The organism is Bradyrhizobium sp. SZCCT0153 (genome assembly GCF_018129995.1).
Classification (GTDB): Bacteria; Pseudomonadota; Alphaproteobacteria; order Rhizobiales; family Xanthobacteraceae; genus Bradyrhizobium; species Bradyrhizobium japonicum_G.
The window spans coordinates 109,305-222,628 of sequence record NZ_JAFCKS010000009.1; the positions used below are offsets into that span (position 1 = coordinate 109,305).

A 113,324-nucleotide genomic window follows, 5' to 3' on the forward strand; every position below is an offset into this window, starting at 1 on the left:
GCGTGATGCAGGAACGGATGGCCTCGCCATCCAGATGCACCGTGCAGGCGCCGCATTGGGCGGCACCGCAGCCGAACTTGGTGCCGGTCAGCCCGATCACGTCGCGCAGCGCCCAGAGCAGGGGCATCGCAGGGTCTGCATCGATCGTGACCTCCCGGTTGTTCACGATAAGCTTCATCAATCCGCTCCTTGCGGCCTGTCGCGCAGGCCGAGTTGGTCAACTAGGCGTGCCGACATTCGGCTACGTTTGGAGCCGTCGGACAGCCACGACGGCGTCGTCTCGACCGGTGCGCTACGGGCCCGCTGACAGCCTGATAAACCTAGATGCGGATTTCGATTAGTCATTATAATCTGCTTAAGCTTATGTATGTGGTGCATGAATGAAGCGAGACGATCTGTATGACCTCGCAGCCTTTGCTGCGGTCGCGGAACAGGGCAGCTTCACCCGTGCGGCGGCCGAGCTCGGCATGTCGCAGTCGGCGTTGAGCCATGCCATGAAGGCGCTGGAGGAGCGGCTCGGGGTGCGGCTGCTGTCGCGGACCACGCGTTCCGTGTCGACGACGGAAGCGGGGGAGACGCTGCTGCGTTCGCTGCGTCCCGCGCTGGACGAAATCTCCTCAGGTGTAGACGCGGTCGGCGCTCTGCGCGGCAAGCCGTCCGGCACCGTCCGCGTCACGGCGACCAAGCACGCGGTCTCGTCCGTCGTGATGCCTGTCCTGCCGCGTTTCCTTGCGTCCCATCCCGATATCCGGGTCGATATGATCGTCGATGACAATCTGATCGACATCGTCGCGGAGCGCATCGACGCCGGCATCCGTTTCGGCGACATCGTCGAGAAGGACATGATCGCCGTCCGCATCGGGCCGGACATCCGTATGGCTGTCGTCGGCGCGCCCTCCTATTTTGCCGACCATCCGGTGCCCAGGACGCCCCGCGAACTCGCCGGCCATCGCTGCATCAACTACCGGCATGTCAGGTCGGGTGGGCTTTACGCCTGGGACTTCGAGGAGAAGGGCCGGCCCCTGGAGGTTCGCGTCGAGGGACCCCTCGTGTTCAACAACGCCGATCTGATTCGAGAGGCAGCATTGGCGGGGCAGGGCATCGCCTATGTCTACGTGGATGAGGTAGCAGCGGACGTCCGCGCCGGGCGGTTGAAGCGGATTCTGGAGAAATGGTGCCCGACCTTCCCCGGCTACTACCTCTATCATCCCAGCCGGCGACAGATGCCTCCGGCGCTGGCTGCGCTGATTGGCGCGCTTCGTGACAAACCGTAAGAGCGCGACACGGACAATTCATAAGCTTGCTCGATAAGTCCATGCGAATTACGCCATCTAATCGCACGGCGGCCCATCTTCTATAACAGGCTGTGAGGGGTGACCACGCCCTGCCGGCGCCCGCGTCCGGGAAGCAACCGCGGCGCACAGGAGATCCTTCATGAAGCTGCAAGCCGCGGTCGTCGCATTGCTTGCGTTGATGGTAATACCATCGGCCCGCACGGAGGAGACTGCCATCATGACCGGATCGAAGTCTGTGCTCTCGTATGAGGATGTTCGGAAGGTTGCCCCGGCGCTGGAGGCCTACACGCAGAACCGTCTCCTCGGCGATGTCTGGAAACGGCCCGGCCTTGCGCCGCGCGACCGCAGCATCGTCATCCTGGCAGCGCTGATCGCGCGCAGTCAGACGATCGAGATGCCGTATCATTTCAATCTTGCGCTCGATAACGGCGTGAAGCCGCGCGAGATATCGGAGATGATCACGCATCTCGCCTTCTACGCCGGCTGGGCCAACGCGATGTCGGCCGTGGCCGTTGCCAAGGACGTCTTCGCGGCCCGAGGCATCGGCGCCGGAGAGCTTCCGGCCGTCACGGTGAAGCCATTGCCACTCGACGAGGCTGCCGAGGCACAGCGTGCAGCGTTCGTCGAGGGCCAGTTCGGCGCATCCTTCCCAGGCGTTGTGCAATACACCACCGACGTGCTGTTTCGTGACCTGTGGCCGCGTCCGGACCTTGCGCCCAGGGACCGTAGTCTCGTCACCATCAGCGCGCTGATCGCCAACGGGCAGATGGCGCAGCTCACGCCGCACCTCAACAGGGCGATGGACAATGGTCTGACCCAGACCGAGGCTTCGGAAGCCATCACGCAACTGGCGTTCTATGTCGGCTGGCCCCACGTCTTTTCGGCGATGCCCGTCGCCAAGGATGTGTTTGCGAAGCGGCCACGTTAGCCGCGTTCGCGCGGCCATTGGCGAGGAGGCTGACTTGAGTATCTCGCAACTTCTTCTGATCGGCGCGTCCGTGCTCACGGCAGCCGTCTCCGGAGTCGCTGCCGGCGCCGGAACGCAGCCGCTCTACGTGCAGGAGGCGGAGATCGAGGTCGATCCCGCGCAGCTTGAATCCTACAAGGCTGCGGTGGCCGAGCAAATCGAGACCGCCACGCGCGTTGAGCCCGGTGTCATCGCACTCTATGCCGTATCCGAAAACGACAATCCCGCACGCGTCAGGGTGTTCGAGATCTACCGGGATCAGGATGCCTACCGGTCTCACCTGGAAACCATCCACTTCAAGACATACAAGGCAACGGTGGAGAAGATGGTCCGGTCGCTCAAGCTGATCCGAACCACGCCCATCGCTTTTGGTGCTTTGCCAAAGTGATTCAGCCCCGGTGGCGGAGCGCCTCCACCAGCAGCGCAAAGGCCGCGGAGGGCTGACGCCGGCTTGGGTAGTAGAGATGGTAGCCGGGATAGGGCGGGCACCAGTCCTCGAGCACCCGCCTGAGGCGGCCCTTGCTGATATGTGGTTGCACCAGGCCCTCCGGCAGATAGGCCAGGCCCAGGCCTGCAAGCGCGGCCTAGAGCATCTGGGTCGTGGTGTTGAAGAACAATTGGCCGTCGACCCGAACCTTGAGCTCCCGCGAGCCCTTTTCGAACTCCCAGGCGTACAATCCGCCGTGGGTCGGCAGGCGCAGATTGATGCAATTGTGCTCGACCAGTTGCGACGGCTTTCTCGGCTCTGACCGGCTCCGGAAATAGGACGACGCCCCGACGACAGCCATGCGCGCGTCGGGGCCGATCCGCACCGCAATCATGTCCCTCGCGACTTGCTCGCCATCCCGCACGCCGGCATCGAAACGCTGCGCGACGATATCCGTCAGGCCGTAGTCGCTGACGATCTCGACCTTGATGTCGGGATACTCACGCAAGAGCTTCGCAAGTTTCGGCAGAAGGACAGCGTCGGTGGCATATTCGGTCGCGGTGATGCGGATCGTACCCGAGGGCCTTTCCCGAAGCTCGGTCAAGGCGGCGAGTTCGGTCTCGATCTCGGCGATGCGTGGACCCACATTGCGCAACAGACGCTCGCCGGCGGCCGTCGGCGACACGCTGCGCGTAGTGCGCGTCAGCAGGCGTAGCTTCAGCCGGGCCTCAAGCTCCTTGATGGTGTAGCTGAGCGCGGACTGTGAAATGCCGAGTTTCGCGGCCGCTCTCGTGAAGCTGCTTTCTCGGGCGACGATCAGGAAGGCCGAGAGGTCGTCGAGATTTCCGCGCTGCATTTATCGATCCTGCTTATAAGCCCATGCCAATTATAGTGGCTAATCCGCATAGCCGCACGCGTTAGATTTGGCGCAGTCCCGCTTGAGGTAAGGCGAGCACGGCATATGGATCGATCGGACGTTCCCTTCCGGCAATGCGAGAGCAATGCGGCGAATGCACGCTGCGTGCTGACGCGACGGGGCATGCTCTCGGGCGCTGCCGGACTGGTTACGCTGGCATCGTTCCCTGCAGGCTCTGCGCGGGCTCGGGGTGAGACTAGTCCGACAACAGGAAGATTTGGAACAATGGACATCAAACGCAACGGCTCACGCCCCGCTGGCAAAGGCCCCGAAGCATGGTTCAGCGGCACGGTTCGCGTCGATCCGCTCTTTCAGGTGGGTGATCCAGCACAGCTGAGCGGTGGTCAGGTGACTTTCGAACCCGGCGCACGAACCATGTGGCACACCCATCCGCTCGGCCAGACCCTGATCGTCACGACCGGCCTCGGCTGGGTGCAAAGCGAGGGGGGACCGATCGAGGAAATCCGCCCCGGCGATGTCGTCTGGTTCCCACCCGGCGAGAAGCACTGGCACGGTGCGACCGCGACGACCGCGATGACGCATATCGCCATCACGCAGTCACTCAACGGCAAGAATGTCGACTGGATGGAGAAGGTCAGCGACGAACAGTATCGCGAGTGATGTCGCAGCTGGCTGAGTGATATGACCGAAAGACCGAAAATGCAGATGCGCGAGCTCGGCGATAGCGGCCTCACGGTCTCGGCCATGGGACTCGGCTGCATGGGCCTGAATTATCATCGTGGCCCGGCGCCGGAACGGAACGAGATGATCGCGCTGGTCCGCGCGGCGGTTGAACGCGGCGTCACCTTCTTCGACACCGCCGAGGTGTACGGCCCGTTCACCAATGAGGAACTGGTCGGCGAGGCGCTGGAGCCGTTCCGGAAGGACGTCGTCATCGCCACCAAGTTTGGCCACGACCTCGATCCCGCCAGCTCTCAAACATCTGGCGGGCTCGACAGCCGTCCCGAACGCATCCGGCAGGCGGCCGAAGGTTCGTTGAAGCGATTGCGGGTCGATGCGATCGACCTGCTCTATCAGCACCGCGTCGATCCCAATGTCCCGATCGAGGACGTCGCCGGTGCGGTGAAGGATCTGATCGCCCAGGGCAAGGTCAGGCATTTCGGCCTCAGCGAGGCCGGTGCCTCGACCATCCGCCGCGCGCACGCGATCCAGACGGTCGCAGCGATCCAGAGTGAATACTCGCTGTGGTGGCGTCAGCCCGAGGCGGACGTGTTGCCGGTTTGCGAGGAACTGGGGATCGGATTCGTCCCTTTCAGCCCCCTGGGGAGGGGATTCCTCACCGGCCAGATCGACGAGAGCACGAGCTTCGGCGGCAATGACAATCGCGCCGGCTTGCCGCGCTTTACGCCCGAGGCACGCAAGGCGAACAGGCCGGTCGTGGACCTGCTCGCCGAGATCGGCGTTCGCAAGCGTGCAACGCCGGCGCAGGTCGCGTTGGCCTGGTTGCTGGCACAGAGGCCGTGGATCGTCCCGATCCCCGGCACGACGAAGCTCGGCCGCCTCGACGAGAACATCGCCGCGACCTCGGTCGCGCTGACTCCCGACGAACTCAGGCACATCGATGCCTCGGTCGCGCGGATCACCATCACGGGCGATCGCTACTTGCAAGCGGAAGCCGCGCGTACGCAGCGCTGACAGCGCGTACGGCGACCCGATACATCGATAGGAGAGATATCCATGAACATTTCATTCGCAGGAAAGGTCGCGCTGGTGACGGGCGCGGCATCCGGGCTGGGTCTGGCCACGGCAAAAGCCTTCGCGGAAACCGGGGCATCCCTCGCGCTGGCGGACTGGAACGAGGATGCGGTGCGGGCCGCGGCAAGCGAACTGGCCACCCGAGGTCACAAGGCCATCGCGATCCGCTGCGACGTCTCCGACGACGCACAGGTCGAGGCGATGGTCGCGAAGACGGTCGCCGCCTTCGGCAGGTGTGATGCCGCCTACAACAACGCAGGTGTCCAGAACGTCCTCGCAGACACCGCCGACACCACCCGCGAGGACTACGACCGCGTCATGGGGATCAACCTTCGCGGCGAATGGAGCTGCATGAAATTTGAACTGCAATACATGCGCAGACAGGGGAGCGGCGCGATCGTCAATTGCTCGTCTCTCGGAGGACTCGTGGGCGGCGCCGAGCGCGGCATCTATCACGCCGCCAAGCATGGCGTCCTTGGCTTCACCAAGAGCGCGGCGCTCGAATACGCGGCGCGCGGCATCCGTATCAATGCCATATGCCCGGGGCTGATCTGGACGCCGATGGCCGACCAGATGGTCGCTAGCGGCCAGGGCGAAGCTCTCAAGGCCATGGAGAAGAGCGTGCCGATGGGACGGGTCGGCCGGCCCGAGGAGATCGCGAGCGCGGTGCTGTGGCTGTGCAGCGACGCCGCCAGCTACGTGACGGGCCAATCCATCTCGGTGGACGGCGGGTTCATCATGAGGTGACGAGACTACCTACGACGCCGCCCGCGATGCGTCCGCCGAAAGACGCCCTAGCAGTGACCGCGCCGTATCCGACGGCGAGAGCGAATCCACCGAGACGACGGGATCGCTGCGCATCTCGTGCTTGCCGTTCGAGGTGTGGCGCATCACCGCCGACAAGCGGCGCGCGATCATGTGCGCCGTGCGGAAGTCGGTTTCCGCGAACACGACGATGACGGAGCCGTCCTTCTGGGCCGCGCCAAAATCCATCTGCCGCATCAGCCGGCTCAGGATGCGCGCGGCATCGAGCTGGGCGCGGGAGTTGCCGGGATCGAAGGCGAAGCGCGCGACCGAGAGGCCGCCGCCGCGGGCCAGTGTCTGCTCCACCGCCTTGGCAAAATCGCGGGCAAAGGCTTCCACCGTGAGCAGGCCGCTGCGCGGATCGAGCCAGCCGCCGGCATCGATCGAGCGCAGCGTGCGGCTCAGTTGCGATTCCATCGCATGCTGGCGAATCAGCGGCAGCGCGTTGGCGGCGATCTTCGCCGGCTCGCCCGGGATCAGCTCGAGATTGGGCAGGTCGTAGGTCTGCGTCAGCTGGTGTGCGGTGACGACCACGGGCAGGCTGCGGAAGCGGGTGTCCTCGGCGAGCACGGTGAGGAAGGCATCCGTCACGCGCGCGGTAAAACCTTCGGCGAGCACGACGCCGTCGAGGTCGCGGGTGTTGAGATGTTTGGCCGCGGCTTCGATCGAGAGCGCACCGATGACACCGGCGCGCTCGCCGAACGCGACGGAGAGCGCAGGGTAAGCCGCGCCGCGGCCGATCAGGAGCACGGTGGCATCGCGTGCGGGATCGGCCTCCGGCAGCGCGACCTTCACCTCAGGCAGCCGGCGCAGCACCGTGGCATGAAGCGTGCGGACGCGCAGCGCGGCGCGAAGCCGCGCGATCAGGCGGTCGGAATTGCCGCTGCGGGAGGAAAAGGGCAGGGCGTTGTGCGGGAGCGCACCCGCCGCGTCCAGCGCCACGAAGGGAAGGTAAGGCGATTGGTCCGCGATCTTCCTGGCGAGCGGCGCCAGATGCGGCTCGTGTCCGCCGGACATCGTGGCGAGCACGGCGGCCGGCTGCACCTGTTCGACCGCGCGCGCCGCGCTGGCCCAGTCGGCATCGACCACGGGAAACAGCCGGGCCTCGTCCAGCGCCGCAATGAAGGCCGGCCGCTCGACATTGGACACAAACAGGATCGGGCCGGCCTGGGACATCGAGAAACTCTGATCACGGCAACAGGTGCTGCGCAATCTAGTCCGGCCGCCTTAATGCAGCGTCAATGGATCGGTCGAAACTACGCTTAAACCGGCCCGGCCCGGTCGCGAAAAGCTTCGACCATCAAGGGGTTAAGCCCGAGCTCGCTGAGCGCCTCGCGGGCGCGCGTATTGTCCTGGGCCCGGCCCGCCAGCCGGTGACCCGAGAGCCGGTCGGGCAGCGCGGTGAGCAGGGCGCCCTGGCCGAGCCGGCGCGCCCATTCCTGCAGGTCGTTGGAGAGGAATCGGTAGCCGCCGACGGCCATGATTCCGGATGGCGGCGCGGTGATGCAGATCGCGCCGCTCGGACGGTCGATCCGTGCGGCATAGCCGGTGTCGACATAGTCGCGCGGCGGCTGCGCGATCAGGGTCTCGCCGACCGGCTGCGGCGGGGCATAGGCCGCGATCGGCACCATTGCTCCGCGCAGGCCGAGCGTGCCCTTCGGCGTCAGCAGGATCTCGCCGGCGATGGAGGAGCCGGACTGCTCGCGCGGGGCGCCGTGCGGCCCGGGCATCACCGCAACAGGCATGCCGTCCTCGCCGCGACGGGCGCCGAACAGGCCGGCTTCGCCGAACAGATAGACGTCCGTGAGAGGCGCATGCGGCGCGATCCAGGCATCGCTCGCCGCCACCTGCTCCGGGGCGCGCCACAGGCCGATGACGTTGCGTAAGGTAGGCATGCGCGCCGCCAGGTCGGCATCGCCGAGCCGCAGCGCGAGTTGCGCAGGGGCGATCAGCACCTCGCATTCATGCTCGACGATCTGCTGCTCAAGCACGTCGTTCTCGAAGGGGTGATGCAGCGCGAGCGCGCCGCCGCTCAGCAGCCACACCGCGAGCGAGGAGGCGAGGCCGGCGAACGACATCGGCGTAAACGCCGCCATCACGGTCGCGCCCTGCCGGATGTCGGCTTCCAGCGACATCGCGAGCCCACCTGCGATCAGGCTGAAATGCGGCCGCGGCACCGGGCGAAAGCCTTCCGCGGTGACGTCGAAGGAGATCATCGCCGCCTTGCGGCCATCCTGGATCACGGCGCGCGCGGTGCCGGGCGGGCGAGCCAGCACGTCATCGAGCGAGGCCATGCCTTCGGGCAAATCGGCGCCGAAGCCGCAGACATGGCGGATCGAGAAGGCTTCGGCAGCCGCATGCATGGCCAGATCGGCATAGCTGACGCCGTCGACCGTGCTCATGGTGACGATGGCGCGCGCCGCGGTGCGGTTCAGAGCGGCGGTCAGTTCGGCATGACGCCAGAGCAGCGGCAGCACGGCGACGACGAGGCCGGCGCGATGGGCGGCGAGCACGGTGAGCACGAACTCGACCGTATTCGGCAACTGGATCGCAATGACGGAATTGGCCGGCAGGCCCGATTCGACGAAGTAGGCCGATAGCGCCTCGATCGCCGTGTCGGCCTCGGCATAGCTCATCCGCCGCGGCTGGTGCCCGGTCACGCGGGCCTTGTTGAGGGGGTCGAGCAGGGCAGGCGCATGCGGCTGCCGCGTCAGCGTGCGCTGAAACAGCGTGTCGAGCGTCGGCGATACGGCTGGCTGGTTCACGGCGTCACTTTGCTTGATGAGCTTGCGGCTGCCCCTTCGACCACCAGGTCTCCGGCAGGTAGCCGGACAGCGCGGTGGTCCTTGGCCGTTCTATCCGATTCCAGCGCACGATCCATTGCTCGGATACGTTAAACAGGGGGATTGTATAGAAACCGGAGATCAGTGCGCGGTCGAGCGCCCGCACCGCCGAGACGAAAGCCGTATGTTCACGGGCTTCCAGCAGCGCGGCGATCATGGCATCGACCGCGGGATCCTTGGCGCCCATGTAATTGCGGGTGCCCGGATTGTCGGCGGCGGCGCTGCCCCAGTAGAAATATTGCTCGTTGCCGGGCGACAGCGACTGGTCCCAGCGATTCTGGATCATGTCGAACTCGTAGGCGAGCCTGCGCTGGTCGAACTGCACCGGATCGACCGATCGCACGCTCGGCTCGATGCCGGCGCGCTTGAGGTCGCGCTGGAACGCGAGTGCGATGCGCTCCTGGTCGCGAGTCGTGACCAAAATCTCGAAGGTGAAGGGCGCCTTGGTCGCGCGATTGCGCAGCACGGTGCCGTCGAGATCGTAGCCGGCCTCGGACAACAGTTTCAGGGCTGCGCGCAGCGTGGTCCGGTCGCGGCCCGAGCCGTCGGTCACCGGCAGGCGGTAGCCGCCGTCCATGATGTCGGCTGGAATCTGCGCGGCGAACGGTTTGAGCAGCTCGCGCTCGCGCGCATCCGCAGGCCGGCCATAGGACGACAGGTCCGAGCCCGCGAAATAGCCGGGGACGCGCGCGTAGAGGCTGAAGAAGTAGTTGCGGTTGATCAGCTCGAAATCGAACAGCAGCGTCAAGGCCTGGCGCACACGGATGTCGGCGAAGATCGGACGGCGGGTGTTGAACACCAGAAACTCGGAAGGCTGCGGCAACCCGGGCGTGATGGTGTCGCGGATCACCTCGCCGCTTCTGGCAGCCGGAAAATCATAGCCGTCGTGCCAGCGCAGCGGCTCCTGCTCGATGCGGAAATCGTAGAGGCCGCGCTTGAAGGCTTCGAACTGGCCGTTGGCCTCGCGAAAATAGTCGAGCCTGATCTCGTCGAAATTGTACAGCCCGCGATTGATCGGCAAATCGCGGCCCCAATAATCGGGATTGCGGGTGAGCGTCACGTTGGCGCCGGGTTTCACTGCCGTGACGCGATAGGGGCCGGAGCCGACCGGGCCTGTCAGCGTCGTCTCCTCGAAAGCCGCGACGTCGACCGCATGCTTCGGCAGGATCGGCATCAGGCCGAGGATCAGTGGCAGTTCGCGGTCATTGGCTCCGGTCAGGTCGAAACGGACGGTGAGAGGATCTGGCGCGTCGGCTCTGGCGACCTTGGCATAGTATTGCCGGTGGTTGGGGCGGCCGTGGTCGCGCAGCAGCTGCCAGGAGAACAGCACGTCCTCCGCGCGCAGCGGCTCGCCGTCGGAGAAGCGGGCGCGGGGATCGATGTGGAACGTGACAAAACTCCGCTCGTCGTCGGTTTCGACCGATCTTGCGAGCAAGCCATAGAGCGTGAACGGCTCGTCATTGCCGCGTGCGAGCAGGCTCTCGACCACGTAGTTCCGCATCTGCTGTACGGCCAGCCCCCTGACGATGAAGGGATTGAGACTGTCGAAGGTACCGAGAATACCCCAGGTCAGCCGGCCGCCCTTGGGCGCATCAGGATTGACGTAGGGCATGTGGGTGAAATCGGCAGGCATCGCCGGCTTGCCGTGCATCGCGATGGCATGGAGTTCCTCGGCTCGCGCGCCACCAGCCGGGAGCGCGGAGGCCAGGGTCAAGGTGAGGGCCAAGACGAAAGCCGAGACGAAGGCGCAAAAGCGGACGCCGAGGCCCTCAAGAAGCCAACCGAGCGGGCGCTGGAACATGAACATCGGCACACGCTGATTCGAGGACCGCCGGGCCTGAATCCTATCACAGGGAATTTGATGGGACGCTGGCGCCAGGGCGCTCAAAGACGCTTGTCGGCATTGATCTTTTCGTCGGCCACGTTAAGAAGGCGGGCAATCGCGCAAGAGCGCCGAGCCGTCACTTATCCGCCTCAATTGACGGGGAGAGAGCCGCGCCCAAGGCGGCCAGGTTCGGCGCTTCGGAGCGGTTCGGGCACTTCCCGTTCAGAAAGGGTTTTCCGCAATGAATTTCCGTTACTTGGCCGCGTCCGTACGGCTGCGCGGGCGACTTCTCGCCTTGTTGACGGCCACGGCGTTGGCCGTTCCGTTTGCCGCCGAGGCCCAGGCGCCGGCCCCAGGCGCACCCAAGGCGGCTCCGAAGGCCGCTCCGAAGGCCGCCCCCAAGGCTCCGGCACCGGCCGCTCAGGCGCCTGCCCAGCCGGCTCCCGCGCAGGGCGCTCCGGCGCAGCAGGGCGCGGCCCAGCCAGCGGATCAGCAGATCCAGCTGATCTACGCCCCCTGGACCAAGTTCTGCCTCAAGGGCCAGGACGCCAATGCCAAGCAGGTGTGCTTCACCGGCAAGGACGGCCGCATCGAGTCGGGCCAGCCGGTCATTGCCGCCGTGATCATCGAGCCGGAAGGCGAGCCGAAGAAGATCCTGCGCGTGACGCTGCCGCTCGGTATGCAGCTCGTGCACGGCACCCGCATCATCGTGGACAGCAATCCGCCGTTGCAGAGCCCGTACGTGATCTGCTTCCAGAACGGCTGCATGTCGGACTACGAGGCCACGCCCGAGCTCATCAACAACATGAAGAAGGGCCAGAATCTCGTTGTCCAGGCGATCAACGCCAACGGCGCGCCGCTGACTCTTCCGCTGCCGCTCGCCGGCGAGTTCCAGAAGGCCTATGACGGTCCCCCGACCGATCCGAAGGTGTTCGAGGAAACCCAGAAGAAGCTCCAGGAAGAGCTTCAGAAGAAGGCTGACGAGCAGCGCAAGAAGCTCGAGCAGCAGGGCGCGGCTCCCGGCACACCGCCGGCGGCTCAGAAGTAATCGGGACTCAACGTCCGGACATGAAAAAGGCGCTCGATCGAGCGCCTTTTTTGCTGCCCCGCCTGTCGAGGGCGACGCTTAGTTCAGCGACGGATTTCGCGGACGGTAGCCGCCAGTCTTGTCCTTGATGAAGATCTCGGCGACTTGGGAGTGCCGGATCGGCTCGCCGGACTCGTCGGGCAACAGGTTCTGTTCGGAGACGTAGGCGACGTATTCCGACTCAGCGTTCTCCGCGAGCAGGTGGTAGAACGGCTGGTCCTTGTGGGGCCGCACCTCCTCGGGGATCGACAGCCACCACTCCTCGGTGTTGTTGAATTCCGGATCAATGTCGAAGATTACGCCCCGGAACGAGAAGATCCGGTGGCGCACGACCTGTCCGATCTGGAATTTGGCGGTCCGCGCTTTAATCATTCCCCGTCGATAGACCAGGATTGTGGCCGATGCTAGTGCCCTGATCTGGAATTAACCCGCGGTTGCGGGGCGGATAGGCACCAAGTCTTCAGAAAACACTTCATCAATGGTCGATATCCTCAATCTGGCTCTACCCTATTTCGGCTTGATCTTCGTTGGATTCGCCTGCGGCAAGGTCAAATCCCTGCCAGAATCGGGTCTCGCCTGGATGAACTTCTTCTTGCTCTATGTGTCGCTGCCGGCGCTGCTGTTTGCGATCATGTCCAAGACGCCGTTTGCGGAATTGAACAATCCGCCGTTCCTGGTCGCGACCACGCTGTCGACGGTCGCGGCATTCACCCTGGCGCTCGTCCTGGGGAAAGCTATCGGCGGGCTGACGCTGCGCGAGGCGACGCTTGCCGGGCTTTCCGGCGGCTACGGCAATATCGGCTATATGGGGCCGGGACTGGCGCTCGCCGTGCTCGGGACGAAGGCCTCGGCGCCGACCGCGCTGATCTTCTGCTGCGACAGCATCTTCCTGTTCACGATCGTGCCGCTCTTGATCGAGCTGTCCGACCGTGATCACCCCTCGATCGTGCACGCCTTCGGCGTCGTGCTCAAGCAGATCGTGCTCAACCCGTTGATCATGTCGGCCTGCTTCGGCGCGGCGGTGGCCGCGCTCCACATCGAGCTGCCGGTGGCGCTCGACCGCACCATCACCTTCCTTCAGAACGCGGCCGCTCCGACCGCGCTGTTCGTGCTCGGCGTGACGGTGGCGCTTCGCCCGTTCGACCGCGTGCCCTGGGAAGTGCCCGGCGTGATCGCGGTCAAGCTGTTGATCCACCCGCTCGCGGCGTTCGGCCTGATGCTGGCGTTCGGTCCGTTCGCGCAGCCCTGGGCCGCAACCGCGGTGCTGATGGCCTCGCTGCCGCCGGCGCTCAACGTGTTCGTGATCGCCCGGCAGAACGACGCCTGGATCGAGTCCGCCTCCGTTGCGGTGCTGCTCGGGACCTTTGCGTCCGTGGTCACGCTGACGAGCGTGATGTGGGCGATACAGACCGGCCGGCTGGCGTTTCCGTAAAACGCTAACTTCGCCAGATTACCTGCGCCACGTCGGCGTCAGGCCCTCGCGCATCGCAAAGCGCCGGAGCGGGCCGATGGCGCCGAGCAGGTGCATGCCAATGGCGCGGACCGGCTGCAGCGGCAGGAAATCGTTGAGCAGGGAGCGATTGGCGATGTCGATCGCGAACGTCCGGCTCAGGATGTCCGGACGCCGCGCCCGGTCGTAGCGCTTGAGCACGTCGGGGTCGCCGGGATCCTGGCCCGACGCGATGGCTTCACCCGCGAGCTTGGCAATGTCGGCGGCATCGCGCAGGCCGAGATTGAGGCCCTGGGCGCCGATCGGGGGAAGCACATGGGCGGCTTCGCCGACCAGCGCGATCCGGTCGCGGCCGAAGGATTTCGGCCGCTCGATCGCCAGCGGGAACAGGTTGCGTCCGGGCTCGACCGTCATGCGTCCAAGGATCGACTGCGACTGCTTCTCGATCGCGGCGGAGAGTTCCGCGTCGCTCAAGCCGCGTAGCCGCTCGGCGTCCGCGGGCGCCGCGACCCAGACGATGCTGGAACGGTTGCCGGGCAGTGGCACGAACACGCAGGGCCCGTGCGGCGTGTGGAACTCGGTCGAGACGTTGCGATGCGGGCGCGCGTGGCCGACGTTGAAGGTCAGCGCGGTCTGCGACAACTCACGCCGGGTTACTTCGATGCCGGCGGCTTCGCGGCACAGCGAATGCCGGCCGTCGGCACCAACCACGAGGCGGGCCGCGATGAATTGCGCGGAGGCCGTCCGGATCGCAACGTCGTCGGCCGCGACGACGATGCTCTCGGCCTCGTCGTCGAAACGGACGAGGTTGGAGAACTCACCCGCGCGCTCTTCCAGCGCCAGCATCAGCGAACGATTGTCGATGTTGTAGCCGAAGGCGTCGAGCGCGATCTCGTGACAGGAGAAGCGGACCTCCGGGGCGCGGAACAGCCGCCCGGTGTTGTCGACGAGCCGCATGATTTCGAGCGCCGCCGCCTTGTCCTTGCAGCGCGGCCAGACGTCGAGGCTCTCTAGCAGATCGACGGAGGCACCTAACAGCGCGGTCGTGCGATTGTCGGCATAGGGCACGCGCCGCGCCACCAGCGCGGTTCGTGCACCCGCCTGCGCCAGCGCGATGGCCGCCGCAAGGCCCGCCGGTCCGCCGCCGATCACGGCCGCGTCATGGAGTGTCGATGCATCTGTCATGGAACGACATTGGACACGCCCCGCGACAAATTCAAGCCCACCTGTTTTTCCCTGATTTTATGGCGAATTGTGCGACCGAGCGCCGCAATGGCGGATGTGCAAACCGGTGTCATTCTGATAGCAGAAGCCATGGAGACCCAGCAGGATTCCCTGAAGCCCAGACCCGCGATCCGCGCCGCGGCCTTCTCGGTGCACATCTTCACCGCCTTCGGCGCGGCGATCGCGCTGCTGGCGATGCTGGAGGCGGTGCGCGAGCATTGGGCGGCGATGTTCGGATGGCTGGGTGTCGCCCTCGTCATCGACGCGATCGACGGGCCGATCGCGCGCCGGCTCAACGTCAAGGACGTGCAGCCGAACTGGTCGGGCGACGTGCTCGATCTCGTGGTCGATTTCGTCACCTATGTTTTCGTGCCGGCCTATGCGATCGTCGCCAGCGGCCTGCTGCTGCCGGTTGCCGCGCCCTTGCTCGGCGTCGCCATCATCGTCACCAGCGCACTATATTTCGCCGATCTGCGCATGAAGGCGGATGACAATCATTTTCGCGGTTTTCCGGCGCTGTGGAATGCGGCGGCGTTCTATCTGTTCCTGCTGCACTGGCCGCCGCTGGTCTCGACGCTGCTGGTCGCAAGCCTGGTGGTGCTGACCTTCGTGCCGTTCCACGTGCTGCATCCCGTCCGCGTCGTGCGGCTGCGCTGGCTGACGATGTCGCTGATCGCGGTCTGGGCGGTGCTCGGCCTCTATACGCTGAAGATGGATTTCCGCGTCGGCGCCGGCGTGACCATCGCGCTCTGCGCGATCGCGCTCTGGATCAGCTTCAGCGACGCAATGATAAGGCTGACAAGATCCTTCGCATGATGCACCTGTTGACCAGTCCCGAAGCCTGGGCCGCGCTGCTCACCCTGACGGCGCTCGAGATCGTGCTCGGGATCGACAACGTCATCTTCCTGTCGGTCATCGTCTCGCGCATCCCCGAGAAGCAGGCCAACCGCGCCCGCCAGATCGGGCTCGCGCTGGCTCTCATCTTCCGCATCATGCTGCTCAGCGTGCTGGTCTGGCTGATCGGCCTCACCGCGCCGGTGTTCTCTTTCTCGGTTTACGACTTCTCCTGGCGCGACCTCATCCTGATCGGCGGCGGCCTGTTCCTGATCGCGAAGGCCACGCACGAGATCCACGCCGAGGTCGAGGCCGATGACGGCGAGGGCGATGAGAAATCCGGCGGCAGCGCCTTCTTCTGGGTGATCGTCCAGATCATCATCATCGACATCGTGTTCTCGCTGGACTCGATCATCACCGCCATCGGCATGGCGCAGGACATCGAGATCATGATCGCGGCCGTCGTGATCGCCTGCCTGATCATGTACATTTCGTCCGGGCCGGTGTCGCGATTCGTCGCCGAGCATCCGACCACCAAGATGCTGGCGCTTGCGTTCCTGGTGCTGATCGGCGTCGCGCTGGTCGCGGACGGATTCCAATTCCACATTCCGCGCGGCTACATCTATTTCGCAATTGCGTTCTCGGCAGCGGTCGAATTCTTCAACGTGCTGGCCAAGCGCAACCGCAGAAAATCGGCCAAGCCGCCCGTTTAACCGTTCCAGTTTGCGTCGAGTTGACAAGGCGGGCGCGATGTCTTTCGCTGAGCTTTGAGAAGAGGAGGTCAGGTAATGACCAAAGCCGTCCGTGTCCACAAGGTCGGAGGCCCCGAGGCCCTGGTCTATGAGAGCGTCGAGGTGCCGGCGCCCGGGCCCGGCGAGGTGCGCATCCGCCAGCATGCGGTCGGCCTGAACTTCATCGACGTCTATTACCGCACCGGCCTCTACAAGGCGCCGGAACTGCCGTTCATCGCCGGCAACGAGGCCTCGGGCGAGGTCGCCGCGGTCGGGCCGGGCGTGACCAATTTCCATCCCGGCGACCGCGTCGCCTATTACCACAATCTCGGCGCCTATACCGGCGAGCGCAACATCCCCTGGGAGAAGCTGGTCAAGCTGCCCGACCACATCACCTACGAGCAGGGCGCCGTGCTGATGCTGAAGGGGCTGACGGTCTGGTATCTCCTGCACAAGACCTTCAAGGTCGAGCCGCATCACCGCGTGCTGATCCATGCCGCGGCCGGCGGCATCGGCCTGTTGGCCTGCCAATGGGCGAGGGCGCTCGGGGCACACGTCATCGGCACCGTCGGCTCGCGCGAGAAGGCCGAGCTTGCCGAAGCCAATGGCTGCGACCACGTCATCCTGTACAATGAGGAAGACTTCGTCGCGCGCGTCAAACAGATCAGCCGTAACGAGGGCTGCGACGTCGTCTATGACGGCGTCGGCAAGGCGACCTTCCCGGGCTCGTTGTCGTGCCTGAAGCCGCGCGGCATGTTCGTTTCTTTCGGTAACGCGTCAGGTCCGGTGCCGCCGTTCTCGATTGCCGAGCTCAATAATCACGGCTCGCTGTTTGCGACGCGGCCGAAGCTCAACGACTACGTCGGCACCCGCAAGGAACTGCTGGAAGGCGCCGACACGCTGTTCGCCGCCGTCATCAACGGCAAGCTGCACGTGCCGATCAACCACGCCTACGCGCTGAAGGATGCCGCGAAGGCGCATATCGATCTCGAAAGCCGCAAGACCACCGGCGCGTCGATCTTGAAGCCGTAGTTTCCTTCGTCATTGCGAGCGAAGCGAAGCAATCCAGGTCTGTATCCGCAGAAGGCAGTCTGGGTTGCTTCGTCGCATCGGCGCAAAATTGCTTCGCAATTTTGTCGCGAGCTCCTCGCAATGACGAGACCTACGCCACCCGCCGTGCCGCGCCAGCCTTGGTCAAGATCACATCGAGACAATCGATCATCTCGGCGATCTCTCCCTTCGTGACGTTCAGCGCCGGCATGAAGCGCAGCGCGTCGACCTGCGGCGCGTTGAGGAGCACGCCGGCCTCGAACGCCTGCGCGACGATCCCGGGCGCGATCGGCAGCTTGAGGTCGAGCGCGAGCAGAAGCCCACGGCCGCGCACGCCGCCAAGGCCATGCCGGGCCGAGACCTTCTGCAGCTCGCTTTCGAGCAGCAGCCCGGTTTCGGTCACCGACTTCAGGAAGTCGGGCTTGCTGACCTCGTCCAGCACCGCGAGTCCCGCCGCGCACATGATCGGGTTGCCGTTGAAGGTGCCGCCCTGGTCGCCGTGCTCGAAACAGGAGGCGCGTTCGGTCGCGAGCAGGGCGGCGAGCGGCACGCCGCCGCCGATGCCCTTGCCGAGCGTCATGATGTCGGGCGCGATTCCGGCATGCTCGTAGTGGAAGAGCTTTCCGGTCCGGCCCATGCCGGTCTGGATCTCGTCGAAGATCAGCAGCAAGCCGCGCGCTTCGGTGAGCGCGCGCAGCTCCTGCAGGAACTGATCGGTCGCAGGCCACACGCCTGATTCACCCTGGATCGGCTCCAGCATCACCGCGACGGTATTGTCGTTGATCAGCTTCTCGACCGAGGCGATATCGTTGAGCCTGGCCTTCTTGAAGCCTGCGACTTTCGGCTCGAACAGCGGCTCGAATGCCTTCTTGCCCGAGGCCGACATCGTCGCCAGCGTGCGGCCGTGGAAGCCGCCCTCGAAGCTGATGATCTCGAAGGCGCCGCCCCTTTGCAGGCTGCCATATTTGCGCGCGAGCTTGATCGCGCCCTCATTGGCCTCCGCGCCTGAATTGGCAAAGAACACCTGGTCGAACGCGCTGTTTGTAACCAGTGCCTCGGCGAGCTTCAGGCTCGGCTCGTTGTAGAAGGCCGGGCTCGGCGTCAGCAGCCGCTTGGACTGCGCGGTGAGCGCATCGGCGATGGCCGGCGGCGAGTGGCCGAGACAGTTGACGGCCCAGCCCTGCACGAAATCGAGATAGCGCTTGCGGCTGTCGTCCCAGAGGTAGGAGCCGGCGCCGCGGACGAACACGGCCTTGGGCCGTGCGGTGATGTCCATCAGCGCGTCATACGGATGGGTGGCGTCGGTCATGTCGAACTCCTCTGGAGGCGGGTGGAATCGGGGTGCAAAAAGCAAAAAGGCCGCACCTTGCGGGTGCGGCCTTCTCGAAAACTCAAGCTGAATTCAGTGGTTCAGCGGCGTCGTCGGACATGGCGCACCCTCTCATCGTCGCGGGAGCGACGACGGAGCATTTCGGTGCGCTGATGGGTCCGAGCGTTGATCATGGAGCGCGGCAATACATGCCAATGGCAGGGCTTGTCAAGCGGGCGTTTTGCGCAACACAAGCCGAGTGTGCATCGGTCGGGTCAGATGCCCGGCATCTTCGGCTGCGCGACGACGTCGCGGGAGAGGATCACTTGATGTCGTAGACGGCGAAGCTATCCGCGATGCCGGCATTGATGGCCTTCGCGGCCGCGATGTCGCGTTCGGCGCCTTCGTTGTCGCCCTTTTTCCGTCTCGCAAGTCCGCGGCCGTAGAGCGCATTATCGAGCGCGGGCTTTACGCTCAGCGCAGCGTCGTAATCCGCGATCGCCGCATCGACTTCGCCAAGCCGGAGTTGGATCAGTGCGCGGGTGTCGAGCATGTAAGGTTCGTTCGGCTTCATCCGCAGCGACTGATCGCAATCGGCGAGTGCTTCCGGCAATTGGCGAAGAATCGCGCGTGTCACGCAGCGGGCAAAAAATACGCCGGGATAGTTCGGATTGGCCTTGATCGAGCGGTCGTAATCCTCGAGCGCCCGCGCATAATCGTGCGCGTTGAAATAGATCTCGCCGCGCGCATAGGCGTCGCCGCCATTGTTCGGATTGAGCTCGAGCGATTTGCTGAAATCGGCGAGGGCGCGTTCGCGGTCGCCCTTGTCGCGGAGGACGCGCGCGCGGTTGCCATAGGCGACGGCGTAATTCGGATCGAGCCTGATCGCCATGTCGAAATCGGCGAGCGCGCGATCCGCCTCGCGATGCTGGGCATGGGCGGTGCCGCGGTTGAAATAGCACAGCGTGAATTTCGGATCGATCCTGATGGCCTGATCGAAGTCGGCGATCGCATGCTCGTAGTCGTTCTTGCCGAAGAGGGAATTGCCGCGGTTGCACCAGTAGTTTGCGTTGTCCGGCTTGAGCTCGATCGCGCGGGTGTAGTCGGCAATGGCGTGGTCGCGGTCGCCGACATCGGCGTAGACCAGGCCGCGGCTGAACCAGATTCGGGAATTGTCAGGGGCAAGGTCGATCGCGCCGCTGAGATCGGCCAAGGCCCGCTGTGTGTCGCCCTTGCGCCGGAAGGATCTGCCGCGGTTGGCGAGCGCGGCGGCGTTCGACGGATCGGCCTGCAGCAGGGACGAGCAACCTTCTATGCGCTGGTCGTCGCTGATCTCGCTGGAACCGAAGCACCATTGACGCGCCTCGGCGGGTGATGGAGATTGCGCCGTGGCGGGGAGGGCAAGCAGAATCAATGCGGTGCCGATCGCGCACAGTCCGACCCGGATACCAATCGTGTGATTGTATTTCATTTGACGGCCGCACAGAAACCAACAAGCCTCTAGCGCGTTTGTGATCGCAGGACGCCAATTGGTTCGAACCGAACGCCGGACGGTCGAGACCAACTGGCGGGACCAACCAGATAGTTTCAAGCCTTGTCTGATACGCCTTACCCGATCGACCTCGACAGCATTCGCGGCGCGTTTCCGCCGGGCATCGAGGCGCCGTCCCTGCTGGTCGACTTTGCCGATTGGCTGAACGGGCGCCCCTGGGGCAGCGTTGGCTGCTTCTCCCTGCAAGGCCAGTTCTCCGATCACGCGCCGATCGTCGACGGCAGTCGCTTGCGCGACAGGTTTTCGCTGTTCATGCGGCTGCCCGACGGCTCGGCCGTCGGGGGCTGGTATGGCGCCGGTCTCGACCGGGACAATCCGCCGATCGTGGGCTTGGGGTCGGAGGGCGACTACGAACTGCTGGCGCCGAGCCTCGACGGGCTGCTTGCAAAACTGACGTCGCAGCAATTCGACAAGGCCTGGAGTGATCTCTTGCCGCATGACGAGGTCGAGTGCCAGACGGTCGAGCTGGCACAGTGGCTCGCCGGACGGCCGGTCGGCGAGCAGGCGGCGTGTGACGACGGCGTCGCAGAGCTCCCCGACTTCCGCGGCTTCGTGGAAAAATGGAGCCGGGATCGCGAGGACTATTGGGCCAATCACCGTTTGATGGCCGAACTCGGCTGGCGGCTCGCGGCACATCTGCCCAAGGGAAAAAACGCCTGGGACAAGACGCACTTCGAGGTTGCGATTGTCGGCAAGCAGTACGAGGCCCGCGTCCTGACCCGCGGGCCGCAGCCGTTCGAGGAAGCAGCCTCGATCGAATCCCTGCTGCGCGATTTGCGCGAGGAGATGCGCCGCGCGCAGCCCGAGCTCGGGTTGTGGTACGCGATGAATTTCGGCCTATATGCCGACGGCCGCGTCATGCCGAACTTCGAATACGACGTGCGCCCGACCGTCGATGGCGAGCCGGCAAAACTGTCGGAGGCACAGGCCGATCTCGGCCGCGCCCCGCGGCCCGAGCGCTGGGTGCCGAAATGGCTGGCGGGATCCTGAAGCTCGGAATCCCGCAATCCTGCCGCCCTGCCGGAGCGCCGAAAACTGTCGCGCCATCATGACCTCGCGGGAACGGCGCCTTCGATCCCCCTTGACTTAGAGCGCGCTCGAAGGGGTATCTGTACGTGCGTCAGTACGAGAACGGGCACACATGAAGATCGGCGACCTCGCAAAACGAACCGGCCTGTCGACCCACACGCTGCGTTACTATGAGCGCATCGGGCTGTTGCCATACGCTGACCGGGATCGCTCCGGCCAGCGTGACTTCGACGCATCGATCCTCACATGGATCGCATTCCTTGGTCGGCTCAAGACCACCGGCATGCCGATCCGGGACATGTTGCGCTACGCGGCGCTTCGTGACGAAGGCGACGCCACCGGGCCAACCCGGCGGCAGATGCTGGAAGTCCACCGGGAACAGGTTCGCACGCAGATGGCCGAACTCCAGGAATGCCTGCTCGTCCTTGATACCAAGATCGCCGGCTATGCCGGCGGCGAACAGAGGACGAAGGAAAATGACGCACGCCCAAACACAAGCCGAAAGCCGCTTCGATCGCGGCCAGCGGGCCCTGTCACGCATTGACGGCAGTGCCGGCGAAAAGGTCGTCGCCTCACTCGCCGACATCGCTCCGGATTTCGCACGATACGTGATCGAGTTTCCCTTCGGCGACATTTACAGCCGCCCGGGCCTCGGCCTGCGCGATCGAGAGATCGCGACGATCGCCGCGCTGACGGCGCTCGGAAATGCCGCGCCTCAGCTCAAGGTGCATATCGAGGCGGGTTTGAACGTCGGGCTGTCTCGCGACGAGATCGTGGAGATCGTCATGCAGATGGCCGTCTATGCGGGCTTCCCGGCGGCGGTGAACGGCCTGTTCGCAGCCAAGGAGGTGTTCGCCGCGCATGACGGACAGCTGGCGTCGGGACAAGCAACATGACGAATTGCGAAACGCGTCGATCTCGCCCGCGCACCCGGGCCGGAGGGCTTGCTGCCGAAATGGCGGGCGGCGCCGTGAACCTCAGAATCCCGCGACGCTGCCGTGCAGGTCGTATTGGTCGGCGCGCTCGATCTTGGCCGTGACAATCTCGCCGACGCGCAGGGGGCGGCGGCTGGTGAGATAGACCGCGCCGTCGATCTCCGGCGCATCGGCCTTGGAGCGGCCCTTTGCAACGGTCGGTCCGACCTCGTCGATGATGATCTGTTGCCGCGTGCCGACCTTGCGCTTCAGCCTGCGCGCGGAAATCTTCTGCTGGCGGGCCATCAGTGCGTTGTAGCGCTCCTGCTTGATCTCTTCCGGCACGGGGTTCTCGATCGCGTTCGAGGTCGCGCCAGCGACCGGCTCGTACTTGAAGCAGCCGAGGCGATCGATCTCGGCTTCGTCCAGCCAGTCGAGCAGATAGGCAAAGTCCGCGTCGGTCTCGCCCGGGAAGCCGACGATGAAGGTCGAGCGCAAGGCAAGATCGGGACATTCCTCGCGCCAGCGCTTGATGCGCGCCAGCGTCTTGTCCTGCGCCGCCGGGCGCTTCATCGCCTTCAGCACCTCGGGGCTTGCGTGCTGGAACGGGATGTCGAGATAGGGCAGCACCTTGCCCTCGTTCATCAGCGCGATGACCTCGTCGACATGCGGGTAGGGGTAGACATATTGCAGGCGGACCCAGGCCCCCAGCTCGCCGAGCTCGCGCGCGAGATCGAGGAATCTGGCGCGGACCTGGCGGTCCTTCCACGAGCTCTCGGCATATTTCAGATCGACGCCATAGGCCGAGGTGTCCTGCGAGATCACCAGCAGCTCCTTGACGCCAGCGTCGACCAGACGCTCGGCCTCGCGCAGCACGTCGTTGGCCGGGCGCGAGACGAGATCGCCGCGCAGCTTCGGGATGATGCAGAAAGTGCAGCGGTTGTTGCATCCTTCGGAGATCTTCAAATAGGCATAGTGGCGCGGCGTCAGCTTGATGCCCTGTGGCGGCACCAGATCGAGATGCGGATTGTGGGCGGGCGGCAGCGCGCGATGCACCGCGTCCAGCACGCTCTCATATTGCTGCGGGCCGGTGATGGAGAGCACGCCGGGATAGGCCTGCTCGATCTGCTCGGGTTCCGCGCCCATGCAGCCGGTCACGATCACCCTGCCGTTCTCGGCCATGGCTTCGCCGATCGCCGAAAGCGATTCCTGCTTGGCGCTGTCGAGGAAGCCACAGGTGTTGACGATGACGATGTCGGCCCCGTCATGCTTGCGGGCGAGCTCGTAGCCCTCGGCGCGCAGGCGCGTGATGATGCGCTCGGAATCCACCAATGCCTTGGGACATCCGAGCGACACGAAGCTGACCTTGGGCGCAGCCGTCTGATCCATATCCAAATCTGCCTGATTGACCGGCTTGAGCTAGTCCCAATTGCCCATAATTACAACCCTTTGCATGGCCCCCCGGCATGCTAAGGATGAATCGCCTGACGTGAGTGAGCAATGAGCGCCGAACAGTCGCCCAAAATCGTGATTGTCGACGTGAGCCCGATCCGGGCCGCGATCCTCCAGGAGGGGCTGCGGGAGGCCGGGTTCACGCAGGTCGTCCATATCAGCGAGATGCAGAGCCTGCTGGCCCGTATTTATGCGGTCGACCCCGACATCATCCTGATCGATCTGGAAAACCCCAGCCGCGACGTGCTGGAGGCGATGTTCCAGGTCAGCCGCGCCGTGAAGCGTCCGATCGCGATGTTCGTGGACCAAAGTGATTCAGCCTCGATCCAGGCCTCGGTCGAGGCGGGGGTCTCTGCCTACATCGTCGACGGGCTGAAGAAGGAGCGCATCAAGCCGATCCTCGACCTCTGCGTGTCCCGCTTCAACGCCTTCGCCAAGCTCCAGGAGGAGCTCGAGCGCACCAAGTCGCAGCTCGAGGACCGCAAGGTCATCGAGAAGGCCAAGGGCATCCTGATGAAGGTGAAAGGCCTCAACGAGGACGAGGCTTATGTGCTGCTGCGCTCCACTGCGATGCGCGAGAAGAAGAAAATCGGCGAGATCGCCCAGTCGATCATCACCGCGTCGGAGATGCTGAAATGACCGCTCCCCTCCGCATCGGGTTCATTCCGCTGGTCGATGCCGCCGCCCTGATCGTCGCCGTCGACAAGGGCTTTGCTGCCGCCGAGGGGCTCGAGGTCGAACTGGTGCGCGAGGTGTCCTGGTCCAACGTCCGCGACAAGCTCAATATCGGCCTGTTCGACGCTGCGCATCTGCTGGCGCCGGTGGCGATCGCGTCCTCGCTTGGGCTCGGTCACGTCAAGGTGCCGATCGCCGCACCCTTCAATCTCGGCATCAACGGCAATGCGATCACCGTGTCGCCGGCGCTCCATGCCGCGCTGATGGAGGAGATCGACGGCGATCGCTTCGATCCGCTCGTGACCGCGAAAGCGCTGGCGAAGGTGGTCGCCAAGCGCCGCAAGGCAGGGGCCGATCCGCTGACCTTCGGCATGACCTTCCCGTTCTCGACCCACAATTACCAATTGCGGTTCTGGATGGCCGCGGCCGGCATCGATCCGGACGAGGACGTGCGCCTCGTCGTGCTGCCGCCGCCTTACATGGTCGACAGTCTCGCCAATGGCCATGTCGATGCGTTCTGCGTCGGTGCCCCGTGGAATTCGATCGCGGTCGATCTCGGCATCGGCCACATCCTGCATTTCGTCTCCGACATCCTCGACCGCGCGGCGGAAAAGGTGCTGGCAGTCCGCCAGGTCTGGGCCGACAAGAATCCGGACGTGGTCGCCAGCCTGGTGCGCGCGGCGGTGAAGGCGGCCGAGTTCATCGAGCAGCCGGAAAACCGGGCCGAAACGGCGCGGATCCTGGCGCAGCCCGAGCGGATCGGCGTCGATGCCGAAGTCATCCTGCGGAGCCTCACGGGACGCCTGAAGATTTCGCCGGACGGCACCGTTCGCGAGAGCGGCAGCTATCTTCTGGTGGGACGCGAGGAGGCAGGGCGCCCCGATCCGGTCCAGGCCGCCTGGCTCTATGCGCAGATGGTGCGTTGGGGTCAGACAGCGCTGGCGCCCGACGGCGTCAAGACCGCCATGGCCGTTTTCAGGCCCGATCTCTACGACGCCGCCCTCGGCCGCCGGCCGCCCAGCGAGGCACCAGCGCCGTTCGGGGCATTCGCCGGCCCCACCTTCGATCCCGGCAACATTCAGGGGCATCTGGAAGCCTTCGACGTTGGTCGCTGGAAGGCTTGATTCGGGCCTGCATCGTTTTTGGGCGTGCTGGATTATCGGCTAAATATTGAGCCGACTGCTCGAATTTCGGGTGAGTTCCAATGCGAGGATCTTCCGCGGTCACCCGTAATCAACTGAAATTACATACGTTTTTATTTCCAGAAAGCTGGCACGCAACTTGAATGTTGCAGTGCGGCCAGCCTGTCACAGATGCCTGCTGAGCCAAGTCCCGCAGCAACGAAGCTGACCGGACCGTTAGGTGCAGAGCCGGCTTTTGAGCCAGCCGAGTTCCTCGCGGGTCGTGCACTTTTCCGTCGATCCCACTCAGGTGGCCGCAGGAGCTTCGTTACCGACCATGAAAATCGATACGCTCGCAGTCGACTTTACCGACGAGCAGAAACGTTACCTCGAAGGCTTCACGACCGGTCTGCAGATCAGCCGCGTCGGTCGCGGTCTCGGTGGTGGCGCCGGCAAGGCGAATGCCGAGCCCACCGGTCCCGATGCCGTGCACCTCAAGGCGCAGGACAAGGTCATCGCCGCGGGCAAGAAACTCGCCGACCAGGAGAAGGTCAAGCGCGACGAGCATCCCTTCGATGCCTATCCGCGGCTGCGTCAGCAGGCGCTCGACAACGCGCCGCCGAGTCCGGCGGACAATTTCCGCTGGCGCTATTACGGCATCTTCTACGTCGCGCCGACGCAGGATTCCTACATGTGCCGGCTGCGCATCCCGAACGGCATCATGAAGCACTGGCAGCTGTCCGGCCTTGCCGATCTCGCCGACGAACTCTGCGGTCCGTACAGCCACGCCACGACGCGCGCCAACCTCCAACTGCGCGAGATCCAGCCGAAGAACGCGATCAAGCTGATCGAGGGCATCCAGGACCTCGGTCTGTGCTCGCGCGGCTCCGGCGCCGACAACATCCGCAACGTCACGGGAACGCCGACGGCCGGCATCGATCCGCAGGAGCTGATCGACACGCGCCCCTACGCGCGCGAGTGGCACTACCACATCCTCAACGATCGCTCGCTCTACGGCTTGCCGCGAAAGTTCAATGTCGCATTCGACGGCGCCGGCAGGATCGCGGTGCTCGAGGAGACCAATGACATCGCATTCACCGCATTCGAGGTGAAGGACGGCTTCGGCGTCGAGCCCGGGATCTGGTTTCGCCTCGGCCTCGGCGGCATCACCGGACACAAGGATTTTGCAAAATACTCCGGCATCATCGTCAAGCCGGAGCAGGCGACCGCCGTCGCGGACGCCATCGTGCGCGTGTTCATCGACCATGGCGATCGCACCAACCGCAACAAGGCGCGGCTGAAATACGTGCTCGATGCGATGGGCCATGACGGCTTTCTGAAACTGGTCGAGGAACGGCTCAAGAGTCCGTTCACGCGCGTGCCGGAAGAGGCGTTCGCGCCGCGGCCGGCCGCGGATCGCATGGCGCATATCGGGGTGCACAGGCAGAAGCAGGAGGGCCTCAACTGGATCGGCGTGTCGCTGACGCTCGGCAAAATCAGCTGCGATCAGATGCACGGCCTTGCCAAGGTCGCCCGCGACCTCGGCGACGGAGAGATCCGCCTGACCGTCTGGCAGAACCTGCTGATCTCTGGGGTGCGCGACGACAATGTCGAGCTTGCGATCGCGGCCATCAAGCAGATCGGGCTCGCGGTCGAAGCCTCGCATATCCGCGCCGGCCTGATCGCCTGCACCGGCAATGCCGGCTGCCGCTTCGCTGCCTCCAACACCAAGCGTCACGCCGCCGAGATCGGCGACTGGTGCGAGCCGCGCGTTGCCATGGACAAGCCGGTCAACATCCACGTCACCGGCTGTCATCATTCCTGCGCGCAGCACTATATCAGCGACATCGGGCTGATCGGCGCGCGTGTGCCGATCAATGAGGAGGACACGGTGGAGGGCTATCATCTCTTCACCGGTGGCGGGTTCGGCCCCGACGCCGACGTCGGGCAGGAGGTCTACCACGACCTCAAGGCCGAGGACGCGCCGAAGACGGTCGAAGGACTGCTCAAGGCCTATATCGCCCACCGCTCGTCTCCCGACGAAACTTTCCTCTCCTTTGCGCGCCGCCATGACGGCGAAACGCTGCGCAAGCTTGCCGATGCACAGGTGTCCGCATGAACCAGATCACCCCTCCGCCGAAACTCGACATCATTCCCGCCAGCGCGCCGTTCTCCGACGCGCAGCGCTCCTGGCTGAACGGCTTCTTCGCCGGATTGCTGTCCCCTGAGGTGGCCACGCCGTTGTCGGCGGAGCAGGGCGCCGCGGTCATGCAAGCAGGTGACGGCGATGATGGCGAAGCGCCGTGGCACGACCAGACCATGCCGATCGCCGACCGGATGAAGCTCGCCGAGGGGCGCCCCGTGCGGCGCAAGATGATGGCGGCGATGGCGCAGCAGGATTGCGGCCAGTGCGGCTACAATTGCAACGATTATTCGGAGGCGATCGCGGGCCGCAGCGAAGCGCGGCTCAACCTTTGCGTCCCCGGCGGCAAGGAAACCGCGCGGATGCTGAAGTCGCTGTACGAGGAGCTCGACAAGGCGCCGGCGGCCAAGATGGGTGACAAGGCGTCCGACAAGCAAGGCGCGGTGGCAGCTCCCGCCGTGACGGTGACGATCGCCGAGCCCGGCCGCTCGCGCGACAATCCCGTCGCAGCGACCTTCCTGTCGCGCCGCCTTCTCAACAAGGGAAAGTCGGAGAAGGAAACCTATCACGTCGAGTTCGATCTCTCCGAGAGCAAGCTCGACTACATCGTCGGCGACAGTTTTGGTGTGTTCGCGCGCAACGAGGTCGGTCTGGTCGACCAGATCATCGCGCTGCTCGGCGCCTCCCATACCACCAAGGTCAACGGCAAGACGCTGCGGGAGGTGCTGATCGACGACGTCTCGCTGTCGCCGGCGCCCGACACGCTGTTCGAATTGCTGTCCTTCATCACCGGCGGCGCGCAGCGTGAGAAGGCGAGGGCGCTGGCGCAGGGCGAGGATCCCGATGGCGATGCGGCGACCCTCGATGTCATGGCGGCGCTCCAGAAGTTTTCCGGCACGCGGCCGCATCCCGAGGCGTTCGTCGAGGCGCTGGAGCCGCTCCAGCCGCGGCTCTACTCGATCTCCTCGTCGCACAATGCAACGCCGGGAAAGCTGTCGCTGACGGTGGACTCCGTGCGCTACATCATCGGCAAGCGCAAGCGCATTGGCGTCGCCTCGACCTTCCTCGGCGAGCGCATCAATGAGGGCGAAAAGCTCAAGGTCTATGTGCAGAAGGCGCACGGCTTCGGCCTGCCGCAGGATCCGAAGACGCCTGTCATCATGATCGGTCCCGGCACCGGGATCGCGCCGTTCCGCGCCTTCCTGCTCGACCGCAAGGCGACCGGCGCACCCGGCAAGAACTGGCTGTTCTTCGGCCATCAGCGCAGCGATTGCGATTTCTTCTACCAGGAGGAGCTGAACGCGATGAAGACCTCGGGGCTCCTGACCCGGATGTCGCTGGCCTGGTCGCGCGACGGCGAGAAGAAGTTTTACGTGCAGGACCGCATGCGCGAGGTGGGCCGCGAGGTGTGGACGTGGCTTGCCGAGGGCGCGCATCTCTATATCTGCGGCGATGCCAAGCGCATGGCCAAGGATGTGGAGCGCGCGCTGGTCGACATCGTCGCCCAGTTCGGAGCACGTTCCACCGACGAAGCCGTCAGTTTTGTCGCCGAGCTCAAGAAGACCGGTCGCTTCCAGGCCGACGTCTACTAAGGCGCGGCAGGATGAGCGTGAATCGCCCCGGCTGCGCAAGGCGTGGGCGATTCACCGTCTACTGTGCATGGGGTTGTTTTCGACATTTTTAGCCGGACGACCCAAATCAGTTCCAATCGGCTCGAACTTTAACGAATAAGATTCTCGAAACCTCGGGGTAAAGAGAATTTGCGCCTGCGACGGGGCGCCTTCAGAGAACCGCCATCGCTATTTCCGCCGCCATCTTGCCTCCCGCCAGGGTTGATCCTTCATAATCCCGCAAATGGGGCCTTGGAGATCGACCATGCGCGAATTGTCGGCGGAAGCCAGGCTGCACTTCTACGCGCGTTCGCTCTCGCGTCGGACCGGGGCGAGCATGCAACACGTTGCGCTCTACAGCGCCTTCGCCGTCATCGCGGCCGTCGTGTTCGGCACGCTGTCGGTGCATCCGTTCTGATCACGCCCCGCGCTTGAACGGCGCCACCTCGATCCCCGCATCCTTCAACGCCTGACGCAGGCCGCGCGCGATGTCGACTGCGCCGGGCGTATCGCCGTGGATGCAGACCGTGTCCGTGCGCATCTTGATGATTTTGCCGGTGACCGAGACCACCGCGCCGTCCTGCACCATCCGCACCACGCGGTCGGCGATGGCCTTGGCGTCATGCAGCACCGCACCGGGCTTCTTGCGCGAGACGAGGTTGCCGTCGTCCTCATAGGCGCGGTCGGCGAACACCTCGTGCACCATCGGCAGGTTGGCGGCTTCGCCGGCCTTCACCAGCTTCGAATTGGCGAGCACGACGAAGATCAGGCTCTGATCGACCGCCTTGATGCCGGCGGCGATCGCCTTGGCGGTCATGTCGTCCTCGCAGGCGACGTTGGAGAGCGCGCCATGCGCCTTCACATGCGTCACCTTGTGGCCTGCCGCGGTTGCAATCGCCTGCAGTGCGCCGATCTGGTAGGCGACGAGGTTCTCGATCTCGGAGGCCTTCAGGCCCGCGATTGGATGGCGGCCAAAACCGTGCAGGTCGCGATAGCCGGGGTGGGCGCCGACCGAGACGCCGCGCGCCTTCGCCAGCTCGACGGTCCGGCGCATGATGTCGGGGTCGCCGGCATGGAAGCCGCAGGCGACGTTGACCGAGCTCGCCAGCTCGATCATCGCGGCGTCGTTGCCCATCTCCCACGCGCCAAAACCTTCGCCGAGATCGCAATTGAGATCGACTGTCTTCATGGTGCTCTCCGCCTGTGGTCTTGTTGTCGTTTAAGGCTCGGCCGCGACCTGCCAGGTCCCGGCGTCGACGGCGCTGACGGCATAGCCCGCGACGTTGGCATCGCTGAGCGCCTCGATATTGAGTGCGACGGTGTCGGCGGAGCGCAGGCGATCGGGCAGGCCGCGGATGGTTTGTGCGAATTTGCGCGCCTCGTCCTGCGCCTCGGCCATGCTGACCTGCTTGAAGCGGAACGCGGTTCCTGCCGAAGTCTGCGCGAGGCGGCCGACATCGGCCGTGATCACCGTCGCGATCTTCGGGTAGCCGCCGGAGGTGCCGCGGTCCATCATCAGCGCGATCGGCGAGCCGTTGCCGGGCACCTGGATGCTGCCGTTGACGGTGCCGTCGGAGACGATGTTGTGGCCGTGCAGATGCTTGATCGCGGGACCTTCGAGCCGGTAGCCCATGCGGTCGGAGGTCGCCGAGATCTTCCACTCGCTGTCCAGGAACAGCGCCCTGTTGGCGTCGTCGAACTCGTCGTCCTGTGGCCCCAGCAGGACACGGATCGGACCTGTCGCAGGCTTCGGCAATTCGATCCGCAGCTCAGGCGCTCCGCTCGCGGCATCGACCGTGAATTCGTCACCGGCCTGGAGCGGGCGCGGGTAGGGGCTGCCGAGACCGGCGCGGGCGTTGACCGCGAGGCTGCCGAACACCGGCTCGCCGCGGATTGCCCCTTCGATCGCGAGATAGGTGAACGCACCGCCGCGGGCAAAGCCCAGCGTCAGCGTCTCGCCGTCCTTCAGCGTCAGCGACGTGTCCATGGCGACCGGGCTCCCGGCGACATCCGCATTGCGAGGCGCGCCGGAAATCGCCACGCGCACGGCACCGTCCTTGGCCGTAAAGGCGGCACCGAACGGGCCGATCTCGACAGCGGCCGCGAACGGCTCGTTGCCGACCAGCGTGTTCGCCGCCGCGAGCGACAGACGGTCCATCGCCCCGCTGACCGTCAAGCCGTAGCGCTGCGCGCCGAAACGGCCGCCGTCCTGGACGGAGCTTGCAGGGCCGATGCTGGCAACCACGAGCCGGCTCATGCGATCACCTGCTCGGCGACGATCTCGCCGGCCTCGGCGGCGCGATCCTGCTCCTCGAACGTCTTGTGGTCGATGGCGAAAAACGTCACGCGATCACCGGGTTCGGTCAGGAAGGTCGGATTGCGGTGGAGCTGATAGGTCCGTACCGGCGTGCGACCCAGCAGGTGCCAGCCGCTCGGGGCAGCCAGGCATTGGATACCCGCCTGGACGCCGCCGATCGAGATTGTGCCGGCGGGCGTCAGCAGCCGCGGATTCTGCCGCCGCGACATATGCAGCGATTTGTCGAGACCACTGAGATAGGACCAGCCCGGCGTGAAGCCGATCATGGCGACCTTGTAGTCGCCGGCCACGTGACGGGCGATGATGTCGTCGGGCGTGGTGTTCAGCGCCTTGGCGACATCCTCGAGGTCGATGCCGTGCTCGCCGCCATAGGCGACGGGAATGCGCCAGCGGCGCGCCTTTGTGGCCGGCGGCAGCGGCTGGCTCGCGAGCGTGAGCAATTTTTCCCCGAGCGCGTCGAAGCCGATCTTGCCGGGATCGTAGTGCACCAGCAGCGAGCGATAGGTCGGCACGGACTCGGTGATGCCGTCGATGGGACTTGCCGCGATCGCCTTGTCGAGCGCCAGCACGCGCTGGTTGGCCTCGTCGTCGATGGTGCGGCTGAACTCGACCGTGACGGCGCTGTCGCCACTGGGCAGAAGGCGGGGCGGGGGAAGCGTCGCGGCCATGAGCTGTCGAAATCGGCTTCTCGGAAAAGCGCGGGCTCGACCTTGAGTTCCGCGTCACCCCCTGCTTCGCGTAAATGCGCCCGCAAGTCCAATAAATTAATGCAGGGGGGCGCGATAAAGCCTTGTTATCGCGTCGCATAACGGCGCTGCGGCCCTGCATTATTGGGACCCTCTTGGCCCTTGACGCAAAGCGCCGGGCTCGCAAGATGCGCGCGTTCTTTCCCTCCCATCCGGAGCTCGTCTGTTTCCATGTCGCTGTCCCCCGAAGCCCGCAAGACCCTCGCCGGCATCACCACTGCCACCATCACCACGGTCCTGCTGAAGAAGGGCCTGCGCAACATCTGGATGCGCGGCGCGCGTCCGCTGCGCCCGGGCCTGCCGCGCCTGGTGGGACCGGCCTTCACCCTGCGCTTCGTGCCGGCGCGCGAGGATCTGGCGACGCCGGAATCCTGGTCGTCGCCAATCTCGACCCGCACCGCGATCGAGGCGATGCCCGAGGGCTGCATCGCCGTGGTCGATGCCATGGGCATCACCGATGCCGGCATTTTTGGCGACATCCTCTGCGCGCGCATGATGAAGCGCGGCGTCACCGCACTCGTCACCGACGGCGTGGTCCGGGACGTCGAGGGTGTGCTCGGCACCAACCTGCCGGTCTGGTGCGACGGCTATGCCGCTCCGCCATCGGTTGCCGGCCTGACCTTCGTCGGCTGGGGCGAGCCGATCGGCTGCGGCGGTGTTGCGGTATTTCCGAACGACATCGTGGTCGCCGACCAGGACGGCTGCGTGCTGATCCCGCAGGCGATGCTCGATCACGTCCTCGCCGAGGGCGTCGAGCAGGAGCGCATGGAAGCCTGGATCGTCAACGAGGTGAACAACGGCGCGGTGCTGCCGGGCCTCTATCCCATGAACGCCGAGACCAAGGCGCGCTACGCTGCAAGCAAGAAGTAACGAGACAACAAGCGAGGTTACCCCATGGAAATCACTGTCGCAGGCACGCGGCCGACTCGCCGCGCGCCGAAGGAAAACTTCACCGGTACCGTGTGGCAGGACCCCGTGATCATGGCGCCCGCGCCGGCACGGCTGAACTGCTCGCGTGTGTCGTTCGAGCCGGGCGCGCGCACCAACTGGCATCACCATCCGCTCGGGCAGACGCTCTACGTGATTTCGGGCGTCGGGCGCGTTCAGACCAAAGGCGGGCCTGTCATCGAAATCCGTCCCGGCGATACCGTCTGGATTCCACCGAACGAATTGCACTGGCACGGCGGGTCGCCGACCAACGGCATGACCCATATCGCCATGCAGGAAGCGCTCGACGGCGTCTATTCGACCTGGCTGGAGCCCGTGACGGACGCGGAGTACGGCGCGGCGCTGGGCTAGCTCTCACTGCCGCTCGGCGGTCCACGTTCCCGTGCACAGGGCGCCTCGCCAGGTGCCGGAGCCCGAGGTGCCGCTGAGCCGGCCGAAGCCGACCGCGCGCTTGATGCCGGTGCTCAAGGTCACGTTGATGCTGCCGGCATCGGCCACGCGGCCTGACGCCGTCACCATTGCGCTGCTCGAGGCGATCTGACCGTTGCTGATGCCGATCGCGACGGTCGCGCCGTTGCCGCAGGTCTCGCTTGACGACGAGATCCGGACATTCCATGCGCCGTCGAAGGTGCTGGCGTTCGCCTGCGCGGCCGGCAAGGCGATGGCGAGGATGGTGGCGAAAAGACACTTGCGGAAGCCGTTCATGACACGCCCCTGTGGGTTGACCATGCGGGCACCCTGGCATGGGCGTGGCGCGGTCGATGTGAGGGCAGTCACGCGCGCAAGGCGCTGAGTGACGTGGCGCACGTCGCAAGGTGCGCAAACCAAAGGGGCCCGGATCGCGGGCCCCTCGTCTCCGTCAGAGTGTCGAACCCGAACTCTAGTTCACCCGCGTCCAGGTCTGGCCGCCGCAGAACATGCCGCCGAAGGCGCAGCCCTGCACGCGCAGGCGGTCGGTGCCCCTCAGCGCGATCGTCGAATCGTAGGTCGAGCCGGAGTTCGGATCGAGGATGCGGCCGGACCATTTCTGGTCCTTCTGATCCTTGCCGGGCTTCATGTTGATCAGGACCTGCTCGCCGTTCTGGTTCGATTTGCTGTCGACAGAATAGCCGCAGAGATTGGTGCCGCATTGCTCGATCCGGACCTTGCCTTCCTTCTCCTCGGTGAGCCAGACGCCGAGCGGTGACGTGAGATCGCGCGTGGGCGCGGTTGCGGGAGCCGGCGGCGCGACGGCTGCGGCCTGAACGGGGGCAGGGGCCGGAGCGGGGGGCGCGGGCGGAACGGCGGCTACTGCCGGAGCAGGCGGGGGAGGCGGCGCGGGCGGTATCGCGGCCACCGTTGGGGCAGCGCTTGGAGCGGGTTGAGGCGGCGGCACCATCGCATCTTCGGCCGGCGCATTTTTGGCTGTGTTGGCCGGAGGTGCCGGCGGGGCGGACGGCGCCGCGGCCACGGGAGCTTGGACAGGAGCCTGCTCGGCCGCTGGAGGCGCGGCGAGAGGCGCAGGTGCCGGCGCGGGATTGGCCGGCGGTTGCGGATCTGCCTTGGCTTGTTGCGGGGCCTGCGGGTCGGCCTTCGGAGTTGCCTTGGGGTCGTTCTTGAGGTCGGCCTTGGGATCGTTCTTGGCCTTTTTCGCCTTGCCCTGGCCGGTGTTGTCGTAGACGCCGGGAATCGACACCGTGCCGCGGTCCGGATCGATCCGGATGGTGCGCCCGCCATATTCGAAAGTGTACTGCGCCTGGGCAGCGGTGCTCGCCAAAAGGAATGCGGCCGTGGCCAACAGCTTCCTCATTTCCATCTCCTGAACAGGTGGTCCCCGCACCGACGCTTACGCCCCGGTTCGATCGTAAAAAGTGATCTAGATCACGGTCACCGTATGAGTCGTCCTGCGGCAGGTTCGGGTTCAATATGCCCGAGACCGGTCCGCAATTCGGCCGGAGGCAAACGACAGGAAGGCTCGACCTAGTCGAACCAGGCGGCGTAGATCTTTCTGTAGCTGCCGTCCTCCATCGAGATGTGCAGCCATTGGTCGACGAAGGCCTTCAGCGCCATGTCGCGCTGAAGCCAGTAGGCCTTCTCGGAGAAGTCGAACGGTTTTTCGGGATGCACCGCGCAGAGCACGCCCGCATGCTGCTTCTGCTGGTAGCGGGTCTCGGAGGCGTCCGTCATCATCAAATCGGCATTGCCCTTGGCGATCTCGTCGAAGATCGCGGTATTGTCGGGGAAGACGGTGATGTCGGCGTCCTTGATGTTGGCGCGGGCGAAGCGTTCGTTGGTGCCGCCGGGATTGACGACCACGCGGGTGCCCTTCTTGTCGATGTCGGAAAGCGTCTGGTACTTGCCGACATCGGCGCAGCGCGCGATCGGGGTCTTGCCCTCGCGCATGATCGGCATCGAGAAGAAGCCCTTCTTCTGCCGGTCGAGCGTGACCGAGACGCCGCCCATGGCGATGTCGAACTGGTCGGCCTCGAAATCCTTCATCAGCTTCGGCCAGGCGGTCGGCACGAACTCGACCTTGACGCCGAGCGCCTTGCCGAGCGCTTCCGCCATATCGACGTCGAAGCCGCTGAACTGCTGCGTGGCCTTGTCCAGATAGGTGAAGGGTTTGTAGTCGCCGGTCATGCCGACGCGCAAAGTGCCGCGCTTGAGGATCTCGTCGAGGCGCGAGGGCGCCGCCTGCTGGGCGTGGGCCGAAAGGTTTGCCAGCAACACCACGGCCAAGGCCGCCAGGATTCGAATGGTCGTTCGAACGATCATCTCTTTTCCACTCATGCCCGAGCTGTCATTGTGCAGCTCTTGAGGATGGATTTAGACCAGTTGCCAGTTGCTGGCGAGATGCAATTGAAGGGAATCCTGACGTGACGATCTCGATGTACGAGGCCTCGGTCGGCCTCTTCGTGCCGTACCTGCGCAACCTGTCCGCGCTGCTCGACAAGGGCGTTGCCTATGCCGAAGCCCGCAAGTTCAATCCGGCCGTCCTGCTCGGCATGCGGCTATCGCCGAACATGTACGATCTGGCGCAGCAGATCGGCGAGGCCTGCCGCCATGCCACCGTCGCGCCGGCCTTGCTGGCGCAGTGCGAGCCGGTCGTGCTGCCGCCGCTGGAGCACGACATGGCCGGGCTTCAAGCGCGGATCGCAACGTCAATCGAATTCATTGAAAGTCTGCCCCGGGCCGAGATCGATGCGGCCGCGGAACTGAAGGTCTTCTTCAAGCTGAAGAACGGGACCGAGCTGCCCTTCACCGGGCGGACACTGCTGCTCACGAACAGCGTCCCGCAGTTCTTCTTTCACGTCACGACCGCCTACGATCTTTTGCGGCACGCTGGCGTTGAACTCGCGAAGAAGGATTATCTCGGAAGGAAGTAGGCCTAAGCCTCGCCCTTGCGCTCGTAATCGGCGAGCGAACTGCGGCCGGCGATCTCGCTGCGCAGCTCTTCGAAACGCCGGTGCGCCTCGTCCTCGTGCGCGTCGACGAAATGCACTGCGGCCTCGCTGGTCATCGGACCGCTGATTACGGGCGCGGATTGCTCGCCGATGGTCTCGTGGACGTAGTACTGGTCGTCGTCGCCGCGATGGACCGTCCATTTCAGGCGGATCGCCACCATCGGCCCGGGACCGACCTTGCTGTAGCCGTCGGCATCGGTATGCTCCGGCACCAGCGGCTGCTCCTCGACCACCGGATGCTCGTCGGCAACGGGATGCTCGTCGGCAGCCGCAGGCTCGTCTGCGGCCACGTGCTCACCGGCGACGACCACGGTCTCGGTCTCGCGAACGACGAGGACGGGTTCGGGGTGCTCCAAAATGCTGGCGATGGTCGCCAACGCGTGGTCGGTCGGGTCGATCTCTGACAAGGGTCCATCCTCCAGCTCGACGCGGCCGGCAAGTCTGTCCCACTGCCGCCGCGGCCGGGAACATTAGGCGCGTTTGATTAAGGCTGAGTTTGGGCTCGATCTGCACCAAAATGGGACGCATTCTGGCGTTCCGGAGGCGGGCGGATTGGGCACTCCCGGAGGAGGGCTCAGCCCAGCACGTCCTGATTGATGATGTTCTGCCTGATGGGATCGCCGTCCAGCACACTGAGGATGTTGCGCGCGGTCTGCTCGCTCATGCGCTGGACCGCCTCGACCGTGACGCCGGCGACATGCGGGGCCATGATGACGTTGGGCAGTGCGAACAGCGCGTTGCTGACCGGCGGTGGCTCCACCTCGAACACATCGATGCCGGCCCCCGCGATCTTGCCGGAGACCAAGGCGTCGTACAGCGCGGCCTCCTTCACGATGCCGCCGCGCGCGGTGTTGATGAGATAGGATTTCGGCTTCATCCGGCCGATCCTGTCAGCATCGAACAGGCCGACGGTTTCCGGCGTCTTCGGGCAGTGGATGGTGACGAAATCGGCGTTGGGCAGTGCGGCGTCAAGGTCGGCGACGGGCTCGCAACCGGCGGCCTTGATCTCGGCCGCGGGCTTGTAGGGATCGTAGACCTGCACCTTCATGTCCATCGCCAGGCAGCGCTTGGCGGTGCGGGTGCCGATGCGGCCGAAGCCGATGATGAGGACGGTCTTGCCGTAGAGATCGAACGGCAGCATCCCGAGCCGATCGGCCCATTTGCCGTCCTTGACGCAGGCATGCATCTCCTGTGCGCGCTTGGCGAGCGTCAGCATCATGAACAGCGCCTGCTCGGCGACCGAGGGCGAGTTCGCACTGCCCGCGACCATCAGCGGGACCTTGCGGCGGGAAAGCGCGGGCACGTCGACGGCGTCGTAGCCGACGCCGATGCGCGTCACCACTTTCATGTCCCCGGATGCCTCGAGCTCGGTCTCGCCGAAGGCGGTGGCACCCAACGCCACGCCGTGGACCGGCGCATGGCTCTTCAGCAGGGCCTCGAAATCCCTGGCGGAGATCAGGTTCGGAAACTCGACGAGCTCGATGTCATCCCGCTGGGTGAGAAGGGCGCGCGCACCTTGCGACAGAGTTTGTGTAACGAAAATCTTCTTCTTATTGGTCGCCATCGTCCCCTGCCTGCGCGAGTTTCTTGTCCGGCGGTCACAACACGACGCCGCTCGCCTCGTTTAGCAGGTGCATATTGTTGAGGTCCATCGCCAAACGCATGGGTGCCCCGTCCTTGGCGCCGGCATTGGGATCGACACGGCCGCAGATGGGCGTGCCGTCGAGTCCGAAATAGACCAGGGTCTCCATCCCCATCGGCTCGGTGACGTCGAGCACTGTGTCGAAGGTCTCGACGCCTGGTCCGAGATGCGCATGGGCCTCGGTGAGATGCTCCGGCCGGATGCCGAGCAGCAGCTTGTCGGTGCGCGGCAGAGCGTTGTAGCGCGCGGCGCGGGCCGGCGGCAGCGCAAAGGCGATGCGGTCGGTCAGGCGGATCTGAAGCGTGCCGCCGGCGTCCTCGAGCCGGCAGGGAATGAAGTTCATCGCGGGCGAACCGATGAAGCCGGCAACGAAGCGCGTCTCCGGCTTGTGGTAGAGCTCGTTCGGCGTGCCGATCTGCTCGATGCGCCCCTTGTTCATCACGACGACCCGGTCGGCCAGCGTCATCGCCTCGACCTGGTCATGGGTGACGTAGACAGTGGTGGTGCGCACTTTCTGGTGCACCTTCTTGATCTCGATCCGCATCTGCACGCGCAGCTTGGCGTCGAGATTGGAGAGCGGTTCGTCGAACAGGAAGACCTTCGGGTTGCGGACGATGGCCCGCCCCATGGCGACGCGCTGGCGCTGGCCGCCGGAGAGCTGCTTCGGCTTGCGGTCGATCAGGTCGGTAATATCAAGGAGGCGGGCGGCTTCCGTCACCCGCGCCTTGATCTCGGCCTTGGGATAGTGCTTCAGGCGCAGCCCGAACGACATGTTCTCCGCGACCGTCATGTGCGGGTAGAGCGCGTAGTTCTGGAACACCATGGCGATGTCGCGATCCTTCGGCGGCACGTCGTTGACGACGTCCCCGCCGATCATGATGTCGCCGTCGGTGATGTCCTCGAGTCCTGCGATCATGCGCAGCGTCGTCGATTTGCCGCAGCCGGACGGGCCGACCAGCACGATGAACTCATGGTCGGAGATTTCGAGATCGATGCCGCGCACGGCTTCGACATCGTCGTAACGCTTGATCACCTTGCGCAGGGAAACGTCGGCCATTGCACTTCAACCCCTCGTTCTCAACCCTTCGTCGCGCCGGCGGTCAGGCCGGCAATGTAATAGTCCATCAGGAAGGCGTAGATGATCAGCGGCGGGGCTGCGCCAAGCAGCGCGCCGGTCATGATCTGACCCCAGTTGAAGACGTCACCCTTGATCAAGGTCGTGATGATGCCGACCGGCAGCACGAGCTGATCGGTCGATGTGGTGAACACCAGCGGATAGAGGAACTGCGCCCAGGAGACCGTGAAGGCAAAGATCGTCGCCGCTATGATCCCCGGCAGCGCCACCGGAATGAAGATCCGCGTCAACGTCTGAAACCAGGACGCACCGTCGATGATCGCGGCCTCGTCGAGCTCCTTCGGTATCGAGGCGAAGTAGCCGATCATGATCCAGGTGCAGAATGGCACGGTCAGGGTGGGATAGATGAAGAGCAGCACGTACCATCGATTGATGAGTTGGATGCCGGTCCAGTCGCCGAACAGTGCAAATACCTTGAACAACGGAATGAACAACAGGCTGTCCGGAATGAGGTAGGTCAGGAACACACCGGTAGCCAGCGTCGCCGAACCCCAGAACCGCATCCGCGCCAGGGCGAACGCCGCAGGCACGCTGATCAGCATGGTAATGGTGACCACGAAGATCGAAACCAGCGCAGAATTCCAGAAAAACCGCAGGAACTGGTTTGACGTCAGCAGGCCAACGTAGTTGTCCAGCGTCGGGTGGAAAACCCACCATGGGTTGGTTGCGGCCGAGATTTCCGCGCTGCTCTTCAGCGAGGTGATCAGCATATAAATCGGCGGAAGCAGCGAGAAGACCGCAAAGAGGGTCAGGAAGAAGTACGACCACCTCAGCGCCCAGGTGCGGTCGCGGCTCATACTGCCGTATTTGACGGGGCGTGTCGGCGCGGCCTTGTCCATCGTGACTGAGCTCATCAGGATTCATTCCCGCGCTTGTTGACGTCGCGCAGGATGAAGATCGCCGCGACCGCCAGGATTGGTACCATGAACAGAGAGACGCTGGCGCCCAGCGGAATGTCGCTGCCTTCGATGCCTATCCTGAAAGCCCAGGTCGCAAAGATGTGGGTGTGGTCCAGAGGCCCACCGGCGGTGAGGATTCTTACGATGTCGAAGTTGGCGAACGTGACGATCAGCGAAAACAGCGTCGTGATCGCTATGATGTTGCGCATCATCGGCAGGGTCACGTACCAGATCCGTTGCCACCAATTGGCGCCGTCAATGGCGGCCGCTTCATAGAGCTGCTCGGGCACTGATTTCAGGGACGCCAGATACATGATCATGAAGAACGGCGCGCCGTACCAGACGTTGACCAGAATGACCGAGAAGCGCGCCCATGCGGCGTCGCCCGTCCACGGGATCGGCCCGATTCCGAAGAACGATAGCGTGTAGTTGAAGGCACTATAAGAGGGATCGAACAGCCACAGCCATGCCAGCGTGCTCATCGCGGGCGGGATCACCCATGGCACCAGGAGCATACCGCGCCATTTGCGCTGACCCTTGGCCGGAATGTTGTGGACGAAGTGCGCGACGATGAACCCGATCAGCGCTTTGAAGAACACGGCAGTGATGGCGAAGATGCAGGACTGCTTGACGACCAGCCAGAAGGTGTCGCGCTTGAACAGGAATTCGAAGTTGCCCAGACCGACGAACCTTTGCATCGACTTGTTGAGCGTCGCCAGATGAAGGGAATAGAACGCCGGATAAAGCACCAGGAGGGTGATGAGTATAATCAGCGGCAGCGTCATCAGAAACGCGGCGGTGGATTTGCGTTTGAGTGCCCTCTGCAGACCGGAACGGTTTCGCGCCGGCTGCTTTGCGCCAACCCTATCCGGCTGCAATGCCACATCAGCCATGTGCATCTTCCTCGCGCGGTTTAGCTCGATAGACTCAGATATTGGCGAGCGCCGACATACCCGGCTCTCGTTGAGGCGAGTCGAAGGACCGCCGCGAGCGACCAGGGGCCGTCGCGGCGATACTTTTCATGTTAGCTTCGCATGAAGCCTTCGCACTCGCCTTCGGCCCAGGCGAGCGTCTTTTCCATCGCTTCCCCTTGCTGATAGCGCAAGCACATCTTGGTCAGCGTGGCCTGAGCATAGATCTGCTGTGCAATCTTGGGCGGCGCCGGCGAGGCCGCAATTGACAGCGTCTGATGGTTGTAGGGGTTCGGGTAGTGATAAAGCGTGCCTTTGGGAGGTCCTTCTTCCTGCCAGACCTTCAAGGTTGTCAGCTTCGCATATGCCGGCAGATCATAGCCGCCGCTTGCGACCACCATCTTTTCGATAGCTGCCGGCTTCGAGAGTTCAATCAAGAGGCTCCTCGCTGCTTCCTTGTTCTTGGAGAAGTTCCATATGCTCCAGAAATAGGGCAAGTAAGGCGCAAAACGCCCCTTCGGTCCGGCCGGGAATCCATGTGTCCAGCATTGCTCGGCGACCTGTGGCGCGTCGCGTTTCGCAACGGCCCAGGCGCTCGGCGGGTTCATGATCATCGCACCCCTGCCGGAGACCAGCCATTTGTTGTTGGATGCATCGTCCCAGGCCGCGACGTCGGGCGGCAGGAAAGCGATCAGCTTCTTGTAAAACTCGAGCGCTTGGCGAACCTCATCGGTCTTGACGGTGAGATTGCCCTTGGCGTCGACGAGATGGGCGCCGAACGAAAGGAAGATCGCGCCTGCCGTGTCGACGTTATCCGTCGTCTCGCCGAGGCCGATGCCGAACGGGAAGCCGGCCTTGTGACAGGCTTCAGCCGCTTTCAGGAATGTTTCCAGAGTCCAATTGTCGGCTTTTGGTTCAGAACCGGCCGGGTACATCGCCTGGACGTCGATGCCGGCGTGCTTCTTCATCAAATCGATACGCGAACAGGGTCCCTTGATTTGACTGCCGACACAGGCGGGAACGCCGAGCCATTTGCTGCCTGCGGTGCCGAGATACTTGGCTGTGCCGTTGACCTCGCCGTTCTCGGCGATGATCTTCCCCATGATGTCGCTAACGTCCTCCAACTGGTCGGCATTGGAGTGTGCCCACCACGTCGGCATCGCGAAAATATCGTGGCCGGACTTTGCCTGGGCTTCGGCGGCAATGGTCAGCAGGTTCTTGTTGCCCTGGCTTGGGATGTAGTCGATCGTAACTTCGACCTTCTCCTTCGCCGCCCATTCGTTGACCAGATCGGTCGAGGCCTTGTTGGCGCCGGGCACCCAGTGGTCCCAGAAACCGATCGAGAGCTTGCCGGCGGCGTAAGCGCCGCGGACATATGGCGCTGCGATCAGCGCCGTGGAGGACATAGCAGTGGCAGCCACAAATTGACGTCGCGTCAGTGTCTTGCGTGACATCTCGTTTCCTCGCTTGGGTGTTCTATTGCTTTGGTGTTTCCTCTGAACTCTTCCGAGTTTTGCTCTTGATTTTCTTGTTGTGCGTTTCTTGTTACGAATTGGTAGCGCGATCAGATCATGATTGATCGCGTCTGTCGAGAAAACCGAACGGCGCGCGTCTAGAACTAACGTTGTGTCCGGGAACGCCGACACTGCCCTCGGAGTCGTGTGCCGGCAATGATCCGCGGCCGGTCGTTTTGCGACGCACACGTTGCGCCGACCTGCCGGGGCGATACGTGCGCAATTACGCCGCAGTTTCGAATAAGCCTGCATAAGCGTCTCGCGCCAAACACTTTTCGGGCGTGGATAGCAATTGTCGGCGCCTAGACCTCGAAGCGGTGAAAACGATAGAGTTGCAACTGGCGGGTGGTTTTCACCCGAACAGGCCAATCAGATGGAGACCAGAATGATCAACCCGGCGCCACCCGCGCGGCTTTACCTGCGACGATGGTTCGCGCTGGGGTCCGTTTTCGTGTTGCTGCTCGGCGCCGCCGCGGTGGCGAATGCCCAAGGTCTGGTCAAGGGCGTCCAGGAAGGAGCGGCGGCCGGGAACAAGGCGGCCGGTCCGGTCGGCGGCGTACTCGGCGGCGCGATCGGGGGTGTGGTGGGCGTCTTCACGGGTGTGCTCGGCGTTGGCAACAATAACAACGGCAATCAGGCGCCGGCGGCCAAGGACGCAAACAAGGACACCAGCAAGGACGCCAAGCAACAGGGCGCCGGCAAGGACAAGGACGCCAAAAGCGCCAAGGCGGGCAAGGGCGCCAAGTCGAGCAAGGAAGCGAAGAACGCGCCCCAGGACAACAAGGATGTCACGGTCCTCACCCAGAGCGGCGCGCCGCAGCAGACCGCCGAGCAGATCGTCGCCAACAGCGATTCCTATATCGAGCGGATCAAGACCGAGCTGAACCTCACGCCTGATCAGGAGAAGCATTGGTACGGCTTCTCGAGCGCCATGCACTACCTTGGGCACAATGGCGCCGAGCGGCTCAACCTGCGGGTTGCGCGCGCCAAGCGGGATCCGCCCGACGACATCGTCGAGCAGATGCGCAACGAGGCGCAATTCCTCATCGACCGCGCCGCCGACCAGCGCAATGTCGCCGACGCCGCCGAGCCCCTCTATTCGAGCCTCGATGACAAGCAGAAGCAGGTCTTCGTACAGGAAATGGTGCGCCTCAGCCACGAACGCGGATTGGATTGATCAAGTTGAATCGGATCGGGCGCGTCTGAATTAACGGCGCCCGCCACGAATTCGTGTATCCTCTTCGCAACTCGATTATGATTAGCTTCGTAAGCTGATTGCGGGGTTGATATGGCGGACGGACTCTCCGTTTTCCTGGTCGAAGACGAGACGTTGATCCGGATGATGATCGCGGACATGGTGGTGGAACTCGGCCACCACGTCGTCGCGGAAGCCGACAACGTCCGGGACGCCAGCGCTTTTGCCATGACCGCGCAGTACGATATGGCAATCCTCGACATCAATCTGAAGGGCGTCTACGTCGATCCCGTCGCAGACCTCATCGAACGTCGCGGCAAGCCGTTTCTGTTCGCCACGGGTTACGGGCCGGAGCTGCTGCCGTCCTTGCTCCGGCGCCGGCCGATCCTGCGCAAGCCGATTTCGATCGATCAGCTCAAGGCTATGATCGAGTCGATGTTTCCGGAAGCCGCGGCGAATACGCCGCACTGAGCGGCGGCGGAGGCGCCGCGCTGAGATCGCCAACGAAAATGGCCGCCCGTCGGGGGCGGCCATTTGGCTGGCGACGAAATTCGCGCAGTCTCACATCAGGCCGGCGCCAAGATCGATGCCGCGCGCCATCAGGCCGAACGAGGCGACGAGGCCCATGCAGCAGAACAGCAAAATGGTCTTGAACGAAGAATCGGCCAAACGCGTTTCGACGGCGGCCGGCATTGCGGCGAGCGAGATCATGCTCATGTTCATTCCCCCCTTTGTTGCCCCTGAATTGCATCAGGTGAGGGAACTCTTAGAGCAAAAGGTTTGACGCGAGCTTTCGAGGGATCGTTAACGGAATCGCAATCGGTGCTGCGATCGCAGGCGCCGTAACGGAATCACCAGCCTCAGTTGCGACCGTTTTTCAGCACCGTGGCGATGGTATGGGCCGTCATGGCTGCGCGGTCCGAAGCCCGCTGGGCGGCCAGCCGGTCTTGCGCCTTTTCCTCGATCAAGAGCTCGATCAAGGCCAGCCGCTTGTCCTCGTCATCCGCCTCGATCAGGAGGCGGTGATAGCGGTGATAGTCGAAACCCAGATCCTGTTTACGCATGTCACGCCCCCGCAACCACGCCACACACACTGGCTGGATTGTTTCTCATCGGAAACATGTGCGCAAGCACGATCCCGCATGGAACCGAGCGTGCGGCGTATTCAGCTGTGAATTAGGGGACCCCGGCGGGAGGAGGGATCCGCCTCAGGGCTGGTTGTGCTCGGCAAACATCTTGAGGCCGAGGAAACTCGCGTCAGGTTTGGTCACCAGCCTGGTCGGGATGTTGCGCAGATAGTCCTGGAAGCGTCCCTTGGCTTCAAAGCGCGCCCGGAACGCGGAGGCCGCAAGGAATTCCGGAAAACGCGGCGCGATCCCGCCGGCGATATAGACGCCGCCACGGGCGCCGAAGGTCACGGCGAGATTACCGGCGACCGAACCGAGGATGGCGCAAAACATCTCGAGCGTCGCGCGGCTGACGGGACAGCTGCCGTCCAGGGCGGCCTTTGTGATGGCGGCGGCATCGCGATGCGGCACCTGGGCGCCGTCCACCTCGGCCAGCGCCTCGTACAGGCTTTGCAGTCCGGAACCGGATAGCGCCCCGCGCTCGATCGAGACATGGCCGAGGCGTCGGCGCATGGACGCAATCAGGCGTTCCTCACGCTCGTTCTCCGCCGGCAAAGTCGCGTGGCCGGCCTCGGTGACGACGGCCAGCCGCGCGCCATGACGTTCGACCAGACAGGAAACGCCAAAGCCGGTTCCCGGTCCGACCACCAGCAGTGGCTCTCCCGGCAAGCCGTCCTGCCCGCCGAGCGGGATCAGGTCGGCGGGCTGCAGGGCGGGCAGCGACCAGGCCACCACCTCGAAATCGTTGAGGACATGAACGCTCTCGAACCCGAGGGCCGGCTGCAATTCGTGGCCGTCGATGACCCAGGGGCTATTGGTCATGACGCAGCGATTATTGGTGACGGGACCGGCCACGGCCAGCACGGCCCTTTTGGGCGGCTCGTCTGGCCGACGCGCGAGCACGTCGACAATCGCTTCCCGGACAGTGGGGAAATCCGCCACCTTCACATAATCGATCGGTCCGGTCTGATCGCCCTGACTGAGCGCAAAGCGCGCATTGGTGCCGCCGATATCGGCGAGAAGAATCCGTTCTGTCTTGCCGATGGTCATGGCCATATGGCTACCGCGGCCGTGCCGGCTGCGGGAACCACTTCCTCCGCTCTCTCTGATCACTAACTGCGAACGGCTTTTAGAATCCGCGCTTGGGTGCGCCTAGTCAACACGGAGAAGGCCAAACCGTTGCATTCCGGGCACGATGTGGGCCATTCGCGCAGATCGCCGCACCTTGTCGGTGGTTGCGAAGCAGCGCGGGAAGATCGACAGTGTGGGGAGCGTTCGGCACCCGTGGGGCCGGACGGCTGGAATGGACCTTGCCAAATGAAGATATCAGACCGCGACGTGCTGCTGGTCATCGACGTTCAGAACGATTTTTGCACGGGCGGGGCGCTTGCCGTTCCCGGTGGCGAGAAGGTCGTCCCCGCCATCAATCGAATCGCCCAAAAATTCGCCAATGTGGTGCTGACCCAGGATTGGCATCCGGAGGATCACGTCTCCTTTGCCCCGAACCATGCGGGCAAGCAGCCGTTCCAGACCATCGAGCTGGATTACGGCGCCCAGGTGCTGTGGCCGATGCATTGCGTGCAGGGCACGGCCGGCGCTGAATTTCATCGCGATCTCGACGTCACCCGAGCAAATCTCGTGGTGCGGAAGGGGTTTCGGCGCGGCATCGATTCCTATTCGGCGCTGTTCGAGAACGACAGGAAGACACCGACCGGCCTGCTCGGGTATCTGCGCGAACGCGAGTTGAAGACGGTCTTCGTCACCGGCCTCGCGCTCGACTTCTGCGTCCGCTTCTCGGCGGAGGATGCCCGCAAGGCGGGGTTCGACGTCGCCGTCGTGGAGGACGCTTGCCGTGGCATCGATCTCGACGGCTCGGTGGCCGACGCCCATCGGAGTTTGCGCGAGCGTGGCATCGCGGTCGTCGGCCTCGAAGCAACCTTGGGAGGATCGTGAGATCGCTATGGCGCAGAAGCCCGGCAAACAGCTACGCGCACCGCGGCCGATCCCGGATGCCCCGCTGCTGTGGCCATTCGCAGCGGCTCAGCTTGCCATGGACGCTTGTTTCTGGTGGCTCGAGCGCGGGCCGCCGGAGCAGGACGATAGTAGCCTGCCGTGGACCACTCCCAACTCCGTCGCACTGGAGCTTGCGACCATGCGTCTGCGACGTTGCACGCGGACGCAATCCGGCCAGCCGGCGCTGGTCTGCGCACCCTATGCGCTGCATCGGGCCCTGATCGCCGACTTCGCACCCGGCCACAGCGTCGTGCAGGCCCTGCAAAATGGCGGCATCGACCGGATCTATCTCACCGACTGGCGCTCGGCCACGCCGGATATGCGCCATCTCTCCATCGACAGCTATCTCGGTGATCTCAATGTCGCCATCGACGAGATCGGCGTGCCGGTCGATCTCGTCGGCCTGTGCCAGGGCGGCTGGCTGTCGCTGCTCTATGCCGCGCGCTTTCCCGCCAAGGTGCGGCGGCTGGTCCTGGTCGGCGCCCCCGTTGACCTCTCGATCGACTCCGCGCTGTCGCGGCTTGCCCGCAACGCGCCCGAGGCTCTCTACGACCAGCTCGTCGCGCGCGGCGGCGGCAACGTCAGCGGCGAGGAGATGCTTCGCGTCTGGTCGAAGGCGCCAAGCCGCGACGACATCGCAGCGGCGCTGCAAATAGATCTCTCGGACGAGGAGGGCGCGGCACTGCTCGCGCGCTTCGAGCTCTGGAATACAGAGACGCTCGATCTGCCCGGCAGGTATTATCTCGAGATCGTCAACTGGATTTTCCGGGAGAACCGTATCGCGGGCGGCAACTTCGTGGCGCTGGGCCGCGAGATCGACCTGAAGACCGTCAATGCGCCGGTCTTCCTGCTGGCCGGGCTCGATGACGAGGTCGTGCCGGCCGCGCAGGCGCTCGCCACCGCCGGGCTGCTCGGCACGCCACCGGCCTTCATTACTGCGGCTTCCGAACCCGGCAACCATCTCGGCCTGTTCATGGGCGCGCGGACCCACGCTCATGCCTGGCCGCGGATCGCCGAGTGGCTGCGCGACGATCTCTCCGGCGTGCTGGCTCGCAGCGCCTGACGTCGCCGGGCACGGGGCGGGCGAACATGCAAATCCGTTATGCATGAGGGCGGATGGCCTGCACGGGGCCGGCTCCATGGGCTACAAATGGTCCGGAGCTGACGGCTGCGGACGGCCGCAGAGAGACTAAAGGTACTTCGCTCGATGAGTTTTCACTCGATCTACGCCCACGGATTCGCGCGCGTGGCGGCCTGTGTCACCACGTCCCACGTGGCCGATCCCACCGCCAACGCCAAAGCCGTGCTGGCGGCGGCCAATGCCTGCCACGAGCAGTCGGCGGCGGTCGCCGTGTTTCCGGAATTGTGCCTGTCCGGCTATGCGATCGAGGATCTGGTGAAGCAGGACCCGCTGCTCGATGCGGTCGAGCGCGGGCTCGCGGCGATCGTCGAGGCCTCCTCCGCGCTGCTGACTGTCCTGATCGTCGGCGCGCCGCTGCGCTTTGGTCATCGCATCTATAATTGTGCCGTCGTCATTCATCGCGGAAATGTGCTCGGCGTCGTGCCCAAGAGTTATCTGCCGACCTATCGCGAATTCTACGAGGGGCGGCATTTCGCCTCCGGCGCGGGCATCGTCGGCGAGACGATCGCTTTTGGCGGGCTGGACGCACCGTTCGGCGTCGACCTCCTGTTCGCGGCTGAGGACGTCCCGGGCCTGACTATCGGCGTCGAAATCTGCGAGGACATGTGGATCCCGGTGACGCCGGCGTCCGAACTCGCGCTCGCGGGCGCCAGCGTGCTGATCAATCTCTCGGGTAGCCCGATCACGATCGGCCGGGCGCGCTCGCGCGCGCTGCTGTGCCAGTCGACCTCGGCGCGCTGCCTGGCTGCCTACGTCTATTCGGCGGCCGGGGCAGGGGAATCGACCACGGATCTGGCCTGGGACGGCCAGACCTCGATCTACGAGAACGGCGTGCTGCTGGCCGAGGGCGAGCGGTTCCGCCAGGGCGGCCAGATCACCTATGCCGATGTCGATCTCGATCTGCTCAGGCAGGAACGCTCGCTGATGGGCACGTTCGACGACAATCGCCGGCAGCGCGAAGGCTTCTACCGGACGGTCACCTTCGCCCTGACGCCGCCGAGCGCCGATATCGGCTTTCTGCGCAAGATCGAGCGATTTCCGTTCGTGCCAAGCGACGAGAGCCTGCTCGAGCACGATTGCTACGAGGCCTACAACATCCAGGTCGCAGGCCTTGTCCAGCGCATGCGCGCCACCGGCACCAAGCGCGTCGTCATCGGCGTGTCGGGCGGGCTCGATTCCACCCACGCCCTGATCGTCGCCGCCAACGCGGTGGATCTGCTCGGCCTGCCACGCGAAAACATCCTCGCCTATACCATGCCGGGCTTTGCCACGGGCAGCGAGAGCAAGACCAATGCGCTGGCGCTGATGAAGGCGTTGCAGACCAGTTGGCAGGAACTCGACATCCGCACCACGGCGACGCAAATGCTAAAGGACATCGGCCATCCCTTCGGCAAGGGCGAGAAGGTCTACGACATCACCTTCGAGAACGTGCAGGCGGGCCTGCGGACGGATTATCTGTTCCGGCTCGCCAACCATCACGGCGGCATCGTCATCGGAACCGGCGATCTCTCGGAGCTCGCGCTCGGCTGGTGCACCTACGGCGTCGGCGACCAGATGGCGCACTATAACGTCAACGCCGGCGTGCCGAAGACGCTGATCCAGCATCTGATCCGTTGGGTGATCGCCTCCAGGCAGTTCAGCGACGACGTCAACCGCACGCTGGTCTCGATCCTCTCGGCCGAAATCTCGCCGGAGCTGGTTCCGGTCGAGCCCGGCCAGAAGCCGCAAAGCACGGAGGCCTCGGTCGGACCCTACGAGCTCCAGGATTTCAACCTGTTCTACACGCTGCGCTTTGGCATGCGGCCGTCCAAGATCGCATTCATGGCGCTCCAGGCGTGGAAGGACGTTGCCAAGGGCGAATGGCCGCCGGCGTTCCCGACCGACCGGCGCAAGGCTTACGATCTCCCGGAAATCCGCCGTTGGCTGGAGGTGTTCCTGCGCCGCTTCTTCGCGTTCAGCCAGTTCAAGCGCTCGGCGATGCCGAACGGACCGAAGGTTTCGGCCGGCGGTTCATTGTCGCCGCGCGGTGATTGGCGCGCGCCGTCGGATTCGAGCGCGGCGGCATGGCTCGAGGATCTCGAAAGGAACGTGCCGAACTGATCGGCAGGTCTGATCGGCAGGTCTGATCGGCAGGTCTGATCAGCAAGTCTGATCGGTAGCTCTGATCGGGCAGGCGGCTCGAACGAAATCGCGCCGCGCGACCTGTAAGGCCGGCGGCGCGAGATCGCGTTCAATCTGGAAAGTACCGAGGTCCGGAGTGCCTAGGAGTCCGGACCTCGCCACCTTGCCCCAGCCTTTGATCCCCCCGCCCCATGTGGTCCCCCAACCCCATGCAGCGCGATCAGAAGGTGATGCCCTTGGAAGGCCGCCGATCGATGTACGCGAAGTACGCGAAGTGCGGTTAGGATTCCATTCCGGATCACTACGGACACGAATTCGCTTGAGTGCTGCACGCTGGTGCATTGGTTCGCATCCACTGCGATCGTTGCTGCCTGAATTCAATGCAGACGGCCGGCGGGATGTCCACATCTCCTCGGCGCCGCGGAACCTGAATTTCACCGGCATGTCATTGAACTGGTCTAGCGCTGCCTTGTGATCGCTGACGATCAAGGGAGCAAGCCATGTCGAAGCCAGTGCTGGGCGCCGCGTTGTCCATCAAATCAATTCCCGCCCACCGCGATTGGCTTCTCGAGCGGCAGCGCAATCTCGAAGTTCAGGATTTCTTCCGGGCGGACCTGCTCGACGGCGACTGGCGAACCCCGGCGAGCGAAATCAAGCAAATGCTCTCGGGCCATACCGGCCGCCTCGGCATCCACGGCCCGTTCTGGGGCTTCAAGATCGACAGCCACGACCCGATGATCCGCCAGGCCGTGACCAAGCGCCTGCTGCAGGGCCTCGAGGCCGCGGAATTCCTCGGCGCGACGCAGATGGTGATGCATTCGCCGTTCACGACCTGGGACCACAACAATCTCGATCTCTATCCGGACAACCGCGGCAATATCGTCGAGCGCGTCAAGGCGACGCTTGCCGAGGTGATCGCGCGTGCTGAAGCCATCGGCTGCGAGATCGTCATCGAGAACATCGAGGACAAGGATCCGCGCGACCGCGTGCGCCTCGCCAAGGCGCTCGAAAGCAGCAAGGTGCGCGTCTCGCTCGACACCGGGCACGCCAATTACGCGCATGTTTCCACCGGAGCACCGCCGGTCGATTACTACGTCGAGACCGCCGGCGACATGCTGACGCATGTTCACCTCCAGGACACCGACGGCTTTGCCGACCGGCATTGGGCGCCGGGCGAAGGCAATATCCCGTGGGTCGCCGTGTTCCGTGCGCTGGGCCGGCTGACATCGAATCCGCGGCTGATCCTCGAGCTTCGCAATCACGACGACGTTCGCGCCGGCGCAGCCCATCTCGCCGCGCTCGGGCTCGCGGAATAACCGACATCATCAGAGGGCAGGGGTCATCACCATGAGCAAGCTCACCCGTCGTACCATCCTGAAGTCCGGCGGCGCCGCCGCGGGCACGCTTCTGCTGCCGCGTTTTGCGATCGGGCAGGCCGACAATCGTCCGTCGGTGACGATCGCCGTGCAGAAGGTGACGAACGCGAACGTGCTCGACGTGCTGCGCGAGCAGTCCAATGTCGGCGAGCGCGTGTTCTTCTCCTCGATCTGGGAGGGCCTGATCTCCAAGGACTGGCGCGGCAACCTGGAGTCTGTGCCGGGCCTCGCCACGGAATGGCGCCGTATCGACGACCAGACCGTCGAGGTGAAGCTGCGCCAGGGCGTGAAGTTCCACAATGGCGATGAGCTCACCGCCGAAGACGTCGTCTTCACCTTCAGCCGCGAGCGCATGTTCGGCCAGACCGAAGCCAAGAGCCGCTCCACGATCCAGGCCTTCGAGAAGATCCCGACGCCGCGTCCAGGCAAGGAACTGCCGCCGGACGTTCCCGCCGTCGCCCGCCGCATCTGGCCGGATCTCGTCCGCGTCGATGCCGTCGACAAGTACACGGTGCGTTTCTACAACGCCACGCCCGACGTCACGATCGAGGGCCGGCTGTCGCGCTACGGCTCTGACATCATGAACCGCCGCGCCTGGGACGAATCGGCGAGCTATCTCGACTGGGCGCGCAAGCCGATCACGACCGGCCCCTACAAGGTGGTCGAACTCAAGCCCGACGTGTCGCTGACGCTGGAAGCCCACGACGAATATTGGGGCGGCCGCCCGCCGCTCAAGCGCATCCGCTTCCTCGAAGTGCCTGAAGTCGCAAGCCGCATCAACGGCCTGCTCTCGGGCGAGTACCAGTTCGCCTGCGACATCCCGCCGGACCAGATCGCCGGCATCGAGAAGAATTCGGCGTTCGAAGTGCAGGGCGGCACCATCCTCAATCACCGCCTGACCGTGTTCGACAAGAACCACGCCCAGCTCGCCAATCCGCTGGTGCGGCGCGCCTTCACCCATGCGATCGACCGCCAGGCCATCGTCGACAGCCTGTGGGCCGGCCGCACCCGCGTGCCGAAGGGCCTGCAGTGGGAATTCTACGGCGACATGTTCATCGCAGACTGGAGCGTACCGGCGTACGATCCGAAACTCGCGCAGGATCTGTTGAAGCAGGCGGGCTACAAGGGCGATCCGATTCCCTATCGCCTGCTCAACAATTACTACACCAACCAGGTCGCGACCGCGCAGGTGCTGGTCGAGATGTGGAAGTCGGTCGGCCTCAACGTCCAGATCGAGACCAAGGAGAACTGGTCGCAGATCATGGAGCGCGCGCCGACCCGCGCCGTGCGCGACTGGTCGAACTCGGCCGCCTTCAACGATCCGGTGTCCTCGCTGGTCGCCCAGCACGGCCCGAACGGCCAGCAGCAGCAGATCGGCGAGTGGACCAATGTCGAGCTGAACAAACTCTCCGAATTCCTGGAAACCTCGACCGACCGGGCCGCCCGCAAGAAGGCGTTTCACCGCATGCTGGAAATCGCCGAGCGCGAAGACCCCGCCTATACGGTGCTGCACCAGAACGCGACCTTCACGGCCAAGCCGAAGTCGATCAAGTGGAAAGCCTCGCCAGCATTCGCGATGGATTTCCGCGCCGGCAATTTCGAGGCCTGACCGGTGGCGCCGCTGATCAGCATCAAGGACCTGAGTGTCGGCTTCCAGGGCGTGCCGGTCCTGCGCGGTGTCGATCTCACCTTGCAGAAGGGCGAGGCCGTTGGCCTCGTCGGCGAGTCCGGGTCCGGCAAGTCGGTGACTTGGCTTGCGGCGCTCGGCCTCCTGCCACGGCATGCGAATGTCTCGGGCTCGGTGCGGCTCGACGGACGCGAAATCCTCGGTGCTCCAGCCTCCGAGCTTGACCAGGTGCGCGGCGGGCGGGTCGCCATGATCTTTCAGGATCCGGCCAGCGCGCTCAACCCGGTGCTGACCATCCGCAGGCAGCTCTGCGAGGCGTTGGCGCTGCATCGCGATCTGTCGGGCCAGACGGTGAAAGCGGAAGCGCGGCGGCTGCTCGACCTCGTCGGGATCCCCGATGCGGCGCGGCGGCTCGAAGCCTATCCGCATGAATTCTCCGGCGGCCAGGTCCAGCGCATCATGATCGCGATGGCGCTCGCCGGAAATCCCGACCTGCTGGTCGCGGACGAGCCGACCACGGCGCTCGACGCCACCATCCAGGCGCAGATTCTGGAGCTGCTCTCCACCATCCGCCGCGAGATGGATATGGCGATGGTTCTGATCAGCCACGATCTCGGCGTCGTCGCCGAAAACTGCGACCGCGTTGCCGTGATGTATGCCGGCCGCATCGTCGAGGCGGCGCCGGCCAACCAGCTCTTCGCCGATCCGCTGCATCCCTATGCGCAGGGGCTGATCGGCTCGCTGCCGCCGCTCGATGGCCCGAGGCGTCGCCTGACCGCGATTCCGGGCACTGTACCCGATCCCGCGAGCATGCCCGATGGCTGCGCCTTCGCGCCGCGCTGCACGCTGGCGGCCGCGCCGTGCGGCCTTGCCGCCCCAACCCTGGTGGCGATCGCGAACGACCGCGCCGTCGCCTGCATCCGCGCCGAGGCTTCGCGGCGCGCGCTGCTCGGGGTTGCCGCAGAATGAGCGCGCCGCTCGTCGAGGTGTCCTCGATTTCGCGCAGCTACGGCATGCGCGCCGGGATGTTCGGCCGCAGCATGGCCGTGCATGCCGTCGACGGCGTCTCGCTCGCGATCCGCAAAGGCGAAACGCTCGGCCTCGTCGGCGAATCCGGTTCCGGCAAATCCACCACGGGCCGCATCGTGCTCGGCCTCGAGCCGCCTGACCGCGGCGAGGTGCGGTTCGGCGGCAAGCCGATGGCCATGCCCGGGACGCCTGCATGGCGTGCGCAGCGCGCGCAGATGCAGATGATCTTTCAGGACCCGCTGGGGGCGCTCGATCGGCGGTTGCCGGTTGCGACCCAGATCCGCGAGCCGCTGGACATTCATGGCCTCGGTGAGCCCGCCGGGCGCGAGGAGCGGGTGCGAGAATTGCTGCGCGCCGTCGAGCTCACGCCCGCGCATGGTGGGCGCTATCCGGGCGCGCTCTCCGGCGGACAGCGGCAGCGCATCGTGCTGGCGCGGGCGCTGGCGACAAAACCGGACTTCCTGGTCTGCGACGAGCCGGTCAGCGCGCTCGACGTCTCGATCCAGGCGCAGGTGGTGAATCTGCTCGCCGATCTCCAGGCGCAGCTGGGGCTCACGCTTCTCTTCATCAGTCACGATCTCCGCGTCGTCAGGCAGATCAGCAATGTCGTCGCCGTGATGTATCTCGGCCGCATCGTCGAGCTCGGCAGTGCCGACGATCTGTTCGCGCGGCCGGAGCACCCGTATACCCAGGCGCTGGTCTCGGCCTCACCCGCGCCGGGCCGCCGCAGCGCAGGTCGCATCGTGCTGGCGGGCGATCCGCCGAACCCGGCTGCGCGTCCCCAGGGCTGCGCCTTTCATCCGCGCTGCCCGCACGCGATCGCGCGCTGCGGGAGCGAGGTGCCGGCCCTGTCCGCCGTCGGCGGTGACAGGCAGGTTGCCTGCCACCTCGTGACCGGGCCGCAGGCCGAGACGCGGGATGCAGCCTGATGGGTCGCTATTTTGCCATTCGGATCGGACGCGCCGCCCTGACGATCGTCCTCGTCGTCACCTTCGCCTTCGTCGTGCTGCGTCTCTCCGGCGATCCCGCCCTGATGATTCTGGGACCGGAAGCGCCGCCGGAAGTACTCGCCGCCTTCCGCAAGGCGTGGGGGCTCGATGATCCCATCTGGTTTCAGTATCTCGATTATTTTGGCGCCATCGCCAAGGGCGAGCTCGGCCGTTCCATGCGCGACGGACGGCCCGCGATCGAACTCGTGCTGGAGCGGATACCGGCGACGCTGGCGCTGACGCTGCCGGCGTTCGCATTCAAGGTCGCACTCGGCATTCCCGCCGGCATCTACGCGGCGCTGCACCGGGGTTCGGGAATCGACCGCGCCGTGATGATGACGGCGGTCGCCGGCTTCACCGTGCCGAGTTTCGTCCTTGCGTTGCTGCTCGTGCTGATCTTCGCCGTGCAGCTCGGCTGGCTGCCGTCGGGCGGACAGGACAGTTGGCGCCATGCCATCCTGCCCATCGTGACGCTCAGCCTCGGCGGCGCCGCGGTGCTGGCGCGCTTCACCCGCAGCGCCATGCTGGAGGTGCTCGGCCAGCCCTATATCCGCACCGCTTCCGCCAAAGGCGTGCCGTGGCGAAAAGTCGTCACCTCGCATGCGCTGCCGAACGCGGCGATCCCGACGGTCACCATTCTGGGCTTCATGGTGGGCACGCTGATCGCGGGCGCGGTCGTGGTCGAGAGCGTGTTTTCGTGGCCGGGGGTAGGGCGGCTTCTTGTTGTTGCGGTTGCCAATCGCGATCTCGCCGTCGTGCAATGCATCCTGCTGCTGGTCGCGATGACCATGGTCACGTCGAACCTGATTGTCGACTTCCTTTACGGCTTCCTCGATCCGCGCCTGCGCGCCAAAGGGGCTCATGCATGAAGCGAGCGCACGCATGACTGACGCAACGCTGAAGGACATCGCTGCCCGCCGCCGCATCAGCCTGCCGGCGATCCCGGTGTCCGTCGCACTTGCGGTCGCCTGGATCGTCGCCATGCTGGTGGTCGCCGCCCTGGCCGAGAAGATCGCGCCCTACGGATACACCCAGCTTGACCTGCGCAACCGGCTCTCGGCGCCCGGCAATGTCGCGCACTGGCTCGGCACCGACGAGCTCGGCCGCGACGTGCTGTCGCGGCTGCTGGTCTCGATCCGCATCTCGCTCCTGATCGCCTTCGGCGCGACCGCGATCTCGGCCGTCGTCGGCACCACCCTCGGCTTCCTCGCGGCGCATTTCCGCGGGGCCGTCGAGCAGCTCGTGCTGATGCTGTCCGATTTCCAGGCCAGCATGCCCTTCCTGATCATGGCGCTCGCCGTGCTCGCCTTCTTCGGCAATTCGCTGCCGCTCCTGATCGGCCTGATGGGACTTTTCGGCTGGGAGCGCTACGCCCGCATCGCCCGCGGCCTTGCCATCTCCGCCAATGCGCAAGGCTACGCCGCCGCGGTCCGCCAGCTCGGCGCGACGCCGCCGCGGATTTACCTCAGGCACATCCTGCCCAACATCGCCTCGACCCTGATCGTGTCGACCACGCTGGTATTCCCCGAGGTGATCCTGATGGAATCAGGCCTGTCCTTCCTCGGCCTCGGTGTGCAGCCGCCGATGACCAGCCTCGGCAACATGGTCGGCTATGGCAGGGAGTACCTGACCAGGGCGCCCTGGATCATGCTGGCGCCGGCGACCACGATCGTCGTGACCACCCTGGCGGTCTCCGTGATCGGCGACTGGCTGCGCGACCGGCTCGATCCGACCCTGCAATAGGAGCTGCGACCCTACCGCCCCCTGCCGTCATTCCGGGGCGCGCCGAAAGGCGCGAACCCGGAATGACGGGGAGAGGTAAGATGAACGACGCAAAGCCCGCGCCGGGAGCAGGGGAGCCCTGTCCGGCCCAAGTTCCCGTTGCGCCGAGCCATCCCGTGCGGTATCCGGCCGGAAAGGCCTGAGGCGGCTTCGATATTTCCCCGCCCGGCTGACCCAACCAGGACGGAAACCGCCATGCCAGCCTATCGCTCCCGCACCACCACCCACGGCCGCAACATGGCGGGCGCCCGCGGCCTCTGGCGCGCGACGGGCATGAAGGACGGCGATTTCGGCAAGCCGATCATCGCGGTCGTCAATTCCTTCACCCAGTTCGTGCCCGGCCACGTCCATCTCAAGGACCTCGGCCAGCTCGTCGCGCGCGAGATCGAGCAGGCCGGCGGCGTCGCCAAGGAATTCAACACCATCGCGGTCGACGACGGCATCGCCATGGGCCATGACGGCATGCTCTACAGCCTGCCGTCGCGCGAACTGATCGCCGACAGCGTCGAGTACATGGTCAACGCCCATTGCGCCGACGGCATGGTCTGCATCTCCAATTGCGACAAGATCACGCCCGGCATGCTGATGGCGGCGCTGCGTCTCAACATTCCGGCCGTGTTCGTTTCGGGCGGCCCGATGGAGGCCGGCAAGGTCACGGTGCAGGGCAAGAGCAAGGCGGTCGACCTGATCGATGCCATGGTCGCGGCCGCCGACTCCAAGGTCAGCGACGAGGACGTCAAGGTGATCGAGCGCTCGGCGTGCCCGACCTGCGGCTCCTGCTCGGGCATGTTCACCGCCAACTCGATGAACTGCCTGACCGAAGCGCTTGGCCTGGCGCTGCCCGGCAACGGCACGGTGGTCGCGACCCATGCCGACCGCAAGCGCCTGTTCGTCGAGGCCGGCCATACCATCGTCGATATCGTGCGCCGCTATTACGAGCAGGACGACGCCTCGGTGCTGCCGCGCAACGTCGCGAACTTCAAGGCGTTCGAGAACGCGATGACGCTCGACATCGCGATGGGCGGCTCGACCAACACCGTGCTGCATCTGCTCGCGGCTGCCCATGAAGGGCAGGTCGCGTTCGCCATGCAGGACATCGACCGGCTCTCGCGCCGCGTGCCCGTGCTCTGCAAGGTCGCGCCGTCGGTTGCCGACGTGCATGTCGAGGACGTGCATCGCGCCGGCGGCATCATGGGCATTCTGGGCGAGCTCGATCGCGCTGGCCTGATCGACACCTCGGTTTCGACCGTGCACGCGCCGACCATGAACGACGCGCTGGAGCGCTGGGACATCAAGCGCTCCAAGAGCGAGTCCGTCCGCACCTTCTTCCGTGCCTCGCCCGGCGGCATCCCGACCCAGGTCGCGTTCAGCCAGGAGCGCCGCTACGACGAGCTCGATGCCGACCGCGAGAAGGGCGTGGTGCGCGATCTCGCGCACGCCTTCAGCAAGGACGGTGGTCTTGCCGTGCTGTACGGCAACCTCGCGCAGGACGGCTGCATCGTGAAGACCGCAGGCGTCGACGCCTCGATCCTGAAGTTCTCCGGCCCGGCGCGTGTGTTCGAAAGCCAGGACGCGGCCGTCGAAGGCATCCTGGGCGGCAAGGTCGTCGCCGGCGAGGTCGTGGTCATCATTTACGAAGGCCCGCGCGGCGGCCCCGGCATGCAGGAAATGCTGTATCCGACCAGCTATCTGAAATCGATGGGCCTCGGCAAAGCCTGCGCGCTCGTCACCGACGGCCGCTTCTCGGGCGGCTCGTCCGGCCTGTCGATCGGTCACCTTTCGCCGGAAGCGGCCGAAGGCGGCAACATCGGTCTGGTGCGCACGGGCGATCGCATCGCCATCGACATTCCGAACCGCAGCATCACGCTGGAGGTCTCCGACGAGGAGCTCGCCAGCCGCCGCGCCGCGGAAGACGCGAAGGGCGATACCGCCTGGCAGGCGATTGGCCGCAAGCGCAACGTCTCGACCGCATTGCAGGCTTACGCCGCGCTCACCACCAGCGCCGCGCGCGGCGCGGTGCGAGAGGTAAAGCGTCGCTCGAACTGAGCGTTGCATCGCTCGCGCCTCGCGCACATGGTCAACAAGTTCTGAACGGCCGGTGAAAACCGGCCGTTTGCATTAAGGATGCCTCGACGAACTTCGGCATGGCAGGGTTTTCCGGCGTATACTGCCTGCGACCTTCGCAAATCCATTTCGGGCAACTGGGGCGCCACCATAATGTCTCGTACTCTTGCTGTCGTTTTCTCAACAGTCGTCGCCGCGATTTCCATGACGGGCGCAGCTTCCGCCGGCTGCTACAATTGCTACGCGCCGCCGCCGTGCCAGACCTGCTACCAGCAGCAATACGTCCAGCCGCAATACCGCACCGTCGACGAGACCGTGATGGTTTCGCCCGGCGCGACCGTCGCGCATCGCACGCCGGCGCAGTACCGCACCGTGATGGTGCCGCAGACCGTGATGGTCGCCCCCCCGAGCGTGCAGTACCAGCACATCCCGCCGCAATACGCCACGCGCCAGCGCGTCGAGATGGTCTCGCCCGGCTATTCCTATTACGCCCCGGTACAGATGGGCTGCGCGTCCTGCGGCTACTGAGCCGACGCTATCACGCATAGTTTGGCGCGGCGCTCCCATGGGGCGCCGCGTTTTCTTTGCCCGCAGCACCGAGTGGTTTAAGGCACCGGTCTTGAAATTCTGGAATCGCCGTATCGGCCGGTATCGAATTTGCTCAGATAGGCTTGTTTTGTTGGAAACAGCACGCGCTGCTGTACCGGCTGATATCGTCGCACTTCGTCACGCATCGGCGAGTTCGGTAGTAAGGCGGGTAGTAAGGTCATCGACACGGAGGCCGACATTTTAAAAGCCGATCTTTGCCCGATCCGTCGCGCATTGTCGCCGCAGTTGCTGCGGGAAAGTACAAGGCCCCTCCTGGATGGGCCTTCTCGTTCCCCGCGCTGACAATTTTCATCGCAACTCAATCTGTAGGCGTGCCAAGCTTGACCGTACAACCGGCGCCCAGTACGCTGCCTTCTTAGCTTCACGGGGGTGGGGTCATGAGGTGGGCGGGGTGCTTAGGCTTGATCGGCCTAGCCGGTTGCACGGCTTTTCCAAATTCTACCGAGCAGGGAAGAGTTGAAATCCGCAAGATTGTGGATTCGATAGAGTGTGAATTGGCTGCAGTAGCGACTAGCGACGACCCGGATATCCAGTCGCGGGACATCATGAACTGGGTCGCGGCGACCGATCTCGATTTGACGCTGGTGCGCTCGATCGGCGCAGATGGGAACGTCAAGGTAGGCGCGCCGGCGGGGCTCGCCGTCTTGTCCGCCACGCCGAAGGTCGGGATTTTGGATACCGACACTAGGATCAATCACATCAAGTTCGCCAATTCCTTCCAGAAGGCAAAAGGCCGTTATCCGGATAATTGCAAAGGCGTGGACCCGTCTGAGACGCGCATGGGCCTTGCCTACTGGTTGATGGGTAGCATTAAGGCGATCGACAAGGACGATCTGGTGGGTGTGAGCTTTACGAAACAGTTTGAGATCATCGCTAGCGCGAGTTCGCGCTTTGGTTACACCCTCGAGCCCGTCACGAATCCAGTATCTGCGGACGCAGGCTTTGGAGGGGCACATGACCTCACAAACCGCTTTACGATTGCATTAACGCCGCCTCCACCCCCGCCGGTACCAGCCAAGCCAATCAAGGTACGGGTCACGAACTGGCCTAAGCTAGCCCCCGCTCCAACGCCCACTCCCACGCCGCTTCCACCCAAAAATCCTGATCAGAAAAAGAGCGACGAATTCAATCTCAGGCCGTTCAACGTGCCTGCTGAGCCGCAAGTCAGCGCGCCCGCCGATGCTCCAATACCTCAAGTGAGGCGCGAAAGGTCACAGCGATTGCCCCAGCCCGTTCAGCCGCAGTTGACGCCTAGACAGCGCGTTTTGCAGGATCAGGAGCTGAACCAGATGCTGCAGCGGAAGTCGCCTGTGATCCTCTCTCCCGAGTCTTTGAGGTAATGGGGCGGCTCAATGTTCTCAGTTGCGGACCTAAAGAGGGATCTGCCTAAGTGGCTGGACGATGTAATGAGCCGTGCTGCTCTACTTCGCCAATGAGACTGACTGTGGATGCCTTCGTGCTTGCGGAAGGATTCGTTCGAACTGATGGAGTTTGGTGAAATTCTAGCCGAAACGAAGTCTCGTGGAGGATTAGGTTGTGAGCGTGCGATGTATCTCGATGAGGGCTGTTCGGCGCAAGCATCGCTCTCTCTTAGCCCTAGGAATATTGAACTCGAAGGCCAGTGGGTTGTCCTTAATGCGCTGGTGGTTCAGCAACGGACTCAAGCGACGAAACGGTGATGTTAGCCGATGGCCGCACCTGCGCCGAACATTCGATGGTCCGCGATTCTACACAACGAAGATTACGCGAACCAAATCACTGATTTTGCTTTGTCCGGCAGTTCTCCGAGTTCGTTCGGAGCGCATCTCTCATCGCATCATTATCGACGTTTAGCTGTACGAGCCGCCTTTCACCGGTGTAGCCCCAATCGGGCCGGAGCATCTGTTCGACGAAGCCAAGGTTGTTCGGCTGGTCAGCAAGATTCGAGAGATCAACGAGAGCACGCTGTGGCTTAAGGATGGGTCGAACCGTGCAAGGGCCTTACTTGGTACCAATCCGAACGGTCGAGCGTTGACGGCGCTATAGGTCTCACCGTAAAGAGCACTCACCGACCACGTTGGGTAGTAAAGCGGTTCACCTCGCACCGCTGCTAACCCTCTGAAATTGCTGCAACGGAAGGGTGGCCGAGTGGTTTAAGGCACCGGTCTTGAAAACCGGCGTGCCCGCAAGGGTACCGTGGGTTCGAATCCCACCCCTTCCGCCAGTATGATCCGACCGGGGTCTGTTGGTTGGGCTTTCCCGGGCAGGTGATCGGTGAATCAGACGTCCAATCCAACCGCGCTCGACAAGCTGAAGCTCCGCATTCACGCGTTGCGCGCCAAGACGATCGCCAATGGCTGCACCGAGGACGAGGCGCTGTCGGCCGCCGCCAAGGTCGCCGAGCTGCTGGATCGCCACGATCTGTCGCTCTCCGACGTCGAGCTGCGCGCCTCGCCGTGCGAACGGAGGGTCTTTGAGACCCATCGCAAGAAGCGCATTCCCCTGGACGACTGCATCGGCGCGATCGCTCATTTCTGCGATTGCCGGGTCTGGCGCGAGAAGAACGCGGCGGGCGAGAGCAGCTATGTGTTCTTCGGTCTCGGCGCGGATGTCGAGGTCGCGCATTACCTGGCCGAATTGATCGACGGCGCCGTGCGCGCCGAGCTCGGCCGCTTCAAGACCTCGGTCGACTACAGCAGGTTCCGGCACCAGGAGCGCCATCTGGCCAATGCCTCCTTCGCGCTCGGGATGGTGGCATCAGTCGCGGACAGGCTGCTGGCGATCAAGGCCAGTCGCGATCAGGTCAACGAAAGCACCGGCCGCGGGCTGGTCGTCCTCAAGACCTCGGTGGTCGATGCGGAATTCGACAAGCTCGACCTCAGGACCCGAACCCAGCGCAGCACCAGCCGCATGGTGTCGATGACGGCCTATGAAGCCGGCGGCGCCGCCGGCGCGTCGCTGGCCATCAATCCCGGCCTTGGCGGGTCGCAGTCGGGGACCGCTCCCAAAGGAAGCTGAACGCCCAGGCTTTCGATTGACGGTAGGGGCCCTGGGGCACGGCAAGCGATCGTCGAATCCGCGAGCCTGGGGGCAAGTGACGATGCGCCGATCGATTTCGGAATAATGGCATTATGCCACTGTTTTGCCCGACGGGTCAAATGGGTTTTGATCCGAAACGGATCGGCTACTGTGCATGGGGTTGTTTTCGAGATTTTGTTGAAGAGGCCCGCGGGCAGGCGGCCGGGCCGAATTCCCTCCTGGAAGGCCGCCGGCAGATTGAGGTTTTCGGGACCGTAGGGTCCTCAACGAGGGGGGCATTCAGGTTGGCTCAGGCCGGCCCGGGCGGTTCGACTCATGGAACTCTTTTGGAACTCTTTTGCCGTGTCCGCGTTGTCGGTTCATGACTGAAGACGTTTCCTACCGACGCAAACCCCTGACCCCCGAACAGCGCCAGGCGCGCGATGCGGTGCGCCGCGTCGAGGCCGAAAAGGCCATGCGCGATCACGAAGAGGCGCAGAAGCAGTTTTATGCCAACAAGGAGCGGCTGAAGGCCGAACGCCTCGCGCGTGAACAGGCGGACGCGAAGGGCTGACCATACGCGGTCGGTCGCGCCGGCAATTGTCGGTGCCTAAAGCATGATCCGGAAAAGTGCGAAGCGGTTTTCCGAAAAGATCATGCTCAAACAAGAACCTAAAGCGCGGTGACGATTCATCCCAATCTCATCGCGCTTTAGTGCCGGCTGGGAATGCGCGTCGCGCTCAAGGCATGCTTGAGCGCGTGGACGGCGCCTGCCAACGCCCCACGCGGCGGTTGCGCCTCGATGGCTTCGGCCGCCATCCGACAATCGTCGGCGACCTTGAGCAGCCCGCTACGCGCGAGATCCATGGTGGAGAGGGCGGCCTGCTCCAGGCAGACCCGTTCAAGCCTTCGAAACTCCCGCAGCTCTCTGTTCATGCGTCAGCTCTCGATGTCCCCCGCGCCATGCGGCGCTGAGTCTGCTTAACGAATGGTTAACATCTCTCCCTAGCCGTCCTGGCTGGCGCGGAGCTTGAGCGTGCGGTGCACAGCCCGGTCCGCGGCGGCAGCTGCGGGCTTGACGGCATCTGGCTTCCGCCGGAAGCTTCGAATGTGCCTAAACTGACGTGAACCACGGAGACGTTCGCTTCCAGCCAGTCCGATCCCATCAGCGACAACGCAATGGAGCTGACCATGACCACGTTCGACAAGCGCGAGCAGGGCTTTGAGGCCAAATTCGCCCACGACGAGGAACTCATGTTCAAGGCCACGGCCCGATCCAACAAGCTGCTCGGGCTCTGGGCTGCAAGCCAGCTTGGCCTCGGCGGCGATGCTGCGGCCGGTTATGCAACGGCGCTGGTAACGGACCATCTGGAGCACCAGACGATGGACGAGGTCCTGGACAAGGTGTCAGGCGATCTTGCCGCCAGGGGTGTGGCGCGCGAGCAGGTCGCGGCCAAGCTTCAGGAATGCCTGCACCAGGCGTTGCAGCAACTCGAAGCGGACAAGTGAGACAAGCCTGCCTTTGACCTCACTCCGCATGCTTCCGCGTCCCGGAATCGCTGAGCCTGTCGACATAGGCTATGCCGATCGCCGAGACGACGAAGGTGAGGTGGATCAGCACCTGCCACATCACGCCGGTCTCGGTGTAGCCGGCCCGGTTCGAACCGAGATTGCCGGCCTCGATGAAGGTCCGGAGCAGCGCGATCGAGGAAATGCCGATGATGGCCATGGCGAGCTTGATCTTCAGGACGCTCGCATTGACGTGGCCGAGCCATTCCGGCTCGTCAGGATGGCCCTGGAGGTCGAGCCGCGAGACAAATGTCTCGTAGCCGCCGACGATGACCATCACCAGCAGGTTGGAGATCATCACGACGTCGATCAACGCGAGCACGCTCATCATGATCTGCTGCTCGGTGAGATCGAGGGCGTGCCAGGAGAGATGCCAGAGCTCCTTGAGGAACAGTGCGATGTAGACGCATTGCGCCACGATCAGCCCGAGATACAACGGCAGTTGCAGCCAGCGCGAGCCGAAGATGATCATCGGCAGCAGGGCCAGGCGCGGCAAGGGCGGGCGGGGCTCGGCGCGAAGGTCCGACTTGGGTCCAGGCTCAACCGACATTCAGGCAACATCCTCGCATCGAGAGATCTCGCTGTCGTGTAACCCGGCACGATGGCCGGCGGAAGACGCGATGCGTTCCGGGGACCGTGCCGTTTCGTGCTAACGTGCCGGGCAGCCGTCGTGCGGCGACCTGACGGGGAGGAGTCGCATCGTGTTTTGGAGCGGTTTTGGCAAATGGCCCGGCGCGATCGCGCTCGCTGCCGCGATCCTGGCTTGTGCAAGCGGCGCAGAGGTGTCGGCGACGCCGCTGACGCCGTTTCGCTACGAGGCGCAGGCGCAGCGTCATTGCCCGCACGACCAGGTGGTCTGGCTCGATTTCAGGAAGGGCGTCTACTACGGCAAAGGCCAGAAGCGGTACGGCCAAGGCTCCGACGGCAGCTTCGTCTGCCTGAACGAGGCCCGCGACAGCTCCTATCGCCGCTCGCTATTGGGCCTGCGCTGAGCGGCCCTGCTCGGGAAGTTCGTGGACGCCGGCTATTTCTGACCAGGCAGCTTTACCGGCACATGCGCGGATGTGCTGATGACCCGGGGACTTCCGTCAGGATAGGTGCGGTCGCCGCGGATCAGCGATTCAAGAACCAGGAAAAATTTCTCAGCAAGCATTTGCGTCACCTTCGTTGGTGATGGCCTCTTGAAATGCGTCGAGGCGCCGAACGCAAAAATTCAATCAACTAAATGGGAGCGCGGTAATCCAAATCGGATCCCATGCTGCATCGCGGTTTAGTTGTGTTTGAAATAAGGAAAGTGATGGTAGTGGTGCTCAGCCGAAGGCCAACGCCACGAGGCTCGAGCAGAGCAGGAACAGGCCGCCGGCGGTCAATGCCAGGAAGCTGTCGGATACGACGTCATGGTTGCGCATGGGACACCTGCCGCTCTCGTCTTCGATGCTCGATCGGATCGATTAAGATTGTCCGAACGTGCCGTCTTGAAAGAGGTGATGCTTGCCGCCCGCGCGAGTGCCTCAGGCCCTCGTGCGGTAACCTTCAAACGCATGGGCCAGGAATATGCCCGCGCTTACCAAACCCATCAGTGCCGAAACCGTCTCGATCATCGTCCAATTCCATTCCGCCCTGTACGCGAGAAAGCGCGTGCGGCCTTGCACAGTCAAAAGAATTCCAGTGCGCGGCTCGACAATGGGAGTGGAGTGAGGATTCGGCGCAACAGAACGTCCAGCGGTGGCACAGAGCAGGGTGCCTGTGCTCCGTAGATCAACGGGGAGAAAGCGAACGCCCCGTTTACCATGCCGGCGTGATCGCTGCGGGCTCCCCATTTCCGCCGTGTTCGGGTTGCGTTATCCTTACTGCTTCCGACGCGGTGGTGGGCCGCCTCGGATTGAAGAACCGGACAGCGCTCCCCGTAACCAAGCGGGTTGGGTACGCCTCCGGCAAAGTGGTATTTGGGGCGCATGGGGATCCGACGGTCAGATTCGGTTTTGCGGGCCGCGCGCGGTTTTGCCGCGGTCGCGACCTGCCTCGCGCTCGCCAATTGCGCGTCCTCCGGTAAATTCGCCAGCCGCGTCGATCCGAAATACGGCGTGTCCTCGAGCCCCCGGGTCGTGGCTTTGGGTGATCCTGTCCCGAAGGGCGGCGGCACCTACCGCGTCGGCAAGCCCTATGTGGTCGCCGGGCGAACCTACGTGCCCGAGGAGGACGTCAACTACCGTGCCGAGGGCATGGCATCTTGGTACGGCGACGATTTCCACGGCCGCCTGACCGCCAATGGCGAAGTGTTCGACATGGGCTCGCTGACCGCGGCGCATCCGACCCTGCCGATGCCGTCCTATGCCCGGGTAACCAACATGTCGAACGGCAAGTCCCTGATCGTCCGCGTCAACGACCGCGGGCCCTATCACGGCAACCGGCTCATCGACGTCTCGAACAAAGCCGCCGAACTACTTGAATTCAAAGGCAATGGCGTCGCCAAGGTCCGTGTCGAATATGTCGGTCGGGCGCCCCTCGAGGGCTCTGATGACCGCCAGCTGATGGCCACCTTGCGCACCGGCATCCCGGCGCCGTCACCCTCCATGGTCCGGGTCGCCTCCGCCAGGCCGTTCGTGCCGGAATTGCCGTCGTCGAACCGCGGCGCCATACGTGGCGAGGTTCCGATGCCGGAGGGACGTCCCTACAGTCTCGGCAATACATCCGCCGACATGGCTTCGCTCAATGCGACTTCGGAGATGTCGGCCTCGAGCCGCAGCCGGGGCCGGACGCTCCAGAACGCGCGCGCCGTGTCCTATGACGAAGATGGCCGCTACACGACCGGGAGCGCGGCGTCCGCCGCCTACGTCTCCGATGGCGGCGCTGCCGAGGCTCGCGGGATCCTGAGCGGCCGCGGCCTCTACTAAACAGACACCAGGCGGGCAAGACCGGCTGGCTGCGCGGCACGGCAGACTCGCCATTGTTGGCAGGGATCAGAACGGGATGCGCGCCCGTCCCGTGAAGGTCCATATCTGCGTGTTGCCGCCGATGCCGCCGAGCTCGGCACCGAAGCCGACCGTAGATCCGCCCGCAAGCCGGGCGCCAATGCCGCCGGTAACGCGCGCCGACCAGCCCTGAAGCAGTGGTGTGGATGCCAGCGGAATACCGCCGGCGGCAACGATCGCCGCCGCGTCGTCCTGGGTGAAATAGTAGTCGGCATAGACGCCGGCAAAGGGCATCAGCAGCACGCTATCGAGCCACGGTATGGGGTAGGAGACCCTGTTGCCGGCCGAGGCGCGGCCGCTGGAGAAGGTCCGCGCCGCCTGCTGGGTGCCGAGGGAATCGACATAGGCGTTTTCCCGCTCCCACAACGCGTAGACCTTCGCGGACGGCTCGACGTTGAAATTGGCCCAGCGGTAGCTGCCGGTGAAGCCGGTGGCGAACATCCAGCGATTGCCGTTGAAATTGCCTTGGGCCGTGCCGGCGGTGCCGTCATAGCCGATGCCCGAATAGGTCACCGCCGCGTCGTAGCGGAGCGTCGGGATGATCTTCCAGCCGAGATAGGCGCCGACGGTCCGACACGCAGCCCACCCAGGCGATCGTCTGGTGTATCGCCTATGCGGGAATGTTTCCGTCCTTCTCCTGAACGATATCGAGTGCGCGACGGCATGATTGACGGCGCGGCGCTACACATCGTCCCGGACGATCCGGCTCTGCGGCTTCGGCCCGCAGGGCCGCTCGACGAGCCTTTCATCCGGCGTCTCTTCGAGGAGGTGCGGACGGGGCAATTCACCGCGACCGGATTGCCGGGCCCGATCGTCAGCCAGATCATCGCGCAACAATTCCGCAGCCAGGCGGCCGGCTATGCCGCGCAATTTCCGGGCGCGGTATCGCTGATCGTGACACGCAACGGCACCGCGATCGGCCGGCTGCTGCTCCATTGCGCAAGCGAGCGCTGGCACATCGTGGACGTCGCGCTGCTGTCGGCTGATTGCGGTCACGGCGCCGGGACGAAGATCATCGACGCTCTCGCAGCCGGCGCGCGGCAGCAGGGTATCGCAGCGCTGACGCTCACGGTACTTGCGAACAATGTGGCCGCGCGCCGGTTTTACCTGCGGCACGGCTTCATAGAGACGCGGCGGGCAGGTAATGCGCACATCGCTATGAGAAGGGACCTGGCTTAGCGCGCGGCCGCCTCGCGCAGGAATTTTAGCAACGCAGCGTTGACCTCGTCGGGCCGCTCCTGCTGCACCCAATGGCCCGCACCCTCGATGATCAGCTTTCGCGTCAGATTGGGCAGCACGCGCTCGAGTTCGTTGACGCGCTTGGCCCCGATCAGGCCGGTGATGACGGCGTCTTTCGAGCCGGCGATGAACAGCGAGGGCTGGTGGATCTGCGCGTCCTGCCAGGGCGCCGTCAGCTCCCAGTTGCGATCGAGGTTGCGATACCAGTTCAACCCGCCGCGGAAGCCGGAGTTGCGGAAGGTCTCGGTGAAATAGGCCAGGTCGGTCTCGCTGAGCCAGTCCGGCAACGGTTCCTCGGTTGTCGCGTGGCCGAGGAATCCCTTGCCTTCCTGAACGAACATGGCCGCGGAGGGATCGGCAAGACCGCGGCCGCCGACCACGATGCGCATGGTGCGGGCGACGTCGCGCTCGAACTCGGCTTCGGCAACGCCGGGCGTCTGGAAATACTGCCAGTAGAAATTGGTCACACCGCCCTGACGCAGAAGGTCGAGCGGCTTGCCGCGACCGCGGAATGGCGGCGGCACGCTGAGGCCCGCCACCGCCGTGAAGATGTCGGGCCGGAACAGCGCCGCGTGCCAGGCCACCGGCGCCCCCCAATCGTGACCGACCACCATGGCCTTGCTCTCGCCAAGCGCCTGCACCAGGCCGACGATGTCACCGACCGTGTCGAAGATCGAATAGGCGCTCACATCAGACGGCGCCGCGCTCTGGCCGTAGCCGCGCATGTCAGGGGCGACGACGTGAAACCCGGCGGCCGCCAGTGCCGGGATCTGGTGGCGCCAGGAATAGGACAATTCCGGCCAGCCATGGCACAGCACCACCAGCGGTCCCTGGCCGGCCTCGCGGATGAACAGATCGATCCCGTTGGCCTTGATCACGCGGGTGGAGGACATCGCTTTTCCGCCTTGTTTCAGGGGTTTGGTCAGCAAATATGAGGTGCCACGATAGGGGCCGGACGAGAATCGTGCAATCTCGGGACAAGCGGCCAGCCTCGTGTTGTTCGCACCGGTTCCAACTGTTAGAACGCCGCTCTCAGGGCTTGGCCATGGCATTTCGTCTTTCTTCGCTTGCTCGCACCCAGTTCACCGCCGGAGCGCTGGCGCGCGGGCTGATCGCTGCGGTCTTGGTGGCGAGCGTCGGCTGGGGCGGAGCCCTCTATGCCGCCAACCAGAGCGTCCAGGGAGCCAAGAAGGCCGAAGATTCCGGCTTCGACGGCGATGCCCCGACCGCGATCCTGATCGAGGCCTCCAGCGGCAGCGTGCTGTTCGAGAAGAACGCCGACGAACTGCGTGCGCCCTCCAGCATGATGAAGCTGATGACGGCGGAGGTCGTCTTCAATGCCATCAAGCAGGGCAACATGAAGCTGACCGACGAATACCGGATCAGCGAGAACGCCTGGCGCAAGGGCGGCGCGCCGTCGGGCGGCTCGACCATGTTCGCCGCCATCAACAGCAAGGTTTCGGTCGACGACCTCCTGCACGGGGCGATCATCCAGAGCGGCAACGACGCCTGCATCGCGCTGGCCGAAGGCATTGCCGGCAATGAGCGCATCTTCGCCGCCGACTTCATGACCAAGCGCGCCCGCGAGCTCGGCATGACCAGGTCGACCTTCGGCAATTCCAATGGCTTGCCCGATCCCGGCAACAAGATGACGGTGCGCGAGCTCGGCATCCTCGCCCGGCACATCATTCTAGACTTCCCGGAATTCTATAAGCTCTTTGGCGAGAAGGAGTACACCTGGAACAAGATCCGCCAGCCCAACCGCAATCCGCTGCTCAATTCGATGGAAGGCGCCGACGGTCTGAAGACCGGCTACACCAAGGAAGGCGGCTACGGCATGGTCGGCTCGGCGGTGCAGAACGGCACGCGGCTGATCGTCGTCGTCAACGGGCTTGAAGACCCCGAGGACCGCGCCACCGAAGCCAAGAAGATGCTGGAATGGGGCTTTCGCAATTTCGAGACCCGCACGCTGATCGCGGCCGACCAGCCCGTCGGCTACGCCAAGGTGTTCGGTGGCGAGAGCCGCTCGGTGAAGCTGGTCGCCAAGACGCCGGTGAAGGTGATGGTGCACAAGAACGGCAGCGACAAGCTGATCGCGCGGGTCGTGTATCGCGGTCCGGTGCGAGCGCCCGTCGCGCCCGGCCAGCAGGTCGGCGTGGTCAGGGTCTGGCGCAGCGGCAACATCGCGGTGGAGACACCGGTCTATGCCGCGGAGGCGATCGGCACCGGCTCGACCGTGCGGCGTGCAATCGACGGCGCCAGCGAGCTCGTCATCGGCATGTTCCGCGCGGGCGCCGAGAAGCTCTGATCATGAGTGAAAGCGCGGTAAAGTGGCCGTCCGGACGCGGGCGCTTCGTCACCTTTGAAGGCGGCGAGGGGACGGGCAAGTCGACCCAGATCAAGAAGCTTGCCGACCGCCTGAAGGCGGCAAGGATGCGCATTCTCGTCACGCGCGAGCCGGGCGGCTCGCCGGGCGCCGAGATCATGCGCCATCTGGTGCTGTCGGGCATGGGCAAGCTGCTGGGACCCGAGGCCGAGACGCTGCTGTTCGCGGCCGCCCGCGACGACCATGTCCGCACCGTGATCCAGCCCGCGCTCAACCAGGGTTCCTGGGTGCTGTGCGACCGCTTCGCCGACTCGACGCGGGCCTATCAGGGCAGCCTCGGCCGCGTGCCGGCCGGGCTAATCAACGCGATGCAGCGTGTCACGATCGGCGATCTCAAGCCGGACCTCACCATCATCCTCGACCTGCCGGTCGAGATCGGCTTGCAGCGCGCGGCTGCACGCCGCGGCAGCGGCACGCCAGACAGGTTCGAGGCCGAGAAGCTCGGCTTCCATCAGGGCCTGCGCGAGGCCTATCGCCAGATCGCGGCGGACGATCCCGGGCGCTGCGTGCTGATCGATGCAAATTCCGATCCCGATACGGTCGCCGGACGTGTCTGGGCGGCGCTGCGCGATCGCCTGCTTCCAACGCCGGCATCGGTGGTGTCGGCATGAGCCCGCGTCAGACCGAGCGCGAAACCGCCATTCCTCATCCGCGCGAGACGAGCCGCCTGTTCGGCCATCGCGAGGCCGAAACTGCGCTGCTGGCGGCGTATCGCAGCGGGCGCATCCCGCATGCCTGGCTGATCGGCGGCCCGCAAGGCATAGGCAAGGCGACGCTGGCCTACCGCATGGCGCGCTTCGTGCTCGCTCACGGCCAGCCGCTGGCGCCTTCGGTGCAGCGCGCCGAGGACCTCGCGATCGATCCTGGTCACGCCGCGGCGCGGCAGGTTGCGGCGAGCTCGCATGGCGGCCTGCTGACGCTGGAGCGCACCGCCAACGACCGCGGCGTGATGCGCACCGTGATCACCGTGGACGAGACCCGCGAGACGATCGGCTTCTTCGGCTCGACGGCCGCCGCCGAAGGATGGCGCGTCTGCATCGTCGACACCGTCGACGAGCTCAATCCGAATGCCGCCAACGCGCTACTGAAGATTCTCGAGGAACCGCCGCAGCAATCGCTGTTCCTTTTGGTGAGCCATGCGCCTGCACGCGTGCTCGCAACGATCCAGTCGCGTTGCCGCAAGCTGCGCCTGCGCGCGCTCGCAACCGAGGACGTGATTGCTGCAGCCGCCGCAGCCGCCGAACTCGATCCGAACGATCCCGCACTGCGCGAGGCGGCGGAGGCCTCCGAGGGCAGCGTCGCGCGGACGCTGACGTTGCTCGGCGGCGATGCCCTGAAGCTCCAGCAGCGCACGGCAGCTCTGCTGGCGCGGCTGCCGCAGGTCGATCCGCGCGAATTGCACACGCTCGGCGATTCGCTTGGCACCAGCGACCGCGTCGCGCTCGCCGCCTTCATCGACGGCATCGACCGCTGGATCGCCGAACGCCTGCATGCGGACGAGGCCAATGCGAACCAGAACCTGCCGCGCCTTGCGCGCCTAGCTGAGGTATGGGAAAAGATCGTCCGCGCCGCGCGCGACACCGAAACCTACAATCTGGAGCGAAAGCCCTTGGTTTTCTCGGTGTTCGGCTGGCTGGCGGACGCAACGCGCTAGAGCATGATCCGGAAAAGTGTGCAGCGGTTTTCCGAGAGGATCATGCTCAGAACAATAACCTAACGCAGGTTCGTTTCCAGATTTCGAGAAGCCGGTAAAGGAATTCGTCGTGGCCACGCGAACTAAGAAAACCGCCAAAGGCAAAAGCAGCAAGAAGGCTGCCAAGAAAGCCGTGAAGAAAGCCGCGAAAAAGGCCGTGACGGCGCGCGCGTCCAAGAAGACCAAGAAGGTCGCCAAGAAGAGCGTGAAGAAGAGCGCTGCGAAGAGGGCAAAGAAAGCCGGCAAGAAGGCTGCGAAGAAGCAGGTCGTCGCCAAGAAAGCGGCGAAGCAAGCGGCCAGGAAGGCGAGGGTGACCGCGCCTGCCGTGATCGCCACGCCGGCTCCCGTCGCCACGCCGCCGAAGGCCGTGAAGCCCAAGGTATCGAAACCAAAAGCGCCGCGCGCGCCGAAGCCCGTCGCGGTGCCGCAAGCCACCGCGCCCGTGATCGCTCCCGCGCGCGACAACGTCTTCTACATCACGACCGCGATCGCCTATCCCAACGGCAACCCGCATATCGGCCACGCCTACGAGGCGATCGCCACCGACACGCTGGCCCGATTTGCAAGGCTCGACGGCAAGGACGTGTTCTTCCTGACCGGGACCGACGAGCACGGCTTGAAGATGATTCAGACCGCGCAGAACGAGGGCCTGACCCCGTCCGCGCTAGCGGCCCGCAACGCGGCCCGCTTCAAGGCGATGGATGAGCGGCTGAACGTGTCGTTCGACCGTTTCATCCGTACCACCGAAGAGCAGCACCACCGCTCGAGCCAGGAAATCTGGCGGCGCATGGAAGCGAACGGCGACATCTATGCCGATACCTATGCAGGCTGGTATTCGGTGCGAGACGAAGCCTATTACGCCGAGGACGAGACGCGCCTGAACGACGACGGCGTGCGCCTCGGACCGCAGGGCACTCCGGTCGAATGGGTCGAGGAGAAGAGCTATTTCTTCCGCCTCTCGGCCTATCAGGACAAGTTGCTCAAGCTTTACGAGACGCAGCCCGATTTCATCGGCCCGGACTCGCGCAAGAACGAGGTGGTGAGCTTCGTGAGAGGCGGCTTGCGCGATCTCTCGATCTCACGCACGACGTTCGACTGGGGCGTCAAGGTGCCCGGTGACGAAGAGCACGTGATGTATGTCTGGGTCGACGCACTGACCAACTACATCACCGGCGTCGGCTTTCCCGACGAGAGCGACAACAACTGGCGTTATTGGCCGGCCGACGTGCACATCATCGGGAAGGACATCATCCGCTTCCATGCGGTGTACTGGCCGGCGTTCCTGATGTCGGCCGGCATCCCCGTGCAGAAGCGGGTCTATGCCCACGGCTTCCTGTTCAACAGGGGTGAGAAGATGTCGAAGTCGGTCGGCAACGTCGTCGATCCCTTCAACCTTGCCGACCAGTACGGCGTCGACCAGATGCGCTATTTCTTCCTGCGCGAGGTGCCGTTCGGCCAGGACGGCAACTACAACCACGAAGCCATCGTCGCGCGCATCAATGCCGATCTCGCCAATGATCTCGGCAACCTCGCACAGCGCTCGCTGTCGATGGTCGCCAAGCAACTCGGCGGCGTGCTGCCCGAGCCCGGCGAGTTCAGCGACAACGACAAGGCCATCCTGGCGATGGCCGACGGCATGATCGCGGCAAGCCGCGAGGCGATGGCGACGCAGCAGATCCATCATTGGCTCAACGCCGTCTGGGCCGTGGTCGCGGAGGCCAACCGCTATTTCGCGGGCGAGGCGCCGTGGGCGCTGGCCAAGACCGATCCGGCCAGGCAGAGGACGGTGCTCTATGTCACCGCTGAGGTCGTGCGCCAGATCGCGATCCTGGCTCAGCCGGCGATGCCGACCGCCTCGGGATTGCTGCTCGACAGCCTCGGCGTCCCCGTCGGCGAGCGCAATTTCGCGACGCTCGGCGGCGCCAGGCGCATCGCGCCGGGTTCGACACTGCCGGCGCCGACGCCGGCCTTCCCGCGCTACATCGAGCCGGCAGCCTAGGGCGTTGGTTTGATGTTGGTCGACAGTCACTGCCATTTGGATTTTCCGGACTTTGCGGACGATCTCGACGGGATCGTATCGCGCGCGCGAGCGGCCGGAATCGGCCGGATGGTCACGATCTCGACGCGGGTGCGAAAGCTCGATCAGCTTCTCGCCATCGCCGAGCGTTACGATGACGTCTACTGCTCGGTCGGCACCCATCCGCACAACGCGGACGAGGAAGACGGAATCTCGCCGGACGAACTGATTGCGTTGACGCAGCATCCCAAGGTCGTCGCGCTCGGCGAAGCCGGGCTTGACTATTTCTACGACGACGGCTCGCCGGAGGCGCAGGCGCGGGGCTTTCGCGTTCACATCGCCGCCGCTCGCGCCACCGGCCTGCCGCTGGTGATCCACACCCGCGAGGCGGACGAGGATTGCGGCCGCATCCTGGAGGAGGAGGCCGCAAAGGGATCGTTTCGCGCCGTGCTGCATTGTTACACCGGCGGGCGCGAGCTGGCGCTAAAGGCGGTGTCGCTCGGGCTGTATATCGGTTTCACGGGCATCCTGACCTTCAAGAAATCCGAAGCTCTGCGCGCACTGGCGGCTGAATTGCCGTCCGACCGTATTCTGGTTGAAACGGACTCGCCCTATCTTGCACCAGGCAAGTTTCGGGGCAAACGCAACGAGCCGGCCTATGTGGTCGAGGTGGCAAAAGTTCTGGCTGAGGCCCGCGGCGTGTCGCTCGAGGACATCTCACGGCAGACCACCGACAATTTCTTCCGCCTGTTCTCCAGGGTGAAAACTTAGGACTGGGAGCCGCATGACGCTGACGCTGACGATCCTGGGCTGCGGTTCCTCCGCCGGCGTGCCGCGCCCTGCGCTCGGCTGGGGCGCCTGCGATCCGAGCAATCCAAAGAACCGCCGACGGCGCTGCTCGCTGCTGGTCGAACGGACCTCCGAGCATGGCACGACGCGCATCGTGATCGACACCTCGCCGGACTTGCGCGAGCAATTGCTCTCGACCGACGTCGACCATATCGACGCGGTATTTCTGACCCACGAGCATGCCGACCAGACCCACGGCATGGACGATCTGCGCTCGGTCGTGATGCACATGCGCCGGCGCATCCCGACCTATTTCAACCAGTCGACCGCCAAGGACATCATGGCGCGGTTTTCCTATTGCTTCATCTCGCCGGAGGGCAGCGACTATCCGCCGATCCTGACGCGGCATTCGATCGAGGCCGGTGGAAACCAGACCATCCTGGGGAAGGGCGGTGCGGTGACGATGACGGCCTTCCTGGTGCAGCACGGCAACATTCCCGCGCTTGGCTATCGCATCGGGGATGCCGCCTACACGCCCGACCTCAACGACATCCCGCGCGAGAGCTGGGGCGCATTGGAAAATCTGGACCTCTGGATCGTCGACGGGCTGCGCTACACCGGCCATGTCAGCCATTTCAGCATCAACGACGCGTTGTCCTGGATCGACCGCTTCAAGCCGAAGCGCGCGGTCATCACCAACATGACCGCCGACGTGGACTACGAGGTGATCCGCCAGTCGCTGCCCGCGGGGGTGGTGCCGGCCTATGACGGGCTGCGGCTGGAAACGCGCTGAACCTGCAGTAGAAATTCCTGTATTGACCGGCATACTCCTTGCTTGCGCACGGCCCATCATGTTGATCTAACGTCTGAAAGACAGGGCGCCAGGCAGGGGCGATATTCAAGCGGAACGGGTGGCGCCTCCTGCGCGATCGCCGGCGCCGTTGAACGCTTCGTGCGAGATGGGGATTGCGTTGGCAGGGGACGATGTAGCGACGAGGGGACCGGTGCGACGCGCCCTGGATCTCCTTTATCTCGGTGCGGGCTACGCCGCCGGCGCCTTCATGGTTGCAATCTTCGCGATCATGATGATCATGTCGGTCGGGCGCCAATTCGCGATCAACATTCCCGCCGGCGATGATTTCGCGTCCTGGTGCATGGCCGCGATGGCGTTTCTCGGCCTCGCTCACACTTTCAAGCGTGGCGAGATGATCCGCGTCGGCCTGCTGCTGGAGCGTCTGCACGGGCGGACCAAGCAGGTGGCGGAGAGCGTGGCGCTCGGTATCGCCACTGCCTTCATCCTCTATTTCACCCGGCACGCCGTGCAGATGACTTACGACTCCTGGCGCTTCAACGACGTGGCGCAGGGTGTCGTTGCGCTTCCGCTGTGGATTCCCCAGCTCGGCTTTGCCGGCGGTCTTGCGATCCTGTCGATCGGGTTGATCGATGAAATGGTCAATGTCGTCAGCGGCAACCGGCCGAGCTACGAGAAGGGCTCTCCGGACGAGACCCCGGACGAGTTCATCGAGCGGATATCGCAGGGCGGCGGAGGTTGACCATGGCCAATCTCGGCATGATCGAACTGTCGTTCATTCTGCTCGGCGTCATGATCCTGCTGCTGGGAAGCGGCGTCTGGATCGCGGTTTCGCTCGGGCTCGTCGGATTCGTGGCGATGGCGCTGACCACGAGCCTACCGCTCGGCTCGGTGCTTGCGACCACCACCTGGAGCGCGAGTTCGTCCTGGACGCTGGCTGCGCTGCCGCTGTTCATCTGGATGGGCGAAATCCTCTTCCGCACCAAATTGTCGGAGGAAATGTTCCGGGGGCTGTCACCCTGGGTTCAGTGGCTGCCCGGGCGGCTCACTCATGTCAACGTGATCGGCTGCGGCATCTTTGCTGCGGTGTCGGGCTCCTCGGCGGCAACCTGCGCGACGATCGGCAAGATCGCGCTGCCCGAGCTCGACAAGCGCGGCTACGACAAGAGCCTCAGCCTCGGATCGCTCGCAGGCTCCGGCACGCTCGGCCTGCTGATCCCGCCGTCGATCCCGATGGTCGTCTACGCCGTGACGGCGAATGTGTCCGTGCTTCAGGTGTTCCTCGGCGGCTTCCTGCCGGGGGTACTCGTGATGGTGCTCTATTCCGGCTACATCATCATCTGGTCGCTGCTGAACCCCAAGAAGATTCCGCCGCGTGATCCGCCGATGCCGTTCCGACAGAAGCTGCGCGAGTCGGCCAGGCTTGCGCCCTGCCTGTTGCTGATCCTTGCGGTCTTCCTCTCGCTCGTGCTCGGCTTTGCGACCGCGACCGAATGCGCCGCCTGGGGCGTCAGCGGCGCCTTGCTGCTGGCGTGGTGGAGCCGCACGCTCACGCGCAAGAATTTCCTCGAGAGCATCATGAGTGCGACGCGCCTGACCTGCATGATCATGCTGATCCTGGCAGGCGCGGCCTACACCACGGCTGCAATGGCCTATACCGGAATTCCGGCAGCGCTCGCCACCTGGGTCCAGGGCCAACAGCTGACGCCCGGCATGCTGGCGCTGTATCTGAGCATCATGTACATCATCCTGGGATGCCTGATCGACGGCATATCGATGATCGTCCTGACCGCCGTGATCGTCCTGCCGATGGTCAAGCAGGCCGGTCTCGACCTGGTCTGGTTCGGCGTCTATCTCATCATCCACGTCGAGATGGCGCAGATCACGCCGCCGGTCGGATTCAATCTTTTCGTGCTCCAGAACATGAGCGGCCGCGATACGCTCACCGTCGCTCGGGCGGCGTTCCCTTTCTTCGTCCTGCTGCTCGCCGCCGTGTTCATCATCACGGAATATCCGCAGATCGTGATGTTCTTGCCCAAGCTCGCTTTCCCAGACTGAGCGTCCCCGTTTTTCAGATTGACTGTGAGGAGAAGCCCGATGATGTCTCGTTTATTCCGCGCATCCTTGATCGCCGGCGCCGTGCTGGCTGCGACACCCGCGTTGGCTCAGACCAAATGGAATCTGCCGGCGGCATATCCGGCCGACAATCCGCACTCCGAGAATCTAGTGGCCTTCGCCAAGGACGTCGAAGCGGCCACATCCGGAAAGCTCCAGATCACGGTTCATCCCGGCGCTTCGCTGTTCAAGGCACCCGATATCAAACGCGCGGTGGTCACCGGGCAGGCCCAGATGGGCGAAGTGTTGCTGTCGATCCACGAGAACGAGGATCCGGTGTTCGGGGTCGACGTCGTGCCGTTTCTGGCGACCAGCTTCCCGGACGCCATGAAGCTGTACCAGGCGTCGAAGCCGTTGATCACGAAGAAGCTGGAGGCGCAGGGGCTCAAGCTCCTATTCGTGGTGCCGTGGGCGCCGCAGGGCGTCTATGTCAACAAGCCGCTCGCGACGATCGAGGACATGAAGGGCTTGAAGTGGCGCGCCTACAACGTTGGGACCGCACGCATCGGCGAATTGGTCGGCGCCCAGTCGGTGACGATCCAGGCTGCCGAGCTGCCGCAGGCGCTTGCGACCGGCGTGGTGAATTCCTTCATGTCGTCAGGCGGCACGGGTTACGATTCGAAGGCTTGGGAGTCGCTGAAATATTTCTATGACGTGCAGGCCTGGATTCCGAAGGACTACACTTTCGTCAACAAGGCTGCGTTCGAGGCGCTCGACAAGCCGACCCAGGAGGCGATCCTCAAGGCCGCCGCCACGGCGGAAACCCGCGGCTGGAAGGCCTGGGAAGAGAAGGCCAATTGGTACATCGATCAGCTCAAGGCGAAGGGCATGACGGTCGAGCCGCCGACCCCGGCCCTCAAGGCCGGCTTCCAGAAGATCGGCGAGCAACTCACCACCGACTGGCTCAAGAAGGCAGGGGCCGATGGTCAGGCGCTGGTCGACGCCTACAAAAAGATGTGAGGGAGCGAGAGGCCTTCCGCTCGCCGTCCTCCGGCGTGTGGGCGGAAGACTTCTCCTCGATCACGAGGCGGGTCACCACGCGTAGCGCAGCATGGCCTTGCCGGTATAGGAGCGCATCACGCTCGACACCTCGCTGTCGAAGTTGGCGGTGGCGGACCAGCCGTTGAGGTCACGCAGCTCGATTGCGACGCCCGTGAGCGCCGCGTTCCGCGCCAATGCCGTGCCGCCTGTGACAAATCTCTGAGCGGGCAGGGGCTGGAATGCCGCCGGCATTGCTTGTCCCGCGCTGAAATCATGCGCCCAGGCAAGACGTCCGCGCAGGCTCATCACGCTGCTGAACAGCGCAAAGGATGCGCTCGTGCGCAGTCCGAGTTCGGTGCGGGTATCGGTGAAACTGTCATTGCCGGATGCTGCCGGGAACGCATTGGCCGCGGAGGGTGGTTGTGTTGCATCGGCGGGCAGGCGGAAGGCGGTGATTTGCGCCGCCGCATAGGGCGTGATGCCGACCCAGGGCACGGCAAGGCGATAGCCGCTCTCGAGGCGGCCGGAATAGGCGTAGGCGTTGACGGCGGCGTTGAGTGAACCCGTGCCGGCCGGCGTCACCTGATAATCGCCGGTGATGGCCTGCCAGCCATACCCCAGCGCGCTCGCGACATAGGCCGGGCCAACCGAATGTCTGACGAAGCCGCCGGCCTGGAACAGGTCGGAGCGGCCACTTGTAAAATTGTTGGCGAAGCCGGTGCCGCCGCCGGCAAGCGCAAAGCCTATCCGGGTTTGCGGCGAGAGCGAATAATCCGCGCCGGCCACGGTCCCAAAACTCCGGCTGGCCGCGCCGCTGCCACCGGTCGACACCTGCGAGCCGCCGAAGCCGGCAGCCCAGACGCTCCAGTGCGGGGCTGCGAGCGAAGGTTTACCGTAGATCATTCCATAGACTTCGCGTCCGATGCCGCCATGCGTCCGGTCAGCTCCGGGATCGGCGTAGGCTGCGAGCTCTGCGTCGAGCCCGGCGGGGCCGACGCCGCGCCCGTCAATGGCGGGATCGAGCAGGGTCTGCGTGAACTGCGTCATCGCCAGGAAAGTCGCCTGCGCGGCCTCGCTCTGCGAGGCACCCTCTGAGCCGCCGCCATAGGCTTGCCGCATGCCGAAGCGTGCCCTGCCAGCGACGCCCGGTGGCTCGGCAGGCTGCATGCCGCCTCCACCGCCGCCATTGCCGAACCATGCGCCCGCGAAACTCGACGGCTGCGGGCCGCCAAACCCAGCGCCCGCGAAATTATTGGAGCCATAGCCCGAGGCGCTTGGGCCGCCGGCTCCAAACCCTTGAGCCCCGAACCCTTGAACCCAGACCCCTTGGACCGCAAATCCTGGCAAGGCGGCGAATGCGCCGTACTCGCGCGTGGCCTGCGCGGCCGCTGCATTGGGCAGCAGCAGTCCCGTCAGGAATAGCAGCAGACGCGCACGCACGTCTGTGCTCACGACACCAACCGCAGCATGAAGCGCCCCAACCGCGCCGGTCGCCGTCGGCCGCGCAGCCCGCGCGACGAATCATTTGGAATCAGCGAATCCGGTGAGGCGGAATCGTAAATGCGTCTCTAACGATTTCCAAACTTTTCCTGTCGTGTCCCGACGTCGTCAAACCTACGCGTTCGGTTTCGGAGCGACGCATGATCGGCGCGCAAATGCGATTTGTGTTTCCATATGTTTCCAAAGAGACAAGCTCAGGTCGAGATTGCCTTCATCGATCCCACTTCGTTGCGCAGCAGGAATTTCTGGATCTTGCCCGTGGACGTCTTCGGGATGGGCCCGAACACGACGGCCTTCGGCGTCTTGAAGCCGCTCATATGCGAGCGGCAGAAGGCGATGATGTCGGCCTCGCTCGCACTCGCACCGTCCTTCAGTTCGACGAAGGCACAAGGCACCTCGCCCCATTTCGGATCGGGCTTTGCGACCACGGCGGCGAACAGCACGGCCGGGTGCTTGTAGAGGATGTCCTCGACCTCGACGGAGGAAATGTTCTCGCCGCCGGAGATGATGATGTCCTTGGAGCGATCCTTGATGATGATGTAGCCGTGCGCGTCGAGCACGCCGAGATCGCCGGTGTGAAACCAGCCGCCCTCGAAGGCCTCCTTCGTCGCCTTCTCGTTCTTGAGATAGCCCTTCATCACGATGTTGCCGCGGAACATGACCTCGCCGATGGTCTCGCCGTCGCGCGGCACTTGTTTCATCGTCTGCGGATCGATGACGGTGACACCTTCCTCGAGCGGGTAGGGCACGCCCTGCCGGCGCTTCATGCTGGCGCGCTCGGCGGCGGGCAGGTCATCCCAGCCGGGCTGCTCGGCGCAGACGGAGGCGGGGCCGTAGACCTCGGTCAGGCCGTAGACGTGCGTCAGCTTGATGCCGATGTTTTCGGCGCCTTCGAGCACCGCGACGGGAGGGGCGGCGCCGGCGATCAGGCCAACGACGCGGCGCGCGGCGTTGCCCTTCGGCGCGTCGGGCGCGTTGATCAGCGTGTTGTAGACGATCGGCGCGCCGCACATGTGGGTAACGCCGTGCTGCTTGATCAGCTCGAATATCCGGGTCGGCTCGACCTTGCGCAGGCAGACATTGATGCCGGCGGCGGCCGCGATCGTCCAGGGGAAGCACCAGCCGTTGCAGTGGAACATCGGCAGCGTCCAGAGATAGACCGGATGCTGGCCGAGTTGGCCTGCAAGGATATTGCTGACGGCGTTCAGATACGCGCCGCGATGATGGGTGACGACGCCCTTGGGATTGCCCGTCGTGCCCGAGGTGTAGCTCAGCGCGATGGCGTCCCATTCGTCGCGCGGCGGGATCGCAGCGAAGTCCGGATCGCCTTGCGCGACGGCGGCCTCGTACTCGATCTCGCCGATGCGCCTGCCACCCTTGAAGGCAGCGTCGTCGACGTCGACCACGAACGGCTTTGGCCCGCTCATCCGCGCCAGCGCGTCGGTGATGACGCCCGAAAATTCCGGATCGACCAGGATGATTTTCGCCCCGCCATGATCCAGCTGGAACGCGATCGAGGGCGCATCGAGGCGGATGTTGAGTGCGTTGAGCACGGCGCCCGTCATGGGCACGGCGAAATGCGCTTCGTTCATCGCCGGAATGTTCGGCAGCATCGCCGCGACGGTGTCGCCGACGCCGATGCCCCTGCCGGCGAGCCAGGACGCAAAGCGCCTGCAGCGCTCGTAGGTCTGCGCCCAGGTGAAGCTGCGGCCTTCATAGACGGTGCTGACATGATCGGGATAGACGGCGGCGCTGCGCGCGAGGAAGCTCAGCGGGCTGAGCGGCACGTAATTGGCGGGCGTCTTGTCGAGGCCGATATTGTACTGGTTCTGCCGCTCGCTCATCGACACCTCCCTTACGCGCCGGCCTACAGGAATCCGATCGAGATCCACGGAAAGACGGCGACGACGATCAATCCCATCAGCAGCGCCAGCAGGTAGCCCCAGATCGGCCTGATGCCTTCAGCCGGATCGACGCGTCCGATGGCGCAGGCGGCATAATAGCCGACGCCGAACGGCGGGGCGAATAGCCCGATACCCATCGCCAAAATGATCACCATCGCATAGTGCACCTCGTGCACGCCGACGGCACGGGCGATCGGAAACAGCAGAGGCCCGAACAGCACGATCGCCGGAATGCCCTCCAGCACGCTGCCGAGGATGGTGAAGGCTAGGATCGACACGGCGATGAAGGTCGCCGCTCCGCCGGGCAACCCGGTCATGGCGGACGCCAGCGACCGCGAGAAGCCGGATTGCGTCAGGCCCCAGGCCATGCCGGTCGCAGTGCCGATGATCAGGAGGATCGCGCCCGACAGGGCGGCGGTTTCGACCAGCATCGGAAACAGCCGGCGCCAGTCGAAGCGGCGGTAGACGAGGAGGCCGACCAGGGCTCCATAGACAATGCCTATGGTGGAGACTTCGGTCGCGGTGGCGATGCCCTCGACGACGGCGTAGCGGATCACGAAAGGCAGGGCGAGCGCGGGCAGGGCGATGATGAAGGTCTTGCCGACCTCGCTGGGGCTGGCGCGTTGGACATGGCTCATGTCCTCGTGGCGGTAGCGCCACCACACCAGCATGCACAGCGTGATCGCGAGCACGACGCCGGGCAGCAAGCCGCCGGTGAACAGCGCGGCGATCGAGACGCCGGTGACGGAACCGATCGTGATCAGCACCAGGCTCGGCGGAATGGTCTCGGTCTGGGCGCCGGTCGCAGCAAGAAGCGCGACGAGATCACCGGGCTTGGCACCGCGCTGCTTCATCTCGGGGAACAGCACGGGCGCGACCGCCGCCATGTCGGCAGCCTTGGCGCCGGAGATGCCGGAGACGAGGTACATCGCGCCGACGAGGACGTAGTGCAGGCCGCCGCGGACATGGCCGAGCAGGCTCGCCAGGAACGCCACCATGGCCCGCGCCATGCCGGTCATTTCGATCTGCAGCCCCAGGAACACGAACAGCGGCACCGAGAGCAGGATGAGGTGGCTCATGCCCTCGTCCATCCGCCCGACCAGCACCATGACCGGCGTGCGTGTCGTCAGCGCCAGATAGCCGAAGATCGCGAGGCCGAAGCCGAAGGCGATGGGAACGCCGGCAAAGACGCAGAAGCCGGCAACGCCGACGAAGAAGATGACGAGGTTGAGGTTGCCGAGGGGCCGCAGATAAGGCTGCGCCAGCCAGAACAGGCCGACGACGACGGCAACGCAGATCACCGCCGTCAGCACCATGCGGTAATCGGCCGCGCGCAGCAGCCGCAACAGCGCAAACGCCGCCATCAGGCAGATGCCGGCCGGCAGCGCCGCGGCGCGCCACATGTTGGAGATCTGGAGCGCCGGCGTGGTGATGAAGCTCTCTTCGTAGGCGTAGTCGTAGGACGGCCAGACGATCAGGGCCAGGAAGGCCAGCGCCGCGCAGGTCGCGACCAGATCGAGCCAGGCCCGCATCGCGGGCTTTGCGCTGGCGACGACCGCGGTCATGCGCATGTGCTCGGAGCGGCGGAACGCGACCGCCGCGCCCAGCATGGCGAGCCACAGGAACAGGATCGAGGCGAGTTCGTCCGACCAGATCAGCGGCCGGTGCACACCGTAGCGTGCGACCACGCCGGCGAACAGGATCGCGATCTCGGCGACGACCAGGGTCGCCGCCGGGATTTCGACGAGCAGGCCGAGTGCGCGCTCCAGCGAGGCCAGCAGCGAAGGTCGGCGAGGGGACTGAACCGCCGCCTCGCCCGCCACTCCGGTCACCTCGACCTCGATATGAGCCATGTCGGCCCCAACGTGTTACGACAGCTTGCCGACGGCCTTTTCCAGCAAGTCCCAGGCCTGGTCGCCATACTTGCCCTTCCACTCGGAATAGAAGCCGGCCGTGCGCAGCTTGTCGCGGAACGGCGCCACGGTGGGCTGGTTGAAGGTCAGGCCCTTGGTCGCGAGCTCCTGCTGGAGATTGGCATTGAGCTTGGCGGTATCCTCACGCTCCTTGATGGCGGCCGCATTGATGTTCTTGGCGACGATCGTGCGGACGTCCTCAGGAAGGCTGCTCCAGGCCTTGCGGTTGGCGAGGAACCAGAAGCCGTCCCACATGTGGTTGGTCAGCGAACAGTACTTCTGCACCTCGTAAAGCTTGGCGGTCGAGATGATCGCCAGCGGGTTCTCCTGGCCCTCGACGATCCTGGTCTGGAGCGCGGAATAGACCTCGGCGAAATTGATCGAGGCGGGCGCCGCATCGAATGCCTTGAACATCGAGGTCCACAGCGGCGACACCGGCACGCGGATCTTGAAGCCCTTGAAATCCTCAGGCCCGTTGATCGGCTTGCTCGACGACGTGGTCTGGCGGAAACCGTTGTCCCAGATCTTGTCCATGACCTCGAGCCCGGCCTTCTTGATCTCGCCGCGGACGAAGGCGCCGAGATCGCCGTCCATGGCCTTCCAGACCGTGCCGTAGTCCGGGAACGCGAAGCCGATGCCGTTGATGGACGCCGCCGGCACCAGGGTCGACAGGATCAGGCCCGACAGCGTGAAGAACTCGACGCCGCCGGAGCGGATCTGGCTCAGCATGTCGGTGTCCGACCCGAGCTGGTTGTTCGGGAAGATCTGGAGGTCGAACTTGCCGCCTGTCTCGGCCTTGATCGCCGCGGCCATCTCCTTGGCGCGCACGTTCAGCGGATGGGTGTCCGGCAGGTTGTTGGCGTATTTGTAGGTGAACTCGGCGCTCTGGGCGCGGGCCACATGGGGCGCGCTGAGGCCGCCCAGGACCGCGGTCGCGGCGGAGGCCTTGAGAAGCGTGCGTCGGGAAAAGCTCATGGGTCTGCTTCCTCGGAAGGTTTGTTGTTGTTCTGAGACGCAAACCTATAAGGACGGAAGGCCATGAGGTCATCTGCGATCTCGCGAAGCCTCGCTTATTGCAGCCGGACATCGTCGCGGCAATATCGGCTTTCGGCGAGATGGGCCGGATGCAAAATGTGAAAAACAACCCCATGCACAGTAGCCGTCAAGCCCTGGCACAGTGGTCGAGGCACGGCGTGGAAACGGCGCCAAAGCGAAGGCGCGGCAGTAGGAGTTTTGCCTAAGCTATTGATCCAATTCTATATAAATATATTCCATAATATACCTTATGCGAATCGGCGATATGGCTCGGGATGCCTGGATGCGGTTCGCCCCACCGCCCTGATTTGAGTTGGTGCGCCCGGATCCTGAGTAGCCTGATACGCCAGAGGACCGTCAGAGAGCCGCCTGGTCGCGACTGCACCGATGTCGGACGGTTCGCCTCGTGAACAAGCTTCATGCACCCGCACGACCGCGCGAGATCGTGGGTCCCGAAAGCCAACCTCGAGCGCGATCGAACGTGGGATCGCCGGCGCCGGTCCCCCGGCCCTCAGCCATATCTGCGCAATGGGTTTCAGGACGCTTTCCGGGTCTGCGGACCGCGAAGGAAAGTTCGGGATTGTGGGCCAGTTCATAGAAGCAAGGCCGCGGGAACCCCAGAGTTGAATGGCTGTATCGGCTCGATACGCGGCTGCAAGGACCGTCCGTCCGACAGCCGTCGGTAAAAGTCCATGACCCCACCCGCAACATTGTGGGGCAGATTACATATTTGCGGAAAAAGACACGTTACGGTTGTGTTTTAGCAAGGCGCGACGAGGGGTCGGGCGCCTGCACCAGGGAGATAAATCGATGCGTCGCGATTTGACCATCAAGACCGGCAGCATGGCCGGCACTTCCGATTTCAGGGTGATGGCTCCGATCAAGAAGGGGTTCGTGCCTTCCCTCGATGCGACCACATACAAGACGCGCGTCAAATACGTGTTGCGGGCGCTGAATGGCGGGCGCGCCATCGCGTATGAATACGAGCTCGCCCGCGTCCTGTCAGACTCCGTGGACCGCGTGGGACGTATCCACTCCGTGGGCATCGCCGTGCTCGAACCCGAGGACGACGCCGAGGACGCCGTGGACTACGTGCTGCTGACCGCGACATTCGACGGCTCCTGGGAAGCCTATGTGCGCGTCATCTGGCAAAAGGCCGCGCGGCTGCTCGACCTCATCTTCTGCAATACCGACGGCTATGTGCTGGGCTACGAAAACACCTACGAAAACTGGGGCATCTGGCTCAAGAGCAGGCAGACCGAAGCGTATTTCCTCTATGCCACCCCCGACCTGACCGTCGATGACACGCGCTTCCTGCGGATGGAGGAGCGGGTCTATCGGCGAGCTTCGGGCGCCGGTGCCGATCAGATCGTCACGCGGACCAGGATTCCGTCGCCGGAAGACATCGCGCGACGCTCGATATTCCCGGTCGACGGCAAGGCTGGCGTCGATCCGACCAACTCCGGCTTCAGCAAACCACTCACCATCGAAGCCGCCGGCCGGCCTGCTTTTCACCACGGTATCCTGGCGCTGGCGGGGCTCTATCATCTGGCCGACTTCTATCCGCCGGGGACGCATGACGGGGTGGTTCTGCATCGGGCCGCCCACGAGCTGCTCCCGGAATTCGTCACCATGATCAACGCCCCGCCCTACGCGGAAGGCGTCAAGCGCGCCCGCCGGCGCTATGAAGAGGCCCTGAACTGGTTGCTGACCCCGCCCGACGTGGCGCCGATACGGAGCAATCTGCCGCTCGCCCTGCCGCCCGAACCGCCGTTGCAGGATCCCAGCAACGTGCAGGGCGGGATTCTCTCCGCCTACCCCGCTTCGGATCACGGCTGCCTGCTGCTGTTGCAGTTCGCCAATCCGGCCGCACTGGCGGCGTTTCTCGACGTCCTGCGGGTGACGTCCGAAGCTGACGAGCTCGCCCCCGGCCAGATCGTCACCAACATCGCATTCACGGTCGAGGGGCTGCGTCACGCCGGATTGACCGACGCAGAGGTGCGCACGCTGCCGGAAGAGTTTTTGCAGGGCATGGAGAGACGCGCCGGCCTGCTCGGCGACGTGCGCTGGAATCATCCCCAGCGCTGGCGCCTTCCGGCCAGCAACTGGGCGCGCGGCATCGATGCGCCAGACCTGAGCGAAAACGACCCGGCGCCGCGCATCAGCATGAGCTCCGTGCATGCAGTCCTTCAGCTTCGCCTGCTGACCAAGGACGCGAACAAGGACCCGCAAGCGGCGGCGGATGCGAGAAAACCGTTGATGGCTGAAATGAGCCGCCTGGTCGAGGTGGATTCGGGCGTCAGGCCGCTCTCGATTCAGTGGATGCAGCGGCAGCGCGATGGATCCAACATGAAGGACCATTTCGGTTTCGCCGACGGCAGCTCGAATCCGGTGCTGGATAAGAGCCGGGCCGGCAAGGGCTATTCCAATCAGGTGCATCTCGGCGAGATTCTGTGCGGCTATCCGACCCTTGCCGACGCGACGGCGCCGCTCGGCGACGCGACCAATCGTGCCCATGCGATGCTCCGCGATGGCAGCTTCATGGCGCTGCGTAAGCTGCGACAGGATGTCGAGCAGCTCGAGGACGTCCTGTCCCGGGCCACGCGACAGGCGACCGAGACGGTTGCGGCTGATACACCTGTACTGACGCGCGAAACGCTGATGGCCAAGATGATGGGACGCTGGCCGACGGGCCATCCCCAGGCTGGCCAGCCGCTGACCCCTACTCCGCCCCCCGACAAGGACTGCAACGACTTCAACTACGAGGCCGATGCGCAGGCCCAGCTGTGCCCGTTTCACGCGCACATTCGGCGCGCCAATCCGCGCGTTCCGATCACCAAGGCGGATGCCGGCGCCCGGCCCCCTCGGATCGTCAGGCGCGGCATGTCCTATGGTCCGCCCGTCGACCCGCAAGCCGCCAAATCCGCCCCGCCACCCGAGCGCGGCCTGGTTTTCATGGCCTACAATGCCAGCCTCGGCGAGCAGTTCGAGGTGGTGCAGAGCTGGCTCGCCGGCGGCAACAGCTCGGGCTCGTTCTCCGGCGAGAGCGATCCTTTCCTCGGCCTCGCCGAACCCGGCCGGCTTCGACATTTCCGTTTCGAGCATGGCGGTCAGACCGTTCGCGTCGCGCTGGACGGCTCGGACCGGCTCCACGACGAACCCCGTCCGTTCGTCCGTCTGGAATGGGGCGCGTATTTTTTTGCGCCATCGAAAAAGGCGCTTGCCGACCTGCAGCAATGGGCGGCGAGCCAGGGGCGCAAGCCGGCGGTGACGTGGAGCGCGGATGAGGGCGAAAAAGAGATCGCGCGTCTGCGCCTGATCGAGAGGCGGCAGGGCGAAGCCGCGGCGATGGACGCGTGGAAGACGGCGCTCGAAGATCCGGATTCAGCCTCGCATTTCGTCAACGCGTCGATCTGGGCTGCGATCCGCGAGCGTCACGGCGGAGCGCTTCGCACTCCCTTCGGAGTCCTGGTGGCCGACCGCGACCTGGTCTACCAGGTCTTCGCCGATTCCGACACCAAGCTGACCATCACCGGCTACCTGCCCCGCATGACGCGGTCGTTCGGCATCCTCTATCTTGGCCGCGACGCCAGACAGCCAGACCAAGTCTACGAGCAGGAATCTGCTGTCTGCAACGCTGCGATCATGGCCCTCGACCAATTCGCCACATTCGAGCTGGCGCGCGCGGTCGTACAGAAGGTGCTGGGCTTCATGGTCAAGGAGACCATTGGTTATGCCGCCGCCGACGGCGAAGCCAGCTGGGAACTGACCGTCGACGTGCACGAATTGGTGGATCCGCTGCTCGGCGCCTTCTGCGAAGAGTGGTTCGGGTTGAGCGAGGCCGGCGGCCATTTCCGCCGCGCCGGCTATCGCTGGGATTGGAAGCAAGGCGAGCCGCCTGGCTATCCCGGCCATTTCCTGTCGCCCTCGCGCTACATCTTCCAGCCCCATCCAAACAAGAAGGTGGAAGAGGTCGGCGCGGCACATGGCGATGCTGCACGCCGCGCCATGGAAGGTTTCCTGACGCAGTCCGGGCCGACAAACGGACCCGTGACGAAGGCCGTTTACAACTCGCCGCGGGGCACCGGCGACATCCCGTTCGTGGCGCGCACGATCGCCGGCGCCATGATGGGCTTCATTCCGACCGTCGACGGAAACCTGCGCAGGATATTGAACGAATGGCTGCGCGAAGGAACCCTGTGGGCGTTGCGCGCTCGCTATGCCGGCACAGTGGCAAAGGACTACACCGATGCCCTCAACCGGCTGAGAGACGACTTCATCCCGGCTATGCAATTGCGTGCGGTACCCGAACTGATCTGGCGGACGGCCATCGTTTCGCACACCATCGGAGATGTCGAGATCAGACCGGGAGACATCATCGTCGCGGGCGCCATCTCCGCCACCCAGCAAAGCCTCGCCGCAGGCCGTCAGGACATCTATCACGCCTTCGGTGGCAACCGCAGGGTCGCGGGCCATCCCACGCATTCGTGTCCCGGAGCAGACCCGGCGCTGGCCGTGATGCTGGGATTCTTCAGCGCACTGGTGGAGACGACCCTGCCCTTGCGTACCGGCCCCATGCCACTGAGCTTGACGATGGACGGACGGGTCCCCGCGCAGCCGGGCTCACCCTCCCCCTAGACACCTAAAGCGCGATGACAATCGTCCTGATCTCATCGCGCTTTGGCTAGACGGCATAATGCTGGCCGCCACCGAGCAGGTTGCGCTGACCGTTGGCGCGGATGACGGGCGTACCGGCTACGGAGCGGATCGCCTGCTCCGCGTGCCAATGCATGCCGAGCGCGGATAGTTTCTCGGCGGCTTCCGTTGCGGCCTGGTGGGCCGCCTCCCCGTGCCCCTGCTGCGCGAGCAGCTCGCCGCGCGCGGCCAGATTCAGGGCCGCATCGCGCAGCGAACCGCGCCAGCCTGCGGAGGTTTCCGCTCGGAGCAACCAGCGCTGGCTTCGTCCAAAGTCCCCGCGCAGGGCTGCGAGCTTCGCGAGCGAGCGGCAAGCCGCCGCCTCGCCCAGCCGCTCGCCCTCACGCGCGCGGCTGAGGATATGGGCGGCGTACCGCCGTGCAGTTTCGACATCGCCTTCGGCCGCCGCCGCCTCGACCAGCCAGCTATATTGAACCGACGTGTAGAAGTGGAAGTTCCGCCGCTCCATCCATTGGGCTGCGTTGCGCAATTGCTGCAAGCCGTCGGCATCGCCGGTCGCCGACCAGCGGGCAAATCCGGACGCGGCGCGGCATGCCGCCAGCAGCAGCAGGCTGCGCATGTTCTCGGCGACACGCGCGCCCTCGACGGCCAGTCGCTCGGCCTCCTGCCAGCGGCCTTGCCAGATCAGCGCGACCGAGACCCAATTGCGCACCGAACTGACGACCGGGTGGGTCGAGCCTTCGACCAGGGCCATCGCTTCGCTGAAACAGTCCTGGGCACCGTCGAAATCGCCGCGATCTGCCAGGACACTGCCCTTGCACGACAATGCGTAGGCCGAGCCGAAGGAGATCGCGCCGTGCCGGCGGCTGCGTTGCTGCTGGGCCGAGATGGCAGCGTCGATCAATGCGGTCGCTTCGTCATATTGGCAGCTTGCGGCGAGAATCTGGCCCAGCGCAGCTTCGATCTGGGCGATCAGTCGGTGATCACCGAGCTTGCGTGCCAATTCCAGGGCCGTCCGCGTGTGTGTCACGCCCTCGCGAAAGCGGCCGAACCCGTAGCACATGTAGCCAAGCCATTCGTATGCGCTGGCCATCGCGCCGGTGTCGCCGAGCGAGGACGCGACCGCGACCGCCTGCTCGAACACGGTGGTGTCGTCGGTCAACGAGAGCGGGTCGAATATGTTGGCCATGCCGAGCTTGTTGGCGAGCAGGCACCAGTGCAGTGACTGCTCGCGCGAGCGATCCGGCACGCGATCGAGCGATTGCATGGCAATCTGATACTGGGCACGGGCACGGTCCAGCGCGAAAGCAGCCATGGCCTTGTCGCCGGCGCGTTCGGCATAATGGGCCGCGCTTTCCCAATGACCTGCGCCGCGCGAGTGGTAGGCCAGCGCCTCCAGCGTGTCTTCGCGGTCGACCTGCTCGGACCGCGCCAGCAGCGTGGCTTCGATGCGCCTGTGCAATGCCTGACGCTCGTGCAGGCCAATGGTGTCGTAGACCGCGTCCCGCGTGATGCCGTGCTTGAAGCGAAGCACGTCGCCCGCTGGATCGGCATAGAGAAAATCCGCGTCGGCCAATGCCCGCACCGTCGCCGGGTCGGGCTCGCAGCCGCAGGCCGAAACCAGCAGCCCGTTCGGCACCGTGTTTCCAATGACCGCAGCGGCGCGCACCATGTTCATTTCGTCCGGCGGAAGGCGCGCCAGCCGCGAGGCGACCAGCGTTGCGATCCATCCTTGCTTGCTGCGCATTTCGAACGAAACAGGATCGTTGGCCGCGATCGAGTGACACAGCTCTTCGATGAACAGCGGCACCCCGCCGGCATACGCGTGGACGCGCGCCACCATGAAGGGATCGGCTTGTGGCACCCAGCGTCGTACCGCAAGGTCGGTTTCCGCTCCCTGAAACGGCTCCAGGAGCAGGTGCGGCGCGCTGGAAATCCAGTCGGTGCCGTCGTCGCGCGGCCGGCTGGCGAGGACGACGCGCGGTCCATTGGGCAATTGCAGGAGCGCCTCCAGCAGCTGCCGGCTCGCGTCGTCGGACCATTGCCAGTCGTCGATCACCAGCACCAGCGGACCCCGCGCGGACAGGGCCGCAAAGAACCCGAGCAGGTCACCGACCACGCCATCGACGGTCATCCGGCCGCCGCGCGCATCGGCGCCGGTCGACGCCAGCCCGAGGATCGATTCAGCACGCGAACCGAGCTGGCCAGCCCATGGCTGCAGGGCCGCACGAGCCGTCTCGCCGGCCTCGATGACGGATGTGTCCGGTCTTACGCCCAGATACGCGCGCAGCATCTGCAGGAACGGCTGCAGGACCTCGGCACCGACATAACTCTCGCAGTTGCCCCGCAACAGTTTGAACTGATCAGTACCGCAGTGTCGCAGCGCTTCTTCCAGGAGCCGCGTCTTCCCGAGCCCGGGACCTCCGACGACGACCGCGCAACGTTGCGTCGCCGGCTGTGCCTGGCCGAGAAAGCCTGTCAGAAAGTCGAATATCTCGTTGCGGCCAATGAAGGGTGTCAAGCCGCGGCGCGACGTTGCTTCAAATCGCCGGGTTACCGTGCTTCGTCTCAGCACCACACGCGCCTTCGGCATTCCGGACGCCGACCCCGATGTGTCGAGGTGACCGCCGAGCTCGAAGAAATGCGCATGCGGCCCCAGGGCATCGATGCTGGCAAGGATCTGGCCGGGGGCCGCGTGACGAGACAGGTGCGCGGCGGTGTTCACGACGTCGCCGATCAGGTCATACCGGCCGGATTCGATATCTCCTTCCGTCAGCAGCAAGGTGCCGGCGTGGATGCCCGAGTGCATGCGAAGCGGCATCAGAGCCGGCGACACGCCACCGTGGCGCAACTCCCCGACCCACATGTGAATATCGATTGCGGCTTCTGCGGCGCGACGCCCGTCGTCCTCGCCCGAACGGGGATAGCCGAATACGGTGAGGGCACCATCCCCCTGCGTTCTGATGACGCGACCACCGTGCTTGGCCGCCGCGCGATGCCAGATCTCCCGCAATTGGCCGAGGAGTTCGGAAAGATGTTCCGACTCCATGTCCCGACCCAAAACGGTGGACCCGACGAGGTCAGAGAAAAGCACCGTCAGTCGATGACGTTCGCCTTTCAGATTGCGGGTCTGCGTGTTCATCGTCGCTGTCGAGGCCAGCTCGTTCCCGAACAGCAAGCACGGTCCCGCTGGCGCCGGACCGGATGCCGCAGGGCATCATACACACCCGTACAATCCCGGCTACCCTCCGCGAGAGGTGGGTATGGAAGCAAGGTTACCGTTGCCGCCGGCGGTCGTGATGCCGTTTTCCTGACCTGACGCAATTCCCCCGGGCGACATCCGGAAATGCGACCGGATCGGCCTTGAATTGACTGCGCCGTCCCGTTGGAATCATTGAAGTTTCGTATATTTCAATGTGCTCAAGGGATACACGCAGGTCAGTCCGGCCAAATCCTGGGCTACCCAGAACCCCGCTCCAGGACGAGAGTTGTCGCTGAGGCAAACCACACAGCGGACGCAGGCGTTCAAGCCGCGCCATTTATCGGGAGGTTCGTCATGCAGGAGAACGTCGCCCGCGCAGGTCGCTCGCGCGCCATTCCATTCGATGCCGCCAAGCTCGATCGCCTCATGGAGGCAGCCGGTCTCGACATCCTGATCGCGACCTCCAAGCACAATGTGCAGTACCTGCTGGGCGCCGAGCGCGCGATCTTCTTCGACTACATGGATGCGCTCGGCGTCAGCCGCTATTTGCCGGTCCTGGTCTATCCCAAGGGCAAGCCGGAGCACGCAGTCTATGTCGGGCACCGGCTGGAGACTCATCAGCGCACCGTTGCGCCGCCGTGGGTGGCGCAGGTCAGGACCGAGTCCAACGGCTCGGTCGACGCGATCACGCGCGCCGTGGCGCTGATCCGCGACACCGGCGTGCCGTTGAGGCGGATCGGGGTCGAGATGGCGTTCCTGCCGATGGATGCGGGCCGCGCGCTGGCCGACGCCCTGCCCGGCGCCGAGCTGAAGGACGCGCTGCTGGTGCTGGAGCGGCTCCGTGCGGTCAAGTCGGCGGAGGAGCTTGCAAAACTCAAGACGGCGTCCGAGCTCGTCATCGCCTCCATGCTGGAGGTGATCGCCGGGCACGGGCCGGGCACCACCAAGCAGCAACTGTCGGATGCGCTGCGGATCGCGGAGGCCAATCGCGGCCTGACCTTCGAATACTGCCTGCTCGCCTGCGGCAGCAGCCACAACCGGGCGCCTTCGGCGCAGCGTTGGGAGCAAGGCGAGGTTCTGTCGCTGGATTCCGGCGGCAATTATCACGGCTATATCGGCGATCTCGCGCGCATGGCCGTGCAGGGCCAGCCCGATGCCGAGTTGAAGAACTGCCTGGCCGAGATCGAGGCGGTGCAGCGCGCGGCTTTTGCCGCGGTCCGGCCGGGAGCCATGGGCGGCGACATCTATGTTGCGGCCGAGCGGCAGCTCGCCCAGATCACCCAGCGCGACTGCACGGAGTTCTTGGCCCACGGCATGGGCCTCGTCAGCCACGAGGCCCCTCGCCTGACCGCCAAGGGTCCGGTCCCCTACGACGACACCGATGCCCGACTGCCGCTCGAAGCCGGCATGGTGGTGTCGATCGAGACCACCATGAAGCATCCGAAGCGCGGCTTCATCAAGCTCGAGGACACAGTCGTGGTGACGGCGACGGGATACGAGATCTTTGGCGAGGGCGGCCGCGGCTGGAATTTGGGAGGCAGCGCGCTTTAGCGCAGCGCCATCATCGGCGGACTCTGACCAATGACGCCTCCAACGTCGGGGCGGACAATGTCGTGTGCCGTACATGGTTGATTTGGGTCAATCTGGCCCTCGCTATCCGGCTCTAGGCTCACTTCGTAGGGGAACGCCGCGAATACCTTTTACGGGGCCGGTAGCATGATCGATGAACGTTCGACAGGCGTTTCCGACCTCCCCCCGGGCGTGATTTTCCGGAACGAGGATCGGCCGTCGCTCGCTGCGGGGCTGACGGATCATCGGCTCGTGGAGATCGAGCTGCGAAGAGCGCTGACGCAATGCCAGGCACTGCTTCTTGAAAAGGACGAGTTGATCCACAGACAAGAACTGTTGAAGGCGGAATCCGATCATCGGCTGTTGAACGATCTCCAGATGACCATCAGTCTGCTTTCTTTGCAAAGCCGCAGTTCGACAAATCCGGAAGCGGCCTCACAATTGGCGCTGGCGGCCAATCGCGTTTCCATGATTGCGCGAATCCACCACCGCCTCAATTCCTATGAGGGTGCGAAAACAATAGCGTTCAGGAAGTTCCTGGAGGACCTTGGTCGCGACTTTTCCGCGATGTCGTCATCGGACGGGGTTCCCGGGAAAATCAGCGTAGAGGGTAGCGAACTCAACCTGCCTGCCCCGATCGCCATTTCGCTCGGCTTCATCGCCAGCGAGTTGATCACGAACGCCGCAAAGTACGGCGGAGGTCGTATCGTGATCAGGCTGGAGCCGGATCTCGATCATCGCTACGCGCTATCGGTTTCCAACGATGGCCCGGCCTTGCCCGAGGGGTTCGATCCCGGCGCGAACAAGGGGCTGGGGATGAGAATTGTTCAATCCTTCACCAGCCAGATTGGCGGTGAGTTGCGGATCAGCCGTGGCGCCGATGGTCAGGGGGCCCGATTTACGGTTCTGTTTTCCGAACCGACGGGAGCAAGCGTTTCATAGTCCTTCGCCAAAAGCCGCGAACAGTTGGCGCTGAAAACCAGCTCGCGAAACAGTATAGGCCGATGTCAAACTCAAACCGCGAGAAGCATTCGGCATCCTTGCAAAGGTGGACCGACGGCCAGCGCATGCGATGCGGGGACTCGCTGGGCAAGTCAACACGGTTCAGCCACGCAACAAAGGTGGACCCCGGGGTATGAAGGCGGGCGCTGCATCACCTGCTGCTCCGGATGCCGTCGCTCGCCCGGCGGAGACAATTCCGACGCTGTCGCGGGCCGCGCAGCCTTCAATCCAAATGATGCCGGGAGCGGCCGCCAGGCCCGCTCTCGCCGACGCACTGGTCAAGGCTGCGCCGACAGGCGATTTCAATCTTGCCCGAGACCTGGGCGTGTTCACGCGTATTCGCGCCGAAGGGGGACGGCGCGTGATGGCGATCTTCGTAGCCTCGACTGTCGTCACCATTGCCAACATGTTTGGACAAGTCCAGCTCAATGATTGGAACGGCCGGTTCTTCGACGCCGTCGGGCGCAAGGATCTGTCGGGTTTCGTTCACGATCTCCAGACGTTCGTTGTCATCATCGCTGTCTTGTTGGCGCTTACGGTCGCAAACACTTTTCTCCAGGAGCGCCTGAAGTTTCGGCTGCGCGAATGGATCACCCGTCATCTCCTGGCCGAGTGGCTCAAGCCGCTGCGCGTCTATCAGCTCGGCTTTGCCGGCGAGTATGGTCACAACCCGGACCAGCGCATTCAGGAGGATACCCGTCTTTTGGGCGACTACACCGCCGACCTCGGCTGCGGCATGGTCTATTCCTTGCTCCAGCTCATAGCTTTCGTCGGCATGCTCTGGACTCTCTCGGCGCAGGTCACGTTCCAGGTCGCAGGCCATGACATCGCCATTCCCGGCTACATGGTCTGGTGTGCGCTCGCTTATGCCTCGATTGGCTCCGCTCTGACCTGGATCGTGGGGCGGCCGCTGATAGCCCTGAACGGCGAGCGATACGCACGTGAGGCGGAATTCCGCTTTGCGCTCGTTCGGGTCAACGAGTCCGGCGAGAGTATCGCACTGCATGGCGGCGAGCCGGACGAGCGCCGGCATCTCGAGGCCGCGCTGGCGGCCGTCGTGGACACGATGCGACGGATATCCTCTTCGCTCGCTCACCTGACCTGGATCACATCGGGAATCGGCTGGCTGTCGCTCGTCGTTCCGATACTGGTGGCTGCACCAGCCTATTTCGGCGGCAACCTGACCCTGGGCGGCCTGATCATGGTGGCGGGCGCGTTCACCCAGGTACAATTGGCACTGCGGTGGTTCGTCGATAATTTTTCACGGCTCGCCGACTGGCGTGCTGCGGTCCATCGGGTCGCGCGCTTTCGCGAGGCACTCGACAATCTGCCTGCGATCGAACAGGGCGCTGAGGAAATCAAACGCGCGCTGCACCCTGACGGACATCTTGCTTTCGAGGGCGTGCGGATCCTCTTGCCGGATGGGCATATCGTCATCGATGACGCGACGGTCAGCATCACTCCCGGCGAGCGGGTGCTGATCGTCGGCGACACCGGACGAGGAAAATCGACACTGTTTCGCGCCGTGGCGGGCCTCTGGCCGTGGGGTTCCGGGATCATCCTCACGCCTGCGCCCGGCGCCATGGCGTTCCTGCCGCAGCGCCCTTACCTGCCGCTGGGGACGCTCCGAAACGCCTTGAGCTATCCGAGCCCGCCCGACGCCTTCGTTGATGCGGACGTGCGACAAGCCCTGGAGCGGTGCGATCTCGGCGATCTCATTCCCAAGCTCGACAAGACCGAGCGCTGGGACAAGGAACTTTCGCTTGGCGAACAGGAGCGCCTCGCCTTTGCGCGCCTTCTGCTGCACAAGCCGGGATGGGTCTTTCTCGACGAAGCGACAGCCGCGCTCGACGAAGACAGCCAGCGACGGGTCATGCGCCTGTTCGACGATGAGCTGAAGCAGACCACCGTGTTGAGTATTGGTCACCGGCCGGATCTTGCCGTCTACCACACGCGAACGCTTCAGCTTGTTCATGGAGTTGATGGTGATCGCCTCAAGCTCAAACCGCCCCCTGCCCCGCCTCCGTCTCGGCGCTGGCTGCAACGGCTCGACGACTGGCTGCTGACCATCCGGCCATGATGCGGGTGCTGCAGCGAGGCAAGCTCCAGACTATCATCGGGTCAACCTTGTTGACGCGCTCTCTTGCCTGCGAGCTCCGTCATGATGACCGGCCCCTCCTCTTCGAAATAACCCAGCCAATTTGCGCTACATCAAGGCCGTCGCGAGCGCGAGTAGCAGGCTGCTGCTTGATATTTCTCTAACTTGTGGAGAGAGCAGATGAGCCTTCCGAGATTATGGACCACCAGCCAGGAGCCTGCATTCGACCCCTTCAGGGCCATGCGGCGTGACGTGGAAAACGCGCTTCGCGCCTTCGATCAGAGGTCGCCCTCGTCCAGCATCGGCGCAGGCGCGCCGGCAGTCAATGTGGCGGAAACCAAGGATGCCTTCGAAGTGACGGCCGAACTTCCCGGCGTGGACGAGAAGGATATCAAGGTCAGCCTGGACGGCAACCAACTGGTCATCGCCGGCGAGAAAAAGGCGGAGAGCACTAAAGAAGAGAAGGACTGGCATGTCGAGGAGCGCAGCTACGGTTCATTCTATCGATCGATGTCTCTGCCTTTCGAGCCGGAGGAGGGAGCCGTCGAAGCTCATTTCGACAAGGGCGTGCTGCATCTGGCTATCAGGAAGCCCGCCAAGGCCGTGAAGACCACCAAGACAATCGATATCAAGACGGGGGCGCCGCCGAGCGCGAGCCCTGCATCGAACAGGGCCGCTGCACCGGGCAAGGCGGCCTAGCCCTGTACAGTCGCTGCAGCAGGTGAGCGCAAGGCCGGCAGGCATACCGCGCTGATGTTCGCTGGCGACGGCGCCTCGCCAAAGGTGGAAGCGAGCTTGTCGTCTTTCTGGTCGACCGTAGCGCGAGATATTCACGTGGGGAACGATCAGCGGTTGAGGGCGGCCGTGACTGGAATCTCGGCGGCTGCGCGATTTAGCGCAGCGGCAGCAAATCGAGCTGGCTCTGCGCCTTCTTGACGACCGATGCAAACCAGCTCTGGCTTGGTGCTTGCTTGGCGAAGCACGCCGTGAAGGCCGTCATGGCATTGTCTTCGCGGGTCATGTCGCCGCGCGGGTCCTTCTTGTCGATGGGCTTGGCCATCATCTGCGTCCAGACCTTCTCGCAGGCCGGGATCGGGGCCGTCTTCACGGCGTCGCTTGCGGCGAGGAACAAGACCTTCTCGCCCTGGATCGCTACGACGTCGATTTCGGCGGGAGGTCCCTTCAGATCGCCGTTGCCGCGGACACCGAGCACGGCGACGGCGGCAGTCGCGTTTGCGGGCTTGGTGATCGGCAGCTCCGCATATTTGGCGAAGGCCGAATCCTGGATCGCATAATAGTAGAAGCGATCCGACTTGAATGCCGCGCCGATCTCCTGCGGCATGCCGTCCTCGCGGTGCTCGCGCAGCCAGTGCTTGAGCAGCGTGGAGGTGGTCACGACGGCCTGCATCCTGTCGCCTTCGGAGGCGAAGCCGAGGCCGTCGAGATGGCCGAAGCCCGAATCGCCCTTGAACAGCGTGTCGGCGTTCGACTTGCCGTCCGCCGGAAGCCCCTTGATCGTGATGGGTCCCACGAAGCCTCGCAGCACGCCGGTCAACTCCTTGAGCGCCGCATCGTGCTGCTTATAGGTCTCGTCATTCTCCTTGGCTTTCGAGAATTTTGCGATGTAGCGATCGCGCAGGTCGAGATAATGCTGCTCGGGCGTGGCCGCATTTGCACTCGTGGCCAGGACGAGCAGGCAGACTAAGGCAAGGCACTTCATAGCGATCCCGGGAGGCACGAGCTGTCTTCTGTCTTTGTGCCTCTGTTTCACGGGAAGGTTCATCCGCGGTGAGCTGGCAGGCCGTCATGGGCCCTGCTCGGCCGGCTCCGCGATGGTCAACCGTTCTTCGAATAGACCGTTTCGCGATGAACTTCCCGACCGTTCTCGTCGATGACGACGATCCGGAGATCTGGATGTCCTCCCGGCCTTTTCGTGCGAACGTCTTCCGCCAGGCTCTTGCTGTGGGCTATGGCGGCGCCATCGCTTCCAAACTCCAGACCTGACCTGTCCCGAGCCGCAACGCCGTCCTTCATGTCGAAATAGTAAGTGCGCATCAGCATCCTCTCACGTCCACCTGTCCTGGAGTGCTTGGCCATCCTGTCGGAGAGGAAGGCAAACAGGGGCACAACGCCCTGGGGGGACGTAACTGCAAATCGGTTAAACACGCCGCGAGGCTAGCGAAGGTTCCCAAGGGCGGTTTGATTCCGATCAAACTCTGCTGTCGTGGCCCAGGCCTCGGCTCGAAGCCGAGCGCCCTACTCGGCCGGCGTCAGTTGCTGCCGGCTCGGGCGCATCGCCGCGGTCTCGCGCACGCGGACGCGGGCGCGGCGCTTGCGCCACCAGATCACGACGCCGGTGACCGAGAGCGCCGCCACCACCAGTCCCATGATCGAGATCAGAATGCGGCCGAACAGCCCGACGATGCGGCCCGAATGCAGCGGAAACTGCGCCTGCACGAAGATGTCGGCGGCGGTACCGACCCAGGGCAGCCGCTCGCCGATCGGGCGGCCGTCCTCGCTGTCGTAATAGAGCTGCGCCGGGCCGACGCCGCCGGCGCCGTGGTCGTCGCCGGGGTGGAAGAACGCGGCGGCATAGACGCCATGGGCCGGCCCGTAATTGATCGAGCCGACCGGGATCGTCCAGCCTCGCGCCTTGCCGTCCGCGGCGGCGCGCGCGGCGATGTCGGCGAAGGTCACCTTTGGCTCGATGGGGTCGTCGAGATCGCGATACGGCCGCTGCTCATAGGGCGTCGGCGTGTAGTTCGACACCATCTTCATCAGCGGCGAGAACACCTCGAAATAGAGGTTCAGCGAGAAAGCCGTGAAGGCGATGATGAACAATACGCCCCAGGTCCACAGGCTGAAGGCGCGGTGGATGTCGAAATTGATCCGGTAGGCACTGCCCGAGGTCTTGATGGTCCAGGCCGGCGCCCAGCGGGCCCAAAAACCTCGGTCGAGCTGGCGCGTGACCGCGGGCGCCCGCGCGGCCCTGGCGCGCCGCCGCGAGGGCAGCGTCAGGTAGAAGCCGACGAAGCAATCGATGGTCCAGATGATGGCGATGATTCCAAGCAGACACATGCCCCAGCGGTCGCTGCCCCAGAACTCCGGGATATGCATCGTGTAGTGCAGCTTGTAGAGGAACGAGACGAAGTTCTCGCGCGTCACCGGCCAAACCGCGCCCCAATAGCGCCGGCCCAGCTCCGCGCCGGTGTTGGGATCGAGGAAGACCTGATTGTAGTCGAGGGCGTAGCGCTTGCCGGTTGCGGGATCGATCCGCGGCATGACGAAGAACCACAGCGAGTGGCCCTCCTCCGGCGTCATGAAGAGGTAGACGACGCGTGCGCGGGGATCGCGCTGCTCGATCGTCCTGGCAAGCTCGATCGACGGGATCGCCGGGCCTTTGCTGCTGACGTCGAACAGATGGCTGTTCAGGACGTCGTCGATCTCATGGTCCCAGGAGATGACCGCGCCGGTGATGCCGGAGAAGAACAGGAATCCGGCCGTGAGCAATCCCGCCCAGCGATGCAGACTGCCGAATATCGCTCTCATCGAAGACTTCCATCAAGCGGGTCCGGCCGCCATCACTGCCGGCTTTGCCGGTATCGTTTTTGATGTCTCGCCGTAACGCAGCCGATTTCGGAGCGCGATAGGAACCGCGTTAGAATTTCTCCAGACGCGTGCACAGCGCATGCGGCGAATGCGCCCAGTCACGTTGTGGATTTGGAATGTTTCCAGATGGACAAGAACCTGCTTGTCCGCGACGTCTCGAAAGCGGCGTCAGCGATACCGCAGCCGGCGGTTGACCCGGCGCGCAAGATAATCGCCGGCGCTCTGGACGAGCTGCACCGGCGCGATCAGCACCACGACGACGGCGAGCATCATGACGGCGGTCGACGCGAACGCCGTCCACATCACATAGGTGCCGATCCTGCCGGCGGTCCGCCCCGGTTCGGAGCCGTAGATGCGCGGGGTGTTGTTGATGATGGGATAGACGATGCCGCCACTGCGCGCGGTGTTGGACGGCGTCGCCGGCGCGAGCAGGAAGTCCGACATCGCGACCGCATAGCCGAAGCCGAGCGTGTTCCGCCCGAGCTTCTGCACCAGCACGAGCGCAATGCGCCGGCCAATCAGGCTCTTGCGATAGCCGATCGAGAACACGAAGGCGCCGACGATCACCAGACCGTGCTCTCGGCAAAGCCCGCCAGCATCCAGCGCAGCGACTTGGTCGGGTCGGGGTCGATGTAGCCGCTGATGCCGGCGACCGTGAGCCCGATCAGGCCGACCGCGCCGACCGGCATCGATTCCAGGATCAGCCCGGTGATGACGGCCGCGAACACCGCAAAATAGTGCCACTGATTGACGTTGAGCCCCGATGGCACCGGCCACAGATAGATCGCCAGCCACACCACGAGCGGCGCGATCAGCTTCCAGCTAAATCCTTTCGCCTCAGGCGTCTGAGAACTGGCTGTCATGAGCCCTCCCCCGATTGTCATCGTGTCCTGCCGGCCCGTTGACCGAGCCGCTCTTGTCCGAGCGCGGCGTATACGGACCGTCCGCGGCCCGATCAATGGCTTGACCTTGCGTTCTACCGCCCCTTGAACCGCGGCTTGCGGCGGGCCAGGAACGCCTCGACGCCCTCCTTGTGGTCCTCGGTGAGGCTCGCCAGCGCGAACTGGTCGACGTCCATGTGGCTGGCGAGATCGTCCAGCGCATGCGCGAGCCGGTTGACGGTCAGCTTGGTCATGGCGACCGAAAGCGGCGGCTGCGCGGCAACCTTGCGGGCAAGCTCCATGGCGGCATCGAACGCATGGCCGGGGTCGGTCACCTGCTCCACCAGGCCCCATTCATAGGCCTCGTCGGCGCTGATACGCTGGTCGGCCAAAATCACCGCCTGCTTGGTCCGGGCCGGCCCGATCAAATGCAGCATGCGCGGAATGCTCTGCCAGCTCATGTTCATGCCGAGCCCGATCTCGGGCACGCGCAGATGGGCATCGTGCCCCATCACGCGGAAGTCGAGCGCCACCGCGAGCGCCACGCCGCCGCCGACACAGAAGCCCTCGATGGCCGCGATCGTGATCTGCTCCATCTCCTGCCAGGCATGGGTAAGTCGCGGCCCGAGCTTGAGGTGCCGCCGCAGCGTGCCGAGGTCCATGTCCTTGCGCGAGCGTCCTTCGGCATCCTTGAGGTCGAAGCCGGCGCTGAACGCGGCGGCGCTGCCCGTCAGCACCACGACGGACGTCGCGGCATCATCCTCGAAGCTGCGCGCCGCCGCGGTCAGCTGGCGCAGCGCCTCCGGCGACAGCGCGTTGATGCCGTCGCCACGGTCGAAGCGCACGACCGCGATCCGTCCCTCCGGCCCGAGGCCTTTCTCGATCTTCACATAGTCGGTCAACGCAACCTCCCTGGTCTTGTTGTTCTTTATGCTAGAGATGACCGGTGCGGTGATGCTCGGGCTGTGCCCCGGGTACCGGAAACCGGATCGTGGTGCCGACGGTGATCCAGTTGGCGTTCTCGCCGGTAATGTTGCGGCCGTAGATCACGTCGACGGAGAATATCTCGTTCGGCCGGTAGCGCACGCCGGTCTGGAAGCGCGGCTGCACCACGCTCGCGATCTCGGAGGCGCCGGCCTGACCGTATGCCTCGATCGTCCATTGCAAGGTGTCGGTGAATTTCCAGTCGAAGCCGATGCCGTAGGTCAGATAATGGCGGTCGACCGTGCGATCCCAGAGCCAGCCGCCATTGACGTTGATGCGCATGGTCTCGGACAGGCGGTAGGTCGCGGGGATGACGACAAAGGCGGACAGGGCATCGCCGGTCGCCGCGTCGAATGATCCGCCGCCATACGCCGACAATCCCCACCGGCCTATTCCGGTCGGGATGAAATTCGTCTTGGCTTTTGGGGCGACCGTCGTGCTCCAGTCGCCGTCGCTGCGGGCCCGGATCGTCTGCAGGCTCAGCTCGATCGGCCTGAAGGGATCGACGACGCAGGAGGGATTGGCGACAGCGGAAAAATCCGTGTTGGTCGCCGCCGACATCCAGCTTTCCACCTTGCAGGAGCCGACCTCGGAGATATCGGCGGCATCCACCGCATAGGCGCCATTCGCGGCGCGCGCATCCTGCGCCGCGAGTGCGACAAGAGCCGCGATTGCGGCGGCCATTCCGGTTCGTGCAGCCCAGCCCATGGCGCGATGTTAGCAGAGTCTTCGCCTCGACAACGCCCGGATTCTGGGACTATCTTCACCCCCATGAGCGAGCATCATCACCACCACGATCACGATCATTCCGAGCTGTCCGAGACCGAGCTGCGCGTGCGCGCGCTCGAGACGATCCTGACCGAAAAAGGCTATGTCGAGCCGGCCGCGCTCGACGCCATCATCCAGGCCTACGAGACCAAGATCGGCCCGCATAACGGCGCGCGGGTCGTCGCCAAGGCCTGGACCGATCCGGCCTTCAAGACGGCGCTGCTTGAAGACGGCAGCAAGGCGATCGGCACGCTCGGCCATGTCAGCCGCGTCGGCGACCATCTCGTCGTGGTCGAGAACACGCCGCAGCGGCACAACATGGTCGTGTGCACGCTGTGCTCCTGCTACCCTTGGGAGATGCTCGGTCTGCCGCCGGTCTGGTACAAGGCCGCGCCCTACCGCTCGCGCGCGGTGAAGGACCCGCGTGGCGTGCTCGCCGATTTCGACGTCACGCTGCCCAAGGACATGGAAATCCGGGTCTGGGATTCGACAGCCGAGACGCGCTTCCTCGTGCTGCCGATGCGGCCCGAGGGCACCGAAGGCTGGAGCGAAGAACAGCTCGCCGAGCTGGTCACGCGCGATTCCATGATCGGCACCGGCTTTCCCAAGACGCCCGGAGCGCCGTCATGAACGGCGTGCACGACATGGGCGGCATGGACGGCTTCGGCAAGGTCGAGCCGGAGTCGAACGAGCCGATGTTTCACGAGGAATGGGAGTCGCGCGTCCTCGCCATGGTGCGCGCGATGGGCGCGGCCGGCGCCTTTAACATCGACACCTCGCGCTTCTATCGCGAGACGCTGCCGCCGGATGTGTATCTGTCGAGCTCCTACTACAAGAAATGGTTTCTCGGGCTCGAGGAGATGCTGATCGAGAAGGGCTACCTCACGAGAGAGGAGGTCGCCGCCGGGCATGCGATTCAACCGGCAAAAGCGCTCATGCACGGCAAGTTCGATCTCGGCCAGGTCGAGCGCATCATGGTGCGCGGCAAGTTCGCCCGCACGGCGCCTGCGCCCGCAAAATTCAACATCGGCGACCGCGTGCGCGCCAGGAACATCCATCCGACCACGCACACCCGGCTGCCGCGCTATGTGCGCGGCCATGTGGGCGTCGTCGAGCTGAACCATGGCTGCCACGTGTTTCCGGATTCGGCGGCGATGGAGCTCGGCGAGAATCCGCAGTGGCTCTACACGGTCGTATTCGAAGGCAGCGATCTCTGGGGCGCGGACGGTGACCCGACCTCGAAGGTGTCGATCGACGCGTTCGAGCCGTATCTGGACCCGGCGTAATGAGTGGTAGCGCTGCTGCCGCCGCGACAGCGGCGATCCCGAGCATTCCGCGCGACGAAGAAGGCCCGGTGTTCCGCGCGCCCTGGGAGGCGCACGCCTTCGCGATGGCCGTGAGCCTGCACGAGCGCGGCGTGTTCACGTGGCCCGAATGGGCCGCAGCCCTGGCCTTCGAGATCAAGCGCGCGCAGGCAGCGGGTGATCCCGATACGGGCGAGACCTATTATCTGCACTGGCTCGCCACGCTGGAGGGTTTAGTCGCCAGCAAGGGCGTCGCCTCGACGGAAACCCTGCATCGCTACCGCGACGCCTGGGACCACGCCGCGGATCGGACGCCGCACGGCGAGCCGATCGAGCTGCGGGACGAGGATTTTCGGTAAGCTCGCGCCACGTTGGTCATTGCGAGGAGCTCTTGCGACGAAGCAATCCAGACTGCCACCGTAGAAGGATACTGGATTGCTTCGCTTCGCTCGCAATGACAGCGCAGATTGGCGCGCTACCTCCCCGCCACGTATTCCCGCCACCCCTTCGCCCGCAGGCTGCATGCCGGGCACTCGCCGCAGCCGTATCCCCACTCATGCTGCGCGCCGCGTTCGCCGAGATAGCAGGTGTGCGACTGCTCGCGGATGAGATCGACCAGCCCCTCGCCGCCGAGGTCATGCGCAAGCTGCCACGTCGCGGCCTTGTCGATCCACATCAAGGGCGTATGCAGCTCGAAGGACCTCGCCATGCCGAGCGAGAGCGCTGCCTGCATCGCGCGGATGGTGTCGTCGCGGCAATCGGGATAGCCGGAATAGTCGGTCTCGCACATGCCGCCGACGATGTCAGTGATGCCGCGCCGGTAGGCCAGCGCCGCGGCGAAGGTCAAGAACACCAGATTGCGGCCGGGCACGAACGTATTCGGCAGGCCGTCTGCGCCCATCGCGATCGCGACGTCGCGCGTCAGCGCCGTCTCTGACACGGCCGCGAGCGTCGGGATCGACAGTGTGTGGCTCTCGCCGAGTCTTGCGGCCCAATCCGCGCGCAGGCTCTTGAGACCGTCGAAAAGCCGCTCACGGCAGTCGAGCTCGACGGCGTGGCGCTGGCCGTAGTCGAATCCCAGCGTTTCCACGCGCGCGAAGCGGCTGAGCGCCCAGGCAAGGCAGGTGGTCGAGTCCTGGCCGCCGGAGAACAGCACCAGCGCGGTTTCGGAGGAAAATGCATCACTCATGGCTCCGCGCTTTAGCATTGCGGAACGTATCAGCCAATCGGTGGAAATCGGCCTGTTCCGCGTGCCGGCGCTGGGATCGGCCGGCCGCTTTTGGCATAAGGTTGGAGACCCAGGAGACTGCCCCGCAATGACCCCATCCCGCGACATTTCCCGCCTGATCGAGATCATGGCGGCGCTGCGCACGCCGGTGACCGGCTGCCCCTGGGACCTCGAGCAGAATTTTGCGACGATCGCGCCCTACACCATCGAGGAAGCCTATGAGGTGGTCGAGGCCATCAGCCGCGGCGATCTCGACGATTTGCGCGAGGAGCTCGGTGATCTCCTGCTTCAGGTCGTGTTCCACGCCCAGATGGCGTCGGAGCAGAACGCGTTTGCCTTCGGCGACATCGTCGAGGCCATCACGCGAAAAATGATCCGGCGCCATCCGCATGTCTTCGCCGACAAGGACGGCAACCTCGCCTCCTCCCACGTCAAGGAAGTCTGGGACCGCATCAAGGCCGAGGAAAAGGCCGAGCGCGCCGCACGCCGGCCACCGGAGGAGGCGCCGCCGCATAAATCGCTGCTCTCAGGCGTGAAGGCCGGCCAGCCCGCGTTGACGCGCGCCATGGAGCTGCAGCGCAAGGCCTCGACCGTCGGCTTCGACTGGAACGACCCCCGCGCCGTGCTGGCAAAGATCCGGGAGGAAGCCGACGAGATCGAGGCTGCGCTCGATCGCAACGACAGCGAGGGGCTGGCGGAGGAAACCGGCGACCTGATGTTCGCGCTGGTCAACCTCGCCCGCCATGTCGATGCCGATCCGGAAGCCGCGCTGCGCGCGACGAATGCGAAATTCGAACGGCGGTTTGCGTTCATCGAACGGGCACTGGAAGCGCAGGGACGGACGCTGGAGCAGGCGTCGCTGGCGGAGATGGATGCGTTGTGGAATGCGGCGAAGGCCGGGACCCATAACCCCAAGGAGTAGTTTGGCGAAGACTCGTCGTTCGGTGCTTCTACCAATCGCAATCGATAGATCACGAGGTATTCGTCCCGGCCTGCGCCGGGACGACATCGTTCAGGCCGAAAGACGCGGCACGGCGTCGAAGCGATTGACCACGATATCCCGCTTGGTTTCGTCGACCCGCACGGTCATGTCGAACCGGCCGTCATGCAGCTCCTTGGCCAGCACCTCGGAATTGCGATGCAGCCAGCTGATGCCGGCGCCGTCGGCGGCGTCGATCGAGAGATCGAGCGTGGTACGTTTGGCAGCCAGGCGCTCCTCGATCGCGGCGAGCAGCGCGTCGACCCCCTCGCCCGACACGGCCGAGACCAGCATGGCCGGATGATCTTCCGGCCTGCGCGCGGCGATGTTCAACAGCTCTTCGCGCTGCTCGGGGCCGTAACGGTCGATCTTGTTCCAGACCTCGATGATGCGGCCGCTGTCGTCAGGATTGATGCCGAGCTGGCGCAGCACGGCATCGACGTCGCCCTGCTGCGCCTCGGCATCCTCGTGCGAGATGTCGCGCACATGCAGGATGACGTCGGCCTCCAGCACCTCCTCCAGCGTGGCGCGGAAGGCTGCGACGAGCTGCGTCGGCAGGTTCGAGATGAAGCCGACCGTGTCCGACAGCATCGCCTTGCCGCCATGCGGCAAAGTGAGCGCGCGCAAGGTCGGATCGAGCGTGGCGAACAGCATGTCGGCGGCCTGGACGTCGGCGCGGGTCAGGCGGTTGAACAGCGTCGACTTGCCGGCATTGGTGTAGCCGACCAGCGCCACCACGCGATAAGGCACGCGCTGGCGACCGGCGCGGTGCAGGCGCCGCGTCGCCTGCACCTTCTTCAGTTCGCCCTCGAGCTTGGAGATGCGTTCCTGGATCAGGCGGCGATCGGCCTCGATCTGCGTCTCGCCCGGGCCGCCCATGAATCCGAAACCGCCGCGCTGGCGTTCGAGATGGGTCCATGAGCGGACGAGGCGCGAACGCTGGTAGTTGAGATGCGCGAGCTCGACCTGAAGCGAGCCTTCCTTGGTCTTGGCGCGACGGCCGAAGATTTCGAGGATCAAGCCGGTGCGGTCGAGCACCTTGGCGTGCAATTCCTTCTCGAGATTGCGCTGCTGGATCGGCGCCAGCGCGCAATCCATCACCACGAGCTCGACATCGAGGCTCTTGGCCAGCGCGGCGATCTCCTCGACCTTGCCCTTGCCGATGTAGGTCGCGGGCCTGATCTGGCTGATCGGCGCGATGATGGCATCGGCGATGACGAGATCGATCGCGCGCGCGAGGCCCGCGGCTTCGTCGAGCCGGGCCTCGGCGTTTCGCAGGATATGACTTTCCGATTGCGCGTCGGCACTGCCTGCGCGCACCCGCAAATAGGGGCCGATGACAAGCACCCGCCCCGTTCGCTTTGCCCCTGCCGACTGCGGACGGTCGGCTTCCCCGTCGAAATTCCGGGGTTCCAATCAGATCACTCTCAAGCCGGCTGATCCTCGCCGCCTTCGAACAACTGGATCGGAGCGCCCGGCATGATGGTCGAGATCGCATGCTTGTAGACGAGCTGCGAGTGACCGTCGCGCCGAAGCAGCAAACAGAAATTGTCGAACCAGGTCACGATGCCCTGGAGCTTCACTCCGTTGACCAGAAAGATCGTCAGTGGCGTCTTCGTTTTGCGAACGTGATTGAGGAAGGTGTCCTGTAGGTTTTGTGCGCGGTCTGCCGCCATTGTTTTTTTCTCGCTTTGAGTTTCTTTTTATTGCGCCGGTTGCGGCCCTCTTTTGCTGGAGCCGCTTCCGGTTGCCGTCCTCATGAGATCCCCCTCGGAAGGAACAGCTGTGCGATTAGAGGACAGGTGGACATATTAGGCAAGCCGCTTCACGCGGCAGCCCACGCGGTATTGCCCCGAAAAACTACGGAAATCGATGATTTTCCTCGCTTATCCCTGAGGTCCGGCCGCAACGTCGCCGCTCCAGATTGTTGCTTTGACGCCTTTTTCCCGACGCGAACCGTGATGCAACTCCGCTCGAAAAGCCCTAGCCGACGCCGAGCGCCTTCAGCTTGCGGTGCAGGGCCGAGCGTTCCATGCCAACAAACTCGGCCGTGCGAGAAATATTTCCTGAGAAACGGCTGATCTGTGCAATCAAATAGTCGCGCTCGAACACTTCGCGCGCTTCGCGCAGCGGCAGGCCCATGATGTGCTCGCCGTTGTTGCTGGTCGGCATCGCCGGCACCATCGAGCCGACGTCCTGCGGCAACATGTCGGCGGTGATGATGACCTCGGGTCCGCCCGCGGCCAGAATCATGACTCTCTCAACGTTGTTGCGAAGCTGGCGCACATTGCCCGGCCAGACATGCGACTGCAGCACCGCCATCGCGTCCTGCCCGATCTGGCGCTTGGGCAGGCCGCTGCCCGCCGAGATCTGCTCCATGAAATAGTCGATCAATTCCGGAATGTCCTCACGGCGCTCCGACAGCGCAGGCACACGGATCGGCACCACCGAGAGCCGGTGATAGAGGTCCTCGCGGAAATGGCCGGCCGCGATCTCCTCTTCCAGATTGCGCGCGGTGGAGGAGATGATGCGGACGTCGACCTGCACCTTGGCGGTGCCGCCGACGCGCTGGAACGACTGCTCGACCAGCACGCGCAGGATCTTGTTCTGGGTCTCGCGCGGCATGTCCGCGATCTCGTCGATGAACAGCGTGCCGCCATGGGCTTCCTCCAGCGCGCCGGCCTTGCGCGGCTGCTCGCCGTTGGACTGCTCGACGCCGAACATCTCGTGCTCCATCCGTTCCGGCGTGATCGCGGCGGCATTGATCACGACGAACGGGCCGTCGGCTCGGCCCGAGGCGGTGTGCAGCGTGCGCGCGGTCAGCTCCTTGCCGGCGCCGGCGGGGCCGACGATCAGGATGCGGCTGTTGGCCTTGGCCGCGCGCTCGATGGTCTGGCGCAGCTGGTTCATGCTGGGCGAACGGCCGACGAGCGAGCTGGCACTCGGCGCCAGTTGCTTCAGCTCCTTGACCTCGCGCTTCAGCCGCGAGTTCTCCAGCGCCCTGGTGGCGACCAGGATCAGCCGGTCGGCCTTGAACGGCTTCTCGATGAAATCGTAGGCGCCGCGCTTGATCGCGGCGACCGCGGTCTCGATGTTGCCGTGACCGGAGATCATCACGACCGGCAAATCGGCGTTGTCCTTCTTGACCTGCTCCAGCAGCTGCAAGCCGTCGAGCTTGGAGCCCTGCAGCCAGATGTCGAGGAACACCAGATGCGGCCTGCGGTTGGCGATCTCGGTGAGTGCCGTGTCGCTGTCGCGTGCCGTCCGGGTCACGAAGCCCTCGTCTTCGAGGATGCCCGCAACGAGATCCCGAATATCGGCCTCATCATCGACAATCAGAATTTCACTTGCCATGGGTCGCGCCTGTCTTCTCAGTTGCCTGTTGAGGCTTCGATCTTCGTTGAATCATTGGTCTTTTCAGCCGGCTCTTTGGTTCCGGAGGCCGGCTCTATTGTTTCGAGGTGCTTGGCGGGAGCCGTGCTCGCTTCCGCGATTTCCGGCTTGATCGTTGCCTCGCCCGCCGGCTCGGCCCCCTCGCTTTTCGCGGGAGCGCCGGAGATCGCAAACCGCATCCGCATCCAGGCGCCGCGCTGGCCTTCGCGGAAGTCGGAGGCGTCCTTCAGCTCGATGCGTCCGCCATGGTCTTCCAGCACGCGGCCGACGATTGCGAGCCCGAGGCCGGTGCCCTTGGCGCGCGTCGTCACATAAGGCTCGAGCAGACGCGACCGCGCCACCTTGGGCAGGCCGATGCCGTTGTCGATGACGTCGATCAGCACGTCCTCGCCCTCGCGCGAGACCACGACGTCGATCCGGCCTTTTCCCAGTTCTTCGGCCGGGACCTGCTCGATCGCCTCGGTGGCGTTTTTGACGATGTTGGTGACCGCCTGCGAGATCAGCCGCCGGTCGAACTGGGCGCGGAGCGGATCCTCTTTGAATTGCGCCTCGATCTCGATCTCGGGATGGGCGACCTTCATGAGGAACACGGCCTGCCGCACGGTGTCGGCGACGTCCTCGCCCTCCATCACCGGCTTGGGCATCCGCGCAAAGCGCGAGAACTCGTCGACCATGCGGCGGATATCGTCGACCTGGCGCACGATGGTGTCGGTGCACTGTTCGAAGATCTGCTTGTCCTTGGTCTCGGTGATGGACTTGCCGAATTTGCGGCGGATGCGCTCGGCCGAGAGCTGGATCGGCGTCAGCGGGTTCTTGATCTCGTGGGCGATGCGGCGCGCCACGTCGCCCCAGGCCGAGGTGCGCTGCGCCGAGACCAGCTCGGTGATGTCGTCGAGCGTGATGATGTGGCTGTCGTGCGGCTGGCTGGTCTTCTCGGCGCTGACGCGGACCGACAGATTGCGTTCCTGCCCGTCGCGCGTGATCGTGATCTGGCCCTGCACCAGGCGCTGGGTCCCTTCCCGCGCCGTCTTCATCATCTCGTCGAGCTCGGGCAGCACGTCGGAGAGCGGATGGCCGAGCGTCTCCGCTTCGGAGTGCCCGATCAGCTTCTCGGCGGAGCGGTTGAGGATGCCGACGCTGCCCGAGGTATCGACGCCGATGATGCCGGCACTCGCAGAGGACAGCACCGCTTCGATGAAGCGGCGGCGGCTGTCGATGAGATCGCTGGCGTTGACGAGTTCGTCGCGCTGGCTGCGCAATTCCTGCGTCATCTTGTTGAAGGTCTCGCCGAGCTGGGCGAGGTCGCCTTCCGACTGGTGCACCGGGACCTTCACATGGAGGTCGCCGGTCGAGACCGTATGGGCCGCGTTCATCAGCCGCCGGATCGGCGAGACCAGCGAGTTGGCGAAGTTGAGGCCGATCAGCACCGAGGCCATCAGAATGGTCAGCGCGATCACCGCGAACATCAGCGCAAATGCGACCTGGATGCCGAGCCGGCGCGACTCGATCTGGGCGTATTCGGCGACGCTGACCTCGGTCTGCTTGAGCTGGGTGACGACGTTCGGATCGAGCGGCCGCGCGACGTAGAGGAAGGTGTCGCTGAAGGCGCGCAAGCGGATCACCGCGGCGACGTAGCTGGCGTCCGGCAGCACCGCGATCTCGGGCTCGGATTCGTTGACGTTGCTGAGGAAGTCCGGCGCCGGCGGCGAATAGGCCAGCCGCATGCCGGTGTCGGCGGATTCGAGAATGTTGGTGTTCTTGTCGATGATCATCGCGCCCGGCAGATTGCGGGAGCCGGCGCTGGCGGTCAGCAGCTCGCGGAACGAGCGGCGATCCTGGTCGTAGAGCGGCCGCGCATGAGCGATGTCGTTGGCCATGCCGAGAATATCGCCGCGGATCAGCTGCGCATGGTCCTGCATGTAGGCGCGGGCGATCGTCAGCGAATTCTGGATCACCTCCTTGGTCGGGCCGGAGAACAGGCGGTCGAGGCCGCGCTCGATGGTGACGTTGGCAACGACCGAGACCAGCACCGCCGGCAGCACCGCCACGATCGAGAACAGGCTGACGATCTGGACATGGAGGCGCGCCGCCGCCCGGCCCCGCCGCCGCGCCAGGATCAGCTGCCACA

At 64.5% G+C, this 113,324-nt stretch carries 103 protein-coding genes, 1 tRNA gene and 3 pseudogenes (2 of these 107 cut by a window edge); 61 read left to right on the plus strand and 46 right to left on the minus strand.

All coding sequences use genetic code 11. From position 1 onward, the window contains the following. Positions 1-178, minus strand: partial view of a (2Fe-2S)-binding protein gene (locus JQ572_RS29815; protein ID WP_211386401.1) — the 5' end (the start) only. Its footprint begins 293 nt before the window's first position; only the first 178 of its 471 coding nucleotides appear in the window; the start codon lies at positions 176-178; its stop codon lies off the left edge, out of view. Positions 179-380: 202 nt separating this feature from the next. Here JQ572_RS29815 and JQ572_RS29820 point away from each other — a divergent pair, with 202 nt between their 5' ends. The 3 genes from JQ572_RS29820 (at position 381) to JQ572_RS29830 (ending at position 2,650) form a co-directional block, all read left to right on the plus strand. Continuing rightward, positions 381-1,274 carry a LysR family transcriptional regulator gene (locus JQ572_RS29820; protein ID WP_211386402.1) on the plus strand — a complete coding sequence of 298 codons (894 nt, stop codon included), beginning with the start codon at positions 381-383 and terminating at the stop codon, positions 1,272-1,274. A gap of 160 nt (positions 1,275-1,434) precedes the next feature. Then, positions 1,435-2,223: a carboxymuconolactone decarboxylase family protein gene (locus tag JQ572_RS29825; protein WP_211386403.1), complete on the plus strand. Its 789-nt coding sequence runs from the start codon at positions 1,435-1,437 to the stop codon at positions 2,221-2,223. Positions 2,224-2,257: 34 nt separating this feature from the next. Further along, positions 2,258-2,650 (plus strand): putative quinol monooxygenase, encoded by a 393-nt coding sequence (locus JQ572_RS29830; protein ID WP_211386404.1) that lies wholly within the window; start codon positions 2,258-2,260, stop codon positions 2,648-2,650. A gap of 1 nt (position 2,651) precedes the next feature. Here JQ572_RS29830 and JQ572_RS29835 read toward each other — a convergent pair. Beyond that, a pseudogene (locus JQ572_RS29835) lies at positions 2,652-3,545 on the minus strand (LysR family transcriptional regulator). A gap of 285 nt (positions 3,546-3,830) precedes the next feature. Here JQ572_RS29835 and JQ572_RS29840 point away from each other — a divergent pair. Genes JQ572_RS29840 through JQ572_RS29850 form a run of 3 tightly spaced genes read left to right on the plus strand, consistent with a single transcriptional unit; the run spans position 3,831 to position 6,068 of the window. Continuing rightward, positions 3,831-4,226, plus strand: coding sequence for a (R)-mandelonitrile lyase (locus JQ572_RS29840; RefSeq protein WP_211386405.1), 396 nt, complete (start codon positions 3,831-3,833; stop codon positions 4,224-4,226). 39 nt (positions 4,227-4,265) lie between these two features. After that, a complete protein-coding gene (locus JQ572_RS29845; RefSeq protein ID WP_211386502.1) occupies positions 4,266-5,261 on the plus strand; it encodes an aldo/keto reductase in 996 nt (331 codons plus the stop codon). Positions 5,262-5,303: 42 nt separating this feature from the next. Then, complete coding sequence (locus JQ572_RS29850) at positions 5,304-6,068, plus strand: SDR family NAD(P)-dependent oxidoreductase (RefSeq protein WP_211386406.1); 765 nt, start codon at positions 5,304-5,306, stop codon at positions 6,066-6,068. A 9-nt stretch (positions 6,069-6,077) separates the two neighbouring features. On the opposite strand, the gene JQ572_RS29855 is transcribed toward JQ572_RS29850, so the two are convergent. The 3 genes from JQ572_RS29855 to JQ572_RS29865 all read right to left on the minus strand — a co-directional run bounded on the left by JQ572_RS29855 (position 6,078) and on the right by JQ572_RS29865 (position 10,775). After that, positions 6,078-7,301, minus strand: coding sequence for a GGDEF domain-containing protein (locus tag JQ572_RS29855; protein WP_211386407.1), 1,224 nt, complete (start codon positions 7,299-7,301; stop codon positions 6,078-6,080). Positions 7,302-7,387: 86 nt separating this feature from the next. Continuing rightward, on the minus strand, positions 7,388-8,890 hold the full coding sequence (locus tag JQ572_RS29860; protein WP_211386408.1) for an AMP-binding protein: 1,503 nt from the start codon (positions 8,888-8,890) through the stop codon (positions 7,388-7,390). 4 nt (positions 8,891-8,894) lie between these two features. Next, complete coding sequence (locus JQ572_RS29865) at positions 8,895-10,775, minus strand: extracellular solute-binding protein (RefSeq protein WP_211386503.1); 1,881 nt, start codon at positions 10,773-10,775, stop codon at positions 8,895-8,897. A 259-nt stretch (positions 10,776-11,034) separates the two neighbouring features. On the opposite strand from JQ572_RS29865, the gene JQ572_RS29870 reads away from it, so the two are divergent. After that, on the plus strand, positions 11,035-11,841 hold the full coding sequence (locus JQ572_RS29870) for an invasion associated locus B family protein (protein WP_211386409.1): 807 nt from the start codon (positions 11,035-11,037) through the stop codon (positions 11,839-11,841). A gap of 78 nt (positions 11,842-11,919) precedes the next feature. On the opposite strand, the gene hspQ is transcribed toward JQ572_RS29870, so the two are convergent. Next, complete coding sequence (hspQ, locus tag JQ572_RS29875; protein ID WP_092028580.1) at positions 11,920-12,252, minus strand: heat shock protein HspQ; 333 nt, start codon at positions 12,250-12,252, stop codon at positions 11,920-11,922. A gap of 106 nt (positions 12,253-12,358) precedes the next feature. Here hspQ and JQ572_RS29880 point away from each other — a divergent pair, with 106 nt between their 5' ends. After that, complete coding sequence (locus JQ572_RS29880) at positions 12,359-13,312, plus strand: AEC family transporter (RefSeq protein ID WP_211386410.1); 954 nt, start codon at positions 12,359-12,361, stop codon at positions 13,310-13,312. Positions 13,313-13,330: 18 nt separating this feature from the next. Here the strand turns inward: JQ572_RS29880 and JQ572_RS29885 are convergent, their stop codons facing one another. Further along, a complete protein-coding gene (locus JQ572_RS29885) occupies positions 13,331-14,515 on the minus strand; it encodes a UbiH/UbiF family hydroxylase (protein ID WP_211386411.1) in 1,185 nt (394 codons plus the stop codon). A gap of 87 nt (positions 14,516-14,602) precedes the next feature. Here JQ572_RS29885 and pcsA point away from each other — a divergent pair, with 87 nt between their 5' ends. The 3 genes from pcsA to JQ572_RS29900 all read left to right on the plus strand — a co-directional run bounded on the left by pcsA (position 14,603) and on the right by JQ572_RS29900 (position 17,151). Continuing rightward, the gene (gene pcsA, locus JQ572_RS29890; RefSeq protein ID WP_211386412.1) at positions 14,603-15,370 is read left to right on the plus strand and encodes a phosphatidylcholine synthase; all 768 of its coding nucleotides are present in this window, start codon (positions 14,603-14,605) and stop codon (positions 15,368-15,370) included. Beyond that, the gene (locus JQ572_RS29895; RefSeq protein WP_211386413.1) at positions 15,367-16,101 is read left to right on the plus strand and encodes a TerC family protein; all 735 of its coding nucleotides are present in this window, start codon (positions 15,367-15,369) and stop codon (positions 16,099-16,101) included. The genes pcsA and JQ572_RS29895 overlap by 4 nt, the downstream gene beginning before the upstream one ends. Before the next feature lie 75 nt (positions 16,102-16,176). After that, positions 16,177-17,151 (plus strand): quinone oxidoreductase family protein, encoded by a 975-nt coding sequence (locus JQ572_RS29900; protein WP_211386414.1) that lies wholly within the window; start codon positions 16,177-16,179, stop codon positions 17,149-17,151. A 130-nt stretch (positions 17,152-17,281) separates the two neighbouring features. Here the strand turns inward: JQ572_RS29900 and JQ572_RS29905 are convergent, their stop codons facing one another. Together JQ572_RS29905 and JQ572_RS29910 are read right to left on the minus strand one after the other, a co-directional pair. Then, on the minus strand, positions 17,282-18,478 hold the full coding sequence (locus JQ572_RS29905) for an acetylornithine transaminase (protein ID WP_211386415.1): 1,197 nt from the start codon (positions 18,476-18,478) through the stop codon (positions 17,282-17,284). A gap of 322 nt (positions 18,479-18,800) precedes the next feature. Beyond that, positions 18,801-19,949 carry a tetratricopeptide repeat protein gene (locus tag JQ572_RS29910; RefSeq protein WP_211386416.1) on the minus strand — a complete coding sequence of 383 codons (1,149 nt, stop codon included), beginning with the start codon at positions 19,947-19,949 and terminating at the stop codon, positions 18,801-18,803. Positions 19,950-20,072: 123 nt separating this feature from the next. On the opposite strand from JQ572_RS29910, the gene JQ572_RS29915 reads away from it, so the two are divergent. The 3 genes from JQ572_RS29915 to JQ572_RS29925 all read left to right on the plus strand — a co-directional run bounded on the left by JQ572_RS29915 (position 20,073) and on the right by JQ572_RS29925 (position 21,955). Next, positions 20,073-21,020, plus strand: a complete 948-nt coding sequence (locus JQ572_RS29915; RefSeq protein ID WP_211386417.1) for a hypothetical protein — start codon at positions 20,073-20,075, stop codon at positions 21,018-21,020. Between the two features lie 151 nt (positions 21,021-21,171). Further along, positions 21,172-21,603, plus strand: a complete 432-nt coding sequence (locus tag JQ572_RS29920; RefSeq protein WP_211386418.1) for a MerR family transcriptional regulator — start codon at positions 21,172-21,174, stop codon at positions 21,601-21,603. Continuing rightward, positions 21,536-21,955, plus strand: a complete 420-nt coding sequence (locus JQ572_RS29925) for a carboxymuconolactone decarboxylase family protein (protein ID WP_211386504.1) — start codon at positions 21,536-21,538, stop codon at positions 21,953-21,955. The genes JQ572_RS29920 and JQ572_RS29925 overlap by 68 nt, the downstream gene beginning before the upstream one ends. 81 nt (positions 21,956-22,036) lie before the next feature. Here JQ572_RS29925 and rimO read toward each other — a convergent pair whose 3' ends face one another. Further along, positions 22,037-23,362 carry a 30S ribosomal protein S12 methylthiotransferase RimO gene (gene rimO / locus JQ572_RS29930; protein WP_211386419.1) on the minus strand — a complete coding sequence of 442 codons (1,326 nt, stop codon included), beginning with the start codon at positions 23,360-23,362 and terminating at the stop codon, positions 22,037-22,039. Positions 23,363-23,473: 111 nt separating this feature from the next. Here rimO and JQ572_RS29935 point away from each other — a divergent pair, with 111 nt between their 5' ends. From JQ572_RS29935 to JQ572_RS29955, 5 genes are all read left to right on the plus strand, one after another. Beyond that, complete coding sequence (locus JQ572_RS29935; RefSeq protein ID WP_211386420.1) at positions 23,474-24,064, plus strand: ANTAR domain-containing response regulator; 591 nt, start codon at positions 23,474-23,476, stop codon at positions 24,062-24,064. After that, on the plus strand, positions 24,061-25,224 hold the full coding sequence (locus JQ572_RS29940; protein ID WP_211386421.1) for a CmpA/NrtA family ABC transporter substrate-binding protein: 1,164 nt from the start codon (positions 24,061-24,063) through the stop codon (positions 25,222-25,224). The genes JQ572_RS29935 and JQ572_RS29940 overlap by 4 nt, the downstream gene beginning before the upstream one ends. 334 nt (positions 25,225-25,558) lie before the next feature. Continuing rightward, positions 25,559-27,340 carry a NirA family protein gene (locus JQ572_RS29945; RefSeq protein WP_211386422.1) on the plus strand — a complete coding sequence of 594 codons (1,782 nt, stop codon included), beginning with the start codon at positions 25,559-25,561 and terminating at the stop codon, positions 27,338-27,340. After that, positions 27,337-28,956 (plus strand): sulfite reductase subunit alpha, encoded by a 1,620-nt coding sequence (locus tag JQ572_RS29950; protein ID WP_211386423.1) that lies wholly within the window; start codon positions 27,337-27,339, stop codon positions 28,954-28,956. The genes JQ572_RS29945 and JQ572_RS29950 overlap by 4 nt, the downstream gene beginning before the upstream one ends. A gap of 283 nt (positions 28,957-29,239) precedes the next feature. Continuing rightward, a complete protein-coding gene (locus JQ572_RS29955) occupies positions 29,240-29,392 on the plus strand; it encodes a hypothetical protein (protein WP_211386424.1) in 153 nt (50 codons plus the stop codon). On the opposite strand, the gene JQ572_RS29960 is transcribed toward JQ572_RS29955, so the two are convergent. Genes JQ572_RS29960 through pxpB form a run of 3 tightly spaced genes read right to left on the minus strand, consistent with a single transcriptional unit; the run spans position 29,393 to position 31,959 of the window. Further along, positions 29,393-30,163, minus strand: a complete 771-nt coding sequence (locus JQ572_RS29960) for a LamB/YcsF family protein (protein WP_211386425.1) — start codon at positions 30,161-30,163, stop codon at positions 29,393-29,395. A 30-nt stretch (positions 30,164-30,193) separates the two neighbouring features. Beyond that, positions 30,194-31,231, minus strand: coding sequence for a 5-oxoprolinase subunit C family protein (locus JQ572_RS29965; RefSeq protein WP_211386426.1), 1,038 nt, complete (start codon positions 31,229-31,231; stop codon positions 30,194-30,196). Continuing rightward, entirely contained in the window at positions 31,228-31,959 is a 732-nt protein-coding gene (pxpB, locus tag JQ572_RS29970) for a 5-oxoprolinase subunit PxpB (protein WP_211386427.1), read from the minus strand. Before pxpB ends, JQ572_RS29965 begins: the two co-directional genes overlap by 4 nt. 249 nt (positions 31,960-32,208) lie before the next feature. Between pxpB and JQ572_RS29975 the strand changes: the two genes are divergently transcribed. Both JQ572_RS29975 and JQ572_RS29980 read left to right on the plus strand, forming a co-directional pair. Continuing rightward, entirely contained in the window at positions 32,209-32,907 is a 699-nt protein-coding gene (locus JQ572_RS29975) for a ribonuclease activity regulator RraA (RefSeq protein ID WP_211386428.1), read from the plus strand. 24 nt (positions 32,908-32,931) lie between these two features. Beyond that, the gene (locus tag JQ572_RS29980; RefSeq protein WP_211386429.1) at positions 32,932-33,336 is read left to right on the plus strand and encodes a (R)-mandelonitrile lyase; all 405 of its coding nucleotides are present in this window, start codon (positions 32,932-32,934) and stop codon (positions 33,334-33,336) included. 3 nt (positions 33,337-33,339) lie between these two features. On the opposite strand, the gene JQ572_RS29985 is transcribed toward JQ572_RS29980, so the two are convergent. The 3 genes from JQ572_RS29985 to JQ572_RS29995 form a co-directional block, all read right to left on the minus strand. Next, positions 33,340-33,690: a hypothetical protein gene (locus JQ572_RS29985; protein WP_211386505.1), complete on the minus strand. Its 351-nt coding sequence runs from the start codon at positions 33,688-33,690 to the stop codon at positions 33,340-33,342. Between the two features lie 175 nt (positions 33,691-33,865). Next, a complete protein-coding gene (locus JQ572_RS29990) occupies positions 33,866-34,774 on the minus strand; it encodes a DUF2147 domain-containing protein (protein WP_211386430.1) in 909 nt (302 codons plus the stop codon). A 170-nt stretch (positions 34,775-34,944) separates the two neighbouring features. Further along, entirely contained in the window at positions 34,945-35,739 is a 795-nt protein-coding gene (locus tag JQ572_RS29995) for a transporter substrate-binding domain-containing protein (RefSeq protein WP_211386431.1), read from the minus strand. A 113-nt stretch (positions 35,740-35,852) separates the two neighbouring features. Between JQ572_RS29995 and JQ572_RS30000 the strand changes: the two genes are divergently transcribed. Continuing rightward, positions 35,853-36,350, plus strand: coding sequence for a DUF1993 domain-containing protein (locus JQ572_RS30000; RefSeq protein WP_211386506.1), 498 nt, complete (start codon positions 35,853-35,855; stop codon positions 36,348-36,350). 2 nt (positions 36,351-36,352) lie between these two features. On the opposite strand, the gene JQ572_RS30005 is transcribed toward JQ572_RS30000, so the two are convergent. The 6 genes from JQ572_RS30005 to JQ572_RS30030 all read right to left on the minus strand — a co-directional run bounded on the left by JQ572_RS30005 (position 36,353) and on the right by JQ572_RS30030 (position 42,469). After that, positions 36,353-36,835, minus strand: coding sequence for a hypothetical protein (locus JQ572_RS30005; protein WP_211386432.1), 483 nt, complete (start codon positions 36,833-36,835; stop codon positions 36,353-36,355). A gap of 167 nt (positions 36,836-37,002) precedes the next feature. Continuing rightward, positions 37,003-37,992 carry a hydroxyacid dehydrogenase gene (locus JQ572_RS30010; protein ID WP_211386433.1) on the minus strand — a complete coding sequence of 330 codons (990 nt, stop codon included), beginning with the start codon at positions 37,990-37,992 and terminating at the stop codon, positions 37,003-37,005. Positions 37,993-38,026: 34 nt separating this feature from the next. Beyond that, complete coding sequence (locus tag JQ572_RS30015) at positions 38,027-39,127, minus strand: ABC transporter ATP-binding protein (protein WP_211386434.1); 1,101 nt, start codon at positions 39,125-39,127, stop codon at positions 38,027-38,029. 20 nt (positions 39,128-39,147) lie between these two features. Then, positions 39,148-40,059 carry a carbohydrate ABC transporter permease gene (locus JQ572_RS30020; RefSeq protein ID WP_211386435.1) on the minus strand — a complete coding sequence of 304 codons (912 nt, stop codon included), beginning with the start codon at positions 40,057-40,059 and terminating at the stop codon, positions 39,148-39,150. Continuing rightward, a complete protein-coding gene (locus tag JQ572_RS30025; RefSeq protein ID WP_211386436.1) occupies positions 40,059-40,997 on the minus strand; it encodes a carbohydrate ABC transporter permease in 939 nt (312 codons plus the stop codon). The genes JQ572_RS30020 and JQ572_RS30025 overlap by 1 nt, the downstream gene beginning before the upstream one ends. Before the next feature lie 131 nt (positions 40,998-41,128). Further along, positions 41,129-42,469 (minus strand): ABC transporter substrate-binding protein, encoded by a 1,341-nt coding sequence (locus JQ572_RS30030; RefSeq protein ID WP_211386507.1) that lies wholly within the window; start codon positions 42,467-42,469, stop codon positions 41,129-41,131. 445 nt (positions 42,470-42,914) lie between these two features. On the opposite strand from JQ572_RS30030, the gene JQ572_RS30035 reads away from it, so the two are divergent. Both JQ572_RS30035 and JQ572_RS30040 read left to right on the plus strand, forming a co-directional pair. Then, positions 42,915-43,706 (plus strand): Spy/CpxP family protein refolding chaperone, encoded by a 792-nt coding sequence (locus tag JQ572_RS30035; RefSeq protein ID WP_211386437.1) that lies wholly within the window; start codon positions 42,915-42,917, stop codon positions 43,704-43,706. A 111-nt stretch (positions 43,707-43,817) separates the two neighbouring features. Further along, entirely contained in the window at positions 43,818-44,195 is a 378-nt protein-coding gene (locus JQ572_RS30040; RefSeq protein ID WP_211386438.1) for a response regulator, read from the plus strand. A gap of 90 nt (positions 44,196-44,285) precedes the next feature. On the opposite strand, the gene JQ572_RS30045 is transcribed toward JQ572_RS30040, so the two are convergent. The 3 genes from JQ572_RS30045 to glk form a co-directional block, all read right to left on the minus strand. After that, on the minus strand, positions 44,286-44,441 hold the full coding sequence (locus JQ572_RS30045; RefSeq protein ID WP_211386439.1) for a hypothetical protein: 156 nt from the start codon (positions 44,439-44,441) through the stop codon (positions 44,286-44,288). Between the two features lie 143 nt (positions 44,442-44,584). Continuing rightward, positions 44,585-44,788, minus strand: coding sequence for a hypothetical protein (locus JQ572_RS30050; protein WP_211386440.1), 204 nt, complete (start codon positions 44,786-44,788; stop codon positions 44,585-44,587). Between the two features lie 144 nt (positions 44,789-44,932). After that, the gene (gene glk / locus JQ572_RS30055) at positions 44,933-45,901 is read right to left on the minus strand and encodes a glucokinase (RefSeq protein WP_211386508.1); all 969 of its coding nucleotides are present in this window, start codon (positions 45,899-45,901) and stop codon (positions 44,933-44,935) included. 267 nt (positions 45,902-46,168) lie between these two features. Here glk and pncA point away from each other — a divergent pair, with 267 nt between their 5' ends. The 15 genes from pncA to JQ572_RS30130 all read left to right on the plus strand — a co-directional run bounded on the left by pncA (position 46,169) and on the right by JQ572_RS30130 (position 63,173). Beyond that, positions 46,169-46,804, plus strand: a complete 636-nt coding sequence (pncA, locus tag JQ572_RS30060; RefSeq protein WP_211386441.1) for a bifunctional nicotinamidase/pyrazinamidase — start codon at positions 46,169-46,171, stop codon at positions 46,802-46,804. Between the two features lie 7 nt (positions 46,805-46,811). Further along, positions 46,812-47,927, plus strand: coding sequence for an alpha/beta fold hydrolase (locus JQ572_RS30065; RefSeq protein WP_211386442.1), 1,116 nt, complete (start codon positions 46,812-46,814; stop codon positions 47,925-47,927). 144 nt (positions 47,928-48,071) lie between these two features. Then, positions 48,072-50,105, plus strand: coding sequence for an NAD(+) synthase (locus JQ572_RS30070; RefSeq protein ID WP_211386443.1), 2,034 nt, complete (start codon positions 48,072-48,074; stop codon positions 50,103-50,105). 521 nt (positions 50,106-50,626) lie between these two features. After that, positions 50,627-51,442 (plus strand): sugar phosphate isomerase/epimerase family protein, encoded by an 816-nt coding sequence (locus tag JQ572_RS30075; RefSeq protein WP_211386444.1) that lies wholly within the window; start codon positions 50,627-50,629, stop codon positions 51,440-51,442. A 31-nt stretch (positions 51,443-51,473) separates the two neighbouring features. Then, positions 51,474-53,111 (plus strand): ABC transporter substrate-binding protein, encoded by a 1,638-nt coding sequence (locus tag JQ572_RS30080; protein WP_211386445.1) that lies wholly within the window; start codon positions 51,474-51,476, stop codon positions 53,109-53,111. 3 nt (positions 53,112-53,114) lie between these two features. After that, positions 53,115-54,098 (plus strand): ABC transporter ATP-binding protein, encoded by a 984-nt coding sequence (locus JQ572_RS30085; RefSeq protein WP_211386446.1) that lies wholly within the window; start codon positions 53,115-53,117, stop codon positions 54,096-54,098. Further along, positions 54,095-55,087, plus strand: a complete 993-nt coding sequence (locus JQ572_RS30090; protein ID WP_211386447.1) for an ABC transporter ATP-binding protein — start codon at positions 54,095-54,097, stop codon at positions 55,085-55,087. Before JQ572_RS30085 ends, JQ572_RS30090 begins: the two co-directional genes overlap by 4 nt. Next, the gene (locus JQ572_RS30095) at positions 55,087-56,016 is read left to right on the plus strand and encodes an ABC transporter permease (RefSeq protein WP_211386448.1); all 930 of its coding nucleotides are present in this window, start codon (positions 55,087-55,089) and stop codon (positions 56,014-56,016) included. Before JQ572_RS30090 ends, JQ572_RS30095 begins: the two co-directional genes overlap by 1 nt. Before the next feature lie 13 nt (positions 56,017-56,029). Then, positions 56,030-56,890: an ABC transporter permease gene (locus JQ572_RS30100; protein WP_211386449.1), complete on the plus strand. Its 861-nt coding sequence runs from the start codon at positions 56,030-56,032 to the stop codon at positions 56,888-56,890. A 234-nt stretch (positions 56,891-57,124) separates the two neighbouring features. Beyond that, on the plus strand, positions 57,125-58,975 hold the full coding sequence (ilvD, locus tag JQ572_RS30105) for a dihydroxy-acid dehydratase (RefSeq protein WP_211386450.1): 1,851 nt from the start codon (positions 57,125-57,127) through the stop codon (positions 58,973-58,975). A gap of 222 nt (positions 58,976-59,197) precedes the next feature. Then, positions 59,198-59,521, plus strand: coding sequence for a hypothetical protein (locus JQ572_RS30110; RefSeq protein WP_211386451.1), 324 nt, complete (start codon positions 59,198-59,200; stop codon positions 59,519-59,521). A 482-nt stretch (positions 59,522-60,003) separates the two neighbouring features. Beyond that, positions 60,004-60,942, plus strand: coding sequence for a hypothetical protein (locus tag JQ572_RS30115; RefSeq protein ID WP_211386452.1), 939 nt, complete (start codon positions 60,004-60,006; stop codon positions 60,940-60,942). A gap of 773 nt (positions 60,943-61,715) precedes the next feature. Then, positions 61,716-61,805: transfer RNA gene (locus JQ572_RS30120), tRNA-Ser, on the plus strand. A 50-nt stretch (positions 61,806-61,855) separates the two neighbouring features. Then, the gene (locus tag JQ572_RS30125) at positions 61,856-62,599 is read left to right on the plus strand and encodes a DUF7168 domain-containing protein (protein WP_211386453.1); all 744 of its coding nucleotides are present in this window, start codon (positions 61,856-61,858) and stop codon (positions 62,597-62,599) included. A 382-nt stretch (positions 62,600-62,981) separates the two neighbouring features. Next, positions 62,982-63,173 (plus strand): hypothetical protein, encoded by a 192-nt coding sequence (locus JQ572_RS30130; protein ID WP_211386454.1) that lies wholly within the window; start codon positions 62,982-62,984, stop codon positions 63,171-63,173. Between the two features lie 137 nt (positions 63,174-63,310). Here JQ572_RS30130 and JQ572_RS30135 read toward each other — a convergent pair whose 3' ends face one another. After that, the gene (locus tag JQ572_RS30135) at positions 63,311-63,535 is read right to left on the minus strand and encodes a hypothetical protein (protein ID WP_211386455.1); all 225 of its coding nucleotides are present in this window, start codon (positions 63,533-63,535) and stop codon (positions 63,311-63,313) included. A 255-nt stretch (positions 63,536-63,790) separates the two neighbouring features. Between JQ572_RS30135 and JQ572_RS30140 the strand changes: the two genes are divergently transcribed. Next, on the plus strand, positions 63,791-64,108 hold the full coding sequence (locus JQ572_RS30140) for a DUF1476 domain-containing protein (protein ID WP_211386456.1): 318 nt from the start codon (positions 63,791-63,793) through the stop codon (positions 64,106-64,108). 19 nt (positions 64,109-64,127) lie between these two features. Here the strand turns inward: JQ572_RS30140 and JQ572_RS30145 are convergent, their stop codons facing one another. After that, on the minus strand, positions 64,128-64,718 hold the full coding sequence (locus tag JQ572_RS30145; protein ID WP_211386457.1) for a TIGR00645 family protein: 591 nt from the start codon (positions 64,716-64,718) through the stop codon (positions 64,128-64,130). Positions 64,719-64,869: 151 nt separating this feature from the next. Between JQ572_RS30145 and JQ572_RS30150 the strand changes: the two genes are divergently transcribed. Both JQ572_RS30150 and JQ572_RS30155 read left to right on the plus strand, forming a co-directional pair. Continuing rightward, positions 64,870-65,160 carry a hypothetical protein gene (locus JQ572_RS30150; protein WP_211386458.1) on the plus strand — a complete coding sequence of 97 codons (291 nt, stop codon included), beginning with the start codon at positions 64,870-64,872 and terminating at the stop codon, positions 65,158-65,160. A 963-nt stretch (positions 65,161-66,123) separates the two neighbouring features. After that, positions 66,124-67,062 carry a septal ring lytic transglycosylase RlpA family protein gene (locus JQ572_RS30155; protein WP_211386459.1) on the plus strand — a complete coding sequence of 313 codons (939 nt, stop codon included), beginning with the start codon at positions 66,124-66,126 and terminating at the stop codon, positions 67,060-67,062. Positions 67,063-67,128: 66 nt separating this feature from the next. Here the strand turns inward: JQ572_RS30155 and JQ572_RS30160 are convergent, their stop codons facing one another. Next, a complete protein-coding gene (locus JQ572_RS30160; RefSeq protein ID WP_349643116.1) occupies positions 67,129-67,653 on the minus strand; it encodes a hypothetical protein in 525 nt (174 codons plus the stop codon). Between the two features lie 138 nt (positions 67,654-67,791). On the opposite strand from JQ572_RS30160, the gene JQ572_RS30165 reads away from it, so the two are divergent. Further along, positions 67,792-68,319, plus strand: coding sequence for a GNAT family N-acetyltransferase (locus JQ572_RS30165; protein WP_262048167.1), 528 nt, complete (start codon positions 67,792-67,794; stop codon positions 68,317-68,319). Here the strand turns inward: JQ572_RS30165 and JQ572_RS30170 are convergent. Beyond that, positions 68,316-69,272 carry an alpha/beta fold hydrolase gene (locus tag JQ572_RS30170; protein ID WP_211386460.1) on the minus strand — a complete coding sequence of 319 codons (957 nt, stop codon included), beginning with the start codon at positions 69,270-69,272 and terminating at the stop codon, positions 68,316-68,318. The two genes, JQ572_RS30165 and JQ572_RS30170, sit on opposite strands and share 4 nt — an antisense overlap. 152 nt (positions 69,273-69,424) lie before the next feature. On the opposite strand from JQ572_RS30170, the gene JQ572_RS30175 reads away from it, so the two are divergent. From JQ572_RS30175 to JQ572_RS30215, 9 genes are all read left to right on the plus strand, one after another. After that, positions 69,425-70,687 (plus strand): D-alanyl-D-alanine carboxypeptidase family protein, encoded by a 1,263-nt coding sequence (locus tag JQ572_RS30175; RefSeq protein ID WP_211386461.1) that lies wholly within the window; start codon positions 69,425-69,427, stop codon positions 70,685-70,687. A gap of 2 nt (positions 70,688-70,689) precedes the next feature. Beyond that, the gene (tmk, locus tag JQ572_RS30180) at positions 70,690-71,376 is read left to right on the plus strand and encodes a dTMP kinase (RefSeq protein WP_211386462.1); all 687 of its coding nucleotides are present in this window, start codon (positions 70,690-70,692) and stop codon (positions 71,374-71,376) included. Continuing rightward, positions 71,373-72,419, plus strand: a complete 1,047-nt coding sequence (locus JQ572_RS30185) for a DNA polymerase III subunit delta' (RefSeq protein WP_211386463.1) — start codon at positions 71,373-71,375, stop codon at positions 72,417-72,419. The genes tmk and JQ572_RS30185 overlap by 4 nt, the downstream gene beginning before the upstream one ends. Positions 72,420-72,528: 109 nt before the next feature. Then, a complete protein-coding gene (gene metG, locus JQ572_RS30190) occupies positions 72,529-74,457 on the plus strand; it encodes a methionine--tRNA ligase (RefSeq protein ID WP_211386464.1) in 1,929 nt (642 codons plus the stop codon). Between the two features lie 12 nt (positions 74,458-74,469). Continuing rightward, positions 74,470-75,246, plus strand: coding sequence for a TatD family hydrolase (locus JQ572_RS30195; protein ID WP_211386465.1), 777 nt, complete (start codon positions 74,470-74,472; stop codon positions 75,244-75,246). Positions 75,247-75,259: 13 nt separating this feature from the next. After that, positions 75,260-76,057, plus strand: coding sequence for an MBL fold metallo-hydrolase (locus JQ572_RS30200; protein ID WP_211386466.1), 798 nt, complete (start codon positions 75,260-75,262; stop codon positions 76,055-76,057). Positions 76,058-76,223: 166 nt separating this feature from the next. Further along, positions 76,224-76,817, plus strand: a complete 594-nt coding sequence (locus tag JQ572_RS30205; protein WP_211386467.1) for a TRAP transporter small permease — start codon at positions 76,224-76,226, stop codon at positions 76,815-76,817. A 2-nt stretch (positions 76,818-76,819) separates the two neighbouring features. Next, positions 76,820-78,133, plus strand: a complete 1,314-nt coding sequence (locus JQ572_RS30210) for a TRAP transporter large permease (RefSeq protein ID WP_211386468.1) — start codon at positions 76,820-76,822, stop codon at positions 78,131-78,133. A 39-nt stretch (positions 78,134-78,172) separates the two neighbouring features. Then, positions 78,173-79,150, plus strand: a complete 978-nt coding sequence (locus tag JQ572_RS30215; RefSeq protein WP_211386469.1) for a TRAP transporter substrate-binding protein — start codon at positions 78,173-78,175, stop codon at positions 79,148-79,150. Between the two features lie 72 nt (positions 79,151-79,222). Here the strand turns inward: JQ572_RS30215 and JQ572_RS35465 are convergent, their stop codons facing one another. The 4 genes from JQ572_RS35465 to JQ572_RS30235 all read right to left on the minus strand — a co-directional run bounded on the left by JQ572_RS35465 (position 79,223) and on the right by JQ572_RS30235 (position 85,463). Next, positions 79,223-80,611, minus strand: coding sequence for an autotransporter outer membrane beta-barrel domain-containing protein (locus tag JQ572_RS35465; RefSeq protein WP_211386470.1), 1,389 nt, complete (start codon positions 80,609-80,611; stop codon positions 79,223-79,225). 254 nt (positions 80,612-80,865) lie between these two features. Next, complete coding sequence (locus JQ572_RS30225) at positions 80,866-82,515, minus strand: acyl-CoA synthetase (protein WP_211386471.1); 1,650 nt, start codon at positions 82,513-82,515, stop codon at positions 80,866-80,868. A 23-nt stretch (positions 82,516-82,538) separates the two neighbouring features. Further along, entirely contained in the window at positions 82,539-84,428 is a 1,890-nt protein-coding gene (locus JQ572_RS30230) for a TRAP transporter large permease (protein ID WP_211386472.1), read from the minus strand. Positions 84,429-84,443: 15 nt separating this feature from the next. After that, positions 84,444-85,463 carry a TRAP transporter substrate-binding protein gene (locus tag JQ572_RS30235; protein ID WP_211386473.1) on the minus strand — a complete coding sequence of 340 codons (1,020 nt, stop codon included), beginning with the start codon at positions 85,461-85,463 and terminating at the stop codon, positions 84,444-84,446. A gap of 882 nt (positions 85,464-86,345) precedes the next feature. Between JQ572_RS30235 and JQ572_RS30240 the strand changes: the two genes are divergently transcribed. After that, positions 86,346-90,161 (plus strand): Dyp-type peroxidase domain-containing protein, encoded by a 3,816-nt coding sequence (locus JQ572_RS30240; RefSeq protein WP_211386474.1) that lies wholly within the window; start codon positions 86,346-86,348, stop codon positions 90,159-90,161. Between the two features lie 46 nt (positions 90,162-90,207). Here JQ572_RS30240 and JQ572_RS30245 read toward each other — a convergent pair whose 3' ends face one another. Continuing rightward, the gene (locus tag JQ572_RS30245; protein ID WP_211386475.1) at positions 90,208-93,321 is read right to left on the minus strand and encodes an ATP-binding protein; all 3,114 of its coding nucleotides are present in this window, start codon (positions 93,319-93,321) and stop codon (positions 90,208-90,210) included. A 414-nt stretch (positions 93,322-93,735) separates the two neighbouring features. Between JQ572_RS30245 and JQ572_RS30250 the strand changes: the two genes are divergently transcribed. The 4 genes from JQ572_RS30250 (at position 93,736) to JQ572_RS30265 (ending at position 98,749) form a co-directional block, all read left to right on the plus strand. Continuing rightward, the gene (locus JQ572_RS30250; protein WP_211386476.1) at positions 93,736-94,932 is read left to right on the plus strand and encodes a M24 family metallopeptidase; all 1,197 of its coding nucleotides are present in this window, start codon (positions 93,736-93,738) and stop codon (positions 94,930-94,932) included. Positions 94,933-95,097: 165 nt separating this feature from the next. Further along, positions 95,098-95,892, plus strand: a complete 795-nt coding sequence (locus tag JQ572_RS30255; RefSeq protein WP_211386477.1) for a sensor histidine kinase — start codon at positions 95,098-95,100, stop codon at positions 95,890-95,892. A gap of 193 nt (positions 95,893-96,085) precedes the next feature. Further along, positions 96,086-98,032, plus strand: coding sequence for an ABC transporter ATP-binding protein/permease (locus JQ572_RS30260; RefSeq protein WP_211386478.1), 1,947 nt, complete (start codon positions 96,086-96,088; stop codon positions 98,030-98,032). Positions 98,033-98,230: 198 nt separating this feature from the next. Then, complete coding sequence (locus JQ572_RS30265; protein ID WP_211386479.1) at positions 98,231-98,749, plus strand: Hsp20/alpha crystallin family protein; 519 nt, start codon at positions 98,231-98,233, stop codon at positions 98,747-98,749. A gap of 193 nt (positions 98,750-98,942) precedes the next feature. On the opposite strand, the gene JQ572_RS30270 is transcribed toward JQ572_RS30265, so the two are convergent. The 7 genes and pseudogenes from JQ572_RS30270 to JQ572_RS30300 form a co-directional block, all read right to left on the minus strand. Then, the gene (locus tag JQ572_RS30270) at positions 98,943-99,770 is read right to left on the minus strand and encodes a hypothetical protein (protein WP_211386480.1); all 828 of its coding nucleotides are present in this window, start codon (positions 99,768-99,770) and stop codon (positions 98,943-98,945) included. A 116-nt stretch (positions 99,771-99,886) separates the two neighbouring features. Beyond that, entirely contained in the window at positions 99,887-100,105 is a 219-nt protein-coding gene (locus JQ572_RS30275; RefSeq protein WP_211386481.1) for a DUF6894 family protein, read from the minus strand. Between the two features lie 201 nt (positions 100,106-100,306). Continuing rightward, positions 100,307-101,599, minus strand: a complete 1,293-nt coding sequence (fsrB, locus tag JQ572_RS30280; RefSeq protein ID WP_211386482.1) for a siderophore utilization protein FsrB — start codon at positions 101,597-101,599, stop codon at positions 100,307-100,309. Positions 101,600-101,827: 228 nt separating this feature from the next. Continuing rightward, positions 101,828-101,932 (minus strand): annotated as a pseudogene (locus tag JQ572_RS30285) (DL-methionine transporter permease subunit); the annotation flags it as partial. Beyond that, positions 101,933-102,522: pseudogene (locus tag JQ572_RS30290) on the minus strand (anion permease); the annotation flags it as partial. 113 nt (positions 102,523-102,635) lie between these two features. Then, entirely contained in the window at positions 102,636-103,442 is an 807-nt protein-coding gene (locus tag JQ572_RS30295; protein WP_211386483.1) for an enoyl-CoA hydratase/isomerase family protein, read from the minus strand. Positions 103,443-103,473: 31 nt separating this feature from the next. Further along, positions 103,474-104,232 carry a hypothetical protein gene (locus tag JQ572_RS30300; RefSeq protein ID WP_211386484.1) on the minus strand — a complete coding sequence of 253 codons (759 nt, stop codon included), beginning with the start codon at positions 104,230-104,232 and terminating at the stop codon, positions 103,474-103,476. Between the two features lie 63 nt (positions 104,233-104,295). On the opposite strand from JQ572_RS30300, the gene nthA reads away from it, so the two are divergent. The 3 genes from nthA to JQ572_RS30315 are packed head-to-tail and all read left to right on the plus strand — an operon-like array spanning position 104,296 to position 105,955. Continuing rightward, a complete protein-coding gene (gene nthA / locus JQ572_RS30305; protein WP_211386485.1) occupies positions 104,296-104,922 on the plus strand; it encodes a nitrile hydratase subunit alpha in 627 nt (208 codons plus the stop codon). Continuing rightward, on the plus strand, positions 104,919-105,578 hold the full coding sequence (gene nthB, locus JQ572_RS30310) for a nitrile hydratase subunit beta (protein WP_211386486.1): 660 nt from the start codon (positions 104,919-104,921) through the stop codon (positions 105,576-105,578). Before nthA ends, nthB begins: the two co-directional genes overlap by 4 nt. Beyond that, positions 105,578-105,955 carry a nitrile hydratase accessory protein gene (locus JQ572_RS30315; protein ID WP_211386487.1) on the plus strand — a complete coding sequence of 126 codons (378 nt, stop codon included), beginning with the start codon at positions 105,578-105,580 and terminating at the stop codon, positions 105,953-105,955. Before nthB ends, JQ572_RS30315 begins: the two co-directional genes overlap by 1 nt. 116 nt (positions 105,956-106,071) lie before the next feature. Here JQ572_RS30315 and queC read toward each other — a convergent pair whose 3' ends face one another. After that, positions 106,072-106,785 carry a 7-cyano-7-deazaguanine synthase QueC gene (gene queC / locus JQ572_RS30320; protein WP_211386488.1) on the minus strand — a complete coding sequence of 238 codons (714 nt, stop codon included), beginning with the start codon at positions 106,783-106,785 and terminating at the stop codon, positions 106,072-106,074. A 127-nt stretch (positions 106,786-106,912) separates the two neighbouring features. Here queC and mazG point away from each other — a divergent pair, with 127 nt between their 5' ends. Next, a complete protein-coding gene (gene mazG / locus JQ572_RS30325) occupies positions 106,913-107,746 on the plus strand; it encodes a nucleoside triphosphate pyrophosphohydrolase (RefSeq protein WP_211386489.1) in 834 nt (277 codons plus the stop codon). A 90-nt stretch (positions 107,747-107,836) separates the two neighbouring features. Here the strand turns inward: mazG and hflX are convergent, their stop codons facing one another. From hflX to JQ572_RS30345, 4 genes are all read right to left on the minus strand, one after another. Beyond that, the gene (gene hflX / locus JQ572_RS30330; RefSeq protein WP_211386490.1) at positions 107,837-109,219 is read right to left on the minus strand and encodes a GTPase HflX; all 1,383 of its coding nucleotides are present in this window, start codon (positions 109,217-109,219) and stop codon (positions 107,837-107,839) included. Positions 109,220-109,230: 11 nt separating this feature from the next. Beyond that, positions 109,231-109,479 (minus strand): RNA chaperone Hfq, encoded by a 249-nt coding sequence (gene hfq, locus JQ572_RS30335; protein ID WP_007591126.1) that lies wholly within the window; start codon positions 109,477-109,479, stop codon positions 109,231-109,233. Between the two features lie 307 nt (positions 109,480-109,786). Next, on the minus strand, positions 109,787-111,157 hold the full coding sequence (gene ntrX, locus JQ572_RS30340; protein WP_211386491.1) for a nitrogen assimilation response regulator NtrX: 1,371 nt from the start codon (positions 111,155-111,157) through the stop codon (positions 109,787-109,789). A gap of 17 nt (positions 111,158-111,174) precedes the next feature. Next, positions 111,175-113,324: the 3' portion of a sensor histidine kinase NtrY-like gene (locus JQ572_RS30345; RefSeq protein WP_211386492.1), read on the minus strand. Its footprint extends 244 nt past the window's final position; 2,150 of the gene's 2,394 nt are visible here — the last part of the coding sequence; its start codon lies off the right edge, out of view; it ends in the stop codon at positions 111,175-111,177.

Excerpts from the sequence above, each read along its gene's own strand:
- JQ572_RS30135 (WP_211386455.1), bottom strand. The coding sequence starts at position 63,535 with ATGAACAGAGAGCTGCGGGAGTTTCGAAGGCTTGAACGGGTCTGCCTG.
- JQ572_RS29965 (WP_211386426.1), bottom strand. The coding sequence starts at position 31,231 with ATGAGCCGGCTCGTGGTTGCCAGCATCGGCCCTGCAAGCTCCGTCCAG.
- JQ572_RS30075 (WP_211386444.1), top strand. The coding sequence starts at position 50,627 with ATGTCGAAGCCAGTGCTGGGCGCCGCGTTGTCCATCAAATCAATTCCC.
- hspQ (WP_092028580.1), bottom strand. The coding sequence starts at position 12,252 with ATGATTAAAGCGCGGACCGCCAAATTCCAGATCGGACAGGTCGTGCGC.
- JQ572_RS29920 (WP_211386418.1), top strand. The coding sequence starts at position 21,172 with ATGAAGATCGGCGACCTCGCAAAACGAACCGGCCTGTCGACCCACACG.
- JQ572_RS29850 (WP_211386406.1), top strand. The coding sequence starts at position 5,304 with ATGAACATTTCATTCGCAGGAAAGGTCGCGCTGGTGACGGGCGCGGCA.
- JQ572_RS29845 (WP_211386502.1), top strand. The coding sequence starts at position 4,266 with ATGCAGATGCGCGAGCTCGGCGATAGCGGCCTCACGGTCTCGGCCATG.
- JQ572_RS29990 (WP_211386430.1), bottom strand. The coding sequence starts at position 34,774 with ATGAGGAAGCTGTTGGCCACGGCCGCATTCCTTTTGGCGAGCACCGCT.
- JQ572_RS30225 (WP_211386471.1), bottom strand. The coding sequence starts at position 82,515 with ATGAGCGAGCGGCAGAACCAGTACAATATCGGCCTCGACAAGACGCCC.
- JQ572_RS30185 (WP_211386463.1), top strand. The coding sequence starts at position 71,373 with ATGAGCCCGCGTCAGACCGAGCGCGAAACCGCCATTCCTCATCCGCGC.
- pcsA (WP_211386412.1), top strand. The coding sequence starts at position 14,603 with ATGGCGGATGTGCAAACCGGTGTCATTCTGATAGCAGAAGCCATGGAG.
- JQ572_RS30275 (WP_211386481.1), bottom strand. The coding sequence starts at position 100,105 with ATGCGCACTTACTATTTCGACATGAAGGACGGCGTTGCGGCTCGGGAC.
- JQ572_RS30015 (WP_211386434.1), bottom strand. The coding sequence starts at position 39,127 with ATGGCCGACGTTTCCCTGCGCAAGGTGATCAAGCGTTACGACGATGTC.
- ntrX (WP_211386491.1), bottom strand. The coding sequence starts at position 111,157 with ATGGCAAGTGAAATTCTGATTGTCGATGATGAGGCCGATATTCGGGAT.
- JQ572_RS29950 (WP_211386423.1), top strand. The coding sequence starts at position 27,337 with ATGAACCAGATCACCCCTCCGCCGAAACTCGACATCATTCCCGCCAGC.
- JQ572_RS29985 (WP_211386505.1), bottom strand. The coding sequence starts at position 33,690 with ATGAACGGCTTCCGCAAGTGTCTTTTCGCCACCATCCTCGCCATCGCC.
- JQ572_RS30040 (WP_211386438.1), top strand. The coding sequence starts at position 43,818 with ATGGCGGACGGACTCTCCGTTTTCCTGGTCGAAGACGAGACGTTGATC.
- JQ572_RS30100 (WP_211386449.1), top strand. The coding sequence starts at position 56,030 with ATGACTGACGCAACGCTGAAGGACATCGCTGCCCGCCGCCGCATCAGC.
- JQ572_RS30130 (WP_211386454.1), top strand. The coding sequence starts at position 62,982 with ATGACTGAAGACGTTTCCTACCGACGCAAACCCCTGACCCCCGAACAG.
- JQ572_RS30255 (WP_211386477.1), top strand. The coding sequence starts at position 95,098 with ATGATCGATGAACGTTCGACAGGCGTTTCCGACCTCCCCCCGGGCGTG.
- JQ572_RS29935 (WP_211386420.1), top strand. The coding sequence starts at position 23,474 with ATGAGCGCCGAACAGTCGCCCAAAATCGTGATTGTCGACGTGAGCCCG.
- JQ572_RS30315 (WP_211386487.1), top strand. The coding sequence starts at position 105,578 with ATGAGTGGTAGCGCTGCTGCCGCCGCGACAGCGGCGATCCCGAGCATT.
- JQ572_RS30020 (WP_211386435.1), bottom strand. The coding sequence starts at position 40,059 with ATGAGCTCAGTCACGATGGACAAGGCCGCGCCGACACGCCCCGTCAAA.
- JQ572_RS30110 (WP_211386451.1), top strand. The coding sequence starts at position 59,198 with ATGACGGGCGCAGCTTCCGCCGGCTGCTACAATTGCTACGCGCCGCCG.
- JQ572_RS29870 (WP_211386409.1), top strand. The coding sequence starts at position 11,035 with ATGAATTTCCGTTACTTGGCCGCGTCCGTACGGCTGCGCGGGCGACTT.
- JQ572_RS30065 (WP_211386442.1), top strand. The coding sequence starts at position 46,812 with ATGGCGCAGAAGCCCGGCAAACAGCTACGCGCACCGCGGCCGATCCCG.
- JQ572_RS29995 (WP_211386431.1), bottom strand. The coding sequence starts at position 35,739 with ATGATCGTTCGAACGACCATTCGAATCCTGGCGGCCTTGGCCGTGGTG.
- JQ572_RS30155 (WP_211386459.1), top strand. The coding sequence starts at position 66,124 with ATGGGGATCCGACGGTCAGATTCGGTTTTGCGGGCCGCGCGCGGTTTT.
- glk (WP_211386508.1), bottom strand. The coding sequence starts at position 45,901 with ATGACCATCGGCAAGACAGAACGGATTCTTCTCGCCGATATCGGCGGC.
- JQ572_RS30030 (WP_211386507.1), bottom strand. The coding sequence starts at position 42,469 with ATGTCACGCAAGACACTGACGCGACGTCAATTTGTGGCTGCCACTGCT.
- JQ572_RS30210 (WP_211386468.1), top strand. The coding sequence starts at position 76,820 with ATGGCCAATCTCGGCATGATCGAACTGTCGTTCATTCTGCTCGGCGTC.
- JQ572_RS30300 (WP_211386484.1), bottom strand. The coding sequence starts at position 104,232 with ATGGGCTGGGCTGCACGAACCGGAATGGCCGCCGCAATCGCGGCTCTT.
- JQ572_RS29825 (WP_211386403.1), top strand. The coding sequence starts at position 1,435 with ATGAAGCTGCAAGCCGCGGTCGTCGCATTGCTTGCGTTGATGGTAATA.
- nthA (WP_211386485.1), top strand. The coding sequence starts at position 104,296 with ATGAGCGAGCATCATCACCACCACGATCACGATCATTCCGAGCTGTCC.
- JQ572_RS29975 (WP_211386428.1), top strand. The coding sequence starts at position 32,209 with ATGTCGCTGTCCCCCGAAGCCCGCAAGACCCTCGCCGGCATCACCACT.
- JQ572_RS29900 (WP_211386414.1), top strand. The coding sequence starts at position 16,177 with ATGACCAAAGCCGTCCGTGTCCACAAGGTCGGAGGCCCCGAGGCCCTG.
- JQ572_RS29820 (WP_211386402.1), top strand. The coding sequence starts at position 381 with ATGAAGCGAGACGATCTGTATGACCTCGCAGCCTTTGCTGCGGTCGCG.
- JQ572_RS30095 (WP_211386448.1), top strand. The coding sequence starts at position 55,087 with ATGGGTCGCTATTTTGCCATTCGGATCGGACGCGCCGCCCTGACGATC.
- JQ572_RS29910 (WP_211386416.1), bottom strand. The coding sequence starts at position 19,949 with ATGAAATACAATCACACGATTGGTATCCGGGTCGGACTGTGCGCGATC.
- JQ572_RS30200 (WP_211386466.1), top strand. The coding sequence starts at position 75,260 with ATGACGCTGACGCTGACGATCCTGGGCTGCGGTTCCTCCGCCGGCGTG.
- JQ572_RS29945 (WP_211386422.1), top strand. The coding sequence starts at position 25,559 with ATGAAAATCGATACGCTCGCAGTCGACTTTACCGACGAGCAGAAACGT.
- JQ572_RS30000 (WP_211386506.1), top strand. The coding sequence starts at position 35,853 with ATGTACGAGGCCTCGGTCGGCCTCTTCGTGCCGTACCTGCGCAACCTG.
- JQ572_RS30090 (WP_211386447.1), top strand. The coding sequence starts at position 54,095 with ATGAGCGCGCCGCTCGTCGAGGTGTCCTCGATTTCGCGCAGCTACGGC.
- JQ572_RS30145 (WP_211386457.1), bottom strand. The coding sequence starts at position 64,718 with ATGTCGGTTGAGCCTGGACCCAAGTCGGACCTTCGCGCCGAGCCCCGC.
- JQ572_RS29905 (WP_211386415.1), bottom strand. The coding sequence starts at position 18,478 with ATGACCGACGCCACCCATCCGTATGACGCGCTGATGGACATCACCGCA.
- JQ572_RS29865 (WP_211386503.1), bottom strand. The coding sequence starts at position 10,775 with ATGTTCATGTTCCAGCGCCCGCTCGGTTGGCTTCTTGAGGGCCTCGGC.
- nthB (WP_211386486.1), top strand. The coding sequence starts at position 104,919 with ATGAACGGCGTGCACGACATGGGCGGCATGGACGGCTTCGGCAAGGTC.
- JQ572_RS30250 (WP_211386476.1), top strand. The coding sequence starts at position 93,736 with ATGCAGGAGAACGTCGCCCGCGCAGGTCGCTCGCGCGCCATTCCATTC.
- JQ572_RS30195 (WP_211386465.1), top strand. The coding sequence starts at position 74,470 with ATGTTGGTCGACAGTCACTGCCATTTGGATTTTCCGGACTTTGCGGAC.
- JQ572_RS30035 (WP_211386437.1), top strand. The coding sequence starts at position 42,915 with ATGATCAACCCGGCGCCACCCGCGCGGCTTTACCTGCGACGATGGTTC.
- JQ572_RS30245 (WP_211386475.1), bottom strand. The coding sequence starts at position 93,321 with ATGAACACGCAGACCCGCAATCTGAAAGGCGAACGTCATCGACTGACG.
- pxpB (WP_211386427.1), bottom strand. The coding sequence starts at position 31,959 with ATGGCCGCGACGCTTCCCCCGCCCCGCCTTCTGCCCAGTGGCGACAGC.
- JQ572_RS29980 (WP_211386429.1), top strand. The coding sequence starts at position 32,932 with ATGGAAATCACTGTCGCAGGCACGCGGCCGACTCGCCGCGCGCCGAAG.
- hfq (WP_007591126.1), bottom strand. The coding sequence starts at position 109,479 with ATGGCGGCAGACCGCGCACAAAACCTACAGGACACCTTCCTCAATCAC.
- JQ572_RS29960 (WP_211386425.1), bottom strand. The coding sequence starts at position 30,163 with ATGAAGACAGTCGATCTCAATTGCGATCTCGGCGAAGGTTTTGGCGCG.
- JQ572_RS30025 (WP_211386436.1), bottom strand. The coding sequence starts at position 40,997 with ATGGCTGATGTGGCATTGCAGCCGGATAGGGTTGGCGCAAAGCAGCCG.
- JQ572_RS29885 (WP_211386411.1), bottom strand. The coding sequence starts at position 14,515 with ATGACAGATGCATCGACACTCCATGACGCGGCCGTGATCGGCGGCGGA.
- JQ572_RS29880 (WP_211386410.1), top strand. The coding sequence starts at position 12,359 with ATGGTCGATATCCTCAATCTGGCTCTACCCTATTTCGGCTTGATCTTC.
- mazG (WP_211386489.1), top strand. The coding sequence starts at position 106,913 with ATGACCCCATCCCGCGACATTTCCCGCCTGATCGAGATCATGGCGGCG.
- JQ572_RS30260 (WP_211386478.1), top strand. The coding sequence starts at position 96,086 with ATGAAGGCGGGCGCTGCATCACCTGCTGCTCCGGATGCCGTCGCTCGC.
- JQ572_RS30230 (WP_211386472.1), bottom strand. The coding sequence starts at position 84,428 with ATGGCTCATATCGAGGTCGAGGTGACCGGAGTGGCGGGCGAGGCGGCG.
- JQ572_RS30215 (WP_211386469.1), top strand. The coding sequence starts at position 78,173 with ATGATGTCTCGTTTATTCCGCGCATCCTTGATCGCCGGCGCCGTGCTG.
- JQ572_RS30140 (WP_211386456.1), top strand. The coding sequence starts at position 63,791 with ATGACCACGTTCGACAAGCGCGAGCAGGGCTTTGAGGCCAAATTCGCC.
- JQ572_RS29940 (WP_211386421.1), top strand. The coding sequence starts at position 24,061 with ATGACCGCTCCCCTCCGCATCGGGTTCATTCCGCTGGTCGATGCCGCC.
- JQ572_RS30235 (WP_211386473.1), bottom strand. The coding sequence starts at position 85,463 with ATGAGCTTTTCCCGACGCACGCTTCTCAAGGCCTCCGCCGCGACCGCG.
- JQ572_RS30050 (WP_211386440.1), bottom strand. The coding sequence starts at position 44,788 with ATGCGTAAACAGGATCTGGGTTTCGACTATCACCGCTATCACCGCCTC.
- pncA (WP_211386441.1), top strand. The coding sequence starts at position 46,169 with ATGAAGATATCAGACCGCGACGTGCTGCTGGTCATCGACGTTCAGAAC.
- queC (WP_211386488.1), bottom strand. The coding sequence starts at position 106,785 with ATGAGTGATGCATTTTCCTCCGAAACCGCGCTGGTGCTGTTCTCCGGC.
- ilvD (WP_211386450.1), top strand. The coding sequence starts at position 57,125 with ATGCCAGCCTATCGCTCCCGCACCACCACCCACGGCCGCAACATGGCG.
- JQ572_RS29840 (WP_211386405.1), top strand. The coding sequence starts at position 3,831 with ATGGACATCAAACGCAACGGCTCACGCCCCGCTGGCAAAGGCCCCGAA.
- JQ572_RS30170 (WP_211386460.1), bottom strand. The coding sequence starts at position 69,272 with ATGTCCTCCACCCGCGTGATCAAGGCCAACGGGATCGATCTGTTCATC.
- rimO (WP_211386419.1), bottom strand. The coding sequence starts at position 23,362 with ATGGATCAGACGGCTGCGCCCAAGGTCAGCTTCGTGTCGCTCGGATGT.
- JQ572_RS30045 (WP_211386439.1), bottom strand. The coding sequence starts at position 44,441 with ATGAGCATGATCTCGCTCGCCGCAATGCCGGCCGCCGTCGAAACGCGT.
- JQ572_RS30010 (WP_211386433.1), bottom strand. The coding sequence starts at position 37,992 with ATGGCGACCAATAAGAAGAAGATTTTCGTTACACAAACTCTGTCGCAA.
- JQ572_RS29855 (WP_211386407.1), bottom strand. The coding sequence starts at position 7,301 with ATGTCCCAGGCCGGCCCGATCCTGTTTGTGTCCAATGTCGAGCGGCCG.
- JQ572_RS29925 (WP_211386504.1), top strand. The coding sequence starts at position 21,536 with ATGACGCACGCCCAAACACAAGCCGAAAGCCGCTTCGATCGCGGCCAG.
- JQ572_RS30080 (WP_211386445.1), top strand. The coding sequence starts at position 51,474 with ATGAGCAAGCTCACCCGTCGTACCATCCTGAAGTCCGGCGGCGCCGCC.
- tmk (WP_211386462.1), top strand. The coding sequence starts at position 70,690 with ATGAGTGAAAGCGCGGTAAAGTGGCCGTCCGGACGCGGGCGCTTCGTC.
- JQ572_RS30175 (WP_211386461.1), top strand. The coding sequence starts at position 69,425 with ATGGCATTTCGTCTTTCTTCGCTTGCTCGCACCCAGTTCACCGCCGGA.
- fsrB (WP_211386482.1), bottom strand. The coding sequence starts at position 101,599 with ATGAGAGCGATATTCGGCAGTCTGCATCGCTGGGCGGGATTGCTCACG.
- JQ572_RS30265 (WP_211386479.1), top strand. The coding sequence starts at position 98,231 with ATGAGCCTTCCGAGATTATGGACCACCAGCCAGGAGCCTGCATTCGAC.
- JQ572_RS29955 (WP_211386424.1), top strand. The coding sequence starts at position 29,240 with ATGCGCGAATTGTCGGCGGAAGCCAGGCTGCACTTCTACGCGCGTTCG.
- JQ572_RS29895 (WP_211386413.1), top strand. The coding sequence starts at position 15,367 with ATGATGCACCTGTTGACCAGTCCCGAAGCCTGGGCCGCGCTGCTCACC.
- JQ572_RS30270 (WP_211386480.1), bottom strand. The coding sequence starts at position 99,770 with ATGAAGTGCCTTGCCTTAGTCTGCCTGCTCGTCCTGGCCACGAGTGCA.
- JQ572_RS30205 (WP_211386467.1), top strand. The coding sequence starts at position 76,224 with ATGGGGATTGCGTTGGCAGGGGACGATGTAGCGACGAGGGGACCGGTG.
- JQ572_RS30070 (WP_211386443.1), top strand. The coding sequence starts at position 48,072 with ATGAGTTTTCACTCGATCTACGCCCACGGATTCGCGCGCGTGGCGGCC.